Source organism: Pseudomonas sp. Pseusp16, from assembly GCF_047324915.1.
In the GTDB taxonomy this organism is placed as follows: Bacteria; Pseudomonadota; Gammaproteobacteria; order Pseudomonadales; family Pseudomonadaceae; genus Aquipseudomonas; species Aquipseudomonas fluorescens_CD.
The window spans coordinates 4,550,661-4,666,003 of record NZ_CP168522.1 but is presented as its reverse complement, the minus strand read 5'-3'; the positions used below and the strand labels follow the sequence as shown (position 1 = coordinate 4,666,003).

General features: G+C 60.1%; 89 protein-coding genes, 2 tRNA genes, 1 pseudogene and 1 riboswitch (2 of these 93 cut by a window edge). Of the genes and pseudogenes, 62 read left to right on the top strand and 30 right to left on the bottom strand.

What is annotated here, in order from left to right:
- From ACEN8Q_RS21140 to ACEN8Q_RS21130, 3 genes and pseudogenes are all read left to right on the top strand, one after another.
- Window positions 1-105 carry the end of a cell division protein ZapA gene (locus ACEN8Q_RS21140; RefSeq protein ID WP_007981180.1) on the top strand. It extends 198 nt beyond the left edge of the window, so only the last 105 of its 303 coding nucleotides appear in the window; the start codon falls outside the window, past its left edge; it ends in the stop codon at window positions 103-105.
- Window positions 106-205: 100 nt separating this feature from the next.
- Window positions 206-1,279 (top strand): annotated as a pseudogene (locus ACEN8Q_RS21135) (cache domain-containing protein); the annotation flags it as partial.
- A gap of 18 nt (window positions 1,280-1,297) precedes the next feature.
- Window positions 1,298-2,143, top strand: a complete 846-nt coding sequence (locus ACEN8Q_RS21130) for a methyl-accepting chemotaxis protein (RefSeq protein ID WP_413705513.1) — start codon at window positions 1,298-1,300, stop codon at window positions 2,141-2,143.
- A 139-nt stretch (window positions 2,144-2,282) separates the two neighbouring features.
- Here ACEN8Q_RS21130 and ACEN8Q_RS21125 read toward each other — a convergent pair whose 3' ends face one another.
- Window positions 2,283-4,085 carry an acyl-CoA dehydrogenase gene (locus tag ACEN8Q_RS21125; protein ID WP_413703694.1) on the bottom strand — a complete coding sequence of 601 codons (1,803 nt, stop codon included), beginning with the start codon at window positions 4,083-4,085 and terminating at the stop codon, window positions 2,283-2,285.
- A 271-nt stretch (window positions 4,086-4,356) separates the two neighbouring features.
- The gene (putA, locus tag ACEN8Q_RS21120) at window positions 4,357-8,307 is read right to left on the bottom strand and encodes a trifunctional transcriptional regulator/proline dehydrogenase/L-glutamate gamma-semialdehyde dehydrogenase (protein ID WP_413703693.1); all 3,951 of its coding nucleotides are present in this window, start codon (window positions 8,305-8,307) and stop codon (window positions 4,357-4,359) included.
- A 462-nt stretch (window positions 8,308-8,769) separates the two neighbouring features.
- On the opposite strand from putA, the gene putP reads away from it, so the two are divergent.
- Window positions 8,770-10,254, top strand: a complete 1,485-nt coding sequence (gene putP, locus ACEN8Q_RS21115; RefSeq protein WP_413703692.1) for a sodium/proline symporter PutP — start codon at window positions 8,770-8,772, stop codon at window positions 10,252-10,254.
- Window positions 10,255-10,407: 153 nt separating this feature from the next.
- Here the strand turns inward: putP and ACEN8Q_RS21110 are convergent, their stop codons facing one another.
- Window positions 10,408-10,731, bottom strand: coding sequence for a DUF6124 family protein (locus tag ACEN8Q_RS21110; protein WP_413703691.1), 324 nt, complete (start codon window positions 10,729-10,731; stop codon window positions 10,408-10,410).
- A 721-nt stretch (window positions 10,732-11,452) separates the two neighbouring features.
- On the opposite strand from ACEN8Q_RS21110, the gene ACEN8Q_RS21105 reads away from it, so the two are divergent.
- From ACEN8Q_RS21105 to ACEN8Q_RS21080, 6 genes are all read left to right on the top strand, one after another.
- Window positions 11,453-14,236 (top strand): hypothetical protein, encoded by a 2,784-nt coding sequence (locus ACEN8Q_RS21105; RefSeq protein WP_413703690.1) that lies wholly within the window; start codon window positions 11,453-11,455, stop codon window positions 14,234-14,236.
- Window positions 14,220-14,882 (top strand): hypothetical protein, encoded by a 663-nt coding sequence (locus ACEN8Q_RS21100; protein WP_413703689.1) that lies wholly within the window; start codon window positions 14,220-14,222, stop codon window positions 14,880-14,882. Before ACEN8Q_RS21105 ends, ACEN8Q_RS21100 begins: the two co-directional genes overlap by 17 nt.
- A gap of 69 nt (window positions 14,883-14,951) precedes the next feature.
- Window positions 14,952-15,362 (top strand): hypothetical protein, encoded by a 411-nt coding sequence (locus ACEN8Q_RS21095; protein WP_413703688.1) that lies wholly within the window; start codon window positions 14,952-14,954, stop codon window positions 15,360-15,362.
- 77 nt (window positions 15,363-15,439) lie between these two features.
- Window positions 15,440-15,967, top strand: a complete 528-nt coding sequence (locus ACEN8Q_RS21090) for a hypothetical protein (RefSeq protein ID WP_413703687.1) — start codon at window positions 15,440-15,442, stop codon at window positions 15,965-15,967.
- A 171-nt stretch (window positions 15,968-16,138) separates the two neighbouring features.
- Window positions 16,139-17,377 carry a hypothetical protein gene (locus ACEN8Q_RS21085; RefSeq protein WP_413703686.1) on the top strand — a complete coding sequence of 413 codons (1,239 nt, stop codon included), beginning with the start codon at window positions 16,139-16,141 and terminating at the stop codon, window positions 17,375-17,377.
- Window positions 17,378-17,495: 118 nt separating this feature from the next.
- Window positions 17,496-18,335 (top strand): 23S rRNA (adenine(2030)-N(6))-methyltransferase RlmJ, encoded by an 840-nt coding sequence (locus ACEN8Q_RS21080; RefSeq protein WP_413703685.1) that lies wholly within the window; start codon window positions 17,496-17,498, stop codon window positions 18,333-18,335.
- A gap of 146 nt (window positions 18,336-18,481) precedes the next feature.
- Here ACEN8Q_RS21080 and msrA read toward each other — a convergent pair whose 3' ends face one another.
- The 6 genes from msrA to aceE all read right to left on the bottom strand — a co-directional run bounded on the left by msrA (window position 18,482) and on the right by aceE (window position 29,903).
- Window positions 18,482-19,132 (bottom strand): peptide-methionine (S)-S-oxide reductase MsrA, encoded by a 651-nt coding sequence (gene msrA, locus ACEN8Q_RS21075; RefSeq protein WP_413423191.1) that lies wholly within the window; start codon window positions 19,130-19,132, stop codon window positions 18,482-18,484.
- Window positions 19,133-19,195: 63 nt separating this feature from the next.
- Window positions 19,196-21,889: a putative bifunctional diguanylate cyclase/phosphodiesterase gene (locus tag ACEN8Q_RS21070; protein ID WP_413423193.1), complete on the bottom strand. Its 2,694-nt coding sequence runs from the start codon at window positions 21,887-21,889 to the stop codon at window positions 19,196-19,198.
- 220 nt (window positions 21,890-22,109) lie between these two features.
- Window positions 22,110-23,504, bottom strand: a complete 1,395-nt coding sequence (locus ACEN8Q_RS21065) for an alkaline phosphatase D family protein (RefSeq protein WP_413423195.1) — start codon at window positions 23,502-23,504, stop codon at window positions 22,110-22,112.
- A gap of 77 nt (window positions 23,505-23,581) precedes the next feature.
- Window positions 23,582-25,015: an alkaline phosphatase D family protein gene (locus tag ACEN8Q_RS21060; protein ID WP_413423197.1), complete on the bottom strand. Its 1,434-nt coding sequence runs from the start codon at window positions 25,013-25,015 to the stop codon at window positions 23,582-23,584.
- Window positions 25,016-25,287: 272 nt separating this feature from the next.
- Complete coding sequence (gene aceF / locus ACEN8Q_RS21055; protein ID WP_413703684.1) at window positions 25,288-27,246, bottom strand: dihydrolipoyllysine-residue acetyltransferase; 1,959 nt, start codon at window positions 27,244-27,246, stop codon at window positions 25,288-25,290.
- Between the two features lie 11 nt (window positions 27,247-27,257).
- Window positions 27,258-29,903, bottom strand: a complete 2,646-nt coding sequence (gene aceE / locus ACEN8Q_RS21050; RefSeq protein WP_413423201.1) for a pyruvate dehydrogenase (acetyl-transferring), homodimeric type — start codon at window positions 29,901-29,903, stop codon at window positions 27,258-27,260.
- A 383-nt stretch (window positions 29,904-30,286) separates the two neighbouring features.
- On the opposite strand from aceE, the gene glnE reads away from it, so the two are divergent.
- From glnE to ACEN8Q_RS20975, 15 genes are all read left to right on the top strand, one after another.
- Window positions 30,287-33,226, top strand: a complete 2,940-nt coding sequence (gene glnE / locus ACEN8Q_RS21045; RefSeq protein ID WP_413703683.1) for a bifunctional [glutamate--ammonia ligase]-adenylyl-L-tyrosine phosphorylase/[glutamate--ammonia-ligase] adenylyltransferase — start codon at window positions 30,287-30,289, stop codon at window positions 33,224-33,226.
- A 203-nt stretch (window positions 33,227-33,429) separates the two neighbouring features.
- Window positions 33,430-34,464, top strand: a complete 1,035-nt coding sequence (gene waaF / locus ACEN8Q_RS21040; RefSeq protein WP_413423205.1) for a lipopolysaccharide heptosyltransferase II — start codon at window positions 33,430-33,432, stop codon at window positions 34,462-34,464.
- Window position 34,465: 1 nt separating this feature from the next.
- The gene (gene waaC, locus ACEN8Q_RS21035; protein ID WP_413423207.1) at window positions 34,466-35,527 is read left to right on the top strand and encodes a lipopolysaccharide heptosyltransferase I; all 1,062 of its coding nucleotides are present in this window, start codon (window positions 34,466-34,468) and stop codon (window positions 35,525-35,527) included.
- A complete protein-coding gene (locus tag ACEN8Q_RS21030; RefSeq protein WP_413703682.1) occupies window positions 35,527-36,654 on the top strand; it encodes a glycosyltransferase family 4 protein in 1,128 nt (375 codons plus the stop codon). The genes waaC and ACEN8Q_RS21030 overlap by 1 nt, the downstream gene beginning before the upstream one ends.
- Window positions 36,655-37,461, top strand: coding sequence for a lipopolysaccharide core heptose(I) kinase RfaP (gene rfaP / locus ACEN8Q_RS21025; RefSeq protein ID WP_413423211.1), 807 nt, complete (start codon window positions 36,655-36,657; stop codon window positions 37,459-37,461). It abuts the gene before it with no gap.
- Entirely contained in the window at window positions 37,461-38,195 is a 735-nt protein-coding gene (locus tag ACEN8Q_RS21020; protein ID WP_413423213.1) for a lipopolysaccharide kinase InaA family protein, read from the top strand. Before rfaP ends, ACEN8Q_RS21020 begins: the two co-directional genes overlap by 1 nt.
- A complete protein-coding gene (locus ACEN8Q_RS21015) occupies window positions 38,192-38,944 on the top strand; it encodes a lipopolysaccharide kinase InaA family protein (RefSeq protein ID WP_413423215.1) in 753 nt (250 codons plus the stop codon). Before ACEN8Q_RS21020 ends, ACEN8Q_RS21015 begins: the two co-directional genes overlap by 4 nt.
- Window positions 38,944-40,395: a lipopolysaccharide kinase InaA family protein gene (locus ACEN8Q_RS21010; RefSeq protein WP_413423217.1), complete on the top strand. Its 1,452-nt coding sequence runs from the start codon at window positions 38,944-38,946 to the stop codon at window positions 40,393-40,395. The genes ACEN8Q_RS21015 and ACEN8Q_RS21010 overlap by 1 nt, the downstream gene beginning before the upstream one ends.
- 253 nt (window positions 40,396-40,648) lie before the next feature.
- A complete protein-coding gene (locus tag ACEN8Q_RS21005; protein ID WP_413423219.1) occupies window positions 40,649-40,984 on the top strand; it encodes a YceK/YidQ family lipoprotein in 336 nt (111 codons plus the stop codon).
- Between the two features lie 165 nt (window positions 40,985-41,149).
- On the top strand, window positions 41,150-42,907 hold the full coding sequence (locus tag ACEN8Q_RS21000; protein ID WP_413423221.1) for a carbamoyltransferase: 1,758 nt from the start codon (window positions 41,150-41,152) through the stop codon (window positions 42,905-42,907).
- Window positions 42,891-44,021 (top strand): glycosyltransferase, encoded by a 1,131-nt coding sequence (locus ACEN8Q_RS20995; RefSeq protein WP_413423223.1) that lies wholly within the window; start codon window positions 42,891-42,893, stop codon window positions 44,019-44,021. Before ACEN8Q_RS21000 ends, ACEN8Q_RS20995 begins: the two co-directional genes overlap by 17 nt.
- Window positions 44,021-44,917: an antimicrobial resistance protein Mig-14 gene (locus ACEN8Q_RS20990; protein WP_413703681.1), complete on the top strand. Its 897-nt coding sequence runs from the start codon at window positions 44,021-44,023 to the stop codon at window positions 44,915-44,917. The genes ACEN8Q_RS20995 and ACEN8Q_RS20990 overlap by 1 nt, the downstream gene beginning before the upstream one ends.
- An 8-nt stretch (window positions 44,918-44,925) precedes the next feature.
- Window positions 44,926-46,368, top strand: coding sequence for a PIG-L deacetylase family protein (locus tag ACEN8Q_RS20985; protein ID WP_413423227.1), 1,443 nt, complete (start codon window positions 44,926-44,928; stop codon window positions 46,366-46,368).
- Window positions 46,365-47,519, top strand: coding sequence for a glycosyltransferase family 4 protein (locus tag ACEN8Q_RS20980; protein WP_413423229.1), 1,155 nt, complete (start codon window positions 46,365-46,367; stop codon window positions 47,517-47,519). Before ACEN8Q_RS20985 ends, ACEN8Q_RS20980 begins: the two co-directional genes overlap by 4 nt.
- Window positions 47,516-48,400 carry a glycosyltransferase gene (locus ACEN8Q_RS20975; RefSeq protein ID WP_085717381.1) on the top strand — a complete coding sequence of 295 codons (885 nt, stop codon included), beginning with the start codon at window positions 47,516-47,518 and terminating at the stop codon, window positions 48,398-48,400. The genes ACEN8Q_RS20980 and ACEN8Q_RS20975 overlap by 4 nt, the downstream gene beginning before the upstream one ends.
- Before the next feature lie 72 nt (window positions 48,401-48,472).
- On the opposite strand, the gene ACEN8Q_RS20970 is transcribed toward ACEN8Q_RS20975, so the two are convergent.
- A complete protein-coding gene (locus ACEN8Q_RS20970) occupies window positions 48,473-49,687 on the bottom strand; it encodes an acyltransferase family protein (RefSeq protein ID WP_413423233.1) in 1,215 nt (404 codons plus the stop codon).
- Window positions 49,684-51,549: an O-antigen ligase family protein gene (locus ACEN8Q_RS20965; protein ID WP_413703680.1), complete on the bottom strand. Its 1,866-nt coding sequence runs from the start codon at window positions 51,547-51,549 to the stop codon at window positions 49,684-49,686. Before ACEN8Q_RS20965 ends, ACEN8Q_RS20970 begins: the two co-directional genes overlap by 4 nt.
- A gap of 154 nt (window positions 51,550-51,703) precedes the next feature.
- Between ACEN8Q_RS20965 and msbA the strand changes: the two genes are divergently transcribed.
- From msbA to hldE, 4 genes are all read left to right on the top strand, one after another.
- A complete protein-coding gene (gene msbA, locus ACEN8Q_RS20960; protein ID WP_413423237.1) occupies window positions 51,704-53,506 on the top strand; it encodes a lipid A export permease/ATP-binding protein MsbA in 1,803 nt (600 codons plus the stop codon).
- Window positions 53,507-53,690: 184 nt separating this feature from the next.
- The gene (locus ACEN8Q_RS20955) at window positions 53,691-54,395 is read left to right on the top strand and encodes a sulfotransferase family 2 domain-containing protein (protein WP_413423239.1); all 705 of its coding nucleotides are present in this window, start codon (window positions 53,691-53,693) and stop codon (window positions 54,393-54,395) included.
- Complete coding sequence (cysC, locus tag ACEN8Q_RS20950; protein ID WP_413423241.1) at window positions 54,388-54,993, top strand: adenylyl-sulfate kinase; 606 nt, start codon at window positions 54,388-54,390, stop codon at window positions 54,991-54,993. The genes ACEN8Q_RS20955 and cysC overlap by 8 nt, the downstream gene beginning before the upstream one ends.
- A gap of 102 nt (window positions 54,994-55,095) precedes the next feature.
- The gene (gene hldE / locus ACEN8Q_RS20945; RefSeq protein WP_413423243.1) at window positions 55,096-56,520 is read left to right on the top strand and encodes a bifunctional D-glycero-beta-D-manno-heptose-7-phosphate kinase/D-glycero-beta-D-manno-heptose 1-phosphate adenylyltransferase HldE; all 1,425 of its coding nucleotides are present in this window, start codon (window positions 55,096-55,098) and stop codon (window positions 56,518-56,520) included.
- A 126-nt stretch (window positions 56,521-56,646) separates the two neighbouring features.
- Here hldE and ACEN8Q_RS20940 read toward each other — a convergent pair whose 3' ends face one another.
- The 4 genes from ACEN8Q_RS20940 to ACEN8Q_RS20925 form a co-directional block, all read right to left on the bottom strand.
- Entirely contained in the window at window positions 56,647-57,615 is a 969-nt protein-coding gene (locus ACEN8Q_RS20940) for a metal ABC transporter ATPase (protein WP_413423245.1), read from the bottom strand.
- Window positions 57,616-57,647: 32 nt separating this feature from the next.
- Window positions 57,648-58,460 (bottom strand): aldo/keto reductase, encoded by an 813-nt coding sequence (locus tag ACEN8Q_RS20935; protein WP_413703679.1) that lies wholly within the window; start codon window positions 58,458-58,460, stop codon window positions 57,648-57,650.
- Window positions 58,457-59,632, bottom strand: a complete 1,176-nt coding sequence (locus ACEN8Q_RS20930) for an NAD(P)/FAD-dependent oxidoreductase (protein WP_413703678.1) — start codon at window positions 59,630-59,632, stop codon at window positions 58,457-58,459. Before ACEN8Q_RS20930 ends, ACEN8Q_RS20935 begins: the two co-directional genes overlap by 4 nt.
- A 122-nt stretch (window positions 59,633-59,754) precedes the next feature.
- On the bottom strand, window positions 59,755-60,087 hold the full coding sequence (locus tag ACEN8Q_RS20925; protein WP_007977444.1) for a DMT family transporter: 333 nt from the start codon (window positions 60,085-60,087) through the stop codon (window positions 59,755-59,757).
- 103 nt (window positions 60,088-60,190) lie between these two features.
- Between ACEN8Q_RS20925 and ACEN8Q_RS20920 the strand changes: the two genes are divergently transcribed.
- Window positions 60,191-61,093, top strand: coding sequence for a LysR family transcriptional regulator (locus ACEN8Q_RS20920; protein WP_413427564.1), 903 nt, complete (start codon window positions 60,191-60,193; stop codon window positions 61,091-61,093).
- Window positions 61,094-61,104: 11 nt separating this feature from the next.
- Window positions 61,105-62,397 carry a lipid IV(A) 3-deoxy-D-manno-octulosonic acid transferase gene (gene waaA, locus ACEN8Q_RS20915; protein WP_413427565.1) on the top strand — a complete coding sequence of 431 codons (1,293 nt, stop codon included), beginning with the start codon at window positions 61,105-61,107 and terminating at the stop codon, window positions 62,395-62,397.
- 59 nt (window positions 62,398-62,456) lie between these two features.
- On the opposite strand, the gene ACEN8Q_RS20910 is transcribed toward waaA, so the two are convergent.
- The gene (locus tag ACEN8Q_RS20910; RefSeq protein WP_413427566.1) at window positions 62,457-63,890 is read right to left on the bottom strand and encodes a TolC family outer membrane protein; all 1,434 of its coding nucleotides are present in this window, start codon (window positions 63,888-63,890) and stop codon (window positions 62,457-62,459) included.
- A gap of 205 nt (window positions 63,891-64,095) precedes the next feature.
- Window positions 64,096-64,201, top strand: a riboswitch (TPP riboswitch).
- Between the two features lie 163 nt (window positions 64,202-64,364).
- Between ACEN8Q_RS20910 and thiC the strand changes: the two genes are divergently transcribed.
- Window positions 64,365-66,254 (top strand): phosphomethylpyrimidine synthase ThiC, encoded by a 1,890-nt coding sequence (gene thiC, locus ACEN8Q_RS20905; RefSeq protein WP_008063536.1) that lies wholly within the window; start codon window positions 64,365-64,367, stop codon window positions 66,252-66,254.
- Between the two features lie 202 nt (window positions 66,255-66,456).
- On the top strand, window positions 66,457-67,749 hold the full coding sequence (gene cytX, locus ACEN8Q_RS20900; RefSeq protein ID WP_413427567.1) for a putative hydroxymethylpyrimidine transporter CytX: 1,293 nt from the start codon (window positions 66,457-66,459) through the stop codon (window positions 67,747-67,749).
- On the opposite strand, the gene ACEN8Q_RS20895 is transcribed toward cytX, so the two are convergent.
- Complete coding sequence (locus ACEN8Q_RS20895) at window positions 67,718-68,464, bottom strand: RsiV family protein (protein WP_413427568.1); 747 nt, start codon at window positions 68,462-68,464, stop codon at window positions 67,718-67,720. The two genes, cytX and ACEN8Q_RS20895, sit on opposite strands and share 32 nt — an antisense overlap.
- A 224-nt stretch (window positions 68,465-68,688) precedes the next feature.
- Here ACEN8Q_RS20895 and ACEN8Q_RS20890 point away from each other — a divergent pair, with 224 nt between their 5' ends.
- The 9 genes from ACEN8Q_RS20890 (at window position 68,689) to ACEN8Q_RS20850 (ending at window position 78,070) form a co-directional block, all read left to right on the top strand.
- A complete protein-coding gene (locus tag ACEN8Q_RS20890; RefSeq protein ID WP_413427569.1) occupies window positions 68,689-69,306 on the top strand; it encodes an NUDIX domain-containing protein in 618 nt (205 codons plus the stop codon).
- Entirely contained in the window at window positions 69,297-69,749 is a 453-nt protein-coding gene (locus ACEN8Q_RS20885) for a DUF1249 domain-containing protein (protein ID WP_007977461.1), read from the top strand. The genes ACEN8Q_RS20890 and ACEN8Q_RS20885 overlap by 10 nt, the downstream gene beginning before the upstream one ends.
- Window positions 69,750-69,861: 112 nt before the next feature.
- Entirely contained in the window at window positions 69,862-70,677 is an 816-nt protein-coding gene (gene cpdA / locus ACEN8Q_RS20880; RefSeq protein WP_413703677.1) for a 3',5'-cyclic-AMP phosphodiesterase, read from the top strand.
- Window positions 70,678-70,826: 149 nt separating this feature from the next.
- Window positions 70,827-71,435 carry a YqiA/YcfP family alpha/beta fold hydrolase gene (locus ACEN8Q_RS20875; RefSeq protein WP_413427571.1) on the top strand — a complete coding sequence of 203 codons (609 nt, stop codon included), beginning with the start codon at window positions 70,827-70,829 and terminating at the stop codon, window positions 71,433-71,435.
- 56 nt (window positions 71,436-71,491) lie between these two features.
- Window positions 71,492-73,396 carry a DNA topoisomerase IV subunit B gene (gene parE / locus ACEN8Q_RS20870; protein WP_057396212.1) on the top strand — a complete coding sequence of 635 codons (1,905 nt, stop codon included), beginning with the start codon at window positions 71,492-71,494 and terminating at the stop codon, window positions 73,394-73,396.
- A complete protein-coding gene (locus ACEN8Q_RS20865; protein WP_413427572.1) occupies window positions 73,396-74,385 on the top strand; it encodes an esterase-like activity of phytase family protein in 990 nt (329 codons plus the stop codon). The genes parE and ACEN8Q_RS20865 overlap by 1 nt, the downstream gene beginning before the upstream one ends.
- Window positions 74,382-74,906, top strand: coding sequence for a TIGR02281 family clan AA aspartic protease (locus tag ACEN8Q_RS20860; RefSeq protein WP_413427573.1), 525 nt, complete (start codon window positions 74,382-74,384; stop codon window positions 74,904-74,906). Before ACEN8Q_RS20865 ends, ACEN8Q_RS20860 begins: the two co-directional genes overlap by 4 nt.
- Window positions 74,907-74,913: 7 nt before the next feature.
- Window positions 74,914-77,181 carry a DNA topoisomerase IV subunit A gene (gene parC / locus ACEN8Q_RS20855; protein WP_057396215.1) on the top strand — a complete coding sequence of 756 codons (2,268 nt, stop codon included), beginning with the start codon at window positions 74,914-74,916 and terminating at the stop codon, window positions 77,179-77,181.
- A gap of 175 nt (window positions 77,182-77,356) precedes the next feature.
- Entirely contained in the window at window positions 77,357-78,070 is a 714-nt protein-coding gene (locus ACEN8Q_RS20850) for a membrane integrity-associated transporter subunit PqiC (protein WP_111284240.1), read from the top strand.
- Window positions 78,071-78,328: 258 nt separating this feature from the next.
- Here ACEN8Q_RS20850 and ACEN8Q_RS20845 read toward each other — a convergent pair whose 3' ends face one another.
- Window positions 78,329-79,852, bottom strand: coding sequence for an AhpA/YtjB family protein (locus ACEN8Q_RS20845; RefSeq protein ID WP_413427574.1), 1,524 nt, complete (start codon window positions 79,850-79,852; stop codon window positions 78,329-78,331).
- A gap of 135 nt (window positions 79,853-79,987) precedes the next feature.
- On the opposite strand from ACEN8Q_RS20845, the gene serB reads away from it, so the two are divergent.
- A complete protein-coding gene (serB, locus tag ACEN8Q_RS20840) occupies window positions 79,988-81,202 on the top strand; it encodes a phosphoserine phosphatase SerB (RefSeq protein WP_413427575.1) in 1,215 nt (404 codons plus the stop codon).
- A 115-nt stretch (window positions 81,203-81,317) separates the two neighbouring features.
- On the opposite strand, the gene asd is transcribed toward serB, so the two are convergent.
- From asd to ACEN8Q_RS20825, 3 genes are read right to left on the bottom strand one after another with little or no spacing between them, the layout of a single operon-like run.
- A complete protein-coding gene (gene asd / locus ACEN8Q_RS20835; RefSeq protein WP_413427576.1) occupies window positions 81,318-82,196 on the bottom strand; it encodes an archaetidylserine decarboxylase in 879 nt (292 codons plus the stop codon).
- An 18-nt stretch (window positions 82,197-82,214) separates the two neighbouring features.
- The gene (rhdA, locus tag ACEN8Q_RS20830; RefSeq protein ID WP_413427577.1) at window positions 82,215-83,030 is read right to left on the bottom strand and encodes a thiosulfate sulfurtransferase; all 816 of its coding nucleotides are present in this window, start codon (window positions 83,028-83,030) and stop codon (window positions 82,215-82,217) included.
- A gap of 41 nt (window positions 83,031-83,071) precedes the next feature.
- A complete protein-coding gene (locus tag ACEN8Q_RS20825) occupies window positions 83,072-84,610 on the bottom strand; it encodes an HDOD domain-containing protein (protein ID WP_413703676.1) in 1,539 nt (512 codons plus the stop codon).
- Window positions 84,611-84,776: 166 nt separating this feature from the next.
- Between ACEN8Q_RS20825 and motA the strand changes: the two genes are divergently transcribed.
- Entirely contained in the window at window positions 84,777-85,628 is an 852-nt protein-coding gene (gene motA / locus ACEN8Q_RS20820) for a flagellar motor stator protein MotA (RefSeq protein WP_008016909.1), read from the top strand.
- Between the two features lie 3 nt (window positions 85,629-85,631).
- Complete coding sequence (gene motB / locus ACEN8Q_RS20815; RefSeq protein WP_413703675.1) at window positions 85,632-86,660, top strand: flagellar motor protein MotB; 1,029 nt, start codon at window positions 85,632-85,634, stop codon at window positions 86,658-86,660.
- A 538-nt stretch (window positions 86,661-87,198) separates the two neighbouring features.
- Here motB and ACEN8Q_RS20810 read toward each other — a convergent pair.
- The 4 genes from ACEN8Q_RS20810 to rsgA form a co-directional block, all read right to left on the bottom strand.
- Complete coding sequence (locus ACEN8Q_RS20810) at window positions 87,199-87,690, bottom strand: toll/interleukin-1 receptor domain-containing protein (protein WP_413425437.1); 492 nt, start codon at window positions 87,688-87,690, stop codon at window positions 87,199-87,201.
- Window positions 87,690-88,649, bottom strand: a complete 960-nt coding sequence (locus tag ACEN8Q_RS20805; protein WP_413703674.1) for a caspase family protein — start codon at window positions 88,647-88,649, stop codon at window positions 87,690-87,692. The genes ACEN8Q_RS20810 and ACEN8Q_RS20805 overlap by 1 nt, the downstream gene beginning before the upstream one ends.
- A 2-nt stretch (window positions 88,650-88,651) precedes the next feature.
- Window positions 88,652-89,059 carry a TIR domain-containing protein gene (locus tag ACEN8Q_RS20800; protein ID WP_413703673.1) on the bottom strand — a complete coding sequence of 136 codons (408 nt, stop codon included), beginning with the start codon at window positions 89,057-89,059 and terminating at the stop codon, window positions 88,652-88,654.
- 199 nt (window positions 89,060-89,258) lie between these two features.
- Window positions 89,259-90,290, bottom strand: coding sequence for a small ribosomal subunit biogenesis GTPase RsgA (rsgA, locus tag ACEN8Q_RS20795; protein ID WP_015093224.1), 1,032 nt, complete (start codon window positions 90,288-90,290; stop codon window positions 89,259-89,261).
- 107 nt (window positions 90,291-90,397) lie between these two features.
- Between rsgA and orn the strand changes: the two genes are divergently transcribed.
- Both orn and ACEN8Q_RS20785 read left to right on the top strand, forming a co-directional pair.
- Complete coding sequence (gene orn / locus ACEN8Q_RS20790) at window positions 90,398-90,940, top strand: oligoribonuclease (protein WP_007983969.1); 543 nt, start codon at window positions 90,398-90,400, stop codon at window positions 90,938-90,940.
- A 92-nt stretch (window positions 90,941-91,032) separates the two neighbouring features.
- A complete protein-coding gene (locus ACEN8Q_RS20785; RefSeq protein ID WP_413425430.1) occupies window positions 91,033-91,644 on the top strand; it encodes a trimeric intracellular cation channel family protein in 612 nt (203 codons plus the stop codon).
- A gap of 105 nt (window positions 91,645-91,749) precedes the next feature.
- On the opposite strand, the gene queG is transcribed toward ACEN8Q_RS20785, so the two are convergent.
- Window positions 91,750-92,814, bottom strand: coding sequence for a tRNA epoxyqueuosine(34) reductase QueG (gene queG, locus ACEN8Q_RS20780; RefSeq protein WP_413425428.1), 1,065 nt, complete (start codon window positions 92,812-92,814; stop codon window positions 91,750-91,752).
- A gap of 63 nt (window positions 92,815-92,877) precedes the next feature.
- Here queG and ACEN8Q_RS20775 point away from each other — a divergent pair, with 63 nt between their 5' ends.
- From ACEN8Q_RS20775 to ACEN8Q_RS20720, 12 genes are all read left to right on the top strand, one after another.
- Window positions 92,878-94,377 carry an NAD(P)H-hydrate dehydratase gene (locus ACEN8Q_RS20775; protein WP_413425426.1) on the top strand — a complete coding sequence of 500 codons (1,500 nt, stop codon included), beginning with the start codon at window positions 92,878-92,880 and terminating at the stop codon, window positions 94,375-94,377.
- Entirely contained in the window at window positions 94,365-94,835 is a 471-nt protein-coding gene (tsaE, locus tag ACEN8Q_RS20770; RefSeq protein WP_413425424.1) for a tRNA (adenosine(37)-N6)-threonylcarbamoyltransferase complex ATPase subunit type 1 TsaE, read from the top strand. Before ACEN8Q_RS20775 ends, tsaE begins: the two co-directional genes overlap by 13 nt.
- Entirely contained in the window at window positions 94,836-96,266 is a 1,431-nt protein-coding gene (locus ACEN8Q_RS20765) for an N-acetylmuramoyl-L-alanine amidase (RefSeq protein WP_413425422.1), read from the top strand.
- A complete protein-coding gene (mutL, locus tag ACEN8Q_RS20760; RefSeq protein WP_413703672.1) occupies window positions 96,263-98,173 on the top strand; it encodes a DNA mismatch repair endonuclease MutL in 1,911 nt (636 codons plus the stop codon). The genes ACEN8Q_RS20765 and mutL overlap by 4 nt, the downstream gene beginning before the upstream one ends.
- A complete protein-coding gene (gene miaA / locus ACEN8Q_RS20755; RefSeq protein ID WP_413425418.1) occupies window positions 98,173-99,144 on the top strand; it encodes a tRNA (adenosine(37)-N6)-dimethylallyltransferase MiaA in 972 nt (323 codons plus the stop codon). The genes mutL and miaA overlap by 1 nt, the downstream gene beginning before the upstream one ends.
- A 94-nt stretch (window positions 99,145-99,238) precedes the next feature.
- Complete coding sequence (gene hfq, locus ACEN8Q_RS20750; protein ID WP_007902656.1) at window positions 99,239-99,499, top strand: RNA chaperone Hfq; 261 nt, start codon at window positions 99,239-99,241, stop codon at window positions 99,497-99,499.
- A 12-nt stretch (window positions 99,500-99,511) separates the two neighbouring features.
- Window positions 99,512-100,813 carry a ribosome rescue GTPase HflX gene (hflX, locus tag ACEN8Q_RS20745; protein ID WP_413425416.1) on the top strand — a complete coding sequence of 434 codons (1,302 nt, stop codon included), beginning with the start codon at window positions 99,512-99,514 and terminating at the stop codon, window positions 100,811-100,813.
- A 96-nt stretch (window positions 100,814-100,909) separates the two neighbouring features.
- On the top strand, window positions 100,910-102,085 hold the full coding sequence (gene hflK, locus ACEN8Q_RS20740; RefSeq protein ID WP_413425414.1) for an FtsH protease activity modulator HflK: 1,176 nt from the start codon (window positions 100,910-100,912) through the stop codon (window positions 102,083-102,085).
- Window positions 102,085-102,954, top strand: coding sequence for a protease modulator HflC (gene hflC, locus ACEN8Q_RS20735; protein WP_413425412.1), 870 nt, complete (start codon window positions 102,085-102,087; stop codon window positions 102,952-102,954). The genes hflK and hflC overlap by 1 nt, the downstream gene beginning before the upstream one ends.
- A gap of 310 nt (window positions 102,955-103,264) precedes the next feature.
- Window positions 103,265-104,452: an ATP phosphoribosyltransferase regulatory subunit gene (locus ACEN8Q_RS20730; RefSeq protein ID WP_413425410.1), complete on the top strand. Its 1,188-nt coding sequence runs from the start codon at window positions 103,265-103,267 to the stop codon at window positions 104,450-104,452.
- Between the two features lie 54 nt (window positions 104,453-104,506).
- The gene (locus ACEN8Q_RS20725; RefSeq protein ID WP_008016891.1) at window positions 104,507-105,799 is read left to right on the top strand and encodes an adenylosuccinate synthase; all 1,293 of its coding nucleotides are present in this window, start codon (window positions 104,507-104,509) and stop codon (window positions 105,797-105,799) included.
- A gap of 149 nt (window positions 105,800-105,948) precedes the next feature.
- Entirely contained in the window at window positions 105,949-107,883 is a 1,935-nt protein-coding gene (locus ACEN8Q_RS20720; protein WP_413703671.1) for a methyl-accepting chemotaxis protein, read from the top strand.
- A gap of 121 nt (window positions 107,884-108,004) precedes the next feature.
- Here the strand turns inward: ACEN8Q_RS20720 and ACEN8Q_RS20715 are convergent, their stop codons facing one another.
- From ACEN8Q_RS20715 to ACEN8Q_RS20700, 4 genes are all read right to left on the bottom strand, one after another.
- Window positions 108,005-109,552, bottom strand: coding sequence for an ABC transporter permease (locus tag ACEN8Q_RS20715; protein WP_413703670.1), 1,548 nt, complete (start codon window positions 109,550-109,552; stop codon window positions 108,005-108,007).
- Window positions 109,552-110,562, bottom strand: a complete 1,011-nt coding sequence (locus ACEN8Q_RS20710; RefSeq protein WP_413425404.1) for an extracellular solute-binding protein — start codon at window positions 110,560-110,562, stop codon at window positions 109,552-109,554. Before ACEN8Q_RS20710 ends, ACEN8Q_RS20715 begins: the two co-directional genes overlap by 1 nt.
- Window positions 110,563-110,873: 311 nt before the next feature.
- Window positions 110,874-110,960, bottom strand: a tRNA-Leu gene (locus tag ACEN8Q_RS20705).
- Between the two features lie 167 nt (window positions 110,961-111,127).
- A tRNA-Leu gene (locus ACEN8Q_RS20700) sits at window positions 111,128-111,214 on the bottom strand.
- Between the two features lie 224 nt (window positions 111,215-111,438).
- On the opposite strand from ACEN8Q_RS20700, the gene rnr reads away from it, so the two are divergent.
- The 3 genes from rnr to rpsF form a co-directional block, all read left to right on the top strand.
- Window positions 111,439-114,075 carry a ribonuclease R gene (rnr, locus tag ACEN8Q_RS20695; RefSeq protein ID WP_413425402.1) on the top strand — a complete coding sequence of 879 codons (2,637 nt, stop codon included), beginning with the start codon at window positions 111,439-111,441 and terminating at the stop codon, window positions 114,073-114,075.
- Complete coding sequence (gene rlmB, locus ACEN8Q_RS20690; RefSeq protein WP_413425400.1) at window positions 114,072-114,839, top strand: 23S rRNA (guanosine(2251)-2'-O)-methyltransferase RlmB; 768 nt, start codon at window positions 114,072-114,074, stop codon at window positions 114,837-114,839. Before rnr ends, rlmB begins: the two co-directional genes overlap by 4 nt.
- A gap of 308 nt (window positions 114,840-115,147) precedes the next feature.
- On the top strand, window positions 115,148-115,343 hold the beginning of the coding sequence (gene rpsF / locus ACEN8Q_RS20685) for a 30S ribosomal protein S6 (protein ID WP_007982042.1). It continues 227 nt past the right edge of the window; only the first 196 of its 423 coding nucleotides appear in the window; its start codon is at window positions 115,148-115,150; the stop codon falls past the right edge of the window.

Sequence of the window (115,343 nt, the reverse complement as noted above, 5' to 3'; positions counted from 1 at the left end):
CAGCAGATCGAAATGCAGAAGCAGCACAAGCTCGAACTCGACCGTTACCAAGAGCAAGTCAGCGCCACGGTTGAAGTGATTTCCAAGACGATCAATCAGGCCTGATCGGCTTTGCGCACAACCAAAGAATAGATTGTCGGTTGGTTTGTATACAATCGGCACGGCTGTTGCAGTGTTTCAGCCTCTTATTCTTTGGGGGTGCTCCATGCAGTTCTGGCGACGCAGTATTCAATGGCAATTGATCCTGAGTATGGGCAGCGCCTTGCTGGTCAGTATTCTGATCGTCGTTGGCATCTATACCCTGGTGGTCAATCGGCTGGCGCAGAACTATCTGGTCGAGCAAGCCTTGCCGTCGAGCATCGAAGCGATGCGCAACGACATCGAGCGCATCCTTGTTCAGCCGCTCACGGCCGCCAAGGACATCGCCAGCAATAGCATGGTGCGCGACTGGCTGGCCGGGGGTGAAGGCAGTGCCCAGACCGGCACTTTCACCACCTATCTCGAAGGCATCCGCGCCGAGCACAAGGCTTTTACCGCGCTGATTGTCGGCACCGCGTCCAACCATTACTTCACCGAAAAAGGCCTGGACCGGACCCTCAGTCGTTCCAACCCGAAGGATGCCTGGTTCTATGCGTTCCTCGACAGCAAAAAGCCGCGCACCCTCAATATCGACAACGACACGGCCACCGGAGAATTGGCGCTGTTCATCGACCTGAAAGTCGAGCAGGCCGGTAAAGTCGTGGGCGTTGCCGGGCTGGGCCTGAGCATGAAAGAGCTGTCGGAGCTGATCCACAACTTCAGCTTCGGTGAGCGCGGCAAGGTCTATCTCGTGCGTTCCGACGGTTTGATCCAGGTCCATCCCGAGGCGCAATTCAGTGGCAAGCGCACCTTGGCCGAGCAGATTGGCGAGTCAGCCGCGCAAGCGGTCATGGGTCAAAAAACTGCCACCAGCAGCAGCTTCCAGCGTGATGGCGAAGACTTCCTCGCGTTGAGCCTGCCATTGCGTGATCTCGGTTGGACCCTGGTGGCCGAAGTGCCGCAATCGCAGATCTACGCCGAAGCCCGCCGCGCCATGTGGATGAGCAGCGGCATCGGCCTGGCGGTGGCGATTGTGTGCCTGTTGCTGGTGGTGCTGCTGGCCCGTGGGTTGGTACGGCCGATTCGTCAGGTAACAGCGGCACTGGTTGCCATCGGTAGCGGTGGTGGAGATTTGACCCACCGGTTAGATTCCAGTCGCGCCGATGAGCTGGGCGATCTGGCGCGTGGCTTCAATCGGTTTCTCGACAGCCAGCGCGACATGATCGGTGAAGTGCTGACCACCAGCGAGCACCTGCGCACTGCTGTCGGGCAAGTGGCGCGCGTGGTGGACAACACCGCCGAACGTTCCGGACGGCAACAGGAAATGACCGACATGGTCGCCACCGCGGTGCATGAAATGGGCCTGACCGTGCAGGACATCGCGCAGAACGCCGGCAACGCGGCATTCGCTTCACAAACCGCCCGTGACGAAGCGCTGCAGGCGCGGGAGGTGGTGGGCGGTTCGATTCGCCACATTGAAAGCATGTCCCGGGAGATCGGCGTGGCGGCCACGGCGGTGGGTGAGCTGGCCCATCAGGTGGCGTCCATCGATCAGGTGCTGGCGGTGATTCGCGGGATTTCCGAACAGACCAACCTGCTGGCGCTCAATGCCGCCATCGAAGCGGCGCGGGCGGGGGACATGGGGCGCGGGTTTGCCGTGGTGGCCGATGAAGTGCGCACGCTGGCGCGGCGTACGCAATCGTCCACCGACGAGATCCAGCAGATGATCGGCAGCCTCAAGCAAGGTGCCGAGAACGCCGTGTCGTCGATGCATACCGGGCAAGCGGCCACGGGTACCGGCGTGGAGTCGAGCCAGAGGACTGGCGCGTCGTTGACGGCGATTACCGGTCAGGTGGAACGCATCAGCGACATGAACCATCAAGTGGCGACGGCGACCGAAGAGCAGTCGGCGGTGACCGAGGAGATCAACCGCAACGTGCAGGGCATCTCCGACCTGGCACGGGCGACTGCGGGGGAGGTCAGGGCCTGTCGGGATGATTGCCAGACGTTGCAGCGGTTGGCGGATGATTTGGCGCGGCAGATGGGTGGGTTCAAGCTGAGCTGATGTTTCATCTGTGCGGGCCTCTTCGCGAGCGAGCCCGCTCCCACACTCGACCTGCTGCGAACACATAATTTGTGAACTCCAGCGATCAAATGTGGGGGCGGGCTTGCTCGCGAATTTCAGCTACGCCACAGATTCGGGATCAGAACCACTCATCCTGCATGCCCAGACACACATCATCCCGAGCTTCAAGAATCGCCAGCTCGTGGTGGCAACCCGGCACTTCCCACGTCAGGAAGTAGCGCGCCGCCTGCAACTTGCCCTTATAAAAAGCCACATCCGCCCCATTGCCCTTGGCCAGGCCTTCCTCGGCCCGAATCGCCTGTTCCAGCCAACGCCAGCCAATGACGGTGTGCCCGAACACCTTCAGGTACAGCGCCGAGTTCGCCAGGCTGCTGTTGACCTTGCCCTGGGCCAGGTCGGTCAGCAGGCCGATGGTTACGGTTTGCAGGCGCGCCACCAGTTTCTCCAGCGGTTCGCGCAGTGGCGTCAGCGACTCGAATGCCTGGGCGCGTTCGGCGGTGGCGGCGATCAGGCGGATCAGTTGCTTGAGCCCCGCGCCACCGTTCTGCGCCAGTTTGCGCCCCAGCAGGTCCAGCGACTGAATGCCGTGGGTGCCTTCGTGGATAGGGTTCAGGCGGTTGTCGCGGTAGTACTGCTCCACCGGGTATTCGCGGGTGTAGCCGTGGCCGCCGAGGATCTGGATCGCCAGTTCGTTGGCTTTCAGGCAGAACTCCGACGGCCAGGATTTGACGATCGGCGTCAGCAAATCCAGCAGTTCATGGGCCTGTTTGCGTTCGGCTTCGGTCGCAAGCGTCGTGGTGTCATCGAACAGCCGCGCAGCGTAAAGACCGAGGTCGAATGAGCCTTCGACATAGGCTTTTTGCGTCAGCAGCATGCGTTTGACGTCGGCGTGCTGAATGATCGCCACCGGCGCAGTGTTCGGGTCCTTGCTGTCGGGCACGCGCCCCTGCGGACGCTCGCGGGCATATTCCAGCGAGTACAGATAGCCGGCGTAACCAAGCATCACCGCGCCCATGCCGACGCCGATGCGCGCCTCGTTCATCATCTGGAACATGTAGCTCAAGCCGTGGTGTGGCTTGCCCACCAGATAGCCGACGCACTCGCCGTTATCGCCGAAATTCAGCGCGGTGGACGTGGTGCCACGCCAGCCCATCTTGTGGAACAGGCCGGCCAGCAGCACGTCATTGCGCTTGCCCAGGCTGCCGTCGTCGTTGACCAGGAACTTGGGCACGATGAACAGTGAAATGCCCTTCACCCCGGCCGGTGCGTCCGGCAGCTTGGCCAGGACCATGTGCACGATGTTTTCCGACAGCGGATGATCGCCGCCGGAGATGAAGATCTTGTTGCCCTTGAGGCGATAAGTGCCGTCAGACGCCGGCTCTGCGCGGGTACGAATATCCGACAGCGACGAGCCCGCGTGCGGTTCGGTCAGGGCCATGGTGCCGAAGAAACGGCCATCGATCATCGGTTGCAGGAAGCGGCGTTTCTGTTCATCGGTGCCGAAGCTTTCGATCAGGTTCGCCGCGCCCATGGTCAGGAACGGATAGGACGTCGATGCGGCGTTGGCCGATTGAAAGTGGGCAAAGCAGGCCTGGGACAGCAGTGTAGGAAGCTGCATGCCGCCGGCGTCGAAACTGCGCGCGGCATTGAGGAAGCCGGCTTCGAGGAAGGCATCCACCGCCGGTTTCACTTCCGGAATCAGAATCGCCTGACCGTTTTCATAGCGCGGTTCGTTCTCGTCGCCCTTGCGGTTGTGCGGGGCGAAGAACTTCTCGGCGATGCTGCGGGCGGTACTGATGGCCGCATCGAAGGTTTCGCGGTTGTGTTCGGCGAAACGCTCACGCTGGGTCAGGCCCTCGGCATCAAGGACTTCATACAGCTCGAAAGCCAGATTACGGGAACTGAGCAACGTCTCGGACATGGCGGCCTACCTTTTATCGGAATGGGCCGAGTCTAGGCGGGGGAATAAAGGCTGAACAGGATGATTGATGATCGTGATAGTGGACCAGAGCGACGACTTGGCAGGCACCACAAAACAAATGTGGGAGCGGTGGTGCGGCAATCCGACTTGCTCGCGAAGGCGGTATGTCAGTCAACATAAATGCTGAATGTGACGGCCTCTTCGCGAGCAAGCCCGCTCCCACAGGGATTTGATTGCCAGGCAGCTATCGCGGCTGCCTGGTTTATCGGTTTTAGCCGATCGTCATCAAGCTGGCATTACCACCCGCCGCAGCGGTGTTGACGCTCAGCGCACGCTCGATCACCAGGCGTTCCAGCGCAATGTTGGTTTCGCCTTGCGACAGGCCCTGCACGCCAACGATCGCACCGGCACGCTTGGCAACCTGCTGGCACACCGCACGCAACTGGTCGGAATGGCCGTGATGCACAACCGCATCAAAAACCACTTCGTCCTTGTTCCAGTCGGAAACCAGCTTGATGCGCGCCTGAATGTCCTTCGGCAGGCGTGCGAACAGCGCCTTGCTCAGGTCAGTTTCCGGCCATACCGCCGAGCCGCCAACCGCCAGTACTGCCGCCAGTTGCGTCAGCAGATCGCCTTCGACTTCCGTCAGGCACAGCACGTGTTCCCGTGGCAGGATCGCGTAGCTGTTGCGTTCGCCGGTCGGGCCAGCCAGAACGCGGGTGATGCCGCTTTGCGATTGTGCGGCGAACTGCACGCACAGGGTGCTCAGGTCGGCGAACTTGTTGCTGTCGGCCCAGGCTTTCAGGGCAGTCAACGGCTTGCTCATGGCGTCGCGCAGACGAACGTCCGGTGCTGCGGCAGCATCGCCGCGAGCGAAGGATTGCTCGATTGCATCCGCAGGGCGCGTCGACAGCAGGCGGTACAGGTACAGCGGGCCACCGGCTTTCGGGCCGGTCCCCGACAGGCCTTCGCCGCCAAATGGCTGCACGCCGACCACGGCACCGACGATGTTGCGGTTGACGTAGACGTTACCGGCGTTGACGGTGTCGATCACCTTGGCGATGGTTTCGTCGATGCGGGTGTGCACGCCCAGGGTCAGGCCGTAGCCGGAAGCGTTGATCTGGCCGATCAGTTGATCGATGTCTTTGCGCTTGTAACGAACCACGTGCAGCACCGGGCCGAAGATCTCCCGCTGCAACTCGTCGAAGCTTTCCAGTTCGATCAGCGTCGGCATCACGAAGGTGCCGCGTTTGACTTCTTCGGCATCGGCGATGGCCACCTGGTATACGCTGCGACCTTTGTCACGCATGGCCTGGATGTGTTTCTCGATGCCGGCTTTCGCTTCAGCGTCGATCACCGGACCGATGTCCACGGACAGGCGCTCCGGGTTGCCGAGGCGGCTTTCGGCCATGGCGCCCTTGAGCATTTCGATGACGCGGTCGGCGGAATCTTCCTGCAGGCACAAGACGCGTAGGGCCGAGCAACGTTGGCCGGCGCTGTCGAACGCCGAGGACACCACGTCGATCACCACCTGTTCGGTCAGTGCCGAAGAGTCGACGATCATCGCGTTCTGGCCGCCGGTTTCGGCGATCAGCGGGATTGGACGCCCCTGGCTGTCGAGGCGGCCGGCGATGTTGCGTTGCAGCAAGCGCGCGACTTCGGTGGAACCGGTGAACATCACGCCTTTGACACGTTCGTCGCCGACCAGGCCGGCACCGACGGTTTCGCCACGGCCCGGCAGCAGTTGCAGCACGCCTTGCGGAATCCCGGCTTCGAGCAGCAGGCGCACGGCTTGAGCGGCCACCAGCGGCGTTTGTTCCGCAGGCTTGGCCAATACCGGGTTACCGGCAGCCAGTGCGGCAGCCACCTGGCCACTGAAGATCGCCAGCGGGAAGTTCCATGGGCTGATGCACACCACCGGGCCCAGCGGACGGTGGGCGTCATTGGTGAAATCGTTGCGTGCCTGCACCGCGTAGTAACGCAGGAAGTCCACGGCCTCGCGCACTTCGGCGATGGCATTGGCGAAGGTCTTGCCGGCTTCGCGAGCCAGCAGGCCCATCAGCGGCTGGATCTCGGCTTCCATCAGGTCGGCGGCACGCTCCAGGATCGCGGCGCGTTCGGCCGGCGGCGTGGCCTGCCAGATCGGGGCAGCGTTCAGGGCGCACTGGATTGCGTTGTCGACGTCTTCGACGGTCGCTTCCTGTACATGGCCAACCACGTCACGCAGGTCGGACGGGTTCAGCACTGGGGCCGGGGCTTCGTTGCTGGACACGCAGCCAAGAATCGGCGCGGCTTTCCAGTGGTTGTGTGCGGTAGCGAGAAGTGCGCAGGACAGGGACGCCAGACGATGTTCGTTGGCCATGTCGATGCCGCTGGAGTTGGCGCGCTCGGCGCCATACAGGTCACGCGGCAGCGGGATGCGCGGGTGTGGCAGGCCGAAACCACCTTCCACGGTCGCCATCTGTTCGATGCTCGCCACCGGGTCGGCCACCAGTTCCTGAATGGAAATCGACTGGTCGGCGATGCGGTTGACGAACGAGGTGTTCGCGCCGTTTTCCAGCAGGCGACGTACCAGGTAGGCCAGCAGGGTTTCGTGGGTGCCGACTGGAGCGTACACGCGGCACGGACGGTTCAGCTTGCCTTCGGAAACCTTGCCTACAACTTGTTCGTACAGTGGTTCACCCATGCCGTGCAGGCACTGGAACTCGTACTGGCCCGGGTAATAGTTCTGACCGGCGATGTGATAAATGGCCGACAGGGTGTGGGCGTTGTGCGTGGCGAACTGCGGGTAGATGACTTCCGGCACCGACAGCAGCTTGCGGGCGCAAGCGATGTAGGACACGTCGGTGTACACCTTGCGGGTGTAGACCGGATAGCCTTCCAGGCCTTCGACCTGGGCGCGCTTGATTTCGCTGTCCCAGTACGCGCCTTTCACCAGGCGGATCATCAGGCGATGACGGCTGCGGCGAGCCAGGTCGATCACGTAGTCGATCACGTATGGGCAACGTTTCTGGTAAGCCTGGATCACGAAACCGATGCCGTTCCAGCCGGTCAGTTGCGGCTCGAAGCACAGGCGCTCCAGCAGATCCAGCGACAGCTCCAGGCGGTCGGCTTCTTCGGCGTCGATGTTCAGGCCGATGTCGTATTGCTTGGCCAGCAGGGTCAGCGACAGCAGGCGCGGGTACAGCTCATCCATCACGCGCTCGTACTGGGCACGGCTATAGCGTGGGTGCAGGGCGGACAGCTTGATCGAAATGCCCGGGCCTTCATAAATCCCGCGACCGTGGGAAGCTTTGCCAATCGAGTGGATGGCTTGTTCGTACGAGGCCAGGTACTTCTGCGCGTCGTGCTCGGTGAGTGCAGCTTCACCCAGCATGTCGTAGGAATAGCGGAAGCCCTTGGTTTCGAATTTGCTGGCGTTGGCCAGGGCTTCGGCGATGGTTTCGCCGGTGACGAACTGCTCGCCCATCAGGCGCATGGCCATGTCGACGCCCTTGCGGATCATCGGTTCGCCGCTCTTGCCGATGATGCGGCTCAGGGACGAGGTCAGGCCAGCCTCATTATGCGTAGACACAAGCTTGCCGGTAAGCAGCAGGCCCCACGTGGCCGCGTTGACGAACAGCGACGGGCTGTTGCCCAGGTGCGGCTGCCAGTTGCCGGTACTGATCTTGTCGCGGATCAGCGCGTCGCGGGTGCCTTTGTCAGGGATGCGCAGCAGTGCTTCGGCCAGGCACATCAGTGCCACGCCTTCCTGGGATGACAGGGAGAACTCCTGCAACAGGCCCTGAACGATGCCGGCACGACCGCCAGCACTCTTCTGGTTGCGCAGTTTTTCGGCAATCGAAGCGGCGAGCTTGTTGGTGGCTTCAGCCATCGGTGCCGGCAGGCGCGCCTGCTCGATCAGCATCGGCACCACTTCTGGTTCCGGGCGACGGTAGGCGGCGGTGATCGAGGCGCGCAGCACCGATTGCGGCAGGATGCTTTCGGCGAATTCGAGGAAACACTGGTGGGCGTGATCCAGGGGCGCGTCGACGGTGTCGTCGGAATCCTTGGTCAAACCGCTCAGCTCGGTCAGGGTTGCACCACCCTCGAGTTTTTCCAGGTAATTGAAGATTGCCTGCTTGATCAGCCAGTGCGGCGTGCGATCAATCGAAGTCGCGGCAGCCTTGAGGCGTTCGCGGGTCGGGTCGTCAAGTTTGACCCCAAGGGTGGTGGTAGCCATGTTTTTATCCTCATGTTTGCCACGACTGCGTGGCATCAGCTGGCGGCAAGATTAGCCGTGCAACTGCAGAGGTGCAACCGGGTGCAACCCTTTTTTTGCAGGAAAAATCGGCGCCTCGTCGGGAATTAATTTCTGGTACGAGTGTGCTGCTCCTGCTTGGTTCTTTTACTTCTAGCAAAGCGTCTGGACTGCGCTAAAAGGGAGCAAAAAAACATTTGGATACTGGTTAGTCACGTAGGTGCAACTTATTCTCAAGAAATGGGTTGCACCTTATTTGCTTTGTTGCATAGCATTCGCGCCCCAAGGTGCAACCCGTCGAAAAGGCAGGTGTGCCGGCTGATGGCTTTCCTGGGGAAACATCAGTCATAAATGCGCGGCGTCCCGAATCGTCTGTCAAACGTCAGCGTTTGCGGGCGGTTCAACAGCTGCTGCTACATAAAAACAAAGCCAGGGCGTCACTTAATGAGCGTAACGAATCCAACCCTGATCACATTCGTGATCTACATCGCGGCAATGGTGCTGATCGGTTTCATGGCCTATCGCTCCACCAATAACCTTTCCGACTACATTCTTGGCGGTCGTAGCCTGGGCAGCGTCGTTACCGCGCTGTCTGCCGGTGCGTCCGACATGAGCGGCTGGTTGTTGATGGGCCTGCCGGGCGCTATCTACATGTCCGGTCTTTCCGAAAGCTGGATCGCTATCGGCCTGATCGTCGGCGCCTACCTGAACTGGCTGTTCGTCGCCGGCCGTCTGCGCGTGCAGACCGAGCACAACGGTGACGCCCTGACGCTGCCGGATTACTTCGCCAGCCGTTTCGAAGACAAAAGCGGCCTGCTGCGGATCATCTCCGCCGTCGTGATCCTGGTGTTCTTCACCATCTACTGCGCCTCCGGCATCGTGGCCGGTGCCCGTCTGTTCGAAAGCACCTTCGGCATGTCCTACGAGACAGCACTGTGGGCCGGTGCTGCGGCGACGATTGCCTACACCTTCGTCGGCGGTTTCCTGGCCGTGAGCTGGACTGACACCGTACAAGCCACCCTGATGATTTTCGCCCTGATCCTGACGCCAATCATCGTGCTGCTGGCCACCGGCGGTGTCGATACCACGTTCCTGGCGATCGAAGCGCAAGATCCGGCCAACTTCGACATGCTCAAAGGCACCACCTTCATCGGCATCATCTCGCTGATGGGCTGGGGTCTGGGCTACTTCGGCCAACCGCACATCCTGGCGCGTTTCATGGCGGCGGATTCGGTCAAATCGATTGCCAAGGCCCGTCGCATCTCCATGACCTGGATGATCCTGTGCCTGGGCGGCACCGTCGCTGTAGGTTTCTTCGGTATCGCCTACTTCTCGGCCAACCCGGCCGTGGCCATGCCAGTGAGCGAGAACCACGAACGCGTGTTCATCGAACTGGCGAAGATCCTGTTCAACCCATGGATTGCCGGTGTCCTGCTGTCGGCCATCCTGGCTGCCGTCATGAGCACCCTGAGCTGCCAACTGCTGGTGTGCTCGAGCGCACTGACCGAAGACTTCTACAAAACCTTCCTGCGTAAATCGGCTTCCCAACTGGAACTGGTCTGGGTCGGTCGCGCCATGGTGCTGCTGGTTGCCCTGATCGCCATCGCGCTGGCCGCCAACCCGGAAAACCGCGTACTGGGTCTGGTCAGCTACGCCTGGGCCGGTTTCGGTGCTGCATTCGGTCCGGTGGTACTGATCTCCGTGATCTGGAAAGACATGACCCGCAACGGCGCACTGGCCGGCATCCTGGTCGGCGCGATCACCGTGATCGTGTGGAAACACTTCGAACTGCTGGGCCTGTACGAAATCATCCCTGGTTTCATCTTCGCCAGCCTGGCGATCTACCTCGTCAGCAAAATGGGCACGCCGACTGTCGGTATGTTCCAGCGTTTTGCTGCGGCTGAGGCGGACTATCGTTTGAACAAGTGATGGGGATGAGCTGAGGCTCTGAGCTTTCACCTAGCACGAAGCGGCCCGTTTCCTTTGGAAGCGGGCCGTTTTTTTTCAGATGTCCATGGGGTGATCGACAATCATTTTTTAGGTACTTGTTCGTGATGGTGTTAGCCGCACCACCAATGGCAATCAAGGCGGATCAAGTTTATCCAGTGCTCGGTTTACTGCCAGCTCACCCAGCATGATCACTTGCGCGATCCCCAGCAGCGCATTGCGCGAAGTCCCTTGTAGATGGTCCACCAGGTCTGTGGCCATGACATTGGCCGATGCCAGCGATTCGCATGCGTAAACCAGCAATGTTGCGGTATCGAGTTCCGGATTGACGTTGAAGAAAGTACTGGGGGAGTGCGGTGAGGCCATTATGCAGGCAGCCTCTTGCAGTGTTTCTGAGGCGGAAGTTTCGTACGGTGATGGCGGATCGATTGTCGGTGGATCGGGAGTTACCTTGACCATGACTTAGCTCTCTATGAGTGAGGCTGCGACCGGTCCGCGACTAAGCGAAAGGGAGGCAGCTGTGCACAGGTTAGTCGACCGACGAGCTAAGAAATCGGCGCACCCGAGAGTGCCCTGCGCACAGCCACCATAAGAACAGGAAAGGGATACCTGAATGAATGGTGCACATGCGACTTAGCAACGACAGGCGACTAAACCCGATCACTGATGGGCAGTGACGGGAGCCAAGTTACCGAGCAGCCCCAAAGCGCACAAGCAGGCGGATTCTGGCGTAGCTGTAGGCAGCGACGCAAGATTTTGTAGCTTTCAAGGCGTAATCGAGAGAGCTCTTAAACAAGCACAATTCAAGCACCAAATCCTTCCTGCAAAACCGATGTCCAATGTAGGAGCGAGCCTGCTCGCGAAGGGCCCTGCCAGAGTTACAGCGGTCCGAGGGAAACCCACTTCGAACGGCCGGCACGACCAAATAAAGCTGGCTCTGCTCTGCATCCTCTCGGCAAGAGAATTCCCTTACAGATCAAGCACACCCCAGATCCGGAATCCTCCTACGAGCTCCGCGAAAACGTCCTATTTAAAACCAAGTTCGCTTAGCCAAAGCTCCTTTCCTCTGGCACCAGCATGCAAATACGGCCCTACCTGACCGTCCCCGTACAGTCCAGGAAGGCGCGGTCATGCGCACCGACAACCCCGCTAGAGCTGCCGTACAAGGAGTGAACACAGCATGCGCGACTTGCTCATCTGGTTTTTTGGCACCGAGTCTTCATTCGGTCGCAAGGCAGGTTTAAATAGATCTGCCATGCAGAGTTCTCCGGCCCTGACCGCTGCGCAACCTTTACCGGAGGACCCTCTGCCCCAAGAGTCATTGCAACCGCTGAAGAACTGGTGCCATCCGTTCAAGGACAGCCGTAACCCACTTGAGCAACTGACCCACTTGGCCAATGCCAATGCCGGTTACTACCCCCTCGGCCGTAACGGCCTGTGGCACGGCGGCGTGCACTTCGACAGCGGCACTGCCGGCACCCTGAAGCAATCCAGCGTGCATTGCCTGGCTGATGGCGAAGTGGTGGCCTACCGCATTGACATTCAATCACCGACCACGCCTTGCATCGTCAACAAACGGTCCATAGAAAAACCGTTCTCGCGAAATTTCGTGCTGGTGCGCCATCGCCTGCAACCGCCGAAGATCGAGGGCAGCCAGGACACACCGCCGAGCCTGACCTTCTACAGCCTGTACATGCACCTGCAGGACTGGGCGGTGTACCAGGAGTCCACCCTCACTCGCCCAGCGTTCTGGCCCGAACGCCCAACCCACCGCGTCAAGCAGACCGCGAACGACTTCCACCCTGACAAACCTGAGCAACGAGGCCTGAGCGTGCTTCACAGGTGGCATGGACAAGTGATCGACCTTCTGCCGAGAGGCGCCGAGGTGACCATTAGTGGTACTGGAAAATTCCGCAAGCTGGAAAACACCTTGGGACCGGCCGAGTTGCTCAACCCCGATGGCTCGGTCAAGGGTTATATCGCTGCCAGAGTACTCAGAGACCAAGGCCGCAAAGAGACTCGCATCCAGTCGTCGCAGCCACGGGTCAACGTCCGCACCGAACCGGTTATTGTTTCTGACAATGTATTCTTCAAGTTGCCGGTTGAATCGGAAGTAACGGTCAGTGGCAACGGCGAATTTCGCAAGCTCGAATGCATCAATCAGTATGTGCATTTCGACTCGCTGGAAAACGCCATTGAGCCAGTGGCATTCGATCAAGTAGTCGTACTCGATACCCCCGTCCCGATCAAGGCAGGCGATCTGATCGGTCATCTTGGCCAGTATCGCGATAACGACGCAGACCAGCCGGAAGAAAAGCTGCACCTGGAAACCTTCAGCGGCGATGACGTTGAATTGTTTATTGAAGCCAGTCGGGCCTGGGCCAAGCGCCTGCCGGACAAAGACAAAACCTGGCTCAAGCTCGCGGTGGGGACGCCCGTTGTTTCGTCGGAGGGCAATCTCACCGCCGGCCAACTGGAAGCAGCAAGGGCCTCCAGCCCGCTCAGTGCCGCTGATTTGCTCGTCCCCAAAACGCTGCTCGACAAATTACCGGCCAATCACAAACGGCAAATGCCCGCGACCCCGACGCGCAAGGTATGCAACTGGTATTACCTGGAAGAACTGTTGCATGACGCTAGTAACACGCCGCTGAAGGGCTGGGTGCGCGAAGAAATCGGAGTAACGCCGTGGGTCAGTCCGTGGGCGTGGGAGGGCTACGAGTTCATCTACGATTACGACGTTCCTCAGGAATTCCTGGCGTCTTTCCTCCGTACCATGAAAAAGCTGAGCGAATCGCAGCTTGAACGCTTTGGCCCAATGGCGGATGAGGGTGACACGGGGCCATTGAAGCAGCGGTTGTACGACATTATCGACCGCGACCGCGATGGCCGGATGACAGCTAAAGAACTGCGAGCGGCAATCAGTCTGCCGGCTCACGCGCAAACGATTTCGCAGTTGATCGTTTGTTGTGACAGCGAGTGGTACTACAAGGAAGGCAAGTGGGATCGGCTCGATGAACTGCTCGGCCATAGCGGCTCAACCCCAAACTTGGATTGGTTCGCGGAGAAACGGCGAATCAAACAAATGAGTTGGTGGAATGAGGTGGCGACGCGGGTTGGACTTCCGGGGCATGGTGAGGTGTATCACTTTCATCCGGTGGGTTTGTTGAGTTTCGGTAAAGGACCTGAATGTTTACCTCTTCGTGAATGTATAGAGTTAGCGCTGAAAGTAAGCGGAGGGTATGAAGGGCATAAAATGCTTGACTACCATGCATTAGCAGATGACTTCGATCAGCAGGGAACGTCATTTGGTTTAATTCAGTGGAACTTTGGTCAGGGTACTCTTGGGCCTGTGCTACTGAAGATGCTTCAGAAAGACAGTATTGCTTTTTCTAGATGTTTTCCAGCTACCACAGATTATCAGAGCCTCAAGAATGCACTGATTCAATCGGATAAAGCAGCTCAGCTAGCATGGGCGAGAGATATTCTTCGTACAAATAGAGCTGGATGGAAACAAGCCTTCAATGCATTAGGAGGTGAGCGACAATTCCAAGAAATTCAACTTCGGGAGGCGGCTTCATATCATTCAAATGTACAGCGCTGCATTAGAGACATGAGAGCAATATCACCCTCGATAATGAACGAGGTTGGTGTTTTGACTTACGTAGCTCTCTATGACCTTTGTGTTCAGCAAGGTGGGCTGGAAAAGGGCAGAACTTTACTTGAGATTCGAAGCAGAGTAGGCAGCGAAGCACCGTTAACACAGGAGAATTTACTAAAAATATGCGTGCAAGAAAGAGCTAAGTCTGCCTCAAGTCGATGGGCAGCTGACTGCATGAGCAGGAGAATGGGGATCATCCAGGGCTCTCCTTATTCAGCAAATCTTCAAGGGAATACGGCCAATCGTAATAATATTAATTTTCATCTGCTTGGAGAGGTTAAAGAAAAACATGTTTGCGACTTATGATTACTCAATCAGAACTGCGCTTTCCTTTGTCTTGATGTTGTTTTGCGGTTTTTCACTCGCGCACGCGGGCAATAAACTTAGCTTACACAAGGAAATAAATGGCGCAGTATGCAATGCGTCTGGAGAGTGTGCGCTAGATATTAGTGATACTGCAAAATACATCCTTTTGGCGTGTGAGACACCAAAGGTCGAGGTGACATGGAACCGTACGAAAAAGAATGTATTCCTCATAGCATGTGATTGCGAATGCACTTCGCATGACAATATTGGCTGGCTTGTAGATGGAGATATGTCAATTGGTGAGTACAAGGTTTGGAAATTAGATCTAGGTAAAAAATACACTGTGGAAGAATTGAGCCGAACGGTGATTAATATTCCAGATCTATTCCAGTCGCACCCTTTATGCAGTGAGCCTGACAAGAAGCTTCTAAAAGCAAGTGTTTTCGTCAGTTTGCTTAAGCATCCTACTAACAATGAAAACTCTCCATACTGCTTTTCTCCGGTATATATTACAGAAGAGAATCATCGGCTGAATTTTAAAGGCTATGATGCTGGCGGCGAGTCAAGTGTGGTTCAGTATCGTGAGAGTGATAGATCTTCTGCTTATGCTGAAATTTTAAATGTGGTAAATAATATTAAATATTGACAGTCATTCATTAAATGTAGCTCCGGCTTCTGGGTTTAACGAGCACGCAAAATTCATGAGGGACTAAAAATGAAAGTTTTCAGAATTATAGCCCTTTTGGTGATTTCGCCATTCAGTATTGCAAGTAGTTATACGGTAAATTACTCATTCGCATCAGATGTCAATTCTGGAAGAGCCGGAGGAGTACTAGCGCGCTATGTAAAAACATTTGAAAATGAGTGTCTTGAAGTGGAAGTAATTAGTGTTAAACCAAATCCGCAGGTGCTCCAAGGAATGAGTCTGTGCAGTTTTGAAGGTAAGCCTTTTTCAATCGGCTTCGCCCATGCAGGCTTTCAAAATATATTTTTTGCAAAAGATGGGGTTCATTTGGATTTGGCTATAACTTCACTGGATCCAACAGGGGAAGAAATAAGAAAATGCTTTATTCCAGTTTTGAATTGGAGGTTGAGCGCACTGCAGTGCAGCAGCGTTATTGGTTAGAAGTAGACTTCAGGTGCGTTCAAATATATCGGATAGCCATGAGCTTGAAATAGAGCTGGGTATTTGAGGGCTAGAGAATGAAGCTATTGTTTTCTGCGGGGTTGCTAACGACTTTGCTAACATTATTTCTTCCTTGTGCTGAGGCGGAAAGTTTTTTTGGCGACGAAATGTCAGACGTTAATGCGGAGGCAAGCAAGCCGGCATCTGTAATTAATTGGACTGGATTTTATCTAGAAAAAAGTGAGTTGTGCACATCCTTAGATGGCAGTGCCAGTTGTGCCGAAGATCTCAACGATTGTCTTAACATAAAACCAATTGCTTTTGGCTTTCTAGTGGAGCTCAACAGTACACAGGCTTATCAGCATGTTTGCTCGTTCTCATTGGAGATGGAGGCGACTAATACGGCGCTTATATATCAATCTCAATTTGGGCGCGTGCTTGTAAGGCGAAATGGGGGCTTTTTGGAAATCTCGTCGAAAGGAACAGATCCAACGGCTCTGGGTCTAGGAGTTTACGGAGCACACGCAGATATCGATGGGCTGCGATTTTCTATTGCGAACAAGTCAAGCAATGATTCGCAATGTAGATCACCAAGTGAACATTAAAAATCAGATCCAAAGCACCCCATAAAAGCCTCTGCATTGGCTAAAACCGTTTCGTGAATGATCAGCCGACACGACGCTTGAATACAGTTTTCCCAGTGGCATATGTCAATCCCCGAAGTGTTATTGGTTGGGGGTTGATCGCATTAATTTTAAAGCAAGGACAACTTAGCCATGCCCGTTAGACTTGATAAAATCCCTAAACCTGCGCTGCGCCCTCGACGGCCACGTGCCTGGGTATGGCTCGGTCTATTGGTATCGTTCTTATTGCTGGGTGTTGGCGGGGCAGTATTGTTTAGCGACGAACAACCTCTTCAACGGCCTGTGGAGTTTTGGCGCTTGGCCATTGGTATTCCCTTCTTGGGCTGGTGCGTGCTGGGTTTCGGGCGCTTTCTGCTTCACGTCGGCGAACATTCTGCTGCCGATGGTTGGGATGAGGCTCGCGAAGAGGACATGATCCGTAAAATTCGTCAGGGTCGACGCTCACAGCAAGTGTTGGCTGCAACCCTGTATACCGCACTTCGAGTTCCAGGGGAGTCTCCGACTCAGCAGCTTGATAGCCTGCTGAGTGGTGTCACGGCTTTGAAAGCGCAGCCATCGAGGCAGGGCGGATCGATATCGCGGCACAGCCGCCTATCCAGCGATACCGATGGAGATTCCAGGCGATCGCTGCTGCGGATATTGAAGTCAGTGCTCGCCGATTTGGCACCGATTTTGGCTCATCTATCCGATGATCAGCCGCTGGCCCTTTTACTGGAAGTCGATACCGGTTTGCCGGAGGAGCAATGGCGTCGGGTGTGGCGAAAAGCCTGGCGCGAATCTGGTATTCGTCAGTCCTCAACCTCCGTCGAGGGCAGTGGTTTGGCTGCGCTGGATCAGTGGCTCGACCATCGCATTCGCGATCAGTCGTTGTTGTTGGTGGTCGCGCTGCAATTTGTTCCGCAACAACCAGAGGGCACGGCAGAAGTTGCTGTTGGACTGTTATTTGGTAATCGACTGACGCAAACCACCTTACTGCCGATCGCTTACCTTCGCCGACCGGAACAAGAGCGCAAGCCCACGACCGATGATCTGCTCTACGCCACGCGGCAAGCCCTTGATTGGGTTCCGGTGGATGCGAAATCAATCGAGCAGGTTTGGCGAGTGGGTGTCGAGTCCCAGCGGCAGGCCGATGTTGCAAGCGTAATGGCTGAAGTTCCAATGGGGAGTGCTGAACTTGGAGTGTGCAACCTCGATGCATCGCTGGGTTTTCCAGGGTGCGCCTCACCTTGGCTGGCGATTGCCGCTGCGGCGCAAACATTACAGCTAGGCGGCGGGCCGCACTTCATTTTTAGCGGGAGCAATGCTGCCGGTGGTCTGTGGGGTTCTGTTGTGATGCCAGCAGTAGTCAATGAACCGAGGGCGCTTGGTTAGGTGATTTCAATTCGACAGGGATGGCAGGACGGTACGATGTAGCGTTATCCGCTCGGCTGCGAACCCCTGACTTGCCGGCCGGTAAAAGGTAAACTTCCCGGCCTTCGCAGGAGCAGCCATGAATTATCGTCACGCCTTCCACGCCGGCAATCACGCCGATGTGTTCAAACACCTGACCTTGACCCGCCTCATCGCCCTGATGTCGCGCAAGGAGCAGCCGTTTGCCTATCTCGACACCCACGCCGGAATTGGTCTGTATGACCTGCAGGGCGATCAGGCGAGCCGCACCGGCGAGTACCTGGAAGGCATTGCGCGTTTGTGGGATCAGCCGGATCTGCCGCTCCTGACCGCCGATTACATGCAGGTACTGCACGAGATGAATCCGGATGGCCAGTTGCGCTATTACCCGGGGTCGCCGGAACTGGCGCGGCGCCTGACCCGCCCTCAGGACCGTGTGTTGCTCAACGAGAAGCACCCGGAAGACGGCGTGTTGCTCAAGGACAACATGGCCGGTGATCGTCGGGTCAAGGTTCACTTGGGCGAGGGCTGGCATGTGTCGCGGGCCTTGCTGCCGGTGCCGGAGAAGCGTGCGGTGATGTTGATCGATCCGCCGTTCGAGAAGCTCGATGAGATGCAGCGTTGTGCCGCGTCGTTGAAGGAAGCGATTGGTCGGATGCGCCAGACCGTGGCGGCGATCTGGTACCCGGTGAAGGATCAGCGCGCGCTGCGTCGCTTCTACCAGGACCTGGCCGGCACCGGTGCGCCGAAGTTGTTGCGGGTGGAGTTGTTGGTGCACCCGTTGGATACGCCGAACAGCCTGAACGGTTCCGGCCTGGCGATTGCCAATCCGCCGTGGGGGCTGGAGGAAGAGTTGCGTGAGCTGCTGCCGTGGTTGTCCGAGAAGCTCGGGCAGACCCAGGGTGGGTGGCGGATGGATTGGTTGATTGCTGAGAGTTGATTTGTGCATCTATGGCGTCCGATTGGACGCCATCACTGTGTAGGAGCGAGCTTGCTCGCGAAGGTCGTGAACGTTAACGCGTAAAGCCGGATGCCCAGCGGCGTCCTTTGGTTTTTCGCGAGCGAGCTCGCTCCTACAGTCAGTTGTCAGATCGGGCAGGTCACGCCTGTGCCGCCGATCCCGCAATACCCTTCCGGATTTTTGGCCAGATACTGCTGGTGATATGCCTCGGCAAAATAAACGGTCGGGGCCTGTTCGATTTCGGTGCTGATTTCACCGAGGCCGGCCTTGGACAGTTCAGCCTGGTACGCTGCTTTGCTCTTGAGCGCGGCTTCCAGTTGTTCAGGCGAAGTGGCGTAGATCACCGAACGGTACTGGGTGCCGATGTCGTTGCCCTGGCGCATGCCCTGAGTCGGGTTGTGCAGTTCCCAGAACATCGCCAGCAGCTCCTGGTAGCTGACTTTCGCTTTGTCGTACACCACCAGCACCACTTCGGCATGGCCGGTCAGGCCGGAGCAGACTTCTTCGTAGGTCGGGTTCGGCGTGAAGCCGCCGGCGTAACCCACCACCGTGCTGACCACGCCTTCGCGCTGCCAGAAGCGGCGTTCCGCCCCCCAGAAACAGCCCAGGCCGAAGATCGCGAAGTCGACATCTTCGAAGAACGGGCCGAGCAAGGGGGTGTCTTTAAACACAAAGTGCTTTTCAGGCAGGGTCATCGCGGTTTCGCGGCCGGGCAGAGCTTGTTCTTTAGTAGGGAGCACGTTTTTGTTCACCAGAATTTCCGAGCGCAGAACCATGACCAGTCCTCTCAGTCAGGATAATTAGACAGACAAACAGTTTGCCCGAGAGTTGGATCGCTGTCAGGCGATTGGGCCACGCGGGTAGCGCTTGAGCTTTTCGATCAGCTCGTTGCCCGGGATCGGACGGTCGAACAGGTAGCCCTGGCCGACGTCGCAGCGGTGACGGCGCAGGAACGACAACTGCTCGGCAGTTTCGATGCCCTCAGCCACAACCTTGAGTTTCAGGTTATGGGCCATGGCGATCACTGCGGAGGTGATTTCCATGTCGTCCTGGTTGTCCGGGATTTCGTGGATGAAGCTTCGATCGATCTTAATGATGTCGATGGGGAATTTTTTCAAGTAACTGAGCGACGAGTAGCCGGTGCCGAAGTCGTCCATGGCCAAGGTCATGCCCAGACGCTTGAGCTGGTCGAGCTGCAAGTGGGTGTCTTCGGTGGCTTCCAGCAGCAGGCCTTCGGTCAGCTCCAGCTCCAGCAAATGAGCGGGCAGGTCTTCTTCCTTGAGAATGCTGGCGATGGAGGCCACCAGGTCCGGGTCCGAGAACTGCTTGGGCGACAGGTTGATCGCCACCTGAAGGTTGCCCAGGCCGGCGGCGGTCAGCGCCTTGCTCATGCGGCAGGCCTGGCGGGCGATCCATTTGCCGATCGGAATAATCAGCCCGGTTTCTTCGGCGACGCTGATGAACTGATCCGGGCGGATCATGCCCTTTTCCGGATGATCCCAGCGCAGCAGTGCTTCCATCCCCAGCAGGCGCCCGCTGCGCAGGCACAGCTTGGGCTGGTAGAACACATCGAGTTCGTTCTGGGTCAGGGCGCGGCGCAGGTTGTTTTCGACGAACAGCTTGTAGCTGGCCTCGGCGTTCAGCGCTTCGGTGAACACTTGCACCTGGTGTTTGCCATTGGCCTTGGCCTTGTGCAGGGCCAGCCCGGCGTTGCGCATCAGGGTTTGCGGGTCGCGCCCATGCAGCGGCGCGCAGGCCAGGCCCACGGAGCCGGTGACGCTGATCAACTGGTTGTCGACGAACATCGGTTTGTCGAGGGTCGCCAGCAACTGGTTGGCCACTTGCTGACCCTCCGTGAGGTCGCTGTTGTCCAGCAACACGGCGAATTCGTTACTGGCGAAGCGTGCCAGGCTACCGCTCGGGATCAAGCTGTTGCGCAGGCGCCGGGCCAGGCTGATGAGCAGTTTGTCGCCGGTCTGGTGGCCGAGGCTGTCGTTGATCCGCTTGAAGTTGTCGATGTCCACCAGCAACAGGCTGATCGGTGCGTCGCTGTCCCGGGCGAAGCGTTCGTCGAGGTTGCGGATGAACGCCGGGCGATTGCCGAGATTGGTCAGGTTGTCGGTGTAGGCCAGGCGCTCGATGCGTTGCTGGGCCAGTTTGGTCTGGGTGATGTCTTCGTAAATGCCGATGTAATGGGTCAGCTCGCGGTTGTCGCCGTAAACCTTGGAGATCGACAACTGGCCCCAGTAGGGTTCGAGGTTTTTGCGCCGGCTCTTGAATTCGCCCTGCCAACTGTTGCTCTTGGCCAGCGCCGAAGGTGCGTCGAACAGCAGTTCGCTGAGGTTCTCCAGGGCTGGCAGTTCCGACAGGCGCTGACCGTGCACTTCTTCGGTGGAGTACTGGGTGATTGCGGTGAAGCTCGGGTTGACGTATTCCACCACGCCATCGCAATTCACCAGCAAAAAGGCGTTGGCACTTTGTTCGACCGCACGCTGAAACAGGTGCAGGGCGCTGGTGGCGGTGCGCCGGTTGTGGTTGCTGATGACCTGGGCAAACTGGTCCGCCAGTTCGCCGGCAAAAGCGATTTCGTCCGACTGCCAGGCACGGGTCGCACCGGTTTGCTCCAGGCACAAAACGCCGACCACCTGGCCATCGACGCGGATACTGGCGTCAAGCATTGCGTTGACGTCGCACGGGCGCAGGCTTTCGGCCATCTCCCGGGTGCGCGGGTCGCGCATGGCGTTATGGGCGTCGATGGCGCGACCGGTGTGCAAGGCGTCGAGGTAATCGGGGAAAACGCTGACGTCGATCGGCTGCGGCAGCAGGTATTCCTGACTCGTGCGGTGATAGGCCGAGATCGGCACCAGCATCGAGCCTTCGAGGTGCCACAGGCTGGCGCAGTCGATTTCGTAAATGTCGCAGGCGCTGCGGGTGATCAGCTCGGCGGCTTCGCGCAAGGAGTCGTTGCTGCTGTAGCGTTGGCGGGTGAGCAGCAGGATCAGGTCCTGCTGGGCACGCACCCGGTCCAGATGCAGCAGTTGCTCCTGCTGGGCGCGCTGATTGAGTTCCAGGGCGATTTGCAGGCGCGAGTTCTGGGTTTCCAGATCCAGGGCCGGTTGCAGCGGGTCATCCTCGAACAGGCCGTCAATGACCAGCAGATAGCCGCGCAACAGGTGGCGATTGTGTTGTTTGTAGGCTTCGCCCAGTTCCAGCAGATTCAGGGAGCCCGAGGCGGTGTGCAGGGTGTAGCGGACCAGGTAATGCGTGCTTTCGGTCAGTTGTTGCTGGACCGCGTCGTGCAGTTGATAACGCGCTTCCGGCTCCATCAGGCTGGCGTAGGGCGAGCCCACCAGCGCGCACAGCTCCACGGCTGGCATGCCGAACTGGCGTTCGCAATTGGGATCGAGAAACAACAGCGCCCAGCTGGGTTCATTAAGCCGTTCGAAACGCAGCATGCCGAGCCGCGAGGGCACAGGCAACTGCGTCACTACCTCGGCCACCATACGGCTGGCGGCATCGGGTTGGCTTTTCATATGGAGGGAAACTCGCTTCGAATATGCTGAACGCGCTGGGCTCTCGCCCTCTTTACTGTTGCCTGCGGCAAGGTTGCATCATTGCGGCACCGACTGACAAGAGAGATGAAGGCCAAGTGCTATAAGAATATGTCGGCAGAACAGGCGATTTCTGCAGGCCGAATTGCAAAATTGCGATTTTGCCAGTGAAAAGCCTGTTCTGCTGACGGCCGAGGCGGCGTCAGGCCAAGGGAATATTGACCGCTTCCAGGAGCGCCCCTTTTTTGTTGAAGAAGCTCACCGAGACGTTGTTTTCGTCGACGGTGACGCGGGCAAAATTATCAGTACTGATTATTTTTGTGCAGCTAAGGGTGTGCGCAAACGTTGCGTCATCGATGGTGCTGAGCGTTTGGTCCAGCATAAATGCCTCAGCGGTTGGCGGGCCGTAGATTGGAATACAGTTCAATGGCGAGGAGACAATGGTATGGACAGCGAAGTCTTGGTCTTTCGAGTGCGTAAGCTTGCTTGTCATCGAGGCATGAACATCTCCAGCGATAAAAAACACATTTTTGACTTTATTCAAACGGATGCTTTCAAGAATTCGGTTGCGTTGCTCGGTGAAAGATTTCCACGAGTCCCCACCATCTTCTTTCAAGTCCGGGTAAAACATGACACTGGTGACGACAAATTTCACTTTCGCCACGCTGGAGGCCAACCATTCGAGCAGTGCTGTTTCTTGCTCGACATCGAGTATCCTTCGATCCTCGGGTGCCAGGTTGCGTTGCGTGCGGGTATCCAGAACAAACCATTCCACGGCGCCATGGGAGAACTTGTACCAATAATGATCGGGACGTTTGGCCAAGGTTCCATCGGCTGACAGTGTATGCGCAGGACTATGGCTGGACTGGTATATCTCATAAGCGTGCATTGCATTATTAAAAAGAGCGAGATCTGCGTCAGATTTATTGGCAGGCCAGTTATCTTCTATCTCGTGGTCATCCAAAATCATATAGGTAGGCGTTTTTGCCATGAGCTTTCGAATATTTTTTTCGGAGAAGGAACCTCTGTATTTAATTAGGAAATCATTAAGCGACGTATCTGGCACTACCCTGTTCATATCGTCGGCATAGATTTGATCGCCCACCATTACAAGTGCGTCGGTTTTGATTTTTTGCCTGACCATTGCTTTAAAGATAGTGGAGTTATTAGCCGTATGTAGAGGAAAGCCGCCAGTAAAATTCAGGTATCTGCATGAGCCTATGAGGTAGCTGCGCGATGAATCATTTTTGCCATTCTGGGTCTGGAGTTTGAATTTTTTCTTAGGCCAGATGAACGAATCGGTAAGGTCGGGATCGGCCAGAAACTCTTTGCTTGCGTTACACCAGCCCATCTGAAAGGTATATATTGTATCGGCGCTTAGCCCTGACAGATGGATTACAGCGGTATTGTCCCTGTCTCTGAGTATCGTTTCGGTGCGCACTTTCCATAATGTGTTGTTGTTTTCCCGAAAGCGGATTGCAGCTATTCTGACGCTCTTGTCTTTCGCGAGTTGATTTCCACCTCGCAGAAAAATTCTCGCCTCGTGTGGCGTGACGTGTCCAAGAATAGGGCCTACGGTAGGCTTTTGTAATTGCATAATGTTTTCCATCCATTGGTTTTTATCCTGGACAGGTTAGGGCGGGTGTAGCCAGTCTGTGCGATACATATTTATCGTCATGCCGCTGAGTTGTTTTTTTGTGTGTTCTTGTCAGTTTTATCCAATTTAATCTCAACGGTTTGCAGTGCCCCTCCGTCGCGGTCGTGGTAAGTGACCATAATCTGTCCGGCCTCGACCACAATATGGGCAAAGTTGTCTTCACTCACCACCATGCTGGTCAGCTCATGTCGATAGTCGCCGGAGGCGGTGCGGACCAGGGGTTGATCGAGGGCGAATGTGGAGGCCGTGGCATAGGGCAACATTCTGCTGTTGCACAGCGGTGACGAGACGATGGTGTGGACTTCGAAGCCCGGGTCTTCGCTGTGGGTCAACCGACTGGTCAGTGAACCGTGAACATCACCGGAAATGAACACGACGTTCCTGATGCGATGTGTACGAATGGTCTCCAGCAACCGCAGCCGTTGTCCGGGAAACCCGGCCCAGGCGTCATCCCCGTCGCGTTTGGCGTCAGGGAAGAACATCACACTGGTGACCACCATCTTGACCCTGGCGGGGCTGTGGATCAGCCATTGGCACAAGGCATATTCCTGTTCAACATCAAGAATGCGTCGATCATTGGCGGACAGACTACGCTGGGAGCGGCTATCGGTGACGAACCATTCGATATCGCCATCGGTGAACTGATACCAATAGTGCTTCGGATGCCGGCTGACCCGGCCATCGTCGAGTAATTCAAATACCGGGCTGTGGCTGGCTTGATATAACTCATAAGCAGTGATGGCGTTTTCATACAGAACATCATCGCCTGATGTTTTTCTTTCCGGCCAGTTATCTTCAATTTCGTGATCGTCGAGGATCATGTAAGTCGATAAGTTGGCCATTAACCTGGAAATATGCGGTTGGGAGAAAGCCGCACGGTATTTTGCGAGTATTTGCTGATATTCGCGGTCGGGTGCGAAAAAATTCAAATCGTCGACATAGATCTGATCGCCAGTCATCAACATCGCGCTGACCGGCGGGTTGGCTTGCAGTGCCAATTGTGTGATCGAGGCGAATATCCGGTCGCCCAGTTGTGGCGCCGACGGGATACCGGCGGTCATCCGCAAGTAACGGCATGAGCCGACGAAATAGGCTCGCGGCGTGCCGACTGTGCCCGATCGGGTGCGCAAGCGATAGAGTTCCTGCGGCCATTGCAGCGGCAGTTCTTGCACCGACTCCACGGTGTGCCCGGCACTCGTGGTGCTGAACCAGCCGGCTTGATACTCGTATTCGGTATCGGCCGCGAGGTTATCGAGAACAATGACATCGGACATGTCTTGCAGGTTTGTCAGTCTTGTAAAGATACGTTTAAGCCATTGCGTATCCCCGGACTGCCGATAACGGATGCCGGCAAATACGGCGGCATCTTTTTGCGCTACTCCGCGCACAAAGATACGCGCGTGATCAGTTGTGGTGTGGCCAACTATTGGGCCGACAGAGAGTTTTAGCATGTTCGAATCCATTCGAATGAATAACTGAAAAGCCAGTGGCGTTAAAAGTTGCCGCCGTAGTTTTGGGTATTAAGGCTAAGTGTTTGCTGGCGGGAAAATACTGGGCAAAAGGGGATGGGTTGTGTGGGGTAATCAAACCAGGCATGTAGGACATTGCCTGCGTTTCGTGCAGGCAAAAAAAGCCCCGCCAAATTGGCGGGGTTGAGGTACGAGCGTGGCGCTCGGAAACGTGGAACGCGATCGGCCCTCCGGTGAAGGAGGGCCGGTCGGTGTTACAGGAGCATGGTGCGGATGTCGCCCAGCAGATCGCTCAGGCGCTTGGTGAAGCGTGCGGCAGCGGCGCCGTTGATCACACGGTGATCGTAGGACAGCGACAGTGGCAGCATCAGTTTCGGCTGGAAGGCTTTGCCGTCCCAGACTGGCTGGATGGTTGCCTTGGAGACACCGAGAATCGCCACTTCCGGCGCGTTGACGATCGGCGTGAAGCCGGTGCCGCCAATGTGGCCGAGGCTGGAAATGGTGAAGCAGGCGCCTTGCATCTCGTCCGACGAAAGCTTCTTGGTCCGGGCTTTTTCAGCCAGGGAAGCCGCTTCGGCCGCCAGTTGCAGCAGGCTCTTCTGGTCGACGTTCTTGATGACCGGTACCAGCAGGCCTTCCGGAGTGTCGACGGCGAAGCCGATATTCACGTATTTCTTGCGGATGATCGCTTTGCCGCTTGGTGCCAGCGAGCTGTTGAAGTCCGGCAGTTCCTTGAGCAGGTGCGCGCAGGACTTGAGCAGCAACGGCAGGACGGTCAGCTTGACGCCGGCCTTCTCTGCAACGGCTTTCTGGGCAACACGGAACGCTTCGAGTTCGGTGATATCCGCCGAGTCGAATTGCGTCACGTGCGGCACGTTCAGCCAGCTACGGTGCAGGTTGGCGGCGCCGACCTGCATCAGGCGGGTCATCGGCACTTCTTCGATTTCACCGAAACGGCTGAAGTCCACGACCGGAATCGGCGGAATGCCCGCGCCACCGGTTGCGCCAGCCGCAGCGGCCGGCGCTTCCTTGGCCTTCTGCATCATGGCTTTGACGTAGACCTGCACGTCTTCCTTCAGGATGCGACCGTGCGGACCGCTGGCACCTACAGCGCTCAGCTCGACGCCGAACTCGCGGGCCAGTTGACGCACGGCAGGGCCGGCGTGAACCTTGGCGCCTGGCTTGGCGGGAGCAGCAACCGGGGCAGCAACAGGTGCGGCCGCGGCAGGTGCAGCAGCGGCTGGAGCCGGAGCGCTCGGAGCAGCAGCGGCAGGTGCGGTCGCAGCAACAGGTGCAGCAGGAGCGGCGCCTTTGACTTTCAGCTTGAGGATCAGGTCGCCGGTACCGACTTCGTCATCGAGCTTGATGGAAACACTTTCCACCACGCCAGCGGCCGGCGACGGGATTTCCATGCTGGCCTTGTCGGATTCCAGGGTGATCAGCGACTGGTCGGCGACAACGCTGTCGCCGGCCTTGACCAGGACTTCGATGATCTTGGCCTTGCCCGCCGAACCGATGTCCGGAACGTGGATGTCCTGGATGCTGTCGGCTACTGGAGCAGTCGGGGCTGCCGCAGGTGCAGGTGCAGGTGCAGGTGCAGCTGCCGGAGCGGCAGCCTGGGCTGGAGCCGCAGCCGGCGCAGCAGCGCCCGCCACTTCCAGGTCCAGGATCAGGTCGCCGGTGCCGACTTCGTCGTTGAGCTTGACGCTGATGGCCTTGACCACGCCAGCGGCTGGCGACGGGATTTCCATGCTGGCCTTGTCGGATTCCAGGGTGATCAGCGACTGATCAGCCGCGACGGTGTCGCCGACCTTGACCTGGATCTCGATGATCTGGGCCTTGCCCGACGAACCGATGTCCGGCACGTGCACTTTCTGAACGCTGGCGGCAGCTGGCGCGGCAGCAGGAGCGGCCGGCGCTGGAGCAGCGGCCGGTTTCTCTGCGGCTTTTGCAGCAGCCGCAGGGGCCGCAGCAGCGGCACCTTCGACTTCCAGCTCCAGCAGTTCGTCTCCTTCTTTCAGGCGATCGCCCAGCTTCACTTTCAGGCTCTTGATGATACCGGCCTTCGGCGCAGGCACTTCCATGCTCGCCTTGTCCGATTCCAGTGTCAGGATGCTCTGGTCGGCTTCGATACGGTCGCCGACCTTCACAAACAGTTCAATTACTTCACCTTCACCGCTGCCGATGTCAGGTACGCGAATGAGTTCGCTCACAGAATCTCTCCTCAGCAGTCCAGTGGGTTGCGTTTTTCCGGGTTGATACCGAACTTGGCGATGGCCTCGGCCACCACTTTAGGTTCGATGTCACCACGGTCAGCCAGTGCTTCCAGGGCTGCCAACACCACGAAATGACGGTCGACTTCGAAGAAATGACGCAGTTTCTTGCGGCTGTCGCTGCGGCCGAAACCGTCGGTGCCCAGGACTTTGAATTCCTTGGACGGTACCCACTGACGGATCTGCTCGGCGAACAGTTTCATGTAGTCGGTAGACGCGATGACCGGACCCTTACGGCCGTTCAGGCACTCTTCGACGTAGCTCAGCTTAGGCTTCTGGCCCGGGTGCAGACGGTTGGTGCGTTCAACGGCCAGGCCGTCGCGACGCAGTTCGTTGAAGCTGGTAACGCTCCACACGTCGGCGCCGACGTTGAACTCTTCGCGCAGGATCTTCGCTGCTTCACGGACTTCACGCAGGATGGTGCCGGAGCCCATCAGCTGAACGTGGTGCGCCGCTTCGCGGGTGTCTTCTTCGAGCAGGTACATGCCCTTCTTGATGCCTTCTTCGGCACCGGCCGGCATGGCTGGCTGCTGGTACGACTCGTTCATCACGGTGATGTAGTAGAAGACGTCCTGTTGCTCTTCGGTCATCTTCTTCATGCCGTCCTGAATGATCACCGCCAGCTCGTAGCCGTAGGTTGGATCGTAGGTGCGGCAGTTCGGGATGGTCGCGGCCAGCAGGTGGCTGTGACCGTCTTCGTGTTGCAGGCCTTCACCGTTCAGGGTGGTACGGCCGGCGGTACCGCCGATCAGGAAGCCACGGGTGCGGCTGTCGCCAGCGGCCCAGGCCAGGTCGCCGATACGCTGGAAGCCGAACATCGAGTAGAAGATGTAGAACGGCAGCATTGGCTGGTTGTGGCTGGAGTACGAAGTACCGGCAGCGATGAAGGAGCTCATGGCGCCCGCTTCGTTGATGCCCTCTTCGAGGATCTGGCCCTTCTGGTCTTCCTTGTAGAACATCACCTGGTCTTTATCGACTGGCTCGTAGAGCTGGCCGACGGAGGAGTAGATGCCCAACTGACGGAACATGCCTTCCATACCGAAGGTACGGGCTTCGTCCGGGATGATCGGCACGATGCGCGGGCCGATTTCCTTGTCCTTGACCAGTTGCGCGAGGATCCGCACGAAGGCCATGGTGGTGGAGATTTCACGGTCGCCCGAGCCGTCGAGGATCGCCTTGAGGGTGTCCAGTGGAGGGGTCGGGATGTTGAAGCTTTGAGCGCGACGCTGTGGTACGAAACCGCCCAGCGCATTGCGGCGCTCGGCCAGGTAACGGGCTTCGGCGCTGCCTTCTTCCGGTTTGAAGAACGGCAGGTTCTCCAGCTCTTCGTCCTTGACCGGGATGTCGAAACGATCGCGGAACAACTTCAGGCTGTCGACGTCGACTTTCTTGGTGTTGTGCGCAGTGTTTTTCGCTTCGCCGGCACCGGTGCCATAACCCTTGATGGTCTTGGCCAGGATGACGGTCGGTTGTTCTTTGTGGTTGACCGCTTCGTGGTACGCCGCGTAGACCTTGTACGGGTCGTGGCCGCCACGGTTGAGTTTCCAGATCTCGTCGTCGGACAGATCGGCAACCATCGCCTTGAGTTCCGGCGTGTTGAAGAAGTGTTCACGCACGAACGCGCCGTCTTTGGCTTTGTAGTTCTGGTACTCGCCGTCGATGACTTCGTCCATGCGGCGTTGCAGGATGCCGTCGACGTCCTTGGCCAGCAGTGGGTCCCAGAAACGGCCCCAGATGACTTTGGTCACGTTCCACTGAGCACCGCGGAACACGCCTTCGAGTTCCTGGATGATCTTGCCGTTGCCGCGAACCGGGCCGTCGAGGCGCTGCAGGTTGCAGTTGATGACGAAGATCAGGTTGTCGAGCTTCTCGCGGCCGGCCAGGGAGATGGCGCCCAGGGATTCCGGCTCGTCGCACTCGCCGTCGCCCAGGAAGCACCAGACTTTCTGTTTGCCTGGCTGGATGAAGCCACGGTGTTCCAGGTACTTCATGAAACGTGCCTGGTAGATCGCCTGGATCGGGCCCAGACCCATGGATACGGTCGGGAACTGCCAGAAGTCAGGCATCAGCCAAGGGTGTGGGTAGGACGACAGGCCCTGACCGTCAACTTCCTGGCGGAAGTTGTTCATCTGGTCTTCGGTGATGCGGCCTTCCATGAATGCACGGGCGTAAACGCCTGGCGAGGTGTGGCCCTGGAAGTAGATCAGGTCGCCGCCGTGTTCGTCGGTCGGGGCCTGGAAGAAGTAGTTGAAGCCGATGTCATACAGGGTCGCACTGGAAGCGAAGCTGGAGATGTGACCGCCGAGGTCAGAGTCTTTCAGGTTCGTACGCATTACCATGGCCATCGCGTTCCAGCGTACCAGCGAGCGAATGCGGCGTTCCATGAACAGGTCGCCAGGCATGCGTGCTTCGTGGGTAACGGGGATCGTGTTGCGGTAAGGCGTGGTGATGGCGTAAGGCAACTGCGAACCGCTGCGGGTCGCGAGCTCACCCATACGGGTCATCAGATAGTGAGCACGGTCTTCGCCTTCTTTGTCGAGAACCGATTCCAGGGCGTCCAGCCATTCCTGGGTTTCGACGGGATCGAGGTCTTGCATGGCTTGCTCCAGGGCGGAAAGGCTACCAGAATCGGTTGCCTGAGTTAGCGACTGGCCTTGTGGGCAGACGTTATGAATTCTTGGATTGCCGACAGGTTGTTCCGGCGGCGTGTAGTTTTACTACAAATCTTCCGGCATTTCAGCCCGTCTAATGTATATACGAGTAGTAAAACTACAGATGAGTGGCTCGTGGCCCCCGGCTGCGTTGTGAGAATAATCGATAAGGTTGGTCTTTTTCCAACTACAAAAGGTGAAAGCTTGATGCTGGCTGCCAAAATAAAAGAAATTTCAGCTATTTCTAACTTTTGTTCGACAGTCCCTCAGGTAGTGGGTTTTCGAAAACCACTACATGCAGTCGGTTGTACGCCGATCAAGGATAGACCATGAGCCTCCCTTCGTTTGCTGAACTGCCCGCCATTCTCCTGCCGTTTGTCACCCGTGCCGAGCAGTCGTTCCGGGCTGCCGTCGCCGCTTTGGGTGATGACCACGGGCTTTCTGCCTGGACGCCAGAGCGCTGGGCGCAATTTGCCCGCGTCACCGCCGCCAGCGATTTCGTGATTGAACAGTGTGTTCGTGACCCTTTGATGTTGCTGCAGCTGGTGCAGTCCGGCGAACTGGACCGCAGCTTCGCTCCCGGTGAGTTGTGCGCGCAGATTGCCACCGCCGTGAGTGTGGCCGAGACCGAAGATCAGCTTGGCCGCGCCTTGCGCCGTCAGCGTGCGCGCCATCAGGTGCGGATCATCTGGCGCGACCTGACCCGCCAGGCCGATTTGATCCAGACCTGTCGTGACCTCTCGGACATGGCCGATGCCAGCATCGATCAGGCCTATCAATGGTTGTACGTGCGGCATTGCCAGCAGTTCGGCGTGCCGACCGGCCGGCGCAGCGGCGAGCCGCAGCAGATGGTCATTCTCGGCATGGGCAAGCTCGGTGCGGTGGAACTGAACCTGTCGTCGGACATCGATCTGATTTTTGCCTACCCCGAGGGCGGCGAAACCGTCGGTGTGAAACGCCCGCTGGATAACCAGGAGTTCTTCATTCGTCTGGGTCAGCGGCTGATCAAGGCCCTGGACCCGATGACCGTCGACGGTTTTGTGTTCCGCGTCGACATGCGCTTGCGTCCCTACGGTTCGGCAGGTGCGCTGGTGCTGAGCTTCAATGCGCTGGAGCAGTATTACCAGGACCAGGGGCGCGACTGGGAACGCTACGCCATGATCAAGTCGCGGGTGGTGGCCGGCGACCAGGTGGCCGGCGCGCAACTGCAAGAGATGCTGCGGCCATTCGTCTACCGGCGTTACCTGGACTTTTCGGCCATCGAAGCGCTGCGCACCATGAAGCAGCTGATCCAGCAGGAAGTGCGGCGCAAGGGCATGGCCGACAACATCAAGCTGGGTTCCGGCGGCATTCGTGAAGTCGAGTTCATTGCCCAGGCGTTCCAGCTGATTCACGGCGGCCGCGATTTGAGCTTGCAGCAGCGCCCGCTGTTAAAGGTGCTGAGCACACTGGAAGGCCAGGGTTACCTGCCGCCGGCCGTGATCAGCGAGCTGCGTGAAGGATACGAGTTCCTGCGTTACACCGAACACGCGATTCAGGCGATTGCCGATCGCCAGACGCAAATGTTGCCCGATGGCGAGCAGGATCAGGCGCGTATTGCCTTTATGCTGGGTTTCGCCAACTGGACGGCTTTCCACGAACAACTGATGTATTGGCGCGGCCGCGTGGCCTGGCACTTCGGGCAGGTGATCGCCGATCCCGACGAAGAGCAGGGCGCCGAAAGCGAAGTGGTGGTCGGCGGTGAATGGTTGCCGCTGTGGGAGGAGGCTCAGGACGATGAGGCCGCTTGCCGCCAACTGGAGGAGGGGGGGTTCAAGGATGCCACCAAAGCCTTGAAAGCCCTGGCCGGCTTGCGCAGCAGCCCGCAATTGAGGGCAATGCAGCGTCTGGGGCGCGAACGTCTCGATGCTTTTATTCCGCGTTTGCTGGCGCAGGCCGTGGAGCATGACAATCCGGACCTGGTACTGGAGCGGGTGCTGCCGCTGGTTGAAGCCGTGGCCCGTCGTTCCGCGTACCTGGTGCTGCTGACCGAGAACCCCGGCGCGCTGCGGCGTTTACTGACGCTGTGTGCGGCGAGCCCGTGGATCGCCGAGCAAATCACCCGTTTCCCCTTGCTGCTCGACGAATTGCTCAACGAAGGCCGGCTGTTCAAGCCGCCGCTGGCGCCAGAGCTGGCGGCCGAGTTGCGCGAGCGCCTGACACGGATTCCCGAGGACGACCTCGAGCAGCAAATGGAAGCCCTGCGCCACTTCAAGCTGGCGCACCGCTTGCGGGTGGCCGCTTCGGAAATCGCTGGCAGCCTGCCGCTGATGAAAGTCAGCGATTACCTGACCTGGCTCGCCGAAGCGATCCTGGAGCAAGTGCTGGCGCTGGCCTGGCGCCAGACCGTGGCCAAGTACGGCACGCCGCTGCGCACCGATGGCACCTTGTGCGATCCCGGTTTCATCATTGTCGGTTATGGGAAAGTCGGCGGCCTGGAACTCGGGCATGGTTCCGACCTGGATCTGGTGTTCATCCACGATGGCGATCCGCAGGCCGAAACCGATGGACCCAAGCCCATCGATGGCGCGCAATTCTTCACCCGTCTGGGTCAACGGATCATTCATTTGCTGACGGCACAGACCAACTCCGGGCAGTTGTATGAAGTGGACATGCGTCTGCGGCCGTCCGGTGCGTCGGGCTTGCTGGTGAGTTCCCTGGGGGCGTTTGCCCGTTATCAGGAAAACGAAGCATGGACCTGGGAACACCAGGCGCTGGTGCGGGCGCGAGTGCTGGTGGGCAGTCAGGATGTCGGCCAGGCATTCGAGAAAGTCCGTGCCGCGATTTTGGGCAAGACACGTGATTTGCCGACCCTGCGCCAGGAGGTCAGCGAAATGCGCGCCAAGATGCGCGATAACCTCGGCAGCAAGAGCACGGCGGCCGGCACCGGGGCAAATGCCTTCGAGGCCACGGCGCCGTTCGATATCAAGCAGGACGCCGGAGGTATCGTCGATATTGAATTTATGGTGCAATACGCGGCCCTGGCGTGGTCCGAAACACACCCGCCATTGCTGCGCTGGACGGATAATATCCGCATCCTGGAAGAGCTGGAGCATGAAGGGCTGATGCCCGTCGAAGATGCCGGTCTGTTGCGTGAAGTGTATAAAGCGTACCGTTCCGCCGCCCACCGGCAGGCTCTGCAGAAGAACCCGGGGGTGATACCGGCTGACCAGTTCGTGGACGAACGGCGGCAGGTCATGCGGATCTGGCGTGAGCTGGGTCTACGCTGAAACGGGATATTTGATACGCCAATATTCCCTGTAGGAGCGAGCTTGCTCGCGATGGTCGTTAACGATAGCGCGGCGAGCCTGACACCCCGCGGAGTTTTCAGGTTCATCGCGAGCAGGCTCGCTCCTACAGTAGATTTACGTTGTTCTGTAGAATTCTCGAGGCGGGGAGGCGTAGGCCTCCCCGGTTCGTTTATGGAAACCACATGAAAATTCTGATCGTTGGGCCCAGTTGGGTCGGTGACATGGTGATGGCGCAGACACTTTTCCAGTGTCTGAAACAACGCCACCCGCAATGCGAAATCGACGTGCTGGCCCCCGAGTGGAGCCGGCCGATTCTTGAGCGCATGCCCGAAGTTCGCCAGGCCTTGAGCTTTCCGCTCGGTCACGGTGTCCTGGAGCTGGCGACGCGCCGGCGCATCGGCAAATCCCTGGCCGGCCAGTACGACCAGGCGATCCTGCTGCCCAATTCCCTGAAGTCGGCGCTGGTGCCGTTCTTTGCCGGCATCCCGAAACGCACCGGCTGGCGTGGCGAATTGCGCTATGGCTTGCTCAATGACGTACGCACGCTGGATAAAGATCGTTATCCGCTGATGATCGAGCGCTTCATGGCCCTGGCTTGCGAGCCGGGCGTCGAGCTGCCAAAACCCTATCCGCGTCCGGCGCTGCAGATCGACCCGGTCACCCGCGAGGCGGCTCTGGCCAAGTTCGGCCTGGCCCTCGACCGTCCGGTGTTGGCCCTGTGCCCTGGCGCCGAGTTTGGCGAGTCCAAGCGCTGGCCGTCCGAGCATTACGCCAAGGTCGCCGAAGCGAAGATCCGCGAAGGCTGGCAAGTCTGGCTGTTCGGTTCGAAAAACGATCACGCCGTGGGCGAAGACATCCGAGCGCGGCTGATTCCCGGCCTGCGCGAAGAATCGGTCAACCTCAGCGGCGGCACCTCGCTGGCCGAGGCCATCGACCTGCTGTCCTGTGCCGATGCGGTGGTGTCCAACGACTCCGGCCTGATGCACGTCGCCGCCGCGCTGAACCGCCCGCTGGTGGCGGTCTACGGTTCGACGTCGCCGGGCTTCACGCCGCCGCTGGCCGAGCATGTCGAGATCGTGCGCCTGGGCATTGAATGTAGCCCATGCTTCGACCGCACGTGCCGGTTCGGCCATTACAACTGCCTGCGCCAGCTCATGCCGCAAGCGGTGAACGAAGCCTTGCAGCGTTTGCAGGGCACCGTGGTCGAGGTCAAATAGCTTGCGGGTTCTGTTGATCAAGACTTCTTCGCTGGGCGACGTCATTCACGCGTTGCCGGCGTTGACTGACGCGGCGCGGGCGATTCCCGGCATCAAATTCGACTGGGTGGTGGAAGAAGGCTTTGCCGAGATCCCGACCTGGCACCCGGCGGTGGGCAAGGTGATTCCGGTGGCGATCCGTCGCTGGCGCAAAAACATCTGGCAGACCATCAAGAGCGGCGAGTGGAAGCGCTTCAAGCAAAGCGTTCGCGCCACCAAGTATGACCTGGTGATCGACGCCCAGGGCTTGCTGAAAAGCGCCTGGCTGACCCGTTACGTCAAGGCGCCGGTGGCCGGCCTCGATAAAAGCTCCGCACGCGAGCCCATTGCTGCGCGCTTTTATGATCGACGCCTGGCCGTTGCCCGCGGGCAGCACGCGGTGGAGCGAGTGCGCCAGTTGTTCGCCATCGCGCTGGGCTATGACTTGCCCAAAGGCCTGGGCGACTACGGGCTGAATATCGAACGCCTGGTGGAGTTGCCGCGCAAGAACCCTTACGTGGTGTTTCTGCATGGCACCACCTGGGACACCAAACACTGGCCCGAAGCCTATTGGCGCGAGCTGACCGAGCGGGTCGGCTACCTTGGCGTCGGCGTGAAGTTGCCTTGGGGCAATGCGCAGGAGAAGGCCCGGGCCGAGCGTATCGCTGCGGGTTTCAAGCACGCCGAAGTGCTGCCAAAACTGAATCTGGCAGGGGTCGGCAAGGTGCTGGCCGGCGCGCAAGCTTGTGTGGCAGTGGACACCGGCCTGGGGCATCTGGCCGCCGCGCTGGATGTGCCGACGCTGTCGCTGTTCGGCCCGACCAATCCGGGCCTGACCGGCGCCTACGGCAAGGTGCAGATTCACATGGCCAGCGACTTCCCGTGCGCGCCGTGCCTGCAAAAGAAATGTACCTATCAACCGACGGCCGAAGATGCCCGTCAATTTGACCTGAAACGCGAGTGGCCGTTGTGCTTCACGCGTCTGAACCCCGAGCGTGTCGCCAGCCGACTGAGCACGTTGTTAATGGCTGAGGAGCTGCGCTGATGCAATTGGCATTTGTCTTGTACAAATATTTTCCGTTTGGCGGCTTGCAGCGCGATTTCATGCGCATCGCCCTGGAGTGCCAGAAGCGCGGCCATCAGATCCGCGTCTACACGCTGATCTGGGAAGGCGAAGTGCCGCCGGGTTTCGAAGTGCTGGTGGCGCCGGTCAAGGCGTTCTTCAACCATCGACGCAACGAAAAGCTCAGCGAATGGATGGAGGCGGACCTGGCCCGGCGCCCGGTCGACCGCCTGATCGGCTTCAACAAGATGCCGGGCCTGGACGTCTACTACGCCGCCGACGGCTGCTTCGAAGACAAGGCGCAGAACTTGCGCAATTCGCTGTATCGCCGCTGGGGCCGCTATCGCCACTTCGCCGAATACGAGCGGGCGGTGTTCGCCAAGGGTGCCAAGACCGAAGTGTTGATGATTTCCGAGGTCCAGCAGCCGCTGTTCATCAAGCATTACGACACGCCACTGGAGTGTTTCCACCTGCTGCCACCGGGTATCGCCCAGGACCGTCGCCGGCCGGCCGATGCCGATGCCGATGAAATTCGTGCAGGGTTTCGTGCCGAGTTCAATCTCAAGGACGACGAACTGCTGCTGGTGCAGATCGGCTCCGGGTTCAAGACCAAAGGTGTGGACCGCAGCCTCAAGGCACTGGCGGCATTGCCTGCCGAGTTGAGGAAGCGCACGCGGCTGTTTGTAATTGGCCAGGATGACCCCAAATTATTCCAGATGCAGAGTGCAACATTGGGGCTGGGCGACAACGTCACGTTCCTCAAGGGGCGCAGCGATATCCCGCGTTTCCTGTTGGGGGCCGATCTGTTGATCCACCCGGCGTACAACGAAAATACCGGCACCGTGCTGCTTGAAGCACTGGTGGCCGGCTTGCCGGTGCTGGTGAGCGCGGTGTGTGGTTACGCCCATTACATCGCCGAGGCCGATGCTGGCCTGGTGCTGGACGAACCGTTCGATCAGGCACAGCTGACGCAGTACCTGACCGGCATGTTGAACGACGCTCAAGCAAGGGCGGCCTGGAGCCGCAATGGTCTGGCCTACGCCGAGACGGCCGACCTTTACAGCATGCCGCAGCACGCGGCCGATGTGATTCTGGCGGAGCACGCTTAAATGAAGTTGATGCTGGCTGAACCGTTCAAGAGCCTCTGGGCCGGACGCGACCCGTTCGCTGAAGTCGAGGGGCTCAAGGGCGAGGTGTACCGCGAGCTGGAAGCACGCCGGACGTTACGCACGGAAGTCGACGGCAACGGGTTTTTCGTGAAAATCCATCGCGGCATCGGCTGGGGCGAAATCTTCAAGAACCTGGCCACGGCCAAGCTTCCCGTACTGGGTGCCGGTCAGGAGTGGCAGGCCATTCAGCGCCTGAAGGAAGCTGGCGTGCCGACCATGACCGCTGTCGCGTATGGCGAGAAGGGCAGCAACCCGGCCGACCAGCACTCATTCATCGTCACCGAAGAGTTGGCGCCCACGGTCAGCCTCGAAGATTTCAGCATTAACTGGATCAAACAGCCGCCCGAGCCAAAGCTCAAGCGCGCGCTGATCGCTGAAGTTGCACGCATGACCGGCATGATGCACCGCGCCGGGGTCAACCACCGCGACTGCTACATCTGCCACTTCCTGCTGCACACCGACAAACCGGTGACCGCAGACGACTTCAAGCTCTCGGTGATCGACCTGCACCGCGCCCAGACCCGTCCGGCGATCACTTCGCGCTGGCGCAACAAGGACCTGGCGGCCCTGTACTTTTCCGCGCTGGACATCGGCCTGACCCGCCGCGACAAGCTGCGTTTCCTCAGGGGCTATTTCCAGCAGCCGCTGCGTCAGATCCTGAGTGAAGAGGCCGCTTTGCTGGCATGGCTCGATGGCAAGGCCAACAAACTCTACGAGCGTAAACAGCGATACGGGGATGCGCTCTGATGTCGGGCTGGAGACTGGAGCCGGCCTACAGTGACCTGGCCGGTGACTTTGGCAGCCTCGAGGCCGTGTTTGCGCTGCAAGGCGAGCAAATCACCAGTGACCTGCTTTCGGAGGTCATCCGTGTCGAGCGCAATGGCGTCAACTATTACGTCAAGCGCTACGTGGGTGCTGGCAGGGGCTTGCGGCGTTACCTGGGCAAACCTCGGGTGAAGATGGAATGGCAGAACCTCAAGCGCTTCGCCAAGTGGGGTATCCCCACTGCCGACGTGGTGGCCTGGGGGCTGGAGCGGCGGGGTGTGGCCTACGTTCGCGGCGCGATGATTACCCGGGAACTGCCGCGTACCGAAGACTTGTCGGCACTGGCCGAGCGACGCGATCCGAAACTATCGGATCGCGCGTGGGTCGATACTGTCAGTCGTCAGTTGGCCCAGCACACCCGGACCATGCACGACCACCGTTTCACCCATAACGACTTGAAGTGGCGCAACTTGCTGATCGACGATGAGGCCCGACTGTTTTTGATCGATTGCCCCAACGGCGATTTCTGGCGCGGTTTCTGGCTCAAGTACCGCATCACCAAGGATCTGGCGTGCCTGGACAAGGTTGCCAAGTATCAACTGTCGGCGACCCAGCGGCTGCGCTTTTACCTGCAATACCGCAACCGGACCCGGCTCAACGCGGCGGACAAAAAACGCATCCGGCATGTGTTGAGATTTTTCGAGGGGCGCGAATGACTGATTTTCTGGCCGCTGAAGACCGTGCGCTGCTTGAGCGCCATGGCCTCGGCACGTTCGATGCGCTCTGGACCAGGCAACTCGATGCGGTGGACGAACCCAACACCGGTCGCGGGGGCTGGAGCAGTGTGTTTCGGCTGGATCTGGAAGGTCATGGTTTCTACCTCAAGCGTCAAAGCAACTATCTGACCCGTACGTTACGCGCCCCCTTCGGCGAGCCGAGTTTCGCTCGCGAGTTTCGCAACATCTCCCGTTACCGGAAGTTGGGGGTTCCGGCGCTGGAAGCGGTGTTCTACGGGGAGCGCAAGGTTAATGGCGAAGTGCGCTCGATTCTGCTGACCCGCGCCCTGGACGGTTGGGACGACCTCGAGTCGCTGCTGCAGCGCTGGGATGAATTGAGCCCTGAGCAGCACTCGGAAATCCTCAAGGCCAGTGGCGAACTGGCCAGGCAGCTGCACGCTGCACGTCAGGTGCATGGGTGCTTTTATCCCAAGCATATTTTCATGCGCGCCACCGGCAACGGCTATCAGGCTCAATTGATCGATCTGGAAAAGACCCGACCTCTGCTGTATGGGCAGCGTGACCGGATCAAGGACCTGGAACCCCTGGCGCGTCGCGCGCCCGAGTGGGGCGAGTCGCAACTGCGGCAATTACTGGCAGCCTATCTGGATCAACCGCAGGACAGCTCGCTGGTCGACAGCTGGCTGAAGCGTTTGACCGTGCGGCGCAGTCAAAAGAGGCCACGCTGATGCGTTTGTCAGAACTGAAGGCTGCTGGCCGCAATCCCGTATTGCCGCTGAGCGTATCGCTGGCCGATGCCGCCGGCCCCGCCGAGCTGCAACTGCTGAGCCTGTTGCGGGTCTTGCCGGGGCAGCGTTATGTCGGTGCCGGCGTCTGGCGTGGCCGGCCGGTGTTGGCCAAATTGCTGGTCGGCGGCAAGGCTGCACGGCATTTTCAGCGTGAACTGGATGGCGTGCGCCTGCTCTCCGCCCAGGGGCTGACCACGCCGCAGCTGTTGGCCGATGGCCTGAAGGACGGCGAGGGTGGCTGGCTGCTGTTTGATTTCCTTGAGCAGGCCGAAAGCCTGGGCGACACCTGGAAGCAGGTTGAGCAGCAGCCCGTACTGTCCGATGGGCAAGGGGCGGTGTTGGCCGAGGCGTTGGGGGCGATCGGCCAGATGCATCGCAAGGGCCTGTGGCAGGAAGACCTGCACCTGGACAACTTGCTGCGTCAGGGCGGTCGCCTGTACCTGATCGATGGCGCGGGTATCTGTTGCGAGACGCCCGGCCAGCCGCTGTCACGGCAGAAGGTCCTGGAAAACCTCGGGGTGTTCTTCGCCCAGCTACCGAAGTCGATCGAGCCTTTCATTGAAGAGTTGCTGGTGTATTACCTGCTCAGCAACGGCGAGCACGCCTTGCCCATGGAAGCGTTGCAGAAGCAGATCGACAAGGTCCGCAGCTGGCGCCTCAAGGACTTCCTGATCAAGGTCGGCCGTGAGTGCACTCTGTTCAGCGTCCAGCGCGGGGCCTTCGGATTGCGGGCGATTCGCCGCGAGGAAGAGTCGTCGATGTTGGCGGTGCTGGAGCAGGCCGATGCCTTGCTCGACCAGGGACATCTGTACAAGACCGGCGGTGCGGCGAGCGTCGGCAAGGTCGAGGTGGATGGCCGCACGCTGGTGATCAAACGCTACAACATCAAGGGTTTCGCCCACTGGCTCAAGCGCTTCTGGCGCCCGAGCCGGGCCTGGCATTCATGGCGCGAAGGCAACCGCCTGGCGTTCCTCGGGATTGCCACACCCAAGCCGCTGGCGTTGCTGGAAAAGCGTTTTCTGTGGCTGCGCAGCCGGGCTTACCTGATCACCGAGTATCTGTCGGGGCCGGACATCATCGAACGTTTTGCGCCGTATGTGGAGCAGGGCGATGCACCGGAAGCCGAGCTGGCGGCGCTGGATCATCTGTTCGCCGAGTTGATTCGTGAGCGCATCAGCCATGGCGACTTCAAGGGCCATAACCTGTTCTGGCAGCGAGACCGCTGGGCGTTGATCGACCTCGATTCGATGTGCCAGCACGCCTCCCTTGGCAGTTTCGCCCCGGCATATGCAAGGGACCGTGCGCGGTTCATGCGCAATTGGCCTGAAAGCAGCGCGCTGTATCAGGTGATTGATCAGCGGCTACCCAAAGACATCTCCAGCGCTGACTGAATCGGGCCTGCGGCCCTTTCGCGAGCAAGTCGGATCGCCGCACCGCCGCTCCCACAAGGATTGTTGGTGAACACAAAACCTGTGAGCACCTCAGTTTAAATGTGGGAGCGGGCTTGCTCGCGAAGAGGCCGGAACTGTCAGCCGAGAAAGCACACAAGTTCCTGTGAACCGTCCTACGCGATCTTGGGAAGCCATGAACTGTGGCCACAATCTCCCCGATGCTAGTTTGCCTGACGTTCCCGGAGGGCAGGCTGTGACGATCAAAATGGCAGTTGCATCAGGTGTCTTAACCGTGTCGCTAATGGGCTGCGGGACCGCCGCCACCGTCCTGCAGGATGAAGCCGAAGCAGCGCAGGGGTTGCGCAGGCAAAAGACCTATTGCCAGTCCATTCCCCGGGTCTATAGCGGCTTGGCTTACGACTTCTGTGTTTTGAATGCACCGCCAGACCCTACGGGTATTCTTGTGCCGTTCGTTTTGGTGGACCTGGCCGTGTCTGGCGCGCTGGACACCGTTGTCCTGCCATACACGATTTACCGGCAAAGCGTGGACGGCAACATCCTTGTCTATTGGCGACCTGCGCGCGGATGAAAATGCCGCGAGGTCCGCGCCGTAGTGGCTTGCCACTTGCGGCTAGAGGCTTGCCGCTGCTTTTACGCTATAATCCCGCCCTTTAGCTGTCTCTCGCCCATTGCGAGGGCACATTAATTTTTGAGGCGCTTGCGCCTGCATGCAGACTAAAGAGGCTAGACCCCTGTGGCATTGACGATTCTTGGCCTGTCCGGCGCCCTTAGCCATGATCCTTCCGCAGCCCTGTATATCGACGGCAAGCTGGTCGCGGCGGCTGAAGAGGAACGCTTCGTACGCGATAAACATGCAAAGAACCGCATGCCCTACGAATCGGCGAAGTTCTGCCTGGAACAGGCCGGTATCAAGCCGTCCGACGTTGACGTGGTCGCGATTCCGTTTGCCCCGATCAGCCTGTTCGGCAAGGCCCGCTGGCAGTACGCCAAGCGTTACTGGTACGCCCCGGACCGTGCACTCGACGCGATCCTGATGGGCAACCGTCGCTACAAGCGCTATCGCAACAAGATCGTCTGGTGCCTGGAGCAACTGGGTTTTGATCCGAAGAAGATCAAGATCGAGCCGGTCGAACACCACCTGGCCCACGCCTCCAGCGCTTATCACTGCTCCGGTTTCAAAGAGAAAACCGCGATCCTCGGGATCGACGGCAAGGGTGAGTACGCCACGACCTTCTTCGGTTATGGCGTAAACGGCAAGATCCACAAGATCAAGGAATTCTTCGATCCGGACTCCCTCGGCGGCCTGTACGGCGCGATCACCGAGTTCCTCGGTTTCGATATGCTCGATGGCGAGTTCAAGGTCATGGGCATGGCGCCGTACGGCGACGCCAGCAAATACGATTTCTCGCGCCTGGCTTCGTTCGAAAACGGCGAGCTGGTGATCAACACCGACTACGCCAACGTCATCGGCTTGCGTCGCTACAAAGAGAAGGGCAAGGGTTACTACTTCTCGCCGAAGCTGATCGAGTGGCTGGGTCCCAAGCGCGAAGGCGACATCGCCGACGAGCCTTACATCCACTACGCCGCCAGCATTCAAGCGTTGTTCGAAAAAATTGCGCTGCAGATGATCGATTACTACCTGGGCGACGTGCTCAAGGAAACCGGCAAGCTGGCCTACGCCGGTGGCTGTGCATTGAACGTCAAGCTCAACCAGAAAATCATTGCCCGCGACGACGTCAAGGAGCTGTTCGTACAGCCGGCGTCCGGCGATGCCGGTACCGCGGTGGGTGCAGCGGCCTACGTGTCTCACGCCCGTGGCGTACCGGTCGAGAAGATGGAACACGTCTACCTCGGCCCGTCGTACAGCAACGAAGATGTTATCGCTGCGTGTGCCCGTCACGAGAATAAGCCAGCCTGGCGCAAGCTCGACAACATGCCGGAGCAGATCGCCAGGATCATGGTCGATGGCAACCCGGTGGCGTGGTTCCAGGGCCGCATGGAGTTCGGTCCGCGTGCACTGGGTGGTCGCTCGATCATCGGTTGCCCGAGCGTGGCCGGCGTGGCCGACCGCATCAACCACCAGATCAAGTTCCGCGAGCGCTGGAGGCCTTTCTGCCCGTCGATGCTCGACACCGTGGCGCCGCAGATGATCAAGATCGATCACCCGGCTCCGTTCATGACCTTCACCTTCGAAGTGGCTGAAGAGTGGAAAACCCGCGTGCCGGAAGTCGTCCACGAAGACGGTACCTCCCGCGCCCAGGTGCTCAAGCGCGAATACAACCCGCGCTACTACGACATGATGAAAGCGCTGGAAGTGCTCACCGGCAACGGCGTGTCGCTCAACACTTCGCTCAACCGTCGCGGCGAACCGATGATCTGCTCGCCGACCGATGCGCTGAATATGTTCTTCGGTTCGGATCTACAGTATCTGATCATGGAAGACATCCTGGTGGTCAAAGAGGGCGCGAACGCCTATGACACGTTCGGCTGAACGCCATGTGCTGCAGTTCTGCCACGGCTATGACGGGCCGTTCCTGGACTGCGCACGGCAGTACGCCAGTCTGTTCGCGGGGAGCGGTTATCGTGTGACCACGGTGTTTCTCACCGGGGCCGCCGATGCCGAAGTCGCCGCGGGCTGCGCTTCCGATGAAGTGCTGTTCATGGAGTACAGCTCCAAGGCCATTCGCGGCCTGAAGCTGGGAGCCATCGGCGATCTGCGCAAGATCGCCGCGTCGCGCAACTTCAGTTTCTGCATCGCTCACCGCTTCAAACCCATCTATATCGCCTTGCTCGGTACGTCGTTGCCGGTCATTGGCGTGCACCACGGGTTTGACGACTACAAACGCGGCAGCCGCAAGCTGTTTGCGCATATTTTTCGCAAGCGTTTGAGTCTGCTCGGCGTGTCCGACGCGGTGCGCGACGACATGCGTAATTGCCTGCCGAAGTGGCCGGCTTCGCGAATTCAGACGTTGTACAACCGTATCGACGTGGATGCCTTGCAAGCCACGCAAGTGTCGGCTCGCGAGGCCCGGGAAACCCTCGGTCTGGCGGCGGATGCCTGGATCGTCGGCAACGTCGGACGGCTGCATCCGGACAAGGACCAGGCCACGCTGCTGCAGGGTTTCGCCGAGGCATTGCCGAGGTTGCCGGGCAACAGCCAGCTGGTCATTCTCGGTAAGGGGCGCCTGGAGGAAAAGCTCAAGGCTCAGGCCCGTCAGCTTGGCATTGGTGACCGAGTGTTGTTCCTTGGTCAGGTGCCGGATGCGCGCAACTATTTCCGGGCCTTCGATGTGTTTGCCCTGAGTTCCGATCACGAACCGTTCGGCATGGTGCTGCTGGAGGCCATGGCCGCCGGCGTACCCTTGCTGGCCACGGCCTGCGGCGGAGCGAAGGAAGTGGTCGAAGGCGTGGGCATCCTGTTCCCGTTGGGCGATGCCGGACATCTGGCCCAGGGGCTGCAACACCTGGCCGGCATGGATGATCAGCAACGCCGACAGTGTGCCGAGTTGATGCTCGAACGCTTGCGCGAGCGCTTTTCCGACCGAGCGGTGCGCGATGCTTTCTGGCATTTGCCACACGTTACCGAACTGGCACAGAGGGGCTGATGCTCAACCGATTTCAAGGCTGGCGCGAGCGTGGCTGGGCGGTAGTCGACGCCTCGACTTACGCCGAAACCTGGCAACGATATGGCGGCAGCGTCGCGACTCATCCCATGGTGGTCGAGCGGCTGGCGACACTGGCCGACATTCCGGTGCGCTACCTGGCCTGGTTGCAGGGTGGTGAGATCAAGGCGGCGATCCCGACCTGGGGGCGCGACCTGGCCTTGTCCAAGGACGTGCTCAAGCGTCGCGGCAAAAAAGGTCTGTTCGACCTGGGCAACGCCGAAATCATCCTGCCGGCCGCTGCCGATGCCACGGCGCCTTTGCGCCATCGCGCGCGGTATCTGTCGGCGCTGAACGAAGGCCGTTTCACTGGCATCAGGTTGCAAGCCGAACAATTGGCCATGGCCCGCACCCCCGAAGAACTGTCGAAAAAGTTTCGCTATAACCAGCGCCGCGAATTGCGCTTGCTGGAGGAGGCCGGTGGCGTGGTGCGACCGGTGTCCGAATTTTCCAGCGCGGAGCTGGCGGCTATTTATTGCGACCTGTTCCAGCGCCGCTGGGGCTTCCCGGCGACGGGGGCCGAACGCATGGCCGACGTCATCGAGTTGCTGCGCGAGTTGCTGATCGGTTCGGTGATTTTCCTCAACGATGCGCCGATTGCGATTCAATTGGTGTACCGCGTCGAAACCCCGCAATGGATCAGCGTCGAGTACATCAACGGTGGGGTCGATCCGCAAACCCGTGAGTTCAGCCCCGGCAGCGTGCTGAGTTTTCTCAATACGCAAAGCGCCTGGGAGCATGCCCGGGCGCAGGACAAACCATTGCGCTTTTCCTTTGGTCGTGCCGACCGTGAGTACAAGGATCGCTGGTGCAACTCTGTGCCGGTCTTCACCGTATGAGCCAAGCCATGAGCCGCAAACAGCAACTGCTCAAGCGTCATCGGCGCAATAAACGTATCGGCCTGTTGATAGCGCTGGTGCTGTTGATCGTCATCGGGGTGCTGGTGGCCTGGTGGTTGCCGCTGGTGCTGGCGGTTCTGGGCTGGATTGCCCACGAAGCCTGGTTTGCCGATCATCTGTTCTACTCCCCGAAAGACGATTACCAGTACAGCTTTCCCCCGTACACGCCACAGCCCAAGGTGCACCTGAGTGGTGAACATTTGCGGCTGGACGAGGGCGTGATGCTGGTCGACGACGCGACACTGGTGCTGGCCCTGCGGGTAAAAAGCACCTGGCTGGGACGTTTTATCGATCCGGTGGTCGAGTTGATCGGGGGTGAAAGCCCAGACCGACAAACCTTCGAGCGCGGTGTAAACGGCCTGCGTTACCTCAATCTCAGTGGCCAGGCTCAGGCGCTGTCGCGTGGTGACCTGCGCTTGCGCGGGCATTTCTGTCGCGTGTTTGGCGAGCCTGTGCTGTGGGCGTTCGAGCATCCGGATTACCGGCGTCAGCGGGTGATGGTCATCGCGCCTCATGCTGATGACGCCGAGCTGGCGGCCTACGGTTTGTACAGTCAGGCCGACGAAACCTGGATCGTCACACTGACAGCGGGTGAAATCGAAGCCGAACACTATCAGCAGATGGGCCTGAACAAGGTCGATGCGGCTCGCTTGAAAGGCCGTCTGCGCACCTGGGACAGCATTGCCGTGCCACGTTGGGCCGGTGTACCCGAGGCTCACTGCGTACAACTGGGTTACTTCTGCCTGCAGTTGGCAAGCATGCAGTCCGCGCCTGCCGTGGCGGCGGGATCGCGGGAAGCGGACCTGAGCGATACCCGGCTGTTCCGTCAGTTGAATCCTTTCGCGCTGCCCGGCGATGCCGATGGTGCGCCGACCTGGAACAATCTGCTGGCGGATCTGCGCGAGTTGCTGCTGCGCGCCCGGCCCGAGGTGATCGTCCTGCCGCATCCGACCCTGGATCCGCATCCCGATCATATCTGTGCCCAGGCGGCAGTCCTTGAAGCCTTGCAGGGCCTGGACTGGCAGCCGACCACGCTATTGGGCTACGCCAATCACCTGCACGACAACGACCGCTGGCCGATGGGCGACAGCGGTGATGGCATCGCCTTGCCGCCGGCCTTCGATTCGACCCAACCGATGCAGCCTTATTGCCTGTCGATGCCGCTTGAGCAACAGCGGGACAAAGCCATGGCGTTAGGCATGATGCACGACCTGCAACCGGCGATGCCATTCAAGCGTCGCTTGCGTCGGTTGATACAACGGTTGTTGGCCGGCCGGTTGCCGCCAACCTATGGCGAGAACGAATTCTTTCGCAAGGCAGTCCGGCGCCACGAACTTTTGTGGTCCATCAAGCACACACCAGGCAATGTTTCTCAGCGGGGAGAGTTATGAGTCAGCGGTCAAAGGTCCTGCAACTGCAGCCTGACTACAACGTCAAAGCCCATGATTTCGCCGACCTCGCGGAGCAGATCGTCAAGGCCCTGCCCGGTGATCGCTATGAAGTGACCGCCGCGTTTCTGCGTGGCAAACCCGGGCCGGGCGAAGCGGTGAGCCGCGCCGACCGTTCGGTGTACTTCGAGTTTTCCGACAAGTCCCTCAAGGGCATGCGCCTGCGGGCGATGTGGCAGCTGTACAAGTTCTGCCGTCGGGAAAAATTCGATGTGGTGATCTGCAACCGCTTCAAGCCGGTGAACATGATGCTGGCGCTCAACCGCTGGTTGAAAGTGCCGTTGTGCATCGGCATTTCCCACGGTTTTGGCGAGTACGACCGTTTTTACCGGCGCCGCCAGACCCAGCGCCTGATCGATCGTCACTGGCGCTTCGTTGGCGTGTCGCCAGCGGTGAAACAGTATCTGCTGGACTGTGACTGTGGCTTCACCGACCAGAATACCTACGCCATCACCAATGCCATCGACATCGAGCAAGCCGAAGGTCTGCAACACAGTCGTGAAAAGGCCCGCGAAATGCTGGGCATCGATCCGTCGGTGCGGCTGATCGGTGCGTTGGGGCGACTGGTGCCGGTCAAGGGCCATATCTATTTGCTGCAGGCCTTTGCCGCGCTCAAGGACAAATACCCGAATACCCAGCTGGCGATCATTGGTGCCGGTCGCGAAGAGTCACGCCTGGCCGCGGAAATCGACCGCCTCGGCCTCGGCGGTCGTGCCCATTTGCTGGGGTTCAAGGAAATTGCCCTGCAGTACATTCGCGCTTTCGACATCTGGACCATGCCTTCCCTGGCCGAAGGCCTCGGGCTGGCGCTGCTTGAAGGCATGAGCGGGCATTTGCCGGTGATTGCCTCGAACGTGCCGGCCATGTTGCCGCTCATCGAGGGGGCCGGTGGCCTGGCGATTATGCCGAAGGATGTGCCGACGCTGCAGGCTGCGCTGGACACTTACCTCGGGCTGTCGGATGACGAGCTCAAGGCCAAGGGCGAGCAGGCCTTCCGTTATCTGCAACAACACCATGACATCGAGGAATTCCGTCGCGAATACCTCAATCTGATCGACTCCGGCCTGGAACAGGCCCGCAAGGAACAGCCATGAACGACGCGCAACCCATCGTCACGGTCATTATCGCGTCGTACAACCACGCCCCTTACATCGAGGAAAGCATTCTCAGCGTCCTCAACCAGACCTATCGGAACATTGAGTTGCTGGTGGTCGATGATGGCTCGAAGGATGACAGCGTCGAGCGGATCAAGGCGTTACAGGCCATCCATGGTTTCGACTTCCGGGTTCAGGAAAACCAGGGGCTGACCAACACCCTCAATGGTGCGATTGCCCGGGCAAAGGGCAGCCTGATCGTGCCGTTCGGTTCGGATGACATCATGTTGCCGGAGCGTATCGCCACACAGGTCGCTCATATGGACGGCAAGCCCGAGGTCGGCATTTGCGCCGGCAACATCGAGCTGATCGATGCCGACGGTAACCTTTACCCGGAGAAACGCCAGCGCCGGGATGTGCCGTTCCGTCGCCTGGACTTCGATGACATGTTCCTGGAGCGCAAGCCCTATCCACCGGCACCGACCCTGATGATCCGTCGCGAAGCGCTGGAGAAGGTGGGCGGTTTCGACCCGACCATTCGCCTGGAAGACTTGCTGATCGAGTTGAAGGTGACCCATGCCGGTTATTTCATCGATGGCCTGAATGTGTTGATGGCGCGCTATCGCAAGCACGCCACCAACTCCTACAAGAACCACCGCTTCATGATCGACAGCATCCTGCGTACCTATGCGCTCTTCAGCGATCACCCGCTGTATGACGAGGTGCGTTACAAGTTTCTCAATTCCATGTTCCTCAAGACCGCCAACCGCGATCGCAAGTTGGCGCGTGAGTTGCTGGCGCAGATTCCGTTCAAGGCCTGGAACAGGAAAACCTGGCGTGGGCTGGGCCGGATGTATTTCTCACGGCTGGAGAAAGACTGAGCCAGGGGCCGGATTCAAAGGGGGGAAACATGGCATTGTCCGCAATGACATGTCCCTGGCGATTGCTCAACGTTATTGAGCCGTCTTCTCCGGCTCGTTCCTGAGCTTCCTGTTCTGGCGTAACCAGTACAGGGTTTTCTTGCCGGCATTGATACCTGGTTTTTCGATGTACTGGTAAGTCAGACTGCTGATGATGATCAGCAGGCAACTGCACACGGCTAGCAGCGGCAGGAAGACCCAGGCTTGTCGGGCGTCAAGATGCAATACCGGCGGCAGTCTCTGCAGCAGAATCCAGAGCACGAACCCGTGCAGCAAATACGTGCTGTAGCTGATTTCCCCGAGCCAGCGAATGCTGCGTGGCCTCAGGGCGCCGAACAAGGTATTGCCTGACGCCACAATCACAAAAAACAGTGAAAGCAGCAGCAACGCTCCCAGGTTGAATGCACGGTTGAACACGGTAAAGGCGATCGCCAATGCGAGCAGAGCGATGATGCCCGCCAGCGGAGACAAGCTCCAGGCGACCCATTGTGGGCGACGAATCCAGTACGCCGCAGCGATGCCGCCGAGGAAGCTGGCCAGGAAATGTTTCTTCAGCGAGTGTTCCCAGCCGACCACCTGGTACAGGGCGTAGATGCCGATCAGGCACAACACCGTCTGCATCCAGCCGCCACGATAAATGAACAGCATGGCGGCCAGTGGCAGGGCCATGTAGAAAAACACTTCGTAGCCCAGCGTCCAGGTGACATTGGAGATCAGCATGCCGGTCTGGTGGTACTGGTTGACGTCTGGCCGGTCGAAGGTCAGCCAGGCCAGGGTCTGGCCAATGAGCTGGATAACCGAGTCCTTGAGCTCCCAGCCCTGCAAATGGAACACGCTGACAAACACAGTCAACATCAGCGGCAGGTAGAGCGGGTAGAGGCGAAACAGCCGCGATACTGCAAACGCCAGCCAGTCGTGTTGCCGTCCGTGGGTGAGCAAACGGTCCCAGAACAGAAAACCGGTAATCATGAAAAAGAGGGCGACGCTGCCCTGGCCGAGCTGCGAGTAGAAGTTGCTCGGCGGAAAATCGATCACACCGGTTTGCAGAAAGATCCAGGTGATTATCGAGTGGTGCACGAACACGCCGAAAGCCAGATAGCCGCGTAAGCCGTCGATGCCGGCAAAGCGGCTTTCACCGCTATGCTCCAGCTGTCGGGCGAATCTCGGCACGGTGCGCAGCAGTAGCGCAGCGGTCGCGATGGCGAGCAGGTAGGCCGTCATCGCGATAAGCGGGTTGGTTTCGGTCATCGGTGAGCCTGGGCCGGAGGACTTCCGGCCAGCACTTGCCTGTGCAAATTATCCACGTCGGCTTTCGAAGCCGCTGCGGCGTATCCCTGCAGTAGCGCTTCGAAGTGGTCCTCGAACAGCCAGTGCCGATCTTCTGCGTAGCGCTTCATGTGGCGCAGATTACGCCGGCGCAGGGAAGGGCTCAATGATGAAGGGTAGATTCGCAGGTCGGCCAGGTCGATCAGGCCGAACTCGCCGTCCTCCAGTACCAGCACATTGCCCAGATGCAGGGAGCGGAAGTAGACCCCTTGCTGATGCAATTGAGCCATGAATTTGCCGAAACGCTCCACCAGTGCCTGGCGCACTGCCGGGGCCGTGATGCCTTGCAGGATCTGGCGCAGGGTGTTGCCTGGCAAGGGCGAGTAGTGCACAGCGGTGCTGCCGTCTTCGAACCGGTAAAGGTCGAGAATGTGTGGTGTCGGGATGCCCATGCCGCGCAGTTGCACTGCGTTGATGGCAAACCGATCGGAATAGGGTGTGAAACTGCCCGAGGTGTACCAGCGGCGGCGGCGGAACAGCTTGAGAAAGCTGCCATCGGTCAGGCGCAGGACCTTGGGGCCCAAACCATCTTCTTCGATGACCCGGGCATCGGCAATCAACTGTTGCAGGGCGCTTGGCGTTGCAGTCCTGATCGGCCTGTCCAGCAGGCGCCTGGCCCGTTGATTCATGCTCAGTGCGGCAATCAGTGCCAAGGGGATCCACAGCAGGAACCAGTGCTCCTTGGGACGAGAGATAATCCCGCCACCTTCGGTCAGGCCCGCACCGATACCGAATGCCAGCCAGGCCGAGGCCATGATAAACAGCGGTTGCACGCGATGGCGCCAGCTGCTGATGAAGCCCCACGCGAGGAAGAACAGCCATGGCAGCAGACCAATAATGCCGACGTAGTAGAGCACGCCCAGGGCAAAGCTATGGGGCTCCTGGAGGGGATAGCCGACGCCTGGGTCCAGGATCAGTTCGGCGTTGTAGCCGTGGCCGATCCATGGATGTTCAGCAATCCTGTCCAGGGTCAATTGCCAGAGCTCGATACGGAAGGAACTGCCTCTTTCGATGATCTTGTCCGCTAACAGCGCGAAAGTCGCGGCTCCGGCGATGAACATGGAGCCAAGCATGAGGACCGAGCGTCGATTCCAGCAGATGAAACACAACCACAGCGCAGCGAGCGTCAGCGCAACCAGTGGAGTCCTGGAACCGGTGGCCAGCACTGCGGCGAACATGATCGCCATCGCCGGTATGCTCAGCCAAAGTACCTGGCGCCGCTTGCAGGTCATGCTCAGGCTCAGCCAGTAGGTACAGAAAAAGCCGAAAACGTGGGAGCTGAGCAGTGGATTGTCGAACGCGCCTACACCGATCAGGCGCATTTCCGGTTGGTAGATCTGGCCGAACCTGTACAGGTTGTAGGCAGAGACGATCAGCGCCACCGTCGCGGCGCAGAACAGCAGGGGCTGGATGATTTCGCTGCGATAGCGCACCAGCATGTAGCAGCCGACGAACAGGAACAGGGTATGCAATGGCGGTTTGAACTGACCAAAGTCAATGCCGTCGTCCGGCCCCCACCACAGGCTGAGCAGTGCCCACGCCACAAACAACAGGGCTGCAATGACGATCGGTTCGTGCAGCAGTTCTTTGCTTAGCCGCGGACGCAGGCACAGGGCAATCAGTGCCGGAATGCTGAACAGGCCATAATAAAGCTTGTGATGCACACTGCGCCCCGGCAGGAAAAACAATGCACAAAGCAGCAATAAATAACCGAGCGGAAGGATCCACAAACAAATGAAATCGAAGATTCTGTTGGACGTGCTGTTCAAAGCGTTTAATTGCATGCTGAGTAACTTATTCCTGAATTGAGCGACCGTACCAAGGCAAAGACATCTGGTGGCTATTTGACGTGCCACAATACACAGACTGTATGCGATTGCCAGAACCCTGGGGAAGCTGTGCTAAAGTCAGCGTCCTTTTCATCGACATTCGCGTGATATGACCGACTCCAGTCTCTCCGCAAGCCCATCGAGCTTGAAAATCTACTTCCGTCTGCTCGGCTATGTCCGGCCGTACATCAGCCTGTTCCTGATCAGCATCGTCGGTTTTCTGATTTTCGCTTCGACGCAGCCAATGCTGGGCTACATTCTCAAGTACTTCGTCGACGGTCTATCCAACCCTGAAGCGGCGCTGTTTCCAACCGTGCCCTACCTCAGGGACCTGCAACTGCTGCAGGCGGTGCCGTTGTTGATCATCCTGATCGCCGCGTGGCAGGGATTGGGGTCGTACCTGGGCAACTACTTCCTGGCCAAGGTTTCCCTGGGCCTGGTCCATGACTTGCGGGTCCAGTTGTTCAACAACCTGCTGGTGTTGCCAAACCGGTATTTCGACAAGCATAACTCGGGGCACCTGATTTCACGTATCACCTTCAACGTGACCATGGTCACGGGGGCGGCAACAGATGCGATCAAGGTCGTAATTCGTGAAGGCATGACGGTGATTTTCCTGTTTGCCTCGCTGTTGTTCATGAACTGGCGCCTGACCCTGGTCATGGTCGCCATCCTGCCGCTGATCGCCATCATGGTGCGCACGGCCAGCAAGAAATTCCGCAAGCAGAGCAAGAAAATCCAGCTGGCCATGGGGGACGTGACGCATGTGGCGTCCGAAACGATCCAGGGCTATCGCGTGGTGCGCAGCTTCGGCGGTGAAAAGTACGAAGAGAAACGCTTCTTCGACGCCAGCCAGGGCAATACCGAGAAACAATTGCGCATGACCCGCACCGGTGCCATCTACACGCCGCTGCTGCAATTGGTGATCTACACCGCCATGGCCGTGCTGATGTTCCTGGTGCTGTTCCTGCGGGGCGATGCCTCCGCCGGCGATATGGTGGCCTACATCACCTTGGCCGGCCTGCTGCCCAAGCCGATTCGCCAGCTGTCCGAAGTCAGCTCGACCATCCAGAAGGGTGTGGCCGGTGCTGAAAGTATCTTCGAGCAACTGGATGTCGAGCCTGAAGTCGATACAGGCACCGTCGAGCGTGATGCCGTCAGTGGCCGCCTGGAAGTGCGCAACCTCAGCTTTACCTACCCTGAAACCGAGCGTCAGGTACTCAATGACATCAGTTTCTCGGTCGAGCCCGGGCAAATGGTGGCGCTGGTGGGACGTTCTGGCAGCGGCAAGTCGACCCTGGCCAACCTGATTCCGCGTTTCTATCACCACGACAAGGGCGAAATCCTCATCGATGGCGTCGAAGTGGAACAGTACAAGCTGTTGAACCTGCGTCAGCATATCGCCCAGGTGACCCAGCACGTGACCCTGTTCAGCGACACCGTGGCCAACAACATCGCCTATGGCGACCTGGCCGGCGCACCCCGTGAAGACATTGAAAAGGCGGCCCGGGATGCCTACGCGATGGACTTCATTGCCCAATTGCCCGAAGGTCTGGACACCCAGGTCGGGGAGAACGGCGTGCTGCTGTCCGGTGGTCAGCGCCAGCGCCTGGCGATTGCCCGGGCGCTGTTGAAAAATGCTCCGCTGCTGATTCTCGACGAGGCGACTTCGGCACTCGATACCGAGTCCGAGCGGCATATCCAGGCAGCCCTGGATCAGGTCATGAAAGGTCGCACCACGCTGGTGATCGCTCACCGCTTGTCGACCATCGAGAAGGCCGACCTGATCCTGGTCATGGATCAGGGGAAAATCGTCGAGCGCGGTACCCATGAGCAACTGCTGGCGCAAAACGGCTACTACTCGCGCCTCAATGCGATGGGCCTCGACGCCCCGGCCGAAGACATCGCCTGACCCCGAAAGGGCGAGCCTGGCTCGCCCCTTCGCACACCCGACGTGCAACGCGTCCGGTGATTTGTATCCAGACCTTTACGCTTCTTGACCAAACCGGAATAAATCTCGGCAACGTGCTTGTTAAGGTTCCTGAACGAACTTTGACTTGAATCGAGAGGGCCATCCCTTTCCCGCGGGTGTCTGGATGTTGCAACGTTATCTCTGGAAGCTGTTGCCCAAGCCGCAACGGGCTTTTCTGCTGGGGCGCCTGTCGGTCGTGGACCGTCAAGCGGTGAACAAGTCGATGTCGGCCAATGTCAGTTTCCCCAAACCCTTCGAGCAGCGTTCCTGCCTGTTCATCCACGTCCCTAAATGTGCCGGTAGTAGTGTCTGTGCGGCCATGTTCGACGACTGGAGCCCGGGCCACTTGCCGTTGTACTGGTACGAGCAGCAATTTCCCGAGCAGTTTGCCGCCAGTTTCAAGTTCGCGTTCGTTCGCGATCCCCTGGAAAGGGCCTACTCGGCTTACGCATTCCTTCGGGGCAACGCTTTGGGGAAACGGGATCACGCGGCACAGAAACTGGTCAGCCATTACCGCGACTTTGATGACTTCGTCGGCCGCTGGCTGCACCCGGAGACGATCCAGCGACAGCTGCACTTCGCCGCGCAAACGGATTTCCTGACGGATTCCATGGGCCATCTGGCGCTGGATTTCGTCGGCTACCAGGAGCACCTGGAGCGGGATTTCAGGTTGATTTGCGAGCAGTTGGACTATCCGGCGGATCTGCCCCACGTGAACAGGTCGCAGCAGCGGCGCCCGATGCCTGCGCGCGAGTTTTGCACGGTGCGCACCCGCAGGTTGGTGCGGCGGGTCTATCAGCGTGATTACGAGATGCTTGGATATGAATGAAGCCGCGCCGTTGTCTCGCCACTCGATCAGGCCCTACCCGTTATTGCTGTCGAGCGAAGACCGTGCGGCCCTCAAGTCGCAGACACCGCGCTGTCTCTGGCTGACGGGGTTGTCAGGGGCCGGCAAGTCGACCCTGGCCAATGCCCTGGAGCTGCAACTCAATCAACAGGGGTTGCACACCTTTTTGCTCGATGGCGACAACCTGCGCGCCGGTCTTTGCCGTGATCTGGGGATGGGGGCTGAATGTCGGCGGGAAAATATCCGGCGCACCGCCGAGGTGGCGCGCCTGATGGTCGACGCGGGTTTGATTGTGATCGTCGCGGCGATTTCGCCGTTCCGGGCCGAACGTGAGGCGGCGCGTCGATTGTTTGCAGACGGAGACTTCATCGAGGTGTTTGTGAGCACGCCGCTTGCGGTTTGCGCGCAACGTGATCCCAAGGGGTTGTATCGGGCTGCCCGGGAAGGCCGGATCAAGGATTTCACAGGCATCGACAGTCCGTACGAGGTGCCGCTGCATGCGGAGTGCGAAATCGATACGCAAGCGCTGGAAATGGGCGAAGCGTGCCGTCATCTGGCGGATTTTCTGCTCAAAAAATGAGCAATAAAAGCCGGCGAATCATCCCGTTGCAGCCTCCGCACAAGCCGACACCAACCCTGTGTTAATATCGCGCCCCTGTTCATTCTGTATGTGGGTTGCACCATGAAGTTGTCCATGCCGCGATTCGATCAAGCCCCTGTCTTGGTGGTCGGCGATGTCATGCTCGACCGTTACTGGCATGGTGGTACCTCACGGATTTCTCCTGAGGCGCCGGTGCCGGTGGTCAAGGTCGATCACATCGAGGACCGTCCGGGCGGCGCTGCCAACGTTGCCTTGAACATTGCCGCCCTGGGGGCTCCGGCCTCGCTGGTCGGTGTCACGGGTGACGATGAAGCCGCCAACAGCCTGGTCAACAGCCTCAAGGGCGCTGGCGTGCGGGCCATCTTCCAGCGTATTGCGCACCAGCCGACCATCGTCAAGCTGCGGGTCATGAGTCGTCACCAGCAATTGCTGCGTATCGACTTCGAAGAGCCCTTCGCCACCGACGCGCTGGCGCTGGCCGCGCAGGTCGATGAGTTGCTCGAAGGCATCAAGGTGCTGGTGTTGTCCGACTACGGCAAAGGCGCGCTGAAAAACCATCAGGCGCTGATCCAGGCCGCCCGTGCCCGCGGCATTCCGGTGCTGGCCGATCCCAAGGGCAAGGATTTCTCGATCTACCGTGGCGCGAGCCTGATCACGCCAAACCTCAACGAATTCGAAACCATCGTCGGTGGTTGCGCCGATGAGCACGAGTTGGTGAGCAAGGGCGCGCAGCTGATGCACGACCTGGACCTCGGCGCCTTGCTGGTGACCCGTGGCGAGCACGGCATGACCCTGCTGCGTCCGGATCATCCTGCGCTGCACTTGCCGGCCCGTGCCCGCGAAGTGTTCGACGTGACCGGTGCTGGCGATACGGTGATTTCCACCCTGGCGGCTGCGATTGCCGCGGGTGAAGAACTGCCCCACGCGGTGGCCCTGGCCAACCTGGCGGCCGGTATCGTGGTCGGCAAACTCGGTACGGCGGCCATCAGTGCGCCGGAACTGCGTCGTGCGATTCAGCGCGAGGAGGGTTCCGAGCGCGGTGTGCTGGGTCTTGAGCAACTGTTGCTGGCGGTCGATGATGCCCGTGCGCACAACGAACGGATCGTGTTCACCAACGGTTGCTTCGATATCCTGCATGCCGGCCACGTGACCTATCTGGAACAGGCGCGGGCCCAGGGCGATCGCCTGATCGTCGCGATCAACGACGATGCATCGGTCAGCCGACTGAAAGGGCCGGGCCGTCCGATCAACAGCGTCGACCGGCGCATGGCGGTGCTGGCCGGTCTGGGCGCGGTGGACTGGGTGATCAGCTTCCCGGAGGGCACACCGGAAAACCTGTTGAGCGCGGTCAAGCCGGACGTGCTGGTCAAGGGCGGGGACTACGGGATCGACCAGGTGGTTGGCGCGGACATCGTGAAAGCCTACGGCGGTACCGTGAAAGTGCTGGGGCTGGTGGAAAACAGCTCGACCACCGCGATTGTCGAGAAGATCCGCAAGTCTGAATAACGCAGCTTTTGTAGGAGCTGGCTTGCCAGCGATGGTCGTTAACGATGACGCTAATCCATTGAACAGATGCGGCGTCCTTGAGTCCATCGCTGGCAAGCCAGCTCCTACAGGGTTATGTGGGCACCTTCAGGAGCTGACCTTTTTACGCGGCACGATCTTCTTCAGAAGCAGTTTTGCCCTCCCGCGCAACCGCGCCAGCCCCGAATCCTTCCCCGGCGGGGTCAAGCCTTGCTGCCTCACCCAGTCCTTCCAGCGAATTCGTTCATCGCGCACCAGCCAGCCTTCCTGTCGGGCAAAACTCTCGGCCAGGTACAGGCCGCGCGTGCTGGCCGGGTACAGCTGATCCTTTTTCAAGGTGTAGAGCTCAGCCATCGGGTGGCCGTCCTGCAAGGGCATCAAGTACAGATCGGGTCGTTTGCGGTCGAGACGGGCGACGAGTTGATCGCCTTCCAGTCTTTCATCGACATGGAACAGGCTCAGGGATTTGGCTTCCTTGGGAACGTCCAGGCGCAAGTCGTAAATCAGTTGCAGTGACGCCGTTGGCAAATGCACATAAGCCCGCGGACGCTCCATCAGCATCAGATTGGCGCAACGTACCGGCCGCGCCGAGCCGGACAGTGGCGACAAGCGAAATGGCAGGGCTTCACGGTAATGCAGGGCGGCCGAGTAGGGTGTCGGCAGCCAGGTGTCATTGAACCGCCCGCCGAGCCAGCCTTCGGGGGTTTCCAGCAGGCATTCTTCGGCAATCTCCTGGATCGCTGTGTGCAAGGGCAGGTTCAGTTCATGGGCCGGCACGTATCCGGAGATCAGCTTGAGCACCACATCGCCGCGGTCCTGCCGACGCTGGCGCACCAGCACCCAATAGTCACGATTCTGCCAATGCAGGGTCAGGCGCACCGAAACCCCGAGATTGGCCAGCTCCAGGGCAAACCGTTCGCTGTCGCCGACCGTTACCGGCCGACGACGTTGCAGGGTCTGGGAGAAATTCAGCGGCCTGCCGACGCTCTGATAAGCCAGGCCTTCGGGAGTCGCTTCGACGAATAACGGCAGGGTCTTGAAGTTGCTCGGGTTCTTTCTTATGAGCGTGCGCGGCATGTCGGCTCCTGCTTAAGGCCGCGTGGGCGGCATCAGTGGCTACGTAGGACCTGGGCAACGGTCGCGACATTGTGGGCGAGGTGCAGCGGATTGATGGTTCCGACAATAGCGCTGGCAACACCCGGATGTTCAAACAACAGCTCGAAACTGGCGCGCACCGGATCCACGCCCGGACTCAGGCATACATGACCACTGGCGAGGGCTTTTTTGACCAGAATGGCTTTGCCGTGTGCAGCAGCATAGTCAATGACGGCCTTCTCGTTCTGCTCGTTCAGATTGTAGGTGACCATCGCGCAATCGCCTTGCTCCAGCGCCTTCAGGCCGCCGTCGACGGTTTTGCCGGAAAAACCGAAACCGCGAATCTTGCCTTCGGCCTTGAGCTCGGCGAGGGTTTCGTAGACTTCGCTGTCATTGAGGATCGCCAGGTCGTTACCATCGGAGTGCACCAGCACCAGATCGATGAAGTCCGTTTCCAGGCGTTGCAGGCTGCGCTCCACCGACATTCGCGTGTGCGCAGCGCTGAAATCGTGACGGGACTGGCCGTCGGCGAACTCTTCGCCCACCTTGCTGACAATCACCCAATCCTGACGCTGGCCGCGCAGCAACGGGCCGAGGCGTTCTTCGCTGCGACCATAGGCCGGGGCGGTGTCGATCAGGTTGATGCCCAGGTCGCGGGCGAGCTTGAGCAGCATGCGTGCTTCATCGTCATCGGGGATCTGGAAGCCGTTGGGGTACTTCACTCCCTGGTCGCGGCCCAGTTTCACCGTGCCCAGGCCCAGGGGTGAAACCAGCAGGCCGGTGCTGCCCAACGGGCGATGCAAGTCGTGCAGGGTCGGTTGGCTCATGGCAGCAGTTGCTCCCAGGCAGGTACGCCCATTGGCGGCTTCGGCAGTTCAGGCAGCGCTGCCGGGTGGCTTGGCTGGATACCGTCGCGGGTCAGGCTGGCAATGACCCGGTCGGCGAAGTCCGGCGCCAGGGCGAGTTTGGTTGGCCAGCCCACCAGCAGGCGATCCTGTTCGGCGAGGAAGGCGTTATCCGGGCGGGTCAACCCCGATTGCAGCGGTTCGGCGCGATCGACCCGCAGGGTCGCCCATTGCGCGCTACTCAGATCGATCCACGGCAGCAACTGGCCAAGCTCTTTGCGGGCGGTAGCGATTTGCTCGGCGGGCTCGCGGGCCACGCCTTCGGCTTCCGCGATGTCGCCGCCCAGGTACCAGACCCATTGACCATCGGCGGCCGGGTGGGTGGTCACGGTCAGGCGCGGTTTGGTGCCGCCGCCCAGGCAGTGGGCGTACAGTGGCTTGAGGCCCGGGCCTTTGGCGATGATCATGTGCAGTGGTCGGCGCTGCATGGCCGGCTGGCTCAGGCCGAGCGCGGTGAGCAGGTCGGCGGTGCCGGCGCCGGCGCTGAGCACGATGCGCTGGGCGCGGATCTGGCGCTCGTCGACTTTCAAGCCGACCAGCTCACCGTTTTCCAGCAATGGCTCGATGTTCTGCCCGGCGAGCAAGCCATCTCCCGCCAGATCGGCCAGGCGCTGGATCAGGCTCGGCACATCGATCACCAATTCCGCCAGGCGATAGACCTTGCCCTTGAAGCGCTTGTCTTGCAGGGCTGGCGGCAATTGCTCGCCCTTGACCTGATTGACGCGACCGCGCACCGCTTTGCTGGCAAAGAAACTGGTGAGGTTGCCGGCGAGGGTGCCGGGGGACCAGAGGTAATGGGCTTCGGACAACAAACGCACGCCGGACAGATCCAGCTCACCATTGCCCGCCAGGGCTTCGCGCCAACGGCGCGGCATGTCGGCGATGGCTTCCGAGGCCCCGGTCAGGGCGCCGTGCAGCGCGTATTTGGCACCGCCGTGGATGATGCCCTGGGACTTCACACTCTGCCCGCCGCCGAGGCTGGCGCTTTCCACCAGCACGGTCGAAAAACCCTGGCGGCGCAGGCGCGCATTCAGCCAGAGGCCGGCGACACCAGCGCCGACAATCAGAACGTCGGTGGAAATAACGGATGGCATGCAGCGACCTCTGTGTTCAAGACGAGGGCGCAGTATACAGACTCGAAGTGGAGGGGATTTACTGGAGTACAAAACCTGTGGGAGCGAGCAGGTTCGCTCCCACAATGAATGGTGCTTTGGACTTAATGCCCCGCAGTTTTGGAGAAGAGCTGGATGACCACGACGCCCAGCACGATCAACGCCATCCCCAGCATCGCCGGCACGTCCAGCTTCTGCCCATAGATAAACAGTGCCGCGACGCTGACCATCACGATCCCCATGCCGGCCCATACGGCATACGCCACGCCCACCGGAACGCTGCGCACCACCAGGGTCAGCATCCAGAAGGCAATCCCGTAGCCGAGGATGACCAGCACCAAGGGCAGCGGGGTGCTGAGGCCTTTGACGGCTTTCATCGAAACAGTGGCAATCACTTCGGCGCAGATGGCTATGGCCAGGTAGTAGTAAGCGGTCATGGGTCAATCCTCGTGTGAAGTGTTGCTCTCTGAGGTCGGCATTCTAGTGAGTTGCCAGATGCGGTAAAGTCATTACCTATCTGAATAGAAGATGGGTTGAGCCATGAGCATGCAATGGAATCTGGAGCAGCTGCGGTTGTTTGTCAGCGTAGCGGAGCAGCGTTCGTTTTCGGCCGTGGCGCGGGACCAGCGCAAGGCGCAGTCGGCAGTCAGCAGCTCGATTGCGATGCTGGAAGAAGACCTGGGCGTCAGCCTGTTCGACCGCAGCAGCGGCCGTCAGCCGAAACTCACCGAAGCCGGCACGGCGTTGCTGGATGAAGCGCGGGAAGTATTGCGCCAGTGCGAACGACTCAATGGTCGGGCATTGGCAATGATGCGCGGGCAAGAGGCACGACTGCGGGTGGCGCAGGATGAAGCGATGCCGTATCAGCCGATCATCGAAAGCTTCGAGGCCCTGGCGGAAAAATTCCCCAGCCTTGAGGTGCAACTGACCAGCGCCGCCCAGGGCGATGTCGCGCGTAAGCTGGTGGAGCGGCGCGCCGATCTGGGGCTGCTGTTCTTTCACGATCAGATTCCCGAGGCGCTTGAGCGGCGGGTACTGGGCAGCGTGGAAATGGTCACGGTGTGCGGCAAGGATCATCCGTTGGCGCGCAAAGGCTCAGTGGACGGCCAGCAACTGGCGCAGCATCGGCAGTTGCTGATGTCCACGGAGTCGAGCATTTATCCCGGCAGTGATCCCGCCAGCCCGCAAGTCTGGCGCGCGGACAGTTTCTATGTGATGGCGGAATGGCTGGTGCGCGGCCTCGGCTGGGCCTGGTTGCCACGCCACGTGGTGCAGTACCCGACTTATCAGAATCAGATGGTCGAACTGGCCAGCGAATGGACCCCGCCGGCCCTGGTGGTGGAGCTGGTATGGCGCCGGGATGAACCGCTCGGTCCGGCCGCGCGCTGGCTCGCCGAACGTTTTGCCGTGCACTTGCAGACGATTGGCGAAAAAAGCCGATAAACTCCGCCGCCATGAATAGAACTCTCTACACCGCGCTGTTTTATCTGGGGCTGCCATTGGTAGCGATTCGGCTTTGGCTGCGCGCGCGCAAGGCGCCGGCGTATGCCAGGCGCATCGGCGAGCGTTTCTCCTATGGGATGCCGGCGATGAAACCGGGCGGCATCTGGGTGCACGCCGTGTCGGTGGGCGAAAGCATTGCTGCCGCACCGATGATCCGCGCCTTGCTGGCGCGTTATCCGGATCTGCCGATTACCGTGACCTGCATGACGCCGACCGGTTCGGAACGGATCCTGGCGCTGTTCGCCAATGAGCCGCGCATCCAGCACTGCTATCTGCCTTACGACCTGCCTTGCGCCGCCCGACGCTTGCTCGATCGGGTGCAGCCGAAACTGGCGGTGATCATGGAAACCGAACTGTGGCCCAACCATATCCATCAATGTGCCAAGCGCGGGATTCCCGTGGCGTTGGCCAATGCGCGGCTGTCCGAACGTTCGGCCAGGGGCTACGGCCGGTTCCGCAAGCTGACCCAGCCAATGCTGGCCGAGATGAGCCTGTTCGCGGTGCAGACCGAAGCCGAAGCCCAACGCTTTCGCGACCTGGGCGCGCGGGCGGAAACCGTCGAAGTGACCGGTTCGATCAAGTTCGACCTGACCATCGACCCGCAACTGCTTGAGCGCGCCAGCCAATTGCGCGGGCAATGGCAGGCGCTGGAGCGACCGGTGTGGATTGCGGCCAGTACCCATGACGGCGAAGACGAGGTCGTGCTGGCGGCCCATCGTCAGTTGTTGGCCAGTCACCCCGATGCCTTGCTGATTCTGGTGCCGCGTCATCCGGAGCGCTTCAATTCGGTGTACGGGTTGTGCCAGCAACAAGGCTTTGCCACGGTTCGGCGTTCCAGCGGCGATGCGGTCAGTGCAAATACTTCAGTGTTGCTTGGCGACACCATGGGCGAGTTGCTGTTTCTCTACGCCCTGGCTGACAGTGCTTTCGTCGGCGGCAGCCTGGTTCCGAATGGCGGGCATAACCTGCTGGAGCCGGCGGCACTCGCCAAGCCGGTGTTGAGCGGGCCGCATCTTTTCAATTTCCTCGAAATCGCCACGCAGTTGCGCAGTGCCGGGGCGTTGCAGGAAGTGGAGGATGCCGAAGGGCTGGCGGTGGCGGTGCAGCGGCTGTTTGAACTGCCGCGCGATGCGCAGCGCATGGCAGAGGCCGGGTTGAAGGTGATGCGCACCAATCAGGGGGCGCTGCAGCGGTTGCTGGACGGGTTGGGGCGGTTGATCGACAGGTCTTCAGTTCGCCGCTGATCCTGTGGGGGCGAGCAAGCTCGCTCCCACAAGGTTTGTGCTGTCTTGAAATCTGATGGTCAAGGTCTCGCTTTCAACTGCTCCTCCGCAGCCTTGGCCAGATCCGGTGGCAGGAAGTCCTTGTCCGGGTTGTAGTTGGGGTTGAGCCAGCGTGCCAGGGTTTGCAGATCCCCCGGATTCAACGTGCCGGCCTGTTGCTTCAGGCGCAGGTTGTCGAGGATGTAGTCGTAGCGGGTGTTGTTGTAGTCGCGTACCGAGGTGTACAGCTGACGCTGCGCATCCAGCACGTCGACGATGTTTCGCGTACCCACCTGATAGCCGACTTCGGTTGCTTCCACCGCGCTCTGGTTGGAGATGATCGATTGCTTGCGCGCCTGTACCTGCTCGACATCGGTGTTCACCGCGCGGTGCAGGTCGCGGGTATTTTCCACGACCTGCCGGCGCAGGGACTCGCGCTGCTGCTCGGTCTGGTCCAGTTGCGCATACGATTGACGCACCTGGGAGTTGATCAAGCCACCGCTGTAGATCGGGATGTTCAGTTGCAGGCCAACGGTCGTTTGCGAGACGTCGCCACCGTAGGGTATTGGCTGGTTGTTCGGGTTGCTGAAGCCCAGTGCGTCGTTGTCGCCTTTCTCGTACTTGGCTATCGCGTCAACCGTTGGCAAGTGCCCGGACTTGCGCTGCTTGAGGGTTTGCTCGGCGGCGCTGACGGCATAGTTGCTGGCCAACAGATTGAGGTTCTGCCTGCCTGCCGTTTCGACCCAGGCCTTGGCGTCGTTCGGTACTGGCGGCAGGATCGGCAAGTTATGGCTGATGCCCCAGATCGAGTTGTACTGGCGGTTGGTCAGGGTGATCAAGGCTTCAAAGGCGTCGTCCACCTGGCGCTGGGCAACGATGCGGTTGGCGCGTGCGGTGTCGTAGCTGGCTTGCGAGTTCAATACGTCGGTCTTGTCCGAGAGCCCGACATCGAAACGTTCGTTGGACTGGTCGAGCTGGCGTTTGAACGCCGCTTCTTCGGCCTTGGTCGAGGCCAGGTTGTCCTGGCTGCGCAGCACGTTGAAATAGCTTTGAGCGGTTTGCAGGATCAGGTTCTGCTCGGTCGCCGAGAGTTGCAGGGCGGCCTGTTCGTTGACTTCCTTGGCGGCCTGGAACTGGAACCAGCGATCGGCGCGGAACAAGGGTTGCGCCAGAGTGGCCTGGTACGAATGCGCATCGCGGTTGGTGGTGGCGGACGGCTGATCGAGCGACGTACGCACCTCGGAAATATTCGCCCCGCCCGAGAGGTTCGGCAGCAACCCGGCGCGGGCCTGGGGTACGACTTCCTTCTGCGCGCCGTATTGGGCGATCGCAGCTGCCAGGTCGGCGTTGTTGTTGACGGCTTCCTGATAAACGCTGACGAGGTCCGTCTTGTTCGATAAGGGCGCATCTGCTGCCCAGGCCATTCCATTGGACGCACAAGACACGGCAAGGGCCAGTGAGAGTTTGCGCAGCATAGACGTTCCCTAGATTTGATATTACACAGGTAATTTGAGCGCCAAGGCTAAGGCGCTGCCTTGGCAGCGTCAATGCGCGACTCAGCGTAGCGAGTGTAGTTGTGCATTCGGGCGGCAACAATCCTGATACTGCGTGCAATTACGCCATTCATCATGGTGTTTGCAGTGGGGTTGGCGTTCTTCGCCAGTTGTGTCTAGACTGGCCGGGTTCTTGTCGGGGTGCCTTGCTATGAGGCTGAGATCGAATAATTTCGGATCCCGTTGAACCTGATCAGGTTAGCGCCTGCGTAGGGAACAAGATTTCTCGTCACCCGGCGAGTCCTCTTGTGCTTCGTCCGGGATGTTGTTCGACAATCGAACACCCCTCGAGCACTGAGCACAGCACAGCTGGTTTTCCCAGCGCCGTGCGTCCATTCGTTTACAGGTTCGCTCCGACAAAAATCCACTGCCTGGATGCTGTCTGGAGAGCCCGTGATGACTACAAAAGCAAAAATCGCCACCAACCTGAGTGACTCGGCCAAGGTCGATCAGCAATCGGTTCAGCCGTTTACCCGCTCGCAAAAAATCTATGTTCAGGGCACGCGCCCCGACATCCTCGTGCCGATGCGCGAAATCAGCCTGGACGTGACGCCGACCGACTTCGGTGGCGAGGTCAACGCGCCGGTGGTGGTGTACGACACCTCGGGACCGTACACCGACCCCAATGTCATCATCGATGTGCGCAAAGGCCTGGCCGACGTGCGTTCGCCGTGGATCGAATCCCGTGGCGATACCGAGCGCCTGAGTGGCCTGAGCTCGAATTTCGGCCAGGAGCGCCTTGCCGATCCGGAGCTGACCAAGCTGCGCTTCGCTCACGTCAACAACCCGCGCCGCGCCAAGCCGGGTGCCAACGTCAGCCAGATGCACTACGCGCGCAAAGGCATCATCACCGCCGAGATGGAATACGTCGCCATCCGCGAAAACATGAAGCTGGAAGTGGCCCGCGCCGCCGGCCTGCTGGACCAGCAGCACGCCGGCCACAGCTTCGGCGCCAGCGTGCCGAAAATCATCACCCCTGAATTTGTCCGTGACGAAATCGCCCGCGGCCGCGCGATCATTCCGGCCAACATCAACCACACCGAACTGGAACCGATGATCATCGGCCGTAACTTCCTGGTGAAGATCAACGGCAACATCGGCAACAGCGCCCTGGGTTCGTCCATCGAAGAAGAAGTGGCGAAACTGACCTGGGGCATTCGCTGGGGTTCGGACACGGTCATGGACCTGTCCACCGGCAAGCACATCCACGAAACCCGCGAGTGGATCATCCGCAACTCGCCGGTGCCGATCGGTACCGTGCCGATCTACCAGGCCCTGGAAAAAGTCGGCGGCGTGGCCGAAGACCTGACCTGGGAGCTGTTCCGCGACACGCTGATCGAACAGGCCGAGCAGGGCGTCGACTACTTCACCATCCACGCCGGCGTGCTGTTGCGCTACGTACCGATGACCGCCAAGCGCGTCACCGGCATCGTCTCCCGTGGTGGCTCGATCATGGCCAAGTGGTGCCTGGCACACCACAAGGAGAACTTCCTCTACACCCATTTCGAAGACATCTGCGAAATCATGAAGGCCTACGACGTCAGCTTCTCGCTGGGCGATGGCCTGCGTCCGGGCTCGATTGCCGACGCCAACGACGAGGCGCAGTTCGGCGAACTGGAGACCCTCGGCGAGCTGACCAAGATTGCCTGGAAGCATGACGTGCAGTGCATGATCGAAGGCCCTGGCCACGTGCCGATGCAGTTGATCAAAGAGAACATGGACAAGCAGCTCGAGTGCTGCGACGAGGCGCCGTTCTACACCCTCGGCCCGCTGACCACCGACATTGCGCCGGGCTACGACCACATCACCTCCGGCATCGGTGCGGCGATGATCGGCTGGTTCGGCTGCGCCATGCTCTGCTACGTGACGCCGAAGGAACACTTGGGCCTGCCGAACAAGGATGACGTGAAGACCGGGATCATCACCTACAAGATCGCAGCACATGCCGCCGATCTGGCGAAGGGGCATCCGGGTGCACAGATCCGCGACAATGCCTTGAGCAAGGCGCGCTTCGAGTTCCGTTGGGAAGACCAGTTCAACCTGGGTCTCGATCCGGACACCGCCCGTTCGTATCACGATGAAACCCTGCCGAAGGATTCGGCCAAGGTCGCGCACTTCTGCTCGATGTGCGGACCGAAGTTCTGCTCGATGAAAATCACCCAGGAAGTCCGCGAATATGCGGCCAACCAACGGATCGAAGCGGTCGACGTGGACGTCGCCCAGGGCATGGCCGAACAGGCCGAGCGCTTCAAGCAGGAAGGCAGTCAGCTGTATCAGAAAGTTTGATCTGATCCGGGATTGGCGGTGCCTGTGGCGCCGCCTTCGCGAGCAAGTCGAATCGTCGCACCGCCGCTCCCACATTTGATCTCCTGTGAACACAGATTTTGTGTTTGACAGAGGCCAAATGTGGGAGCGGGCTTGCTCGCGAAAGCGCCAGATCAGCCAGCGAAACTCTCAATGACAAAACATATTCCTCTGAGATAACACCTTGAGCATTCAACCGAGTACTTATTCACCTGACATCGCGGTGCCGACCGACAAGCGTGTGTTCGGCGGTCGCGATCTGTTTTCCCTATGGTTCTCCCTCGGCATTGGCCTGATGGTCCTGCAGACCGGTGCCTTGCTCGCGCCAGGTCTGGGCCTGTCCGGCTCGTTGCTGGCGATTTTTCTCGGCACCCTGGTCGGCGTTCTGCTGCTGGCGGCAGTCGGGGTGATCGGCAGCGACACCGGCCTGTCGTCGATGGCCGCGCTCAAGCTCAGCCTTGGTACCAAGGGCGCGAGCCTGCCGGCGGTGCTGAACCTGCTGCAACTGATCGGCTGGGGTTCGTTCGAAATCATCGTCATGCGCGATGCCGCCAGCCTGTTGGGCGCCAAGGCGTTCAGCGAAGGCAGCCTGCTGTCCAATCCGCTGTTGTGGACACTGTTCTTCGGCGCACTGGCGACCTTGCTGGCGGTCAGCGGCCCGCTGACTTTCGTTCGGCAGATCCTGCGCAAATGGGGTATCTGGCTGCTGTTGGCCGCGTGCACCTGGCTGACCTGGAACCTGTTCGCCAAGGCCGACCTGGCCGCATTGTGGGCCCAGGCCGGTGACGGTTCGATGCCGTTTGCCGTAGGTTTCGACATCGCCATTGCCATGCCGCTGTCGTGGTTGCCGCTGATTGCCGACTATTCGCGCTTCGGCAAACGGGCGAAAAACGTCTTCGGTGGCACCGCCATCGGTTTCTTCATCGGCAATTTCTGGTTGATGAGCCTGGGCGTGGCCTACACCCTGGCGTTCGCACCGAGCGGTGAAGTCAATGCGTTGCTGCTGGCGCTGGCCGGTGCCGGCCTGGGGATTCCGCTGCTGCTGATTCTTTTGGACGAATCGGAAAACGCCTTTGCCGATATTCACTCGGCGGCGGTGTCCAGCGGGATTCTGTTGCGCGCCAAAGTCGAGCATCTGGCTTTGGCTATCGGCGTTATCTGCACGTTGATTGCCCTGCTGGCGCCATTGGCCCAGTACCAGAACTTCCTGCTGCTGATCGGTTCGGTGTTTGCGCCATTGTTCGGCGTGGTGCTGGTGGACCACTTCATCCTGCGCAAGCGCAGTGGCCAGGTCGCCTCAACTGCACTGCGCTGGCCGGCGCTGCTCGCCTGGCTGGGCGGGATCAGCACCTATCATTTGCTGGCCAACCTGTACCCGGATGTCGGCGCCACCCTGCCGGCGCTGATCCTGGCAGGGTTGCTGCAACTGGTACTGGGTCGGGCCTTCAGCTACGGCCGGGAAACAGCTCGGGCTTGATGATGCCGTTCAGGCGAGGGTAGGGGATCTTCAGTTCGACGTGGCCCAGCGCGTAAGGCGCAATGCTGCTGGTTTCGTACTTGAGGATCACCCCGCCGTAGGTCAGCGCCACGTTCCGGGTTTTCTGGAACGGCCAGTTCTTCACGAACTCCGGTTCCTGATCGAGCCTGGTGCTGATCAACCAGCTGTTGTGCGCTACCTGTGCCGCTTTCCAGAACGCATCTTCCTGCCCCGGCACCAGCATGTCCGACAGCGTCAGCACTTTATGCTGCTGGCGCGAATAGTTGATAAAACCCCGGCCTGGCGTGCCATGGGCACCGCCAGTGTCCAGGTAGCTGGACAACTCGACGATCACCAAGCCGTCATGCTGCTCGCGTACCTTCGCTTGCAGATAGCTGCTGTTGCGCGGGCCGGCGGTGCGCAAAAACTCTTCGCGATAGGCTGCCAGGGTCGGGGCGACTGGCGCGTCGGGCGAGGTGCGGGTCATCTGCAGCAGGCGTTTTTCGATGATGCCATCCAGTGCAGGCTCGGCCGGGAAGTGTAGGGTGTCGATATTGACCAGTGGGCAATCCGGGCTGCTGCAACCGGGCTTGAGCTGCTCGGAGGCGTCGCGGGTGGTTTCCAGGGGCGTGCGGTAGTTGGGCTGGAACAGACTCGCGCAAGCGCCCAGGGTCAGGGCGATAGCGGCCACGGAGGCAATTTTGAAAAGCGACATGTGCGTCCTTTCTGAAACAGGGGAAGGCAAAAAGATACCGGCTTCGACTCTCAACAAAGCAATCAGTTCGCCACTAAGCTAATTAGAGTGGGTTTCGCTCTCACCGTCCATCCCGCTGACGGGAAAGGGGCTGCATCAAACGTCACGGGCGCGTTAGGATGGCGCGAAGTCGAGGCCCAGGAAAAAGCAGCCTCGAACAGGATTTGCAGTAAAAGAGGATTGTCATGACGGATTTTGCCAACGCCATTCCGACCGCCGTTGATATCGTGCGGCGCGAAAAGTGCTACGAGGGCTTCTACAAACTCGAACGCGTGCACTTGCGCCACGAATTGTTCGCTGGGGGCATGAGCCGCGAAATCAATCGTGAAGTGTTCGTTCGCCATGACGCGGTATGCATGCTGCCTTACGACCCGCAGCGCGATGAAGTGGTGCTGATCGAGCAGTTTCGCGTTGGTGCCATGGGCAAGACCGACAATCCGTGGCTGATCGAACTGGTCGCTGGTCTGATCGACAAGGATGAAATACCGGAAGAAGTTGCTCACCGCGAAGCGCAGGAGGAAGCTGGGCTTGTGATCGGGGCACTCTGGCCGATGCTCAAATACTTTCCATCGCCGGGCGGCAGCAACGAATTCGTGCATTTGTACCTGGGGCGCTGTGACACTACCGGGGTGGGCGGCCTGCATGGGCTGCAAGAAGAGGCAGAAGACATCCGCGTTACGGTCTGGGCTTTCGATGATGCCCTGCAAGCCGTGCGCGACGGGCGTATTGCCAACGCGGCGAGCATCATTGCCTTGCAATGGCTGGCTTTGAACCGCGTTGAAGTGAGGGGGTTATGGTCGTAAACAAGCTGCGCGATCGCTATCGGGTGGACTTGGTGGGGCTGCAAGCGTCCTGCGAGGCGAACTACGCGCGCCTGATGCGACTGCTGCCGGACATGCGCAGCGAGCCTGCCGCGCGGCGCATCGCCGTGACCCATGGCGACCAGATGCTGGGTGTGCTGGCGCTGGAAGTGTTGTTGACCTGTCCTTACACCACGACCCTGCAAGTGCGTCAGGAACACAGCCTGCCGTGGCTGCCGGTACCGCAACTGGAAGTACAGGTCTATCACGACGCGCGCATGGCTGAAGTGGTCAGCGCCGAACATGCGCGACGCTTTCGCGGTATCTACCCTTACCCGAACGCCTCGATGCACCAGCCGGACGAAAAGGCCCAACTGAACATGTTTCTGGGCGAATGGCTGAGCCATTGCCTGGCGCTGGGGCATGAGTACGAAGTTGTCCGTTGAGCGAGCAACGCAGTTGTGAACTGCGTCAGGTTCAACAGTTTCCCCTTTCGGTCATCCCCCAGCATAATTGCGGCACTTACCCATCCCCGTGATCACGCCCTGGGAGAACGCCTTGCCGAGCGTATCCACATTGACCACCGCCGATCCGGCGTTGCTGGTGCAACTCTCCGACAGCCATCTGTTTGCCGAAGCGGACGGCACGTTGCTGGGCATGAACACCCGCGACAGCCTGCAAAAGGTCATCGAACTGGTGCGCGCGCAACAGCTGCGGATTGACTTGATCCTGGCCACGGGTGATCTGTCCCAGGACGGGACGCTGGAGTCCTACCGGCAGTTTCGTGACCTGACGCGCCAGCTCGATGCGCCGGCGCGCTGGATTCCCGGCAATCACGATGAGCCGCAGATCATGGCCGAGGCGGCGGTGCAGAGTGCTCTGCTCGAACCGGTGGTGGATATCGGCAACTGGCGGGTCACGTTGCTCGATTCGGCGGTGCCCGGCTCGGTGCCAGGTTATTTGCAGGACGAACAGTTGCAGTTGCTCGCCCGCTCGCTGAGCGAAGCGCCGGATCGTCATCATCTGGTGTGCTTCCACCATCACCCGGTGTCCATTGGTTGCGCCTGGATGGAACCGATCGGCTTGCGCAATCCCGAGGCGCTGTTCTCCGTGCTGGACCGCTTTCCACAGGTGCGGGCCGTGTTGTGGGGGCATGTGCATCAGGAAATCGACCAGTTGCGTAACGACGTGCGTCTGATCGCCTCGCCCTCGACCTGCATCCAGTTCGAGCCGGGCAGCGAGGACTTCAAGGTCGGCGAGCAAGCGCCGGGGTATCGCTGGTTGCGACTGCTGCCCGACGGGCGGCTGGAAACCGGGGTGGAGCGGGTTACCGGGTTTGATTTCACTGTGGATTACGGTTCCAACGGTTACTGAAGCACCCGTCTGTAGGAGCGAGCTTGCTCGCGATTAACCTGAGAGCGCCGCGGGGCGCCAGGTTTGTACCGTTATCGTTGACGACCATCGCGAGCAAGCTCGCTCCTACAGTAAACTCCGCCTCTTTAGCCGACGCACAGGGAGCTCAAATGTCCGGTTCGATCCTTTATATCCACGGCTTCAACAGCTCGCCGTTGTCGAAGAAGGCTTGCCAGTTGATTGACGTGATGGAGCGTCTGGGCCTGAGCGAACACTTGCGCGTTCCGGCGTTGCACCATCACCCGCGCCAGGCAATCGCGCAACTGGAGCAGGCGATTGCCGAGCTGGGGCGGCCACTGCTGGTCGGCAGCTCGCTCGGCGGCTACTATGCCACTCACCTGGCCGAGCGCCTTGGATTGAAGGCCCTGTTGATCAACCCTGCCGTCAGCCCGCACCGGATGTTCGACGGCCATCTCGGGACGCAGAAAAACCTGTATACCGAAGAGACCTGGGAGTTGACCCACGACCACGTGACGGCCCTGGCCGGGCTGGAAGTGCCGGCGCCCCAGGATCCGCAGCGTTATCAGGTATGGTTGCAGACAGCTGACGAAACGCTGGACTATCGCCTCGCCCAGCAGTATTACCGGGCATGCGCCTTGCGCATCCAGGCCGGCGGTGACCACGGTTTCCAGGGTTTTGCCGCGCGCCTGCCGGCCATGCTGAGTTTTGCCGGCATTGGCGCCGATTTGTATCAGGCAATTGATTTCACATCGCTTTGATGCGATGCCTGTTTTCATGGATTTCTTTTTTCACGCAACACTGACGACGAGACCCCATGGCCACTCCCAGCGCTAGCTCTTATAACGCAGACGCCATCGAAGTCCTCTCGGGCCTCGACCCGGTGCGCAAACGCCCCGGCATGTACACCGACACCAGTCGGCCGAACCACCTTGCCCAGGAAGTCATCGACAACAGTGTCGACGAAGCCCTGGCCGGGCATGCCAGTTCGGTGCAGGTGATCCTGCATGCCGACCATTCCCTGGAAGTCAGCGATGACGGCCGTGGCATGCCGGTGGACATTCACCCCGAGGAAGGTGTGTCGGGCGTCGAGTTGATCCTTACCAAGCTTCATGCTGGTGGCAAGTTTTCCAACAAGAACTACCAGTTCTCCGGCGGTTTGCACGGGGTGGGCATTTCCGTGGTCAACGCCTTGTCCACCGAAGTGCGGGTGCGGGTCAAGCGTGACGGCAACGAATACCAGATGACCTTCAAGGATGGCTACAAGGCCACCGAGCTGGAAATCGTCGGCACTGTCGGCAAACGCAACACCGGTACCAGCGTGTTCTTCGCGCCGGATCCGAAATACTTCGACTCCCCTAAATTCTCCATCAGCCGCCTCAAGCACGTGCTCAAGGCCAAGGCCGTGTTGTGCCCGGGGCTGCTGGTCAGCTTTGAAGACAAGGCTACCGGCGAGAAAGTCGAGTGGCATTACGAAGACGGCCTGCGTTCCTATCTGGTGGATGCGGTCAGCGAATTCGAGCGCCTGCCGGACGAGCCGTTCTGCGGCAGCCTGGCCGGTAACAAGGAAGCGGTGGATTGGGCGCTGCTGTGGCTGCCGGAAGGTGGCGACGCGGTCCAGGAAAGCTACGTCAACCTGATCCCTACGGCCCAGGGCGGTACTCACGTCAACGGTTTGCGTCAGGGCTTGCTCGACGCCATGCGCGAATTCTGCGAATTCCGCAGCCTGTTGCCGCGCGGCGTGAAGCTGGCCCCGGAGGACGTCTGGGAGCGCATTGCCTTCGTTTTGTCGATGAAGATGCAGGAACCGCAATTCTCCGGCCAGACCAAGGAGCGCCTGTCGTCCCGTGAAGCGGCGGCGTTTGTCTCCGGTGTGGTCAAGGATGCGTTCAGCCTGTGGCTCAACGCCAACCCGGAAACCGGCATGCTGCTGGCGGAGCTGGCGATCAACAACGCCGGCCGTCGCCTCAAGGCGAGCAAGAAGGTCGAGCGTAAACGCATTACCCAGGGCCCGGCGCTGCCGGGCAAACTGGCCGACTGTGCCGGGCAGGACCCGATGCGTTCCGAGCTGTTCCTGGTGGAAGGTGATTCCGCCGGCGGCTCGGCCAAGCAGGCGCGGGACAAAGAGTTCCAGGCGATCCTGCCGTTGCGCGGCAAGATCCTCAATACCTGGGAAGTCGACGGCAGTGAAGTGCTGGCCAGCCAGGAAGTGCACAACATCGCGGTGGCGATCGGTGTCGATCCGGGTGCGGCCGACATGAGCCAGTTGCGCTACGGCAAGATCTGCATCCTCGCCGACGCCGACTCCGATGGTCTGCACATCGCGACCTTGCTGTGTGCCTTGTTCGTCCAGCATTTCCGCCCGTTGGTGGATGCCGGTCACGTTTACGTGGCCATGCCGCCGCTGTACCGCATCGACCTGGGCAAGGAAATCTACTACGCCCTGGATGAAGCCGAACGTGATGGCATTCTTGATCGCCTGGTGGCCGAGAAGAAGCGCGGCAAGCCGCAAGTCACACGATTCAAGGGTCTGGGCGAAATGAACCCGCCGCAGCTGCGTGAGACCACCATGGATCCGAACACCCGGCGCCTGGTGCAGCTGACCCTTGAGGATTTCGAGGCTACCTCGGAAATGATGGACATGCTGCTGGCGAAGAAGCGCGCCGGCGACCGCAAGACCTGGCTGGAGTCCAAGGGCAACCTGGCCGAGGTTCTGGGCTGATGCGTCTGGGCTTTGCCCTGGGCTGTGGGTTGCTGCTGACGTCGATCACGGTATCCGCCGGGCCGGCGCCACAGTTGCGCCTGTTGTCCGGGCATGTCGTGGACGGCATGCGCGGCGGCAACCTGTCCGGGCTGGCGCAGTGCGGCAATGAGCTGTGGGCGGTTTCCGACCGCGACGATGATCAGATCTATCGCCTGGATACCAGCGAATCTACCTGGCAGGCCGAAGCGGTGCACATTGATGTACCACCGGTGCCTGACAGCGGCTTGCCCTGGGGGCTGAAGTCTCGTGTCTGGGGGGCTGCGTTCGTGCGTGGCGGCGATCTGGACTTCGAGGGTATCACCTGCGACGGCGCCGGTAACCGTTACGTGGTCAGCGAAGGCCATGCCGCTGTGTTGCAGGTACCGCCAACGGGGCCTGCCGTCTGGCTGAAGATTTCGCCGATGCTGGTTCGCGAGGCGCGGGCCAGTGGTCTGTTGTTGCAGTTCAACGCACTGTTCGAAGGGCTGGCGATCAATCTGGCGGGCGATCAGATGTGGCTCGCCGCCGAACGTCAAGGTCGCGGACTGCTGATGATCAAGCGCAAACAGACAGTGTGGGATTGCGACGGTGGCTGCGTACTGCTGAGCGAGGCTGGCATGGAAATGCAGCCCGAGCAGTTCCCCCACGCAAAAGCTGTGCCGCGGGACTTCTCTGACCTGTCGCTGTTCAACGGCAAGCTGTTCACCCTTGAACGCAATGCCTACCAGATCTGTCGCCGGGATTCGCAGACGGCCAAGGTCGAGCGCTGCTGGTCGTACGCCGCCGAGTTGTTGCAGGACAACCGTCGTTATCCACAGAACTACGGATTGGAAGAGGCGTTGATCGTGGATGCCAATGGCGCCTGGATCGGTGTCGACAATAACTTCGGTCCGCGCGCCGATGGTGAAGTGCGTCCGGTGGTCTGGCGTTTCGCCGCACCGGAAGGTGGCTGGAGTGCCAGGCTGTGAGGCAACAGTCGCCGGGGCAGCGCATCGGCCGGGTGTTTATGGTGCTGGCCTGGTGTGCGGCGCTGTTTCTGGCCACGCGGTTTTTCGGCCAGTGGGAAGCGCGTCAGCAAAATCCGAATGTGGTGGTCAGTTCGCAGCAGGGCGAAGGTTTCATTGAGGTGAAACTGGTCAGCAATGTACAAGGGCATTTCGTCGCCAGCGGCCAGATCAACGGCCAGCCGGTGGACTTCATGCTCGACACCGGGGCGACCGACGTGTCGATCCCGGCGGACCTGGCCAGGCGCTTGAAGCTCGAAGAAGGATTCGGCGTGACCCTGAGCACGGCCAATGGCCTGAGCCAGGGCTATCGCACTCGTATCGAACGCTTGCAACTGGGCGACATCGTGCTGCGGGATGTACGCGCACTGGTGGCCCCGGGGCTGCATGGCGATCAGGTGTTGCTCGGCATGAGCGCACTGAACAAACTTGAATTTACCCAGCGCGGTGGCACCATGCTGCTGCGCCAGACAACGAACCGATGAGGCCCGCATGAGCGACTCCCTTGATCTCAGCCTGGACGGTGTAGAACGCCGGTCACTGGCTGACTTCACCGAAAATGCCTACCTCAACTACTCCATGTACGTGATCATGGACCGTGCCTTGCCGCATATCGGCGACGGTCTGAAACCGGTACAGCGGCGTATCGTCTACGCCATGAGCGAGCTGGGGCTGGACGCCGATTCCAAGCACAAGAAGTCGGCGCGTACCGTCGGTGACGTGCTCGGCAAGTTCCACCCCCACGGCGACTCGGCCTGCTACGAAGCCATGGTGTTGATGGCCCAGCCGTTCAGCTATCGCTACACGCTGGTCGACGGCCAGGGTAACTGGGGTGCGCCGGATGATCCCAAGTCCTTCGCCGCCATGCGTTACACCGAAGCGCGGCTGTCGCGTTATTCCGAAGTGCTGCTCAGCGAGCTGGGCCAGGGCACGGCGGACTGGGGACCGAACTTCGACGGCACGCTGGACGAGCCGCTGGTCTTGCCTGCCCGTCTGCCGAACATTCTGCTCAACGGCACCACCGGTATCGCCGTGGGCATGGCCACCGACGTTCCGCCGCACAACCTGCGCGAAGTCGCCACCGCCTGCGTGCGCTTGCTCGACGAGCCCAAGGCCACGGTCGAACAGCTCTGTGAACACATCCAGGGCCCGGACTACCCGACCGAAGCGGAAATCATCACCCCACGCGCCGACTTGCTGAAAATCTACGAAACCGGTCGCGGTTCCGTGCGCATGCGCGCCGTGTATCACATCGAAGACGGCGATATCATCGTCACCGCGCTGCCGCATCAGGTTTCGGGCGCCAAGGTGCTGGAACAGATCGCCGCGATGATGCAGGCCAAGCCGTCCAAGGCGCCGCAAATTGCCGACCTGCGTGACGAGTCCGACCACGAAAACCCGTGCCGGATCGTGATCATCCCGGGTGCCCGGAAAAACTTCGACCACGATGCACTGATGCAGCACCTGTTCGCCAGCACCGAGCTGGAGTCGAGCTACCGGGTCAACATCAACATCATCGGCCTGGATGGCAAGCCGCAGCTGAAAAACCTGCGCGCGCTGCTTGTCGAATGGCTGGAGTTCCGGGTGCAGACCGTGCGTCGTCGCCTGCAATTCCGCCTCGACAAGGTCGAGCGTCGCCTGCACCTGTTGGACGGCCTGTTGATTGCCTATCTCAACCTGGATGAAGTGATCCACATCATCCGTACCGAGGAGCAGCCACGGGCCAGGTTGATCGAACGCTTCGCCCTGAGCGAAATCCAGGCCGACTACATCCTCGACACCCGTCTGCGTCAGTTGGCGCGACTGGAAGAGATGAAGCTGCGTGCCGAGCAGGATGAACTGCTCAAGGAACAAGCCAAGCTGCAAGCCCTGCTGAGCAGCGAAGCCAAGCTGAAAAAACTGGTGCGCAGCGAGCTGATCAAGGACGCTGAAACCTACGGCGATGACCGCCGGTCGCCTATTGTCGAGCGTGCCGAGGCCAAGGCCCTGACCGAGCACGATCTGCTGCCGAACGAGAAAGTGACGGTCGTGCTGTCGGAAAAAGGCTGGATTCGCTCCGCCAAAGGCCACGAGATCGATGCCACCGGGCTTTCCTACAAGGCCGGGGACGGTTTCAAGGCGTTGGCAGCCGGGCGCTCCAACCAGTTTGCCGTGTTTATCGACTCCACCGGCCGCAGTTACTCGGTGGCCGCCCACACCTTGCCGTCGGCCCGTGGCCAGGGCGAGCCGCTGACCGGTCGCCTGACGCCGCCGCCAGGGGCGAGTTTCGAATGTGTGCTGATGCCGGAAGACGATGCGCTGTACGTGATCGCCTCCGACGCCGGTTACGGTTTCGTGGTCAAGGGTGAGGACCTGCAGGCCAAGAACAAGGCAGGCAAGGCCTTGTTGAGCCTGCCGAACAATGCCAAGGTCATGCTGCCGCGTCCCGTGGCCGACCGTGAACAGAACTGGCTGGCGTCGGTGACGACCGAAGGTCGCCTGCTGATCTTCAAGATCAGCGACCTGCCACAATTAGGTAAGGGCAAAGGCAACAAGATCATCGGGATTCCTGGTGAACGAGTGGCCAGTCGCGAAGAGTATGTGACGGACATCGCCGTATTGCCGGACGGTGCAACACTGGTGTTGCAGGCCGGGAAACGTACCTTGTCGCTGAAAGCGGACGACCTCGAGCACTACAAGGGTGAACGCGGTCGTCGGGGCAACAAGTTGCCTCGTGGCTTCCAGCGGGTGGATGCGCTGCTCGTCGAAAACCTCAATTAGGCGACTTAGAAGCGCCGAACTACGATTTAACCCGTAGTTCGGCGCTTTGCGCTGGAGTCGGAACGCATATTCACGGATGATATGGCCTTTCAAGCGTCGGCGTAGCCGCGCATTTTTAATATTTGTTGAGTATTTTCACTGTGGTCAGCCTTTTGGCGATCACCTGGATGGGACGATGACTGCTCTGCGCCTTCCTTTTATTCTCATGCTCGCCGGCGTTCTTGGCCTGGCGGGTTGCAGCGTTCACCAGCCGGTGTCGTTGTACCAGCTGGATGCTGGAAATCCGGCTCAGCCTGCACAGAACGCAGGCATGGCGGTATTGTTGGGCCCGGTCACCGTGGCCGACTACCTGCAACGCGAAACCCTGTTGCAGCGTCAGCCGGATGGCAGCCTGCAGGCCTCGACCGATGGTCGTTGGGCTGGCAGCCTTTCGTCGGATATCGATCAGTTGTTGCTGCGTCAGGTCTCAGGTCGCCTGGACAGCCAGCGCGTAGTGCTGGCTCCGGCGACAGTGGGTTTCACCCCGGACGTTCAGGTGCTGCTGACCATCACACGCCTGGACTCGGGTGAAAAACAACCGGCGATCCTCGACGCGCAATGGCGCCTGATCGACCGTCGCGGGCAGGTCCGCGACAACCGCATCATCCATTTGCAGGAACAGCATGCCGGTAGTACGGCGGCGCAGGTCCAGGCACAGGGCGTTTTGTTGCAACGCCTGGCCGAGCAACTGTCGGTGGCGATCAAGCCTCTGGCCAACCAGCCGCCGATCGCCGAAGTCCCGCGCAAGCCGGCAGCCAAGGCGGCAGCACCTGCGGTAGAGCAGGAAAAGCAGCCGAAGATCCCGATGGCCGCGCCTATTCGTACGGATATGGAAGTGTTCCGCTTCTAAGTCTGGACTGAAGCTGTTGCCCATATAAAGCCCGCCCTGTGCGGGTTTTATAGTTTCTACAGACCAGAGATTCTTATCGCCTGCCCTGGCCTCTTCGCGAGCAAGCCCGCTCCCACAGGTTCGGGGGGTGTTTACATAATTTGTGTACGACACGGACACTGTGGGAGCGGGCTTGCTCGCGAATAGGCCAGAACAGACAACAAAAAAGCCCACAGACGATCGCTCATCTGCGGGCTTTATTGTGGCCGGGCCTGAGGCTTAAGCGCGGCGCTCGTGCATCCGCGCCAATTGCCGTTCAAGCATCGATGGATACGGCTCCATCAACCGCTCCACGCAGCACGCGCCTTCAGGGCTGGCAATCGGGCGGATCCGCGCACGCTGGCGGATCAGCGCGTCATCACTGATCTTGCGCTCCACCAGCAGCAGGTTGCGGCTGTGTTGCGACAGGGCCAGGGCGTCCTGGGCGGAGTCGGTCAGCAGCAGGTCGATCTGGCTCAGGCCGAACAGTTCTTCGCCGAGGGTCAGGCCCAGTTGCAATTGCAGGGTGATGCCGCTGTCCGCGACTTCGATCTGCAACTGGTGGCCCAGGGCCCGCAGCAGCTCGCCACAGCAAATGGCGTTGGTCAGGTAATCGTCGCCGCTGTCTTCGGTGTGGAACAGCATCAAGGTGCTGCCATCGTTCAAGGTCTCCACTTCACCTTGATACAACGACGCGGCCTGATCGAGACAGTCGCGATAGCGCTCGAGCAGTTCTTCCAGGCGTGCCCGCGGCAGGCGTCGCAGTTGTTCCTGGGAGCCCAGTTGCACTGCCAGCACTGCGCTGTGTTGCGGCACGCTCGGAGTGGCCTGGCGAATGACCGGTTGCGGGTTGCTGACCAGCGATTCGTCGCGCAGATCGGCGAACGGGTCCTCATCATCGTCGTCTTCGACGGTGCTGACGATCTGCCGCGGCGCTGGCTTGAGCGCTGCTACCGGGCGACTTTCGTCGAAGCTCGGATCGCGCAGGTTGCGCACTTCGAAGGCCGGGTCGGCCTCGTCATCGACGTCGTCGATCTCCGGTTCCAGTTCCGGTTCTGGCACCGGGGCGGGTTCCGGGGCGAAGTTGGCGTGCAGCTGGCGCGCCAGGTCACCGATTTCGTCCTGGCGGTCGGTGGCCGGGGTGTATTCATCGATATTGCGCAGCCACACCCGCAGTTGCAGCAGCGGCGTGGAGAGATAACGCCCCATGCGCAGGCTCAAGGCCAAAGACAGGGCGAGCAGGATGGCGCTGAGGATACCCATGCTTTGCAGGCTGATGGTCATTGGCTGCTGGAACTGGTCCATGTCCAGGCTGATGCGCAATTGCCCGGCGGTCACGTCCTGGAAGGTGATCTTGCTCTGGTACATGCCCTCGGCTTCGCCCAGCAGGCCATGCTTGGGGCGCTGGCCGGACTCGGCGAGGATACGGTTGTCCGGACTGTAGATGGCGGCGTGGGCCACCAGCTTGTTCTTGGTCAGGTTGTTGAGCAGCACGTTGAGGCTGAGGATGTCGTTGGACACCAACAGCTCGGTGGCCGAGGTGGCCGTCTGCGTGGTCAGGCTTTCGCCCAGCGCATCCGCCTGCTCGTGCATGGCCTGCTTGAACTGCAAGCCCATCACACCGGCATAGATGACCAGGGCCAGGGCGACCAGGATCACGTTATGGCTGGCAATGCGCAATGCAATCGGTACACGGCGGTGGCGCAGTGCCCGGAAGATCAGCAGGAAGAAGTTGTCGGTTTTTACTGGCGTGGGCCGGTTCACTTGAGCTCGGCTCTTTTGTCCGTGAAGTTGACGCGCAGTATAGCGACAGGCCCTAGACCGTCAAAGCGCTCACGGTGCCCGATGGTCACTGAAAGTGGGTAGAATGCGGTTTTTTTCCACCTGCGGGGGTGCGCCTTGCGCGAAATCGTCCTGATAAACATCACTGGTGAGGACCGTCCGGGTCTGACTGCGGCCATTACCGGCGTTCTGGCCCAGGGTGGTGTGAACATTCTCGACATCGGTCAGGCGGTGATCCACGACACCTTGTCGTTCGGCATCCTGGTTGAAATTCCTGACACCGAGCAAGGCAAGTCCGTGCTCAAGGACATCCTGTTCAAGGGCTATGAGCTCGATCAACAGGTGCGTTTCACGCCGGTATCCGAACAGGATTACCAGCAGTGGGTCGGCAACCAGGGCAAAAAGCGCCACATCGTGACCCTGTTGACCCGCAAGGTGACAGCCGGGCAGTTGCAGGCCGTGAGCTCGATCACCGCCAAATATGGCTTGAACATTGACCACATCGACCGTCTTTCCGGGCGCATGCCGCTGGACACCCCGGCCGACAAGGGCAAGGGCTGCATCGAATTTTCCGTGCGTGGCGAGGCGGCTGATCCGCAGGCGCTGCGGGCAGAATTCCTCAGCGTTGCCCAGGAACTGAATGTCGACATCGCCTTCCAGGAAGATTCGCTGTTCCGTCGCAACCGTCGCCTGGCGGTGTTCGACATGGACTCGACGCTGATCGAAGCCGAAGTGATCGATGAGCTGGCCAAGGCGGCCGGTGTGGGTGACAAGGTTTCGGAAATCACCGAGCGGGCAATGGCCGGTGAGCTGGATTTCCGCGCCAGCTTCAAGGAACGTCTGGCCTTGCTCAAAGGGCTGGATGTCAATGTGCTGGATTCCATCGGCGCCTCGCTGCGCCTGACCGAAGGTGCGGAAACCCTGTTCGCCGAACTCAAGCGTCTGGGCTACAAGACTGCGATTCTGTCGGGCGGCTTCACTTACTTTGCCAAGCAATTGCAGGCCAAGCTGGGCATCGACTACGTGTTCGCCAACGAACTGGAAGTGGTCGACGGCAAAGTCACCGGCGTGGCGGTCGAGCCGATTGTCGATGCGCAGCGCAAGGCGGACTTGTTGAAGGAATTGGCACACAAGGAAGGCTTGCGCCTGGAGCAGACCATTGCGGTCGGCGACGGTGCCAACGATCTGCCAATGCTGGCGATTGCCGGGTTGGGCGTGGCGTTCCGCGCCAAGCCGCTGGTCAAGCAGTCGGCCAAGCAGGCGATTTCGACGCTGGGGCTGGATGGTGTGCTGTATCTGCTGGGCTTGCGCGATCGCGACGGCCAGCTCTGACACCGTAAAACAACTGTAGGAGCGAGCTCGCTCGCGATGAACCTGAGAGCGACGCGTGCATTCAGAATGCCCGCGTCATCGTTGACGACCATCGCGAGCAAGCTCGCTCCTACAGTTACAGTGCCGGTGTATATCGGGCTTTTGGTGAGCCCATGCCCTGACCCATCTGCACAGCTGTACCGGCGGTCATTTCTTCAGCCCACTTCACTTGATCCGGCCCGAACAGCACGACGGCGGTCGAACCCAGCTTGAAGCGACCCAGTTCCGCACCCTTTTCCAGGTGGATCGGTGCGCGGGCGGCTTCGTCGTAACGGAAGGTTTTCAGTTCGCGCTTCGGTGGCGTCACCAGGCCCGCCCAGACGGTTTCGATCGAGGCCACGATCATTGCGCCCACCAGTACCACGGCCATCGGGCCGCGCTCGGTGTCGAAAATGCACGCCACGCGCTCGTTGCGGGCAAACAATTCCGGAACGTTTTCAGCGGTGGTCTGGTTGACCGAGAACAGGCGACCCGGGATGTAGATCATCTCGCGCAGGGTGCCAGCCAGTGGCATGTGCACGCGGTGATAGTCCTTCGGCGACAGGTAGATGGTCGCGAAGTCGCCACCCATGAACGGCGCAGCATTCGCCGCATCGCCACCGAGCAGTTCCAGCACGCTGAAGCTGTGGCCCTTGGCCTGGAACACACGACCGTGCTCGATCGGGCCGAGCTGGCTGATCGCGCCGTCGGCCGGGCTGAGGATCGCGCCCGGGGTCTCGTCCAGCGGGCGGGCACCGTCTTTCAGTGCGCGGGTGAAGAACGCATTGAAGTGCTCGTAGGCGGTCAGGTCTTCGACCAGCGCCTGGGACATGTCCACCTGGTAACGCTTGGCGAACCAGGCGGTAAAGGCGTTCTTGAACCAGCGCACGCGGCATTCGGCGATGCAGCCGGCCAGTCGCGAGAGCAAGTTGTGAGGCAGCAGGTACTGGCTGACGATAAACAGACGCTTGTTCATTAACTGTCCTTGAAAAACTTAAATCTCTACGGGCGTATCGGGATGGTTGCCCCATTCGCCCCAGGAGCCGGCGTAGCCTTTGACCCGCGGATAACCGAGAGCCTTGGCCACCAGATAGGTGAAGCCGGACCGATGATGGGTCTGGCAGTGGGTAATCACTTCTTTGTCTTTGCTGATCCCGAGTTGTTCGAGGATCTGCGGCATGTCGGTGCGGATGCGCAGGTGGCGCGCCTGATCCATGCCGGCGGTCCATTCGAAATTGACCGCGCCGGGAATGTGCCCGCCCTTGGCTGCCAGGACTTTCTCGCCGGAATATTCCAGCGGCCCGCGTGCGTCCCAGATCGCCAGGTCGGCGGCGCCGAGACGGCTTTGCAGGTATTCGCGGGTGGCGGTGGGTTCGTCGTGCAGGGTCAGTGAAACCGGGCCGCCCACGGGTGGCGGGATCTGGATCGACATGGGCAAACCTTCTGCCAGCCAGGCTGGCAGGCCGCCGTTGACATAGTGGTACTTGCAGTGGCCGATGACATCCAGCAGCCAGATGAAGCGCCCGGCCCAACCGCCACCTTCGTCGTCATACACCACGTAGACCGCATCGGGGTTGTGTCCCAGTTCACCGAACAACGTTTCGAGTGCTGCCTGCGGGGGCATCAGTCCAGGGGCGGGCGCCTGACCCAGTTGCGTGCGTTTGGGATCGACAAAACGCGCGCCGGGAATGTGCCCTTCGGCGTAGCGGGCGGCACTGGTCAAGTCCACCAGAATCAGTTCGCGGGCGTCGAGGCGAGGGAGCAAGTCGCTCGGCTCGATCACCAGCGGCAAGCCAGAGAAGTCAGACATGTGAGGTCTCCAGAGCACAAAAGGGAGGATTGTAGCGCAGCTTATTGGCCTCGGTTACTAAAGCTGTGCAGGGCTTTTTCGATGCATTGTGCGGTTTTGCCGAATGCCTGTACGGAAATTTCCGAAAACGGCCCTCCGCCCTGATCCGCCACGACGATCATGATCACCCGGCCATTGTTGACCAGCGAACGCAGCAGCAGGTGTTCGCCGCTGAACTGCGAACGCAGACCGTTGGGCATCAGGGCCGAGAATTGCGCGTTGTTGGCTGGCGTCAGGCGGACCTGGGCCTGTTGCGCGAGCAGGCGTTGCAATACGTTGCTCTGGCTGACCACGAAATTCAGCCCGGCCGCCTCTTTCGGCAGGCCGGCCGTCTGGTGCACGCGCAGGTTGGCGTGGGTGCGGTCAGCCATCAGGATCATCACCCGACGCATGCCGCAGGCTGCGAGGGCGTCCCGGGCGGCGATGGTCAGGTGCATGGCATTGGTGAAGCGGCTCGGCTCGACCAGCAATTCGGCGCATTGCTTGCGCCATTTCGCCAGTTCTTCGGCGGTGGGTGCCGCGGCCGGCAGCAGTCCGGCGTGGATACGGTTCATGCCCCACGGCCAGATCAGCGATTCGGCGGGGTGCCAGAGATCGGGCATGGCATGCTGGCGCGCGCTGTTGGCGGCTTGCTGATGCAGTTGCTGCTGCACCTCATCCATCGGCATTTGCAGGTAAAGGCTGGTCAGGTACTGCCAGCGCTCACTGTGCGGGCTGTCCCAGGCGTGTTGCGCCGACAGCGCCAGGCCGTTGGCCAGCAATACCGTATTGGCCGGTTGATTGAGCCAGCGGCGCAGGGTCGGGTTGTCATCGAGGCGGTTCTGCTGACGCAATGGATGCTCGCTGTCGCGGGCAATGCGCAGGACCTTCACCAGTTCCCGTTGTTCAGTGAGCAACAGTCGATAGCCTTGCTGTACCCAGATCGGCAAGCGCCAGATCTCCACCAATGCCTGGCCGATGTCCAGCAGGCGTACACCAAACAGTTGCCGCTCGACTTTGCGTGCCGACTCGCCTTTATGGATGACCCGCAGTTCCCAGTCTTCGAGCAGTTCTGGATGGGTCAGCGCCAATGGCCACAGGGGCGAAAGGAACAGCAGGCTACCCCAGTGGATGTCCTGCCACAGGCGCGCCAGGCGACTGGCAAAAAAACCGTTGGCCTGTTGCGTGGCGTGCTGGCTGATCATCTGCAGCTGACGCAAGGCTTTGGGAATGTCGGACTGGGGGTCGGCGGGCAAGCGCGCGAGCAGCTCTTCGGTGCGCTTCAGGCCGAGGCGATTGATCGCGATCTCGAGGTTCTCCGCAGGCTCGGTCATGCTGCCGTGGGAGTGCCGGTTGGCTTCGCGAATCACGCTCAAGGCCAGGGCCGGGCTGCCTTGCATGAGGTCGGCGATGTCGCGCAGCGAGCTGCGATTGTCGCGGATGGCCTTGCAGACAAGGTCGTGGCTGGCTTGCGGGACGGGAAGGCGTACGCCATCGAGCAGCTTGATCCAGCCTTCGAGTGTCGTCGGTTTTGGCGTTGGAACCTTCGTTTCATTAACCATGGTTGGAGGCGATCATCATCAGCATTACCCGGGCCCGGAGTGGGTCAAATTGGCTTTTCGCCTGAACGGGCTTTAGTCTGGCGCAGTTTTGCCGATAAGTAGAAGAAGAGATTTTTTAACTTCCGAATATGACCTTGAACCCGACTCAGTAAGTGCTCTCCTACCTATGGCTAAAATTATCGGCATCATCGTCGTATTCGCGAGCGTGCTCGGCGGATACGTGCTTTCCCACGGCAAGATTGCCGCCCTGATCCAGCCTTTCGAGGTCATGATTATCGGTGGCGCGGCCCTCGGCGCATTCCTGCAGGCCAACCCTGGCCATATGGCGATGCACGTTCTCAAGAAAGCCTTGGGAATGTTCAGTTCACGCTTCAACCACGGGTTCTATCTGGAAGTGCTGGGCCTGATCTACGAGATCCTCAACAAGAGTCGCCGCGAAGGCATGATGGCGATTGAAGGCGATATCGAAGATGCCGCCGCAAGCCCGATTTTCGCCAAGTACCCTACGGTCCTCAAGGATGAGCGCATGACAGCATTTGTCTGCGATTACCTGCGCATCATGTCCTCCGGCAACATGGCTCCCCACGAACTTGAAAACCTGTTCGACATGGAGCTTGCCAGCCTCAAGGAAGACCTGGACCACCCGTCCCATGCAGTGAACGGCATTGCCGACGCCATGCCGGGTTTCGGTATCGTCGCGGCGGTATTGGGTATCGTGGTGACCATGGCTTCGCTGGGTGAAAGCGATCAGAAAATGATTGGCCTGCACGTCGGTGCGGCACTGGTCGGTACCTTCTTCGGTATTCTCGCGGCCTACGGCTTCTTCGGTCCCCTGGCGCATGCCCTGGGTCACGATGCCAAGGAAGAGCTGAACGTCTACGAAGCCATCAAGGCCTCGCTGGTCGCTTCGGCTTCCGGCATGCCGCCATCGCTGGCGGTAGAGTTCGGGCGCAAGGTTCTGTACCCGGCGCACCGTCCTAGCTTCGCGGAGCTGGAACAAGCGGTCCGCGGTCGCTAAACCATGGAGAACAATCAGCCGATAATCATCAAGCGCGTCAAGCGTTACGCCGGCGGGCATCACGGGGGCTCCTGGAAAATCGCCTTCGCCGACTTTGCCACGGCGATGATGGCGTTCTTCCTGGTGCTGTGGCTGCTGTCCACCGCCACCCCGGAACAGAAGATTGCCATCGCCGGTTACTTCAAGGACCCGATCGGCTTTTCCGAAAGCGGTACGCCGTACATCATTGATCTGGGTGGCACGCCGACCCTGGCGCCGGAAAACACCCTCAACCCCGAGGTGAAGTCCCAGCCGCAGCCGGACAAGGTCACCGTCGATACCGATCAGGTCGAAGGCATGGCCGAGCAGGTTGAAAAGGAACGTCTCGAACTGTTGCTGCAAGAACTGCAGAACAAGGTCGAAGAAAACCCGCAGCTGCAGAAATTCAAAGACCAGATCATGTTCGAGATCACCACGGACGGCCTGCGTATCCAGATCGTGGATGCGGAAAACCGTCCGATGTTCGACTCAGGCTCGGCCCGCCTCAAGCCGTATTTCGAAGACATCCTGCTGGCCATGGCCGACACCATCAAGGCGGTGCCGAACAAGATCAGCATCAGCGGTCACACCGATGCCAAGCCCTACACCGGTACCGGTGACTTCGGTAACTGGGAACTCTCGGCCAACCGTGCCAACGCCGCACGGCGTGCGCTGGTGGCGGGCAGTTATCCGGATGCGCAGGTGGCGCGCGTGGTCGGTTACGCCTCGTCGGCGCTGTTCGATCGCGAGCATCCGTTTAACCCGGTGAACCGTCGTATCGACATCGTGGTACTGACCAAGAAAGCCCAGCGTGCGATCGAAGGTTCGCAAGGTGCGGAGTCTGCTCCCGATGCGCCGCAAGGTTCGACTGTTCCGGGAGCCGCACCGGCTGCCCCGGTCGACCCGAACGCGTTGCCGGCGGACAAGGAGCCGTTGCCGGCTCACGAACTGCGCGAGCGCCTGAATCTGTTTGATAACCCGGCACCGAAAACGGGTGGGCCACCCAAGCAGTGACCGACAAAAAAAAGCCGACAGTAATGTCGGCTTTTTTTTGTGTTTTTCACAGATTTGGAGGCCGCTTCCTTGTAGGAGCCGGCTTGCTGGCGATGGCGGCTTCATGGTTGGCGTGATTTTTTGGTGGTGTACATATCCGTTTCTGCGGTAACGGCCACTTAGGGTTCCGCCTTTACGACGGGTTACTTGGAAGAGCGGAGCGCCGCCCGGCCCCAAGTAACCAAGGGCTCTTGCCCCTGACGTTCGGTGCCTCGCCAAGGCTCGGCATGCCCTCGCTCCGGTCCTGCTCCGTGGGCCCGCCGCGATCGGCCATCCTTGGCCGTACGCGGCTAACCCGGCATCCATGCCGGGTTGCCCACTGCGCAGAACCTGCGCTCGGCCTCTCGAGGGGGCAAGAAGATCAAAAGCCAAAGCAACAGCAACAGCCAAAGCGAGGCGGCCTACCGACGGCCTGATTTTGTATGGACGTGGCTCCTGAAGTTGTTGGGCGAGAGAACCCCCGACCGGTCAAGAGGATGGATCCGGGAGCGAAGTGACGTCAGAAACCGCGAGTAATTCTGGACTTCAAATCAGTGTGGAATCGTTCGGCGTTACTCCTGTTGACGCTGCGCACCGACTCGCTGCCGGTCACGGAATCCAGCGACATCGAACGCTTGAGTGTTGTTTCGTTGCGATAGGCATCAATGAAGAATTCGATGTCCCGGTCGCTGGTCAGCTTCGGCCACTTGTCCAGATATAGCGGCAGCTCTGTCGGGCCGGTCTTGAACGAGCAGATGCGCCGGTTGGTGATGGTCGCTTCGCCGATTTCGAACGGCACCCACCACGACCGCGCGGTTTTCTCCGACACCACTGCCAGCAGGTGCGTGCATTCACTGATGTTGCGCGTAATCACCCCGGTGATGTCGTCGGTGGTCTGGGATTCGGCGTCCAGTACGTCGAGGTAGGTCTTGATATTGGCCTGCATCAGGCGTGTGTTGATTTTGACCGCGTGGGCGCGATCCATGTGGCGGTAGCTGATAAAAACCGGCATCAGAAATGTCCCTTGATCGCGAGCTCGCGGTAATAGGCGCCGAGGGCGGTGAGGCGGCAGCCGGTGGAGAGGATGGCGGCGTAGTACATATGCTCGGCGTCCACCGGTTCGATGAGGCTGTGGCGGTTGCACTTTTGCAGTTGGGCGAAGACCTCGCCCTGTTCCGGGTTGAATTCAGGCTCGGTGGGCTCAAAGCTGGGGGCGAGGGGGTACACCGACTCCGCTTCGGCAAACCATTCGGGGAGTTTGCGCAGGATGTCCTTGGGGATCAGCGGCGACACTTCGCGCAGGGAAATGAACTGCGATACGTTGGTCTTGAACACCGGGCGCTGTTCCCAGGCGTCGAGGGCGTTGTCGACAAACGAATAGAGGCTGCCGGGCGTGATCTTGCCCAGGATGTTCGCTGCTCCCCCGTGCAGGGCCTGGAGCAACAAACCGGTGAATACGCCGTGCTGTGCGCCCTCCATTGCCGGCTCTTCCTTTTTGCAGGCGGTCAGAATGGTCATGCCTTCGCCGACTACGCTGCCCTCACTGCGCAAGGCGCGCAGCTCGCCGGCTGAGCCGCTCTGGCAACAATCGAGAATGATCACTTTGTTTTTGATCTTCGTGGCTTTGCTCGCCCAGTTGAGAATGTCACTGAGGCGAATCCCGTCCTTGGCGCTCCTGTAATCCTGCGGGATCAACATGCCTTCGTCGGTGTCGAGGTCGAAGCTGCCGTGGCCGGCGAAATACAGCAGTGCGACATTGCAGTCCCCGGAAAACAGCTCGCGGATCTGGTCTTCGAGTTTTTCCCGGCTCAGGTAGTCCTCGGCGGAGGTCAGTACGATGTTCTTGAAGTTCGGATCGCCGTTGGCGTCGGTCTTCAGCACGGAGGCCATGGCCATGGCGTCATTGCTACAGCCGCTCAGTCGCGAAACGTGGGTGTAGTCGTTGATGCCGATAAACAGTCCTTTGCGCATGGTTACACCGCCGTATGCTCGCGAATCGCATTGATGATGCTGTTGGTGTTCCACGCGCATTCGGCGTGTGCCGCGTCACGCACTACCGTGGAAATGCGTTCTGCACCGAACGGTTTGATCGCGATGATCACCTTGCCCATGCGCTTGGCAATCTCGATTTCCTTGTTGATCCACTTGCTGTAGGTGGAATACATCCCGGCCATGATCAGTACCGCTGAACACGGACGGATCTTGTTTTCGATGGCTTCCTCAAGTTGCTTGTCGGTTTTCGCGCCGACAATCGGGTTGTCCGTTGGCACCGAATAGTTCTTGTACGTGAAACCGGGTTTCGCGTTGAGCAGGCGCACGAGGTTGTCGTGGGCGTGGGGGTAGTTCCACGAATGGCTGATGAACAAATGGTAGGTCTGCATGGGTATCCCTCGGTGTCGCTGGAGTGCGAAGAGGGTTTGAACTTAGGCGATTGCAGGGTGGCCACAAGGGGTTGGCGCGGAAAGAGAAATGTCCTACAAGTGCGCGTGCGGGCGCCTTACAGAAAGGTCTGATGTTTAACTGGGGGGAAGATCCGGCCACCGACCGCCCCGCTGAAAACAGGGCGGTCGGCGCGGCTGTTTAGTAGCCGTTTTCCGGCAGGCTGGCGATGATCGAGCGGTAGCTGTTCATCCGTTGCTGCTGCACGCGGCCATCTTCAAGGGCCTTGAGCAGGGCGCAACCGGGTTCGCGGTCATGCTTGCAGTCACGGAAACGGCAGGTGCCGAGCAGGTCGTTGAATTCGATGAAGCCGGCTTCGACGTCGGCACGGCTGACGTGGCCCAGACCGAATTCGCGGATACCCGGGGAGTCGATCAACTCACCACCGCCGGGGAAGTGGAACAGCCGCGCGGTGGTGGTGGTGTGAGTGCCCTGGCCGGACAGCTCGGACAGCGGGCCGACGCGGGTTTCGACATCCGGCAGCAGGCTGTTGACCAACGACGACTTGCCGACACCGGACTGGCCGACGAACACGCTGATGCGCCCGTCCAGTTGCGCCTGCAATTGCTCCATGCCATTGCCGTGGTGCGCCGACACTTCCAGTACCGGATAGCCGAGGGTGCGGTACACCGCGAGCAAGGCATTGAGTGCCGGGGCGTTGTTTTCGTCGATCAGGTCGAACTTGTTCAGCAGCAACAGCGGCTTGATGCCCGCATGTTCGGCTGCCACCAGATAGCGGTCGATCAGGTTGGCGTGGGGTTCGGGCAGCGGTGCAAACACGATGACGATCATGTCGACGTTGGCCGCCACCGGCTTGAGCTGGCCGCGGCTGTCCGGGCGACACAGCTCGGTGTTGCGCGGCAGTTGTGCCACGATCACGCCGATGCCCTGGTTGCCGGCACGCCACACCACCTGGTCGCCGGTCACCAGCGCCGGCAGGTTGGCGCGCAGGTGGCAACGGAACACCTGGCCGGCCAGTTCGCCGTCGCGGGCCTCGACCTCGACCTGCACACCGAAGTGCGCGATCACCAGACCGTGCTGTTCCGGGCCCAGATCGCCGCCCTCAAGTGCCTCGACAGCCGAGGACTCGCGTTTGGCGGCGCGGGCAGCGCGTTCGCCCTGAATCTTTTCGATGCGCCAGTTTTGGCGGCGATTGAGTTGGCGTTTGGCCATGGGTGTTCCGTATAAAGAATGCAGCGATTAGGTAAAACGGCCGCGAGTTTAGCACGCCCGGCTACCGGCCTAGGCTAAACTGCGCAGCATTGCCTAGGAGCCGACACATGCAAAATCCGCAGAACCTTATCTGGATCGACCTGGAAATGACCGGTCTGAACCCTGATACCGACGTCATTATCGAAATGGCCACCATCGTCACCGACAGTGACCTGAACACCCTGGCCGAAGGCCCGGTGATCGCCATTCACCACAGCGACGAAATCCTCGCCGGCATGGACGAGTGGAACACCCGTCAGCACGGCGGTTCCGGGCTGACCCAGCGGGTTCGCGACAGCCGCATCAGCATGGCCGAAGCCGAGGCCGAAACCATCGCCTTCCTGGAGAAGTGGGTGCCGAAGGGCAAATCGCCGATCTGCGGCAACAGCATCTGCCAGGATCGTCGCTTCCTTTATACGCACATGAAATCTCTGGAAAGCTATTTCCACTACCGCAACCTCGACGTATCCACGCTCAAAGAGCTGGCCGCGCGCTGGGCACCGGACGTGCGTGACAGCTTCAAGAAGGGCAGCACCCACCTGGCGCTGGACGACATCCGCGAATCCATCGCCGAATTGCAGCACTACCGCAAGCATTTCATCAAAGCCTGATGCTATAGCGCTTTCGTGGCGAGGGGGCTTGCCCTCTTTTGGTGCTCCAGCGAAGTCAGTAGACTGCGCGCCTTTCTGCAAGGACCGCCACCATGCTGCTGATGCTCTACCTGATCGCCATCACCGCCGAAGCCATGACCGGTGCCCTGTCTGCCGGGCGTCGTGGCATGGACTGGTTCGGTGTGGTGCTGATCGCTTGCGTCACAGCGCTGGGTGGCGGGTCGGTGCGCGATGTGCTGCTCGGGCATTACCCGCTGACGTGGGTCAAACACCCGGAATACCTGGTGCTGACCACGGCCGCCGCGATGATCACCGTGTTCACGGCGCGCTGGATGCGCCACCTGCGCTCACTGTTTCTGGTGCTCGACGCCGTCGGTCTGGTGGCGTTCACCCTGATCGGCTGCATGACCGCCCTGGAAATGGGCCACGGCATGCTGGTGGCTTCGGTCAGCGGCGTGATCACCGGCGTCTTCGGCGGCATCCTGCGGGACATCTTCTGCAACGATATTCCGCTGATCTTCCGGCGCGAGCTCTATGCCAGCGTCTCGTTTGCGGCGGCGTGGTGCTACATGCTCTGCATCTATCTGCAATTACCCAATGAGCAATCGATTCTGATCACCCTGTTCGGTGGTTTTCTGCTGCGTTTGCTGGCCATCCGTTTTCACTGGGAAATGCCCAAGTTCGTCTATAACGACGAAGCCTGACGCGGCCCCTTGTAGGAGCGAGCTCGCTCGCGATGAACCGGAGAACTCCGCGGGCCACCAGGCTTGCCGCGTTATCGTTGACGTCCATCGCGAGCTAGCTCGCTCCTACACAAGGCCGTGTCGTTTCAGAGCCCACTCGACATGTTCACGTACCAGTTGCGAAGGATGTTCCCGTCGCGCCTTCAGCGCTTCCAGCACCGGAATCGTAGACGGCGCGTTGCCCAGGCCTACCGCCAGGTTGCGCAACCAGTTTTCGTAACCGGTCCGGCGCAGCGGCGAGCCTTCCGTGCTGCTCAGGAATTTTTCCTCATCCCACATGAACAGGTCGGCCAGCTGCGCGTTGTCCAGATTGTGCCGCGGCTTGAAGTCGCTTTCACCGGACGGACGGGCGAAGCGGTTCCACGGGCAGACGATCTGGCAGTCATCGCAACCGAACACCCGATTGCCGATCAGCGGCCGCAGGTCTTCGGGGATCGCGCCTTTGAGTTCGATGGTCAGGTAGGAAATGCAACGCCGGGCATCCAGCACATAGGGGCCGACGAAGGCATTGGTGGGGCAGATGTCGAGGCAGGCGCTGCACCGCCCGCAGTGTTCAGTGGCATGGGGCGGGTCTACCGGCAGCGGCAAATCAACGAACAGTTCGGCGAGGAAGAAATAACTGCCTGCCTTGCGATTCAAGACCAGAGTGTTTTTGCCGATCCAGCCCAGGCCGGCCTGTTCGGCGATGGCTTTTTCCAGCACCGGGGCACTGTCGACGAAGGCGCGATAGCCGAAAGGCCCGATGACCGCCTGAATCTTTTCCGCCAGTTGTTGCACGCGTTTACGGATCAACTTGTGGTAATCGCGACCCAGGGCATAACGCGAGACGTAGGCTTTTTCCGGCTGGGCGAGCATTTTCGCCATGTGGGTGTCGCCCGCCAGGTAGTCCATGCGCAGCGAAACCACACGCAAAGTGCCGGGCACCAGTTCTTCCGGGTGCGAGCGTTTGCTGCCATGGGCGCCCATGTAGTCCATTTCGCCGTGGTAGCCGGCGGCGAGCCAGCGCTCCAGGTGTTGCTCATGCTCGCCCAGGTCGAGGCCGCTGATGCCGACTTGCTGAAAGCCCAGCTCGCGGCCCCAGTCCTTGATGGATTGGGCGAGGGCAGGCAGGTCTGTGGTGATGGCGGACATGAGGCGAGAGAAACCGGAGCTGAGGTGCGTATAATTCTGCCAGACATCGGAGCCTGAAGACGCATGCCGCACACTAAAGATGAATTACCCGACGTGCTGTACGGTGCAGCACAGGTGCGAGCGCTCGACGCACGGCTGATCGCCGCGGGCACGCCGGGCTTCGAATTGATGCAGCGCGCAGCCCGCGCAACGTGGCGGGCGCTGGTTCGGCAATGGCCGTCGGCGAATGAATTGACCGTGCTCGCCGGGCATGGCAACAACGCTGGCGACGGTTATCTGGTGGCCGTGCTGGCACGGCGTGCCGGGTGGCAGGTGCGCGTGTTGGCGGTCGGTGATCCGCAGCGCTTGCAGGGCGATGCAGCGCTGGCCCATACCGAGGCGCTGGCTGAAGGCGTCGCGGTGCAGGGCTGGAGCGGCCAGGGCGAGTTGCGTGGTGTTGTCCTCGACGCCTTGCTCGGCACCGGTCTGAGCGGCGAAGTGCGCGAGCCTTGCTCTGCCGCCATTAAAGCGATCAACGCCAGCGGCCTGCCGGTGACGGCGGTCGATATTCCTTCCGGACTGTGTGCCGACACCGGGCGAGAGTTGGGTGTCGCAGTGCGCGCCGATCTCACAGTGACTTTCATCGGGCTGAAAGCAGGCCTGTTCACGGGCGATGCAGCGGATCACGTCGGCGAGCTGGTGTTCAACGATCTGCAAGCCACGGCCGAAACATACAGTGATATTCCCGTTCGCGCCCGACGTCTCAACGCGGTTAATCTTCCGCGGCCGGCGGCTCGCCCACCGACGTCTCACAAGGGGCGTTTCGGGCATGTGCTGTTGATCGGTGGCGATCATGGCCTTGGCGGAGCGATCCTGCTCAGCACCGAAAGCGCATTGCGCAGCGGCGCTGGAATGGTTTCGCTGGCAACCCGTCCCGAGCATCTGTCAGCGGCGTTGAGTCGAGTGCCGGAAGCCATGGCGCTGGGCACTTCGTCGGCCAATCAGTTGATGGGGCTGCTGGAGAAAGTCTCGGTGCTGGTGGTCGGTCCGGGCCTCGGGCAGGCCGGTTGGGGGCGTTCATTGTTGTCGGTCGCCGCTAACGCGCCATTGCCGCAAGTGTGGGATGCCGACGCGTTGAACCTGCTGGCAGGCGGTTTTGTCCGTTTGCCCAAGGATTGTGTGATCACTCCGCATCCGGGCGAAGCGGCACGTTTGTTGGGGATCAGCACTGCCGAAGTGCAGGCTGATCGCCTGGCCGCAGCGCTGGCGTTGAGCAAGAAATATTCGGCAGTGGTGGTGCTGAAAGGTGCCGGCAGCCTGATCGCCCATCCCGACGGACGTCTGGGGCTGTGTCATCAGGGGCATCCGGCGATGGCCACTGCCGGTTTGGGCGATGTACTGGCCGGTTTGCTCGGCGCGTTGCTGGCCCAGGGCATGGAACCATTCGACGCGGCCTGCCTGGCGGTCTGGCTGCACGCCAATGCCGGTGAACAACAAGGAAAATTTGGCCGTGGGCTGGCGGCCAGTGATCTGATTCCAGCCATTCGTCAGTTGTTGGAGGAGCAAGCACCGTGTCTGAAGTAACCCTGTACCTGGCCGATGAGCAGGCCATGAGCGACTTTGGCGCACGCATTGCCCGAATCACCCAAGGCCATGGCCTGATTTTTCTCGAGGGTAACCTGGGGATGGGCAAAACCACGTTGTCCCGAGGCATCATCCGCGGTCTGGGGCATGTCGGGGCTGTGAAAAGCCCGACCTTCACCTTGGTCGAACCCTACGAAATCGGCGACATTCGCGCCTTCCATTTCGATTTGTACCGTCTGGTCGATCCGGAAGAACTGGAGTTCCTCGGTATTCGCGACTACTTCGAAGACGATGCCCTGTGTCTGATCGAGTGGCCCGCCAAAGGTGCAGGCTTTTTGCCAAAGCCGGACCTGACCATTACCATTAGCCCGCAAGACAGCGGGCGTTCGCTGAAAATTTTATCCCAGGGCTCGCGTGGCGAGGCCTGGTGTGCCGCTTTGGCATTGGAATCCAAATAGATGATGGGGTTAGGTATGCGCTTTCGCGCGTTGATGGCTGCCGTAGGGGTGTTGTTTTTGGCGGTAACCGTCGACGCTGTGGCCGATTCGAAGGTCAACAGTGTTCGTCTGTGGCGGGCACCGGACAACACACGACTGGTGTTTGACCTGACCGGCCCGGTGCAACACAGCGTCTTTACCCTGACGGCTCCGGATCGCCTGGTCATCGACATCAATGGCGCGACCCTCGGTGCACCACTCAACGTCAACACCTCGAATACCCCGATTACCGCCATGCGCTCGGCTCAACGCACGCCGACCGACCTGCGGGTGGTCATCGACCTGAAAAAGGCCGTGACACCGAAAAGCTTCTCCCTGGCGCCGAACGCCCAGTACGGCAACCGGTTGGTAGTCGATCTGTTCGATAACGCCGCAGATGCCGCGCCTTCTCCAGCACCAACGCCATCGGTCGCCACGGTGCCCGCCGTGCCGGTCACGCCTGCCGAGCCGGCAATCAAGCTACCGCCCGCCCCGGCCGGCAAGCGCGACATCATTGTGGTGATCGACGCCGGACACGGTGGCGAAGACCCGGGGGCATCGGGCTCTCGCGGTGAACGCGAGAAAGACGTGGTGTTGCAGATCGCCCGCGAATTGCAGCGCCAGATCAACGGCATGAAAGGTTTCCGCGCCGAACTGACCCGTACCGGCGACTACTTCATTCCGTTGCGCGGCCGTACCGAAATTGCCCGCAAGAAAGGCGCGGACCTGTTTGTCTCGATCCACGCCGACGCCGCGCCTTCTGCCGCCGCTTTCGGTGCCTCGGTATTTGCCCTGTCTGACCGCGGTGCCACTTCGGAGACGGCCCGCTGGCTGGCCGACAGCGAAAACCGTTCCGACCTGATCGGTGGTGCCGGCAACGTCAGCCTCGATGACAAGGACCGCATGCTCGCCGGCGTGCTGCTTGACCTGTCGATGACGGCATCCCTGACGTCCAGCCTGAACGTGGGCCAGAAGGTCCTGAGCAACATTGGCCGGGTGACGCCTCTGCACAAGCAACGGGTCGAACAGGCCGGGTTCATGGTACTGAAGTCGCCGGATATTCCGTCGATCCTGGTGGAAACCGGGTTCATCTCCAACGCCAACGAAGCCTCGAAGCTTGCCGCGTCGAACCACCAGCAGGCGCTGGCGCGTTCGATCAGCAGCGGCGTGCGCCAGTTCTTCCAGCAGAACCCGCCACCGGGCACTTATATTGCCTGGCTGCGCGACTCCGGCAAGATTGTACAAGGTCCACGTGACCACCGCGTCAACCCGGGCGAGACCCTGGCGATGATCGCCGTGCGCTATCAGGTGTCGCCCGCGACCCTGCGCAGCGCCAACAACCTGTCGAGCGATGAGCTCAAGATCGGTCAGCACCTGACTATTCCGGGCACTGAATTGGCGGCCAAAGAATGAATCAGGTTGTGAACGGTGGCGCTCGAATCGAGCTGCTCAGCCCGCGACTGGCGAACCAGATTGCGGCGGGTGAGGTGGTCGAACGTCCGGCTTCGGTGATCAAGGAGTTGCTGGAAAACAGCCTCGACTCCGGCGCCAGGCGTATCGATGTCGATGTGGAGCAGGGCGGCGTCAAGCTGCTGCGGGTGCGCGACGATGGCAGCGGCATTTCCGCCGATGACCTGCCGCTGGCGCTGGCCCGTCACGCCACCAGCAAGATCCGTAACCTGGAAGACCTCGAACAGGTCATGAGCCTGGGGTTTCGTGGTGAGGCCCTGGCATCGATCAGCTCCGTCGCGCGCCTGACCCTGACCTCCCGAACCCGTGACGCCGACCAGGCCTGGCAGGTCGAGACCGAAGGGCGTGACATGGCGCCTCGCGTGCAGCCAGCGGCCCACCCGGTGGGCACGTCGGTTGAAGTGCGCGACCTGTTCTTCAACACGCCGGCGCGGCGCAAGTTTCTCAAGAGCGAAAAAACCGAATTCGATCACCTGCAGGAAGTGATCAGGCGCCTGGCCCTGGCGCGCTTCGATGTGGCGTTCCATCTGCGCCACAACGGCAAGACCATCCTCAGCCTGCACGAGGCCCATGATGATGCGGCCCGTGCCCGGCGTGTGGCGGCGATCTGCGGGCCGGGCTTCCTGGAGCAGGCACTGCCGATCGAAATCGAGCGCAACGGCCTGCATCTATGGGGCTGGGTCGGCTTGCCGACCTTCAACCGCAGCCAGGCCGATTTGCAGTATTTCTTCGTCAATGGCCGTGCCGTACGCGACAAACTGGTGGCCCACGCCGTGCGCCAGGCCTATCGCGACGTGCTGTTCAACGGTCGGCACCCGACCTTTGTACTGTTTTTCGAAGTCGATCCGACTGGCGTCGACGTCAACGTGCACCCGACCAAGCACGAAGTGCGCTTCCGTGAAGGACGCATGGTCCACGATTTCCTCTATGGCACCTTGCACCGCGCCTTGGGCGATGTGCGGCCCGACGATCATCTTGCGGCGCCGGTTGCCACTGCATTCGTCCGGCCTACCGGCCTTGAAGCCGGTGAATTCGGACCCCAGGGCGAAATGCGCCTGGCCGCCAATGCGCTGCTGGAGCAGCCTCAGGCTCAGCCGTCCTTCAATACGCCGGCAGGTTCGGGTTCTGGCGCCGGTTATCAGTACCAATACACGCCGCGTCCGCAGTCCGGTGTGCCTGTCGCCGAGGCGCAGGCCGCCTATCGCGAGTTTTTTGCGCCGCTGCCCGAGGCCAATGCCGTCGCGCTACCGGCCGGGCAAGACGACATTCCGCCGCTGGGTTATGCACTGGCACAACTCAAGGGCATCTACATTCTTTCGGAAAACGCTCAAGGCCTGGTGCTGGTGGATATGCACGCCGCCCACGAACGAATCATGTATGAGCGTTTGAAGGTGGCGATGGCCAGCGAGGGCCTGAGCGGCCAGCCGTTGCTGGTGCCGGAGTCCCTGGCCGTCAGCCAGCGTGAAGCCGATTGCGCCGAGGAGCACGTCGCCTGGTTCCAGCGCCTTGGCTTTGAATTGCAGCGCCTGGGCCCGGAAACCCTGGCGATCCGGCAGATTCCGGCGCTGCTCAAGCAGGCCGAAGCCAACCGGCTGGTCGCCGACGTCCTGGCCGACCTGATGGAGTTCGGCACCAGCGACCGCATCCAGGCACACCTGAACGAATTGCTCGGGACCATGGCCTGCCACGGTGCGGTTCGGGCGAATCGGCGTTTGGCCCTGCCGGAAATGAACGGTCTGCTGCGTGACATGGAAAACACCGAGCGCAGCGGTCAATGCAACCATGGCCGACCGACCTGGACCCAGCTGGGCCTGGACGATCTGGACAAACTGTTCTTGCGCGGTCGTTGATGAACCAGTTCCCACCTGCGATTTTCCTGATGGGGCCGACTGCCGCCGGCAAGACCGACCTGGCCATCGAACTCACCAAAGTCCTGCCCTGCGAGTTGATCAGCGTCGATTCGGCGCTGGTCTACCGTGGCATGGACATCGGCACTGCCAAGCCTTCCAAAGAGCTGTTGGCGCAATATCCGCATCGTCTGATCGATATTCTCGACCCGGCCGAGAGCTATTCGGCTGCGGAATTCCGTCGTGACGCCCTGCAAGCCATGGCCGATATCACCTCGCGTGGAAAAATTCCGTTGCTGGTGGGCGGCACAATGCTCTATTACAAGGCTTTGGTTGAGGGCCTGGCGGATATGCCGGCCGCCGATCCCGACGTCCGTGCGCAAATCGAAGAAGAGGCTGCACGCCTTGGCTGGCAAGCCTTGCACGAACAATTGGCGGTGATTGATCCGGAGTCTGCGGCGCGAATACATCCGAACGATCCCCAGCGGTTGAGTCGAGCACTGGAAGTTTATCGTGTCAGCGGTCAAAGCATGACTGCCCTGCGTTTGCGACAATCTGTGCAAAGTACCGAAGCAGCCGCTTCGGGACAGCAACAATTGCCCTATACTGTTGCGAACTTGGCCATTGCTCCGGCAAATCGCCAGGTACTGCATGAGCGAATTAAACAAAGATTCACTTTAATGTTGGAACAGGGATTCATTGACGAGGTCGTAGCCCTGCGTAAGAGAAGTGACCTGCATGCCGGGTTGCCGTCTATACGTGCAGTAGGCTATCGCCAAGTCTGGGACTACCTGGATGGCAAGCTGACGTCAGCCGAGATGCAGGAGCGTGGAATCATTGCCACGCGCCAATTGGCGAAACGCCAGTTCACCTGGCTGCGCAGCTGGACTGATCTGCATTGGCTGGACAGTCTGGATTGCGACAATCTGCCGCGCGCCTTGAAATACCTTGGGACCATCTCCATATTGAGCTGAGTCCTTGCAATTGCCGTCTATCCTTGGGGGTGTGGCGGCCAAAGCCATCTGTTTACCTATTTTTTTATATTGAATCCTTAAAGGAGTGCGGCACATGTCAAAAGGGCATTCGCTACAAGACCCTTACTTGAATACTTTGCGTAAAGAAAAAGTTGGGGTGTCCATCTACCTGGTCAACGGTATCAAACTGCAAGGCACGATCGAGTCCTTCGACCAGTTCGTTATCCTGCTGAAAAACACCGTCAGCCAGATGGTCTACAAACACGCGATCTCTACAGTGGTGCCGGTTCGTCCAATTCGTCTGCCTAGCGCAACCGAATCCGAAGCAGGTGACGCTGAGCCAGGTAACGCCTGATAGGAGTCTCCTTTGTTCTTTGAGCGCCACGGTGGTGGTGAGCGAGCCATTCTCGTTCACTTGGATGGTCAGGACCCTGAGGCGCGCGAAGATCCGCAGGAGTTTCAGGAGTTGGCAATGTCGGCAGGCGCCGAGACCGTCGCGTTTTTCAACGTGCCGCGTAATCGGCCAACCGCCAAATACCTGATTGGCAGCGGCAAGGTCGAGGAGTTGCGCGACCTGGTCAAAGCCGAGCAGGTAGATCTGGTGATTTTCAATCACATCCTCACGCCCAGTCAGGAACGTAACCTCGAACGTGTTTTCGAGTGTCGCGTGATCGACCGCACGGGTCTGATTCTCGATATTTTCGCCCAACGCGCCCGCACCCATGAAGGCAAGCTCCAGGTCGAACTGGCCCAGCTTGAGCACATGAGTACGCGGCTGGTTCGCGGCTGGACTCACCTTGAACGGCAGAAAGGCGGTATCGGCCTGCGCGGTCCCGGTGAAACCCAGCTGGAAACCGACCGGCGCCTGTTGCGGGTTCGCCTGCGGCAGATCAAGGGGCGCCTGGAAAAGGTCCGCAGCCAACGCGAGCAATCGCGCCGTGGCCGCAAGCGGGCGGACATTCCGACGGTTTCGCTGGTGGGTTATACCAACGCCGGCAAATCGACGCTGTTCAACTCGGTGACCGATTCCGACGTTTTCGCCGCTGACCAGCTCTTCGCCACCCTCGACCCGACGCTACGCCGACTCGAACTCGAGGACCTCGGGCCGATCGTGCTGGCAGACACCGTGGGCTTCATTCGTCACTTGCCGCACAAACTGGTTGAAGCTTTTCGGGCTACGCTCGAAGAGTCGAGCAACTCCGACCTGTTGCTGCACGTGATCGACTCTCATGAACCCGAGCGTATGGCCCAGATTGAACAGGTCATGGTGGTGCTCGGAGAGATCGGGGCTCAAGACTTGCCGATCCTGGAGGTCTATAACAAACTCGATTTGCTCGAGGGCGTGGAGCCGCAGATCCAGCGGGATGCCGATGGCAAGCCGCAGCGGGTCTGGCTTTCGGCGAAAGACGGTACAGGGCTGGACCTGCTCAAGCAGGCCGTGGCCGAGTTGCTTGGCGATGAATTGTTTGTTGGCACCTTGCGATTGCCGAACCGATTTGCTCGACTGCGTGCGCAGTTTTTCGAACTTGGTGCGGTACAGAAAGAAGAACACGATGACGAAGGCATCAGTTTACTGGCCGTTCGTTTGCCGCGGGCCGAATTGAATCGGCTGGTGAGCCGCGAAGGTTTGCAACCGATGGAATTCATCGAGCAACACACTTTGCAATAAAAGCCTGAGAAAGCGGTTGTGTCGTGGTGACAGGCATTCTGTAGCATTGGTCGGCGCGCCGTGGGTGCGTCTTTGCTTTATCAGATGGAGAGCGCTATGGCTTGGAATGAGCCGGGTGGCAACTCGAATAATCAGGATCCTTGGGGTGGCAAGCGTCGTAACAACGGCGACCGCAAGGGACCACCAGATCTCGACGAGGCCTTCCGAAAGCTGCAGGAAAGCCTGAACGGTTTGTTCGGTGGTGGTAAGAAACGTGGTGGCGACGACGGCGGTGGTCCGGGCAAGAGTGGCGGCTTTGGCGGCCTGCTCGGCATCGGCCTGGTCGTGCTGGCCGCCGTTTGGCTGTACAGCGCGGTTTATGTCGTCGACGAGCAGGAGCAAGCCGTGGTGCTGCGCTTCGGCAAGTACTACGAAACCGTGGGTCCGGGCCTGAATATCTACTTCCCGCCGATCGACAGGAAGTACATGGAAAACGTCACGCGCGAGCGTGCCTACACCAAGCAGGGCCAGATGCTGACCGAAGACGAGAACATCGTCGAAGTGCCACTGACCGTGCAGTACAGGATCAGCAACCTGCAGGACTTCGTGCTGAGCGTCGACCAACCGGAAATCAGCCTGCAGCACGCGACCGACAGCGCCTTGCGCCATGTGGTGGGTTCCACCGCAATGGATCAGGTACTGACCGAAGGTCGTGAATTGATGGCCAGCGAAATCAAGGAGCGCCTGCAACGCTTCATGGACACCTATCGCACCGGTATCACCGTTACCCAGGTCAACGTACAGAGCGCAGCGGCACCGCGCGAAGTTCAGGAAGCCTTCGATGACGTGATCCGTGCCCGGGAAGACGAGCAGCGTTCGCGCAACCAGGCCGAAACCTATGCCAACGGCGTCGTGCCGGAAGCTCGTGGCCAGGCCCAGCGCATCCTCGAGGATGCCAACGGTTATCGTGACGAAACCGTCTCGCGCGCCAAGGGTGAGGCCGACCGCTTCACCAAGCTGGTCGCCGAGTACCGCAAGGCGCCTGAAGTTACCCGCCAGCGCCTGTACCTGGACACCATGCAGGAAGTCTTCAGCAACACCAGCAAGGTTCTCGTGACCGGCAACAAGAACGGCCAGAGCAACCTGCTGTACCTGCCGCTGGACAAGATGGTCGAAAGTGGTCGCAGCACCAGCACTCCGATGAGCAGCAGTGCGGCAGCCACCAGCAATGAAGCGAATACGCGTGCGGCAGCAGATCTGCAGCAGCAGGCACGTACCAGGGAGAGTCGCTGATGAGCAATAAATCGCTGATCGCCCTTATTGTCGGCGTCGTCGTGGCGATCGCAGCCTGGAACTGCTTCTACATCGTGGCTCAGACCGAGCGTGCGGTGTTGCTGCAGTTCGGTCGCGTGGTCCAGACCGATGTTCAGCCAGGCCTGCACGTGAAAGTGCCTTACGTTAACCAGGTGCGCAAATTCGACGCACGCCTGATGACGCTGGATGCACCGACGCAACGCTTCCTGACGCTGGAAAAGAAAGCCGTGATGGTCGATGCCTTCGCCAAGTGGCGCGTGAAGGACGCAGAGCGTTTCTACACCGCGACTTCCGGCCTCAAGCAGATCGCCGACGAGCGTCTGTCCCGTCGTCTGGAGTCGGGCCTGCGTGACCAGTTCGGTAAGCGCACGTTGCACGAAGTGGTCTCCGGTGAGCGCGATGCGCTGATGGCGGACATTACTGCTTCGTTGAACAAGATGGCTGAAAAAGAGCTGGGCATCGAAGTTGTCGATGTTCGGGTCAAGACCATCGACCTGCCGAAAGAAGTGAACCGCAGCGTGTTCGAGCGTATGAGCACCGAGCGTGAGCGTGAAGCTCGCGAGCACCGCGCCAAGGGTAACGAGCTGGCCGAAGGCATCCGTGCCGACGCCGATCGTCAACGCCGCGTGCTGCTGGCTGAAGCCTATCGTGAATCCGAAGAGGTTCGCGGTGACGGCGATGCCCAGGCTGCTGCGATCTACTCCAAGGCGTACGGTCAGGATCAGGAGTTCTACGCGTTCTACCGTAGCCTGCGCGCCTACCGTGAAAGCTTCGCGAACAAATCCGACGTCATGGTTCTCGACCCAAGCAGCGACTTCTTCCACTACCTGGAAAAAGCCAAGCCTTGATACGGCGTTGACCTGAATCCTCCCGCCGGGCGGCTAAAACCTCTGGCGGGGTGATCCTTTGGGAAAACGTGTGTATGATGCGGCAGCCGGGAAATTCCCGGCTTTTTTGCGTCTGCATGTTTGATTGCTGTTTTTAAGCGGACGCCGGGCCGATTGGCTCGACAGTTTTTCGAGGAAAGTGGTTGGCGAAGCCGGTAGAAGGGCTTTTCGCTCCGTCGCTCATGCGCGTGGATTGTGTATGAGCTGATCATTTTCTGCTTCACTCAAGGCTCGCCGACAGGCTGGTCGCCCGGATATAGGGGAAGGCGTAATGGCAACGGTAGACCGCTGGCTTCTGCCAGATGGCATCGAAGAAGTACTGCCACCGGAAGCGGCGCGTATTGAAGTCGCGCGTCGTCAGGTGTTGGATCTGTTCCAGAGCTGGGGTTACGAGTTTGTCGTGACTCCCCATATCGAGTACCTGGAATCCCTGCTGACTGGCGCGGGCCAGGACCTGGACCTGCGGACCTTCAAGGTCATCGACCCGCAATCGGGCCGGCAAATGGGTTTCCGTGCCGACATCACGCCGCAAGTGGCGCGCATCGATGCGCACACCCTGCGCCGCGAAGGTCCGAGCCGTCTGTGTTATGCAGGTAGCGTGCTGCATGCTCAGCCTCGTGCCTTGTCGTCCTCGCGCAGCCCGATCCAACTGGGTGCCGAGCTGTACGGCGACGGCAGCCCGAGCAGCGACGTCGAAGTCATCAGCCTGATGCTGGCCATGCTGCAACTGGCCGATGTGCCGGATGTGCACATGGACCTCGGCCATGTCGGCATCTATCGCGGCCTGGCCCGCGCCGCCGGTTTGTCTGGTGAAGTTGAACAGCAGTTGTTCGATGCGTTGCAACGCAAGGCCATCGACGAGGTCATTACCTTGACCGAGGGCTTGCCGGCCGATCTGTCAGCCATGCTGCGCGCACTGGTCGATCTGTGCGGTGGTCGTGAGGTGCTGGTGGCTGCCCGTGAACGCCTGGCCAAGGCTCCGGCGCAGGTGACGGCGGCGCTGGACGACCTGCTGGCGATTGCCGAGCGATTGTCCGTACGTTTCCCTGAGCTGCCGCTGTATTTCGACCTGGGCGAGCTGCGCGGTTACCACTACCACACCGGTGTGGTGTTCGCCGTGTTCGTGCCGGGTGTTGGCCAGTCCATTGCCCAGGGCGGTCGTTACGACGACATCGGCGCCGACTTCGGTCGCGCCCGTCCGGCAACCGGCTTTTCCACCGATTTGAAAACCCTGGTGACCCTGGGGCGTGCTGAGATCGAGCTACCGTCTGGCGGTATCTGGATGCCTGACAGTACGGATGCAGCACTCTGGCAGCAGGTTTGCCAGTTGCGCAGTGAGGGTCAGCGTGTCGTTCAGGCCTTGCCTGGACAACCTTTGGCCGCCGCCCGTGAAGCGGACTGCGACCGGCAATTGATTCAGCAGAACGGGCTTTGGCAAGTATCGCCACTGGCTTCTTGAGTTTTCCTGCCGGCTGCCGCCGGCACCAAGTTTGCGCGAATGAGGACAAGTGTTATGGGTAAGAATGTCGTAGTCCTGGGCACCCAATGGGGTGATGAGGGCAAAGGCAAGATCGTTGATCTGCTGACCGAACATGCTGCCGCCGTAGTGCGCTACCAGGGTGGCCACAACGCTGGCCACACCCTGGTGATCGACGGTGAAAAGACCGTCTTGCACCTGATTCCGTCGGGCGTGCTGCGCGAAGGCGTACAGTGCCTGATCGGCAACGGCGTGGTGGTTGCACCTGACGCCCTGATGCGTGAAATCGTCAAGCTGGAAGAGAAAGGCGTACCGGTGCGCGAGCGCCTGCGTATCAGCCCTTCCTGCCCGCTGATCCTGTCCTACCACGTAGCGCTGGACCAGGCCCGTGAAAAGGCCCGTGGCGAGCTGAAGATCGGCACCACCGGTCGCGGCATCGGCCCGGCGTACGAAGACAAGGTTGCACGTCGCGGCCTGCGCATCGGCGACCTGTTCCACCGCGAGCGTTTCGCCGCCAAGCTGGGCGAGTTGCTGGATTACCACAACTTCGTACTGGTCAATTACTACAAAGAGCCAGCCATCGACTTCCAGAAGACTCTGGACGAGTGCATGGAGTACGCCGAGCTGCTCAAGCCGATGATGCTGGACGTCACTGCCGAGCTGCACAACCTGCGTCGCGCCGGCAAAGACATCATGTTCGAAGGCGCCCAGGGCTCCCTGCTGGACATCGACCACGGTACCTACCCGTACGTCACCAGCTCCAACACCACCGCTGGCGGTATCGCTACCGGTTCGGGTGTTGGCCCGATGTTCCTGGATTACATCCTCGGCATCACCAAGGCCTACACCACCCGTGTTGGCTCGGGTCCGTTCCCGACTGAGCTGTTCGACGACGTGGGTGCATTCCTGGCCAAGCGTGGCCACGAGTTCGGTGCGACCACCGGCCGTGCCCGTCGTTGCGGCTGGTTCGATGCTGTCATCCTGCGTCGCGCCATCGACGTCAACAGCATCTCGGGCCTGTGCCTGACCAAGCTCGACGTGCTGGACGGCCTGGAAACCATCAACATCTGCGTTGGCTACAAGAACGCTGACGGTGCAGTGATCGACGCACCGACCGATGCCGACAGCTACATCGGCCTGGAGCCAGTGTACGAAGAGATGCCGGGCTGGAAAGAATCCACCCTCGGCGCCAAGACTCTGGAAGAGCTGCCGCAGGCTGCACGCAACTACATCAAGCGCGTCGAAGAGTTGGTCGGCGCGCCGATCGACATTATTTCGACGGGTCCTGACCGCAACGAAACCATCGTTCTGCGTCATCCGTTTGCTTGATAAGTCGTTGATGTAAAACACAAAGGCCCCTTAATCGGGGCCTTTGTCGTTTATGCCTGTCGAACGGCATGACCTTTGCTGTGAACATTAAAAAAGCATTGCTTCCGGCGTGCTATCAATTTAATGGCGCCAAAGCAGAGGGATTTCAGATGTCGGCCGTTCTCTCATTGTTACAAAGCCGTTTGTTGCGGCCCGTGTTCGTTACCCTGGGTATCGCCCTTTTGGTGCAGGTGCTGGTGGCTGTTGCTCTGACCCGGAGCACGGTGACCGCGCTGGAAGCCGATCTTGGCATGCGCCTGGGCGCGGACAGCCAAAAGCTCTCCGCTGAGCTCGAGCAGGCAGGGCGCGAAGTCACATCCAGTCTGGACAGCCTCTCTACCAGTACACGCCAGCGCCTCACGGCCGGTTTATCCTCACGTCTTGAGGAAGAGCAGGCGCAATTGCGTTCGACCCTGGAAAAGGACCTGAAGGACTCCGCCAGCGACATGGCACAGCTTCTGGCTTCAGTCGCGCCCCGCGCCATGTGGGACAACGACGTTCCGACACTGTCCGAGTTCGCCCGCCGGGCCCAGCGCAATCCCAGTGTGCTGTTCGTGGTGTATGACGACGCCACTGGCCAGCACCTGACGCGCTACCTCAACCGGGAAAACCCGATCAACAAGGCACTGCTGGAAAAAGGCCAGGGCGAGCGGGCGCTCGACAAGGTGCTGGATGCGGCGAAAAACGACCCTTCGGTCTTCTACGTCGAGGCTTCGATCAACCCCAATGGCGTGGAAATCGGCAAGGTCCTGATGGGGGTCTCGACTGCTTCGGTGGAGACTGATCTCGCGGCCCTCGACAAGCGCTTCGCGGCCTTGATCGCCAGCAGCGATCAACTGGTGGGCGACAGCCTCAAGGGCGCGGCCGCCGACAGCGCAGCGGCCATGCGTTCGCGTCTGCAGTCGGCTCAGTCCACGGCGGCTGAAATGAAAGCCAACACCACCGGCACCGTACAGGAAGCGGCCGCGACATTGCGCTGGCGTATCGGTGTGTGTCTGGCGGTGGTGGGTTTCGGTGTCTTGCTGTTGTTGGCGGTGGTGCTCGGTCGCCGAGTGGTCAATCGCCTGAAAATGCTGATCGTTGCCATGGATGACCTGGCGGCGGGCGAGGGCGATCTGACCAAGCGTGTGCAGATCAACAGCAAGGACGAGATCGGCGACATGGCCTCGGCGGTCAATCGCTTTGTGGATAAGTTGCAGCCGATCGTGCGCGAGGCGGGCGATGTGGCCCAGCGTACCGGTGTGGAAATTGGCGCCATGACCTTGCGCAATGCCGGTGCGGATGCGGCGGCAGGCATGCAGCGCGACGAGGTGGCGGAGAGTTTGCGTGCCTTGTCGCAGATGGCTGATGAAGCGCAGTCGGAAAGCCACGCCATGCAGGCGGCGCTGAAGCAGGTCGTGGACATTCGTCAGGCTACCGACGAAAACACCCGGACCTCGGCGAAAGTCGGCAGCCTGATCGAGGAGTTGGCGGGTCAGGTCAACACCGGTGCGCAAGTGATCGAGCGCCTGGCACAGCAAAGTGAGCAGATCGAAGTGGTGTTGACGGTAATTCACGGCATCGCTGAACAGACCAACCTGCTGGCGCTGAACGCGGCTATTGAAGCGGCGCGTGCCGGCGAGACCGGGCGCGGGTTTGCGGTGGTGGCAGATGAGGTGCGGGCGCTGGCGAGCAAGACGCAGAGCTCCACCGGCGATATTCAGGCGCACATCGTTGCGTTGCAGCAAGGTGCGCGTGAGGCGGTGGCAGCGATTGGTCAGGCCGGGCGCCAGGCCAGTGAAGGTTTGCTGGTGCTGCGCGACAGTGCCCGGTTGCAGCAGTCGGTGCAGGCATCCGTCGAGCAGGTCCACGCGGCGATCGGTTTGGCTACCCAGGCTGCGGCGCATCAGGCGCAGGGCGCGCAGGCCGTGCGAGGGCGGGTCCAGACCATTCACGCCCAGGCCGAGAAAGCGGCGCAGGCTGTCGTGGAGACCACGGCGAGCGGCAAGGTGCTCGATGGTCTGGCGGCGCAGTTGAAGGCGAGCCTGGGGCAGTTCAGGGCTTGACGGGTTGCCTGGCCCGACCCCTTCGCGAGCAAGCCCGCTCCCACATTTAATCTCTGCTGTTCACAAATAGTGAGTTCACAGCAGATCCAGTGTGGGAGCGGGCTTGCCCGCGAAGGCGATCTCAGCGACTCAGATACATCCGCGTCGTCAGCAGATAAACCGGCAATCCCGACACCAGAATCAACAGCGCCGCATAAGGTGCCGCCGCCGCAAACTCCACATTCGCGGTATGCGCCCACACCTCTGTCGCCAAGGTATTGAGTCCGGTCGGGCTCAGCAGCAGTGTCGCCGTCAGTTCCTTCATCGCATCCAGGAACACCAGCGCAAAGGCCGCCCCCAGCGCCGGAAAGATAATCGGCAGTGTCACTCGGCAAAAAGCGCTGAATGATGAGGCGCCCAGCGTACGTGCCGCCTCTTCAAGTTGCGGCGCCGCTTTGTTCAGGGCGGTGCGGATCGGTGCCTGGGCCAGTGGCAGAAACAACAGGGCGTAGGCGATGAGCAGCAACGCCGAAGTCTGGTAGAGCATCGGCACGTAGTGCAGGGCGAAATACACCAGGGCCAGGGCAATGACCAGTCCTGGCAGGGCGTGCAGCAGATACGGCAAGCGCTCGGCCCAGATCGCCAGTTGACCTTTGTAGCGTACGACCAGCAGGCCGACCGGCACCGCCAGCACCAGGCAAAACCCCGCGCCTCCCAGCGACAGTGCGAGGGATGACAGCAATGCTTCGCCGATTGCCGCCACGGGAAAGGCTGCCGATGATCCCACCGCCAGCCAGTAGGCCAGCATGCCCAGCGGAATCCCGCTGCCAATGATTGCCAGCAGCAGGCAATAAAGCTGTCCCGCCACTGCCCATGGCCCCAGTTGAACCTGTTCCGCGTGTCGCGCCGCTCCCTGGCCGGTGCGCACGTGTCGACCCTTGCCGCGCACGCGTAGCTCCAGCCACAGCAGCGCCAGGCACAGCGTCAGCAGTACGGCAGAGAGCATCGCCGCGTTGGCATTGCTGAACTCCAGCTCGAACTGTTGATAGATCGCCGTGGTGAAGGTTTGCAAGCCGATGATCGACAGGGCGCCGAACTCCACCAGCATGTGCAGCGCAATCAGCAGCGAGCCCGCCAGCAACGATGGCCAGAGCAGGGGCAAGGTGACGCGGAAAAACACTCCCCAGCGATTCTGGCCCAAGGTGCGGGCCGATTCTTCAAGGGATGGATCAAGGTTGCGCAGGGTTGCCGCCACAGGCAGAAAAATCAGCGGGTACTTGGACAGGCTCATCACCAGGATCGCCCCGCCGAGCCCCTCAAAGTGCGCGCTCAGCGAAACCCAGGTGAAGCTGCTGACAAAGGCCGGTACGGCAAACGGCAGGCACAGGATTACACCCCAAATCCTGCGTCCCGCCAGATTGCTGCGTTCGAGCAGCCACGCCAGTGACAGGCCGATCACGCCGCAGGCGAGGGTGACGCCCAGCATCAATGCAAGGGTGTTGCGCAGCAGGCCGAATACGTAGGGCCGCCACAGCAGGTGCAAGGCTTGGGCCCAGCCTGCTTGCCAGGCTTTGAGTCCGACATAGGCCAGCGGCAGGAAGCTGAGTACGACCAGCAGCGATACCGGCAACACCAACCCTATGGGGGGACGCTTGCGGCGCAGGCTGGCGACAGATAGCGATGCGCTCATCAGTTCAAGCCAACGTCGCGTTCCAGGTCCAGGGCTTCTTCGGCATTGCCGAGGTCGGCTGGCGTCACGTTCGGCGCCTGCAGTTCGCTGAATGGCTTGAGCCCGCGATCAGATTCCATGCCTTTGTGCAGAGGGTATTCGGCGGTGGTCTGGGTGATCACGCGCTGGCCTTCCTCGCTGGCCATATAGGCGAGCAATTGCTGTGCTTCCTGGGGGTGTTTGCTGGATTTGAGGACTGCTGCACTGGAAACGGTGATGAGCCCGCCGACATCGCCGCCTGTGAAGTAATGCAGCTTCGAGTCGAGCTGGCCTTTTTCACGCTGCAGGGCGAACCAGTAGTAGTTGTTGACCAACACAGTGGCCACTTCGCCATTTTCCACGGCTTTCAGTGCAACCATGTTGTTGCTGTAGGTCTTGCCGAATGCGCGCAGTCCGGTCAGCCATTCTTCGGCGGCGTCCATGCCGTGCACCTTGATGATCGCGACGGCCTGTTCCTGGAAGGCGCCGCTGGTGGGCACGAAGCCGACTTTGCCTTGCCATTTGGGGTTGGAGAAATCCATCACCGAGGCGGGCAAGTCTTTTTCATCGATCAGCTTCGGGTTGAAGGCGACGACGCGCACCCGGGCGGTCACGCCAATCCAGGTGCCGTTGCCGGCCACGTATTCCTTGGGCAGAACGGCCAGTGTGGCGTCATCCGTCTTGGCCAGCAGGCCTTGTTCGCCGAGTTTGTTCAGTGGCGGCGACTCTTCGGTGTAGATGACGTCGGCGGGGGAGCGATCGCCCTCTTCGACGATCTGACTGGCGAGCTGATTGCTGCTGCCTTTGCGCACATTGACGTGGATGCCGGTCTTGGCTTCGAAGGCTTTGGCGACTGCGTCGCCGACTTCCTTGTGTTGGCCGTTGTAGAGAGTCAGGGAAACCGGGTCGGCGGCTTGGGTGAGGGGAGTGGCGAGTGCCAGGCCAAGCAGGGTAATGGTCAGGCCGCGGCGCAGGGTATTTCGAAACATCATTCGCAGGGTTCCTCACTGTCGCATTGCAAAAACTTGCAACAATGATAAACGATATTGTTTCTCAAATGCGCCTTGCGGTGGCTGGCATATGTTTGCTAATTGGCTCACATCCCTTGTAGGAGCGAGCTTGCTCGCGATGGACGTGAACGTAATCGAGGGTTGTCTGAAGAAATGCGTCGCCTGAGCATGCATCGCGAGCAAGCTCGCTCCTACAGGGAGAGGGGGGGAGACGTGTTTTCAAATGCCAGAAACGCAAAAACCCGCTTTCGCGGGTTTTTGTGAAATCCAAGGCCGTAACCTTGAATTTGAATTGGTGCCCAGAAGAAGACTCGAACTTCCACGGCCGTAAGGCCACCAGCACCTGAAGCTGGCGTGTCTACCAATTTCACCATCTGGGCATTCATCTTCAGCGTTGCCGCTGTTGATGTGGCGCACTATACGGAGAGCGTTTTGATCTGTAAACCCCTGATTTTAAAATTAATAAACCAGGGGGCTAAAATGCAAAAACCCGCTTTCGCGGGTTTTTGTGTGAGCCTTGAAATTGATCTAATCTCAAGCTCGAAATTGGTGCCCAGAAGAAGACTCGAACTTCCACGACCGTAAGGTCACCAGCACCTGAAGCTGGCGTGTCTACCAATTTCACCATCTGGGCATTATCGGCAACGTCTGCGTCGTCGATGGCGCGCACTATACGGAGCGTCTTTTTAACTGTAAACCCCCGGCCTCAAAAAAACCTGAAAAAATTCACCAGCGGTCTGCAATTCAGCTTTGATGTGTCGATACAGGGCTTTAGATGGGTCGTCTTAGCTTGAAATTTCCCGTTTCATTACGCCTATGCCAAACTAACCCGCATATAGACAAGGTGAAAACTCTCTAATGGCCGATTGGCAGTCCCTCGATCCCGAGGCCGCTCGTGAAGCGGAAAAATATGAAAACCCCATTCCTAGCCGCGAACTGATCCTTCAGCACCTTGCTGATCGAGGTTCGCCTGCTAACCGCGAGCAACTGGTCGAAGAGTTTGGTCTGACCACGGAAGACCAGATCGAAGCCCTGCGCCGCCGCCTGCGCGCCATGGAGCGCGATGCTCAACTCATCTATACCCGTCGCGGCACTTATGCGCCGGTGGACAAGCTCGACCTGATCCTGGGCCGCATCAGCGGTCACCGCGACGGCTTCGGCTTCCTGGTGCCGGACGACGGCAGTGACGACCTGTTCATGAGCCCGGCGCAGATGCGTCTGGTGTTCGACGGTGACCGTGCCCTGGCCCGTGTATCCGGCCTGGACCGTCGCGGTCGCCGCGAAGGCATGATCGTCGAAGTGGTGTCCCGCGCCCACGAAAGCATCGTCGGTCGCTACTTCGAAGAGGGCGGTATCGGTTTCGTCGTTGCCGACAACCCGAAGATCCAGCAGGAAGTGCTGGTCACACCGGGCCGTAACGCCAACGCGCAGATCGGTCAGTTCGTCGAAGTGAAGATCACTCACTGGCCGACGCCACGCTTCCAGCCGCAAGGCGACGTGGTTGAAGTCGTGGGTAATTACATGGCGCCGGGCATGGAGATCGACGTTGCCCTGCGTACCTATGACATTCCCCACGTCTGGCCCGAGGCCGTGCTCAAGGAAGCCGGCAAGCTCAAGCCGGAAGTCGAAGAGAAAGACAAAGAGAAGCGTATCGACCTGCGTCATCTGCCGTTCGTCACCATCGACGGCGAAGATGCCCGCGACTTCGATGACGCGGTCTACTGCGAAGCCCGTCCGGGCAAGCTGCGCCTGTTCTCCGGCGGCTGGAAGCTGTACGTGGCGATTGCCGACGTATCCAGCTACGTGAAGCTCGGTTCGGCGCTGGATGCCGAGGCGCAGGTTCGCGGCAACTCGGTGTACTTCCCCGAGCGCGTGATTCCGATGCTGCCTGAGCAGCTGTCCAACGGTTTGTGCTCGCTGAACCCGCAAGTCGATCGCTTGGCCATGGTTTGCGAGATGACCATCTCCAAATCCGGCGAGATGACCGACTACTGCTTCTACGAAGCGGTGATCCACTCCCATGCCCGCCTGACCTACAACAAGGTCAGCGCGATGCTGGAAACGCCGAAAGCCACCGAGGCGCGCAAGCTTCGCGGTGAATACACCGACGTGGTGCCGCACCTCAAGCAGCTCTACTCGCTGTACAAGGTATTGCTGGCCGCCCGTCACGTACGTGGCGCGATCGATTTCGAAACCCAGGAAACCCGGATCATCTTCGGTTCCGAGCGCAAGATCGCCGAAATCCGGCCGACCATTCGCAACGATGCGCACAAGCTGATCGAGGAATGCATGCTGGCGGCCAACGTGGCCACCGCCGAGTTCCTGAAAAAGCACGAAATCCCTGCGCTGTATCGCGTTCACGATGGTCCGCCACCGGAGCGCCTGGAAAAGCTGCGCGCCTTCCTCGGCGAGCTCGGCCTGTCCCTGCACAAAGGCAAGGATGGTCCGTCGCCGAAGGATTACCAGGCACTGCTGGCCGGTATCAAGGATCGTCCGGATTTCCACCTGATCCAGACCGTCATGCTGCGTTCGTTGAGCCAGGCGGTGTACAGCGCCGATAACCAAGGCCACTTCGGCCTGAATTACGAGGCGTACACGCACTTCACTTCGCCGATCCGCCGCTACCCGGACTTGCTCACGCACCGGGCGATTCGCAGCGTGATCCATTCGAAGCAGGACACCCCGCACGTTCGTCGTGCCGGTGCGATGACGATTCCGAAGGCGCGCATCTATCCGTACGACGAAGCGGCCCTGGAGCAGCTCGGCGAGCAGTGCTCGATGAGCGAGCGCCGTGCCGACGAAGCGACCCGCGACGTGGTGAACTGGCTCAAGTGCGAGTTCATGAAGGATCGCGTGGGCGAATCGTTCCCGGGTGTGATCACCGCGGTGACCGGTTTTGGTCTGTTCGTCGAGCTGACCGATATCTACGTCGAAGGCCTGGTGCACGTCACTGCGCTGCCGGGCGATTACTACCACTTCGATCCTGTGCACCACCGCCTGGCCGGTGAGCGTACCGGTCGCAGTTTCCGCCTTGGCGACACCGTGGAAGTGCGGGTCATGCGCGTCGACCTCGACGAACGCAAGATCGACTTCGAGATGGCTGAAAAAACCATCAGCGCGCCGATCGGTCGCAAAAAGCGTGGCACGGAAGCGGCAGCACCTGCGGCCCTCTCTACAAAAACAGTCGCAGAACCGGCCCCGGCGAAAACCGGTCGTCGTCCTGCCAAGGAAAAGGCTGTCGAGGCCTATCGCCCAAGCGATGCGGCGGCGAAAAACGCCGAAGTGCGCAAGAGTCGTGAAATGAAACAGGCGTTGCTGGCCGGTGCGAAAAGCGGCGGTAAAGCGGCGTCTGGGGGAAAGACCAGCCGGTCGGCGCCTGACAAGGCTGTCGGCGGCAAACCAGCCAAACCGAGCAAACATCGTAAAGGTCCGCCAAAAGCGGGCTCGGCTCCAGCCAAGACTGGCGGGGCGCGTAAACCTAAGGCCAAGCCATGAGTCAGTTGGAAAAGATCTACGGCGTACACGCTGTAGAAGCGTTGTTGCGTCATCACCCGAAACGCGTAAAGCAGATCTGGCTGGCCGAAGGTCGCGGTGATCCGCGGGTGCAGACGTTGATCGAACTGGCCAACGAAAACCGTGTCCAGATCGGCCAGGCCGAGCGTCGTGAAATGGACGCCTGGGTTGAAGGCGTGCACCAGGGCGTGGTGGCGGACGTAAGTCCTAGCCAGGTCTGGGGCGAGGCGATGCTCGACGAACTGCTTGATCGTACCGAGGGCGCCCCGTTGTTGCTGGTGCTCGACGGCGTGACCGATCCGCACAACCTCGGCGCCTGCCTGCGTTCTGCCGATGCGGCGGGTGCACTGGCTGTGATCGTGCCGAAGGACAAGTCCGCGACCCTGACGCCGGTAGTGCGAAAGGTTGCCTGCGGTGCGGCGGAAGTGATTCCGCTGGTGGCCGTGACCAACCTGGCGCGCACCCTGGAAAAGCTCCAGCAGCGTGGCTTGTGGGTTGTCGGTACGGCGGGGGAGGCCGAAGTCAGTCTGTATGACCAGGATCTCACCGGGCCGACCATCCTGATCATGGGTGCCGAAGGCAAGGGCATGCGTCGCCTGACCCGCGAGCATTGTGACTACCTGGTGCATCTGCCGATGGCCGGTAGCGTCAGCAGTCTCAACGTGTCGGTAGCGACTGGCGTGTGCCTGTTCGAGGCGCGGCGTCAGCGCGGTGCGAAAGCCGCAGCGGCCGCCAAGAAAGCCTGATTGGCGCACGACCGACTTGTAGGAGCGAGCTTGCTCGCGAAGGACTCAAGATCACCGCGGGGCATCAGCTTCCCCTCGTTATCGTTGACGACCTTCGCGAGCAAGCTCGCTCCTACAGTGCTTTTGGGTGTCGAGGTTTGTTCAAATAATCACCAATTACCTTGCGCCTCCCTCGCCCCTTCTCTACAATTGCGCCCCTTGCTGTGACGGCAGGCATTCATGTGCCTTACCCACGCAAGTCCATAAGTGTCATTCACTCCTTGTCTGACCGCTTTTGAGCGGCAGGCTACAACCCGTAAGGAGCATTCATGCGTCATTACGAAATCATCTTTTTGGTCCACCCGGATCAAAGCGAGCAAGTCGGCGGCATGGTTGAGCGTTACACCAAGCTGATCGAAGAAGACGGCGGCAAAATCCACCGTCTGGAAGATTGGGGCCGTCGTCAACTGGCCTACGCAATCAACAATGTTCACAAGGCTCACTACGTGATGCTGAACGTTGAGT

Coding starts and splice junctions, on each gene's coding strand:
- ACEN8Q_RS20710 (WP_413425404.1), bottom strand. CDS start 110,562: ATGATGTTTCGAAATACCCTGCGCCGCGGCCTGACCATTACCCTGCTT.
- ACEN8Q_RS20910 (WP_413427566.1), bottom strand. CDS start 63,890: ATGCTGCGCAAACTCTCACTGGCCCTTGCCGTGTCTTGTGCGTCCAAT.
- orn (WP_007983969.1), top strand. CDS start 90,398: ATGCAAAATCCGCAGAACCTTATCTGGATCGACCTGGAAATGACCGGT.
- glnE (WP_413703683.1), top strand. CDS start 30,287: ATGAGCCTCCCTTCGTTTGCTGAACTGCCCGCCATTCTCCTGCCGTTT.
- hflC (WP_413425412.1), top strand. CDS start 102,085: ATGAGCAATAAATCGCTGATCGCCCTTATTGTCGGCGTCGTCGTGGCG.
- ACEN8Q_RS20955 (WP_413423239.1), top strand. CDS start 53,691: ATGTTGCAACGTTATCTCTGGAAGCTGTTGCCCAAGCCGCAACGGGCT.
- ACEN8Q_RS20975 (WP_085717381.1), top strand. CDS start 47,516: ATGAACGACGCGCAACCCATCGTCACGGTCATTATCGCGTCGTACAAC.
- mutL (WP_413703672.1), top strand. CDS start 96,263: ATGAATCAGGTTGTGAACGGTGGCGCTCGAATCGAGCTGCTCAGCCCG.
- ACEN8Q_RS20850 (WP_111284240.1), top strand. CDS start 77,357: ATGACTGCTCTGCGCCTTCCTTTTATTCTCATGCTCGCCGGCGTTCTT.
- ACEN8Q_RS21085 (WP_413703686.1), top strand. CDS start 16,139: ATGCCCGTTAGACTTGATAAAATCCCTAAACCTGCGCTGCGCCCTCGA.
- ACEN8Q_RS21100 (WP_413703689.1), top strand. CDS start 14,220: ATGTTTGCGACTTATGATTACTCAATCAGAACTGCGCTTTCCTTTGTC.
- ACEN8Q_RS20775 (WP_413425426.1), top strand. CDS start 92,878: ATGCCGCACACTAAAGATGAATTACCCGACGTGCTGTACGGTGCAGCA.
- ACEN8Q_RS20940 (WP_413423245.1), bottom strand. CDS start 57,615: ATGCCGCGCACGCTCATAAGAAAGAACCCGAGCAACTTCAAGACCCTG.
- ACEN8Q_RS21090 (WP_413703687.1), top strand. CDS start 15,440: ATGAAGCTATTGTTTTCTGCGGGGTTGCTAACGACTTTGCTAACATTA.
- ACEN8Q_RS21105 (WP_413703690.1), top strand. CDS start 11,453: ATGCGCGACTTGCTCATCTGGTTTTTTGGCACCGAGTCTTCATTCGGT.
- rsgA (WP_015093224.1), bottom strand. CDS start 90,290: ATGGCCAAACGCCAACTCAATCGCCGCCAAAACTGGCGCATCGAAAAG.
- ACEN8Q_RS20980 (WP_413423229.1), top strand. CDS start 46,365: ATGAGTCAGCGGTCAAAGGTCCTGCAACTGCAGCCTGACTACAACGTC.
- msrA (WP_413423191.1), bottom strand. CDS start 19,132: ATGGTTCTGCGCTCGGAAATTCTGGTGAACAAAAACGTGCTCCCTACT.
- ACEN8Q_RS20885 (WP_007977461.1), top strand. CDS start 69,297: ATGGTCGTAAACAAGCTGCGCGATCGCTATCGGGTGGACTTGGTGGGG.
- cysC (WP_413423241.1), top strand. CDS start 54,388: ATGAATGAAGCCGCGCCGTTGTCTCGCCACTCGATCAGGCCCTACCCG.
- motB (WP_413703675.1), top strand. CDS start 85,632: ATGGAGAACAATCAGCCGATAATCATCAAGCGCGTCAAGCGTTACGCC.
- ACEN8Q_RS20865 (WP_413427572.1), top strand. CDS start 73,396: ATGCGTCTGGGCTTTGCCCTGGGCTGTGGGTTGCTGCTGACGTCGATC.
- hflK (WP_413425414.1), top strand. CDS start 100,910: ATGGCTTGGAATGAGCCGGGTGGCAACTCGAATAATCAGGATCCTTGG.
- ACEN8Q_RS20785 (WP_413425430.1), top strand. CDS start 91,033: ATGCTGCTGATGCTCTACCTGATCGCCATCACCGCCGAAGCCATGACC.
- aceE (WP_413423201.1), bottom strand. CDS start 29,903: ATGCAAGACCTCGATCCCGTCGAAACCCAGGAATGGCTGGACGCCCTG.
- ACEN8Q_RS20920 (WP_413427564.1), top strand. CDS start 60,191: ATGAGCATGCAATGGAATCTGGAGCAGCTGCGGTTGTTTGTCAGCGTA.
- ACEN8Q_RS20995 (WP_413423223.1), top strand. CDS start 42,891: ATGACACGTTCGGCTGAACGCCATGTGCTGCAGTTCTGCCACGGCTAT.
- queG (WP_413425428.1), bottom strand. CDS start 92,814: ATGTCCGCCATCACCACAGACCTGCCTGCCCTCGCCCAATCCATCAAG.
- hfq (WP_007902656.1), top strand. CDS start 99,239: ATGTCAAAAGGGCATTCGCTACAAGACCCTTACTTGAATACTTTGCGT.
- ACEN8Q_RS20895 (WP_413427568.1), bottom strand. CDS start 68,464: ATGTCGCTTTTCAAAATTGCCTCCGTGGCCGCTATCGCCCTGACCCTG.
- ACEN8Q_RS21080 (WP_413703685.1), top strand. CDS start 17,496: ATGAATTATCGTCACGCCTTCCACGCCGGCAATCACGCCGATGTGTTC.
- motA (WP_008016909.1), top strand. CDS start 84,777: ATGGCTAAAATTATCGGCATCATCGTCGTATTCGCGAGCGTGCTCGGC.
- hldE (WP_413423243.1), top strand. CDS start 55,096: ATGAAGTTGTCCATGCCGCGATTCGATCAAGCCCCTGTCTTGGTGGTC.
- ACEN8Q_RS20720 (WP_413703671.1), top strand. CDS start 105,949: ATGTCGGCCGTTCTCTCATTGTTACAAAGCCGTTTGTTGCGGCCCGTG.
- rhdA (WP_413427577.1), bottom strand. CDS start 83,030: ATGTCTGACTTCTCTGGCTTGCCGCTGGTGATCGAGCCGAGCGACTTG.
- ACEN8Q_RS21020 (WP_413423213.1), top strand. CDS start 37,461: ATGTCGGGCTGGAGACTGGAGCCGGCCTACAGTGACCTGGCCGGTGAC.
- ACEN8Q_RS20715 (WP_413703670.1), bottom strand. CDS start 109,552: ATGAGCGCATCGCTATCTGTCGCCAGCCTGCGCCGCAAGCGTCCCCCC.
- putA (WP_413703693.1), bottom strand. CDS start 8,307: ATGGCTACCACCACCCTTGGGGTCAAACTTGACGACCCGACCCGCGAA.
- ACEN8Q_RS21065 (WP_413423195.1), bottom strand. CDS start 23,504: ATGCAATTACAAAAGCCTACCGTAGGCCCTATTCTTGGACACGTCACG.
- ACEN8Q_RS20990 (WP_413703681.1), top strand. CDS start 44,021: ATGCTCAACCGATTTCAAGGCTGGCGCGAGCGTGGCTGGGCGGTAGTC.
- ACEN8Q_RS20935 (WP_413703679.1), bottom strand. CDS start 58,460: ATGAGCCAACCGACCCTGCACGACTTGCATCGCCCGTTGGGCAGCACC.
- waaF (WP_413423205.1), top strand. CDS start 33,430: ATGAAAATTCTGATCGTTGGGCCCAGTTGGGTCGGTGACATGGTGATG.
- ACEN8Q_RS20930 (WP_413703678.1), bottom strand. CDS start 59,632: ATGCCATCCGTTATTTCCACCGACGTTCTGATTGTCGGCGCTGGTGTC.
- ACEN8Q_RS20965 (WP_413703680.1), bottom strand. CDS start 51,549: ATGCAATTAAACGCTTTGAACAGCACGTCCAACAGAATCTTCGATTTC.
- ACEN8Q_RS21125 (WP_413703694.1), bottom strand. CDS start 4,085: ATGTCCGAGACGTTGCTCAGTTCCCGTAATCTGGCTTTCGAGCTGTAT.
- ACEN8Q_RS20925 (WP_007977444.1), bottom strand. CDS start 60,087: ATGACCGCTTACTACTACCTGGCCATAGCCATCTGCGCCGAAGTGATT.
- rnr (WP_413425402.1), top strand. CDS start 111,439: ATGGCCGATTGGCAGTCCCTCGATCCCGAGGCCGCTCGTGAAGCGGAA.
- waaA (WP_413427565.1), top strand. CDS start 61,105: ATGAATAGAACTCTCTACACCGCGCTGTTTTATCTGGGGCTGCCATTG.
- ACEN8Q_RS21010 (WP_413423217.1), top strand. CDS start 38,944: ATGCGTTTGTCAGAACTGAAGGCTGCTGGCCGCAATCCCGTATTGCCG.
- ACEN8Q_RS20765 (WP_413425422.1), top strand. CDS start 94,836: ATGATGGGGTTAGGTATGCGCTTTCGCGCGTTGATGGCTGCCGTAGGG.
- ACEN8Q_RS20810 (WP_413425437.1), bottom strand. CDS start 87,690: ATGCCGGTTTTTATCAGCTACCGCCACATGGATCGCGCCCACGCGGTC.
- ACEN8Q_RS21095 (WP_413703688.1), top strand. CDS start 14,952: ATGAAAGTTTTCAGAATTATAGCCCTTTTGGTGATTTCGCCATTCAGT.
- ACEN8Q_RS20825 (WP_413703676.1), bottom strand. CDS start 84,610: ATGGTTAATGAAACGAAGGTTCCAACGCCAAAACCGACGACACTCGAA.
- ACEN8Q_RS20970 (WP_413423233.1), bottom strand. CDS start 49,687: ATGACCGAAACCAACCCGCTTATCGCGATGACGGCCTACCTGCTCGCC.
- asd (WP_413427576.1), bottom strand. CDS start 82,196: ATGAACAAGCGTCTGTTTATCGTCAGCCAGTACCTGCTGCCTCACAAC.
- rfaP (WP_413423211.1), top strand. CDS start 36,655: ATGAAGTTGATGCTGGCTGAACCGTTCAAGAGCCTCTGGGCCGGACGC.
- ACEN8Q_RS20875 (WP_413427571.1), top strand. CDS start 70,827: ATGTCCGGTTCGATCCTTTATATCCACGGCTTCAACAGCTCGCCGTTG.
- miaA (WP_413425418.1), top strand. CDS start 98,173: ATGAACCAGTTCCCACCTGCGATTTTCCTGATGGGGCCGACTGCCGCC.
- ACEN8Q_RS20805 (WP_413703674.1), bottom strand. CDS start 88,649: ATGCGCAAAGGACTGTTTATCGGCATCAACGACTACACCCACGTTTCG.
- thiC (WP_008063536.1), top strand. CDS start 64,365: ATGACTACAAAAGCAAAAATCGCCACCAACCTGAGTGACTCGGCCAAG.
- ACEN8Q_RS20725 (WP_008016891.1), top strand. CDS start 104,507: ATGGGTAAGAATGTCGTAGTCCTGGGCACCCAATGGGGTGATGAGGGC.
- rlmB (WP_413425400.1), top strand. CDS start 114,072: ATGAGTCAGTTGGAAAAGATCTACGGCGTACACGCTGTAGAAGCGTTG.
- parE (WP_057396212.1), top strand. CDS start 71,492: ATGGCCACTCCCAGCGCTAGCTCTTATAACGCAGACGCCATCGAAGTC.
- ACEN8Q_RS20800 (WP_413703673.1), bottom strand. CDS start 89,059: ATGCAGACCTACCATTTGTTCATCAGCCATTCGTGGAACTACCCCCAC.
- msbA (WP_413423237.1), top strand. CDS start 51,704: ATGACCGACTCCAGTCTCTCCGCAAGCCCATCGAGCTTGAAAATCTAC.
- ACEN8Q_RS20985 (WP_413423227.1), top strand. CDS start 44,926: ATGAGCCGCAAACAGCAACTGCTCAAGCGTCATCGGCGCAATAAACGT.
- putP (WP_413703692.1), top strand. CDS start 8,770: ATGAGCGTAACGAATCCAACCCTGATCACATTCGTGATCTACATCGCG.
- ACEN8Q_RS20730 (WP_413425410.1), top strand. CDS start 103,265: ATGGCAACGGTAGACCGCTGGCTTCTGCCAGATGGCATCGAAGAAGTA.
- ACEN8Q_RS21110 (WP_413703691.1), bottom strand. CDS start 10,731: ATGGTCAAGGTAACTCCCGATCCACCGACAATCGATCCGCCATCACCG.
- ACEN8Q_RS21030 (WP_413703682.1), top strand. CDS start 35,527: ATGCAATTGGCATTTGTCTTGTACAAATATTTTCCGTTTGGCGGCTTG.
- ACEN8Q_RS21015 (WP_413423215.1), top strand. CDS start 38,192: ATGACTGATTTTCTGGCCGCTGAAGACCGTGCGCTGCTTGAGCGCCAT.
- ACEN8Q_RS21070 (WP_413423193.1), bottom strand. CDS start 21,889: ATGAAAAGCCAACCCGATGCCGCCAGCCGTATGGTGGCCGAGGTAGTG.
- ACEN8Q_RS21130 (WP_413705513.1), top strand. CDS start 1,298: ATGATCGGTGAAGTGCTGACCACCAGCGAGCACCTGCGCACTGCTGTC.
- ACEN8Q_RS21060 (WP_413423197.1), bottom strand. CDS start 25,015: ATGCTAAAACTCTCTGTCGGCCCAATAGTTGGCCACACCACAACTGAT.
- parC (WP_057396215.1), top strand. CDS start 74,914: ATGAGCGACTCCCTTGATCTCAGCCTGGACGGTGTAGAACGCCGGTCA.
- ACEN8Q_RS20890 (WP_413427569.1), top strand. CDS start 68,689: ATGACGGATTTTGCCAACGCCATTCCGACCGCCGTTGATATCGTGCGG.